Source organism: Arthrobacter sp. Y3224055 (assembly GCF_059090825.1).
This window is the reverse complement of the sequence record NZ_JBNHGB010000001.1, coordinates 1,021,859-1,116,968: the sequence shown is the minus strand read 5'-3', so window position 1 is coordinate 1,116,968 and position 95,110 is coordinate 1,021,859. Positions and strand designations below refer to the sequence as shown.

80 protein-coding genes, 3 tRNA genes and 1 pseudogene (1 of these 84 only partly in view) are annotated in these 95,110 nt (G+C 66.7%); 44 read left to right on the top strand and 40 right to left on the bottom strand.

Annotated features, from left to right (window positions below; genetic code table 11):
* Positions 1-119: 119 nt before the first annotated feature.
* Entirely contained in the window at positions 120-1,061 is a 942-nt protein-coding gene (locus AC5RTY_RS05320; protein WP_494049173.1) for an MBL fold metallo-hydrolase, read from the bottom strand.
* 217 nt (positions 1,062-1,278) lie between these two features.
* On the opposite strand from AC5RTY_RS05320, the gene AC5RTY_RS05315 reads away from it, so the two are divergent.
* From AC5RTY_RS05315 to AC5RTY_RS05305, 3 genes are all read left to right on the top strand, one after another.
* Positions 1,279-3,018, top strand: coding sequence for a CocE/NonD family hydrolase (locus tag AC5RTY_RS05315; protein ID WP_494001234.1), 1,740 nt, complete (start codon positions 1,279-1,281; stop codon positions 3,016-3,018).
* Positions 3,019-3,144: 126 nt separating this feature from the next.
* Positions 3,145-3,624 (top strand): MarR family winged helix-turn-helix transcriptional regulator, encoded by a 480-nt coding sequence (locus AC5RTY_RS05310; protein WP_494001233.1) that lies wholly within the window; start codon positions 3,145-3,147, stop codon positions 3,622-3,624.
* Between the two features lie 100 nt (positions 3,625-3,724).
* Positions 3,725-5,200, top strand: coding sequence for an MDR family MFS transporter (locus AC5RTY_RS05305; protein WP_494049174.1), 1,476 nt, complete (start codon positions 3,725-3,727; stop codon positions 5,198-5,200).
* Between the two features lie 94 nt (positions 5,201-5,294).
* Here AC5RTY_RS05305 and AC5RTY_RS05300 read toward each other — a convergent pair whose 3' ends face one another.
* A complete protein-coding gene (locus AC5RTY_RS05300; RefSeq protein WP_494049175.1) occupies positions 5,295-6,911 on the bottom strand; it encodes an MFS transporter in 1,617 nt (538 codons plus the stop codon).
* Between the two features lie 355 nt (positions 6,912-7,266).
* Between AC5RTY_RS05300 and AC5RTY_RS05295 the strand changes: the two genes are divergently transcribed.
* Positions 7,267-7,857: a TetR/AcrR family transcriptional regulator gene (locus AC5RTY_RS05295; RefSeq protein ID WP_494001230.1), complete on the top strand. Its 591-nt coding sequence runs from the start codon at positions 7,267-7,269 to the stop codon at positions 7,855-7,857.
* A 13-nt stretch (positions 7,858-7,870) separates the two neighbouring features.
* Here the strand turns inward: AC5RTY_RS05295 and AC5RTY_RS05290 are convergent, their stop codons facing one another.
* The gene (locus AC5RTY_RS05290) at positions 7,871-8,437 is read right to left on the bottom strand and encodes a cysteine hydrolase family protein (RefSeq protein WP_494001229.1); all 567 of its coding nucleotides are present in this window, start codon (positions 8,435-8,437) and stop codon (positions 7,871-7,873) included.
* Positions 8,438-8,561: 124 nt separating this feature from the next.
* Between AC5RTY_RS05290 and AC5RTY_RS05285 the strand changes: the two genes are divergently transcribed.
* Positions 8,562-10,067, top strand: a complete 1,506-nt coding sequence (locus AC5RTY_RS05285) for an FAD-dependent oxidoreductase (RefSeq protein WP_494049176.1) — start codon at positions 8,562-8,564, stop codon at positions 10,065-10,067.
* Positions 10,068-10,109: 42 nt separating this feature from the next.
* Positions 10,110-11,225, top strand: coding sequence for a phosphate ABC transporter substrate-binding protein PstS (gene pstS / locus AC5RTY_RS05280; protein ID WP_494139158.1), 1,116 nt, complete (start codon positions 10,110-10,112; stop codon positions 11,223-11,225).
* A gap of 27 nt (positions 11,226-11,252) precedes the next feature.
* On the opposite strand, the gene AC5RTY_RS05275 is transcribed toward pstS, so the two are convergent.
* Positions 11,253-11,849, bottom strand: a complete 597-nt coding sequence (locus AC5RTY_RS05275; protein ID WP_494001226.1) for an SRPBCC family protein — start codon at positions 11,847-11,849, stop codon at positions 11,253-11,255.
* A gap of 224 nt (positions 11,850-12,073) precedes the next feature.
* Here AC5RTY_RS05275 and AC5RTY_RS05270 point away from each other — a divergent pair, with 224 nt between their 5' ends.
* Complete coding sequence (locus tag AC5RTY_RS05270) at positions 12,074-13,762, top strand: nuclease-related domain-containing DEAD/DEAH box helicase (protein WP_494139157.1); 1,689 nt, start codon at positions 12,074-12,076, stop codon at positions 13,760-13,762.
* Positions 13,763-13,828: 66 nt separating this feature from the next.
* Positions 13,829-14,251, top strand: a complete 423-nt coding sequence (locus AC5RTY_RS05265) for a hypothetical protein (protein WP_494024913.1) — start codon at positions 13,829-13,831, stop codon at positions 14,249-14,251.
* Positions 14,252-14,275: 24 nt separating this feature from the next.
* Here the strand turns inward: AC5RTY_RS05265 and AC5RTY_RS05260 are convergent, their stop codons facing one another.
* The 3 genes from AC5RTY_RS05260 to AC5RTY_RS05250 are packed head-to-tail and all read right to left on the bottom strand — an operon-like array spanning position 14,276 to position 16,752.
* Positions 14,276-15,073: an enoyl-CoA hydratase/isomerase family protein gene (locus AC5RTY_RS05260; RefSeq protein ID WP_494049178.1), complete on the bottom strand. Its 798-nt coding sequence runs from the start codon at positions 15,071-15,073 to the stop codon at positions 14,276-14,278.
* Positions 15,074-15,112: 39 nt separating this feature from the next.
* Positions 15,113-15,892 (bottom strand): inositol monophosphatase family protein, encoded by a 780-nt coding sequence (locus AC5RTY_RS05255; protein ID WP_494049179.1) that lies wholly within the window; start codon positions 15,890-15,892, stop codon positions 15,113-15,115.
* 50 nt (positions 15,893-15,942) lie between these two features.
* Positions 15,943-16,752 (bottom strand): LysR family substrate-binding domain-containing protein, encoded by an 810-nt coding sequence (locus tag AC5RTY_RS05250; RefSeq protein ID WP_494001221.1) that lies wholly within the window; start codon positions 16,750-16,752, stop codon positions 15,943-15,945.
* Positions 16,753-16,812: 60 nt separating this feature from the next.
* On the opposite strand from AC5RTY_RS05250, the gene AC5RTY_RS05245 reads away from it, so the two are divergent.
* A complete protein-coding gene (locus AC5RTY_RS05245; protein WP_494001331.1) occupies positions 16,813-17,163 on the top strand; it encodes a DUF5997 family protein in 351 nt (116 codons plus the stop codon).
* 153 nt (positions 17,164-17,316) lie between these two features.
* On the opposite strand, the gene AC5RTY_RS05240 is transcribed toward AC5RTY_RS05245, so the two are convergent.
* Positions 17,317-17,399: transfer RNA gene (locus AC5RTY_RS05240), tRNA-Leu, on the bottom strand.
* Positions 17,400-17,762: 363 nt separating this feature from the next.
* On the opposite strand from AC5RTY_RS05240, the gene AC5RTY_RS05235 reads away from it, so the two are divergent.
* The 7 genes from AC5RTY_RS05235 to pknB are packed head-to-tail and all read left to right on the top strand — an operon-like array spanning position 17,763 to position 27,107.
* Positions 17,763-18,500 carry an FHA domain-containing protein gene (locus AC5RTY_RS05235; RefSeq protein WP_494001220.1) on the top strand — a complete coding sequence of 246 codons (738 nt, stop codon included), beginning with the start codon at positions 17,763-17,765 and terminating at the stop codon, positions 18,498-18,500.
* Positions 18,500-18,976: an FHA domain-containing protein FhaB/FipA gene (locus AC5RTY_RS05230; protein ID WP_493978260.1), complete on the top strand. Its 477-nt coding sequence runs from the start codon at positions 18,500-18,502 to the stop codon at positions 18,974-18,976. The genes AC5RTY_RS05235 and AC5RTY_RS05230 overlap by 1 nt, the downstream gene beginning before the upstream one ends.
* Positions 18,977-18,978: 2 nt before the next feature.
* The gene (locus AC5RTY_RS05225; RefSeq protein ID WP_494024916.1) at positions 18,979-20,508 is read left to right on the top strand and encodes a PP2C family protein-serine/threonine phosphatase; all 1,530 of its coding nucleotides are present in this window, start codon (positions 18,979-18,981) and stop codon (positions 20,506-20,508) included.
* 3 nt (positions 20,509-20,511) lie between these two features.
* Entirely contained in the window at positions 20,512-21,930 is a 1,419-nt protein-coding gene (locus tag AC5RTY_RS05220; protein ID WP_494001218.1) for an FtsW/RodA/SpoVE family cell cycle protein, read from the top strand.
* The gene (locus AC5RTY_RS05215) at positions 21,927-23,375 is read left to right on the top strand and encodes a peptidoglycan D,D-transpeptidase FtsI family protein (RefSeq protein WP_494001217.1); all 1,449 of its coding nucleotides are present in this window, start codon (positions 21,927-21,929) and stop codon (positions 23,373-23,375) included. The genes AC5RTY_RS05220 and AC5RTY_RS05215 overlap by 4 nt, the downstream gene beginning before the upstream one ends.
* Positions 23,372-25,147 (top strand): protein kinase domain-containing protein, encoded by a 1,776-nt coding sequence (locus tag AC5RTY_RS05210; RefSeq protein ID WP_494001216.1) that lies wholly within the window; start codon positions 23,372-23,374, stop codon positions 25,145-25,147. Before AC5RTY_RS05215 ends, AC5RTY_RS05210 begins: the two co-directional genes overlap by 4 nt.
* Before the next feature lie 37 nt (positions 25,148-25,184).
* Positions 25,185-27,107 carry a Stk1 family PASTA domain-containing Ser/Thr kinase gene (pknB, locus tag AC5RTY_RS05205; protein ID WP_494024917.1) on the top strand — a complete coding sequence of 641 codons (1,923 nt, stop codon included), beginning with the start codon at positions 25,185-25,187 and terminating at the stop codon, positions 27,105-27,107.
* A 58-nt stretch (positions 27,108-27,165) separates the two neighbouring features.
* Here pknB and AC5RTY_RS05200 read toward each other — a convergent pair whose 3' ends face one another.
* Complete coding sequence (locus AC5RTY_RS05200) at positions 27,166-27,810, bottom strand: anthranilate synthase component II (protein ID WP_494109609.1); 645 nt, start codon at positions 27,808-27,810, stop codon at positions 27,166-27,168.
* A gap of 267 nt (positions 27,811-28,077) precedes the next feature.
* On the opposite strand from AC5RTY_RS05200, the gene AC5RTY_RS05195 reads away from it, so the two are divergent.
* A complete protein-coding gene (locus AC5RTY_RS05195) occupies positions 28,078-28,329 on the top strand; it encodes a cell division protein CrgA (protein ID WP_494001213.1) in 252 nt (83 codons plus the stop codon).
* A 6-nt stretch (positions 28,330-28,335) separates the two neighbouring features.
* Entirely contained in the window at positions 28,336-29,328 is a 993-nt protein-coding gene (locus AC5RTY_RS05190; RefSeq protein WP_494001212.1) for a magnesium and cobalt transport protein CorA, read from the top strand.
* A gap of 84 nt (positions 29,329-29,412) precedes the next feature.
* Here the strand turns inward: AC5RTY_RS05190 and AC5RTY_RS05185 are convergent, their stop codons facing one another.
* The 3 genes from AC5RTY_RS05185 to AC5RTY_RS05175 all read right to left on the bottom strand — a co-directional run bounded on the left by AC5RTY_RS05185 (position 29,413) and on the right by AC5RTY_RS05175 (position 32,791).
* Positions 29,413-30,588, bottom strand: a complete 1,176-nt coding sequence (locus AC5RTY_RS05185) for an NAD(P)-dependent malic enzyme (protein WP_494013426.1) — start codon at positions 30,586-30,588, stop codon at positions 29,413-29,415.
* A gap of 742 nt (positions 30,589-31,330) precedes the next feature.
* Positions 31,331-32,188, bottom strand: a complete 858-nt coding sequence (locus tag AC5RTY_RS05180) for a rhomboid family intramembrane serine protease (protein ID WP_494013427.1) — start codon at positions 32,186-32,188, stop codon at positions 31,331-31,333.
* A 60-nt stretch (positions 32,189-32,248) separates the two neighbouring features.
* The gene (locus AC5RTY_RS05175) at positions 32,249-32,791 is read right to left on the bottom strand and encodes a peptidylprolyl isomerase (RefSeq protein ID WP_494001209.1); all 543 of its coding nucleotides are present in this window, start codon (positions 32,789-32,791) and stop codon (positions 32,249-32,251) included.
* Between the two features lie 119 nt (positions 32,792-32,910).
* On the opposite strand from AC5RTY_RS05175, the gene AC5RTY_RS05170 reads away from it, so the two are divergent.
* Positions 32,911-33,924 (top strand): hypothetical protein, encoded by a 1,014-nt coding sequence (locus AC5RTY_RS05170; protein ID WP_494013429.1) that lies wholly within the window; start codon positions 32,911-32,913, stop codon positions 33,922-33,924.
* Between the two features lie 125 nt (positions 33,925-34,049).
* Positions 34,050-34,889 carry a glycosyltransferase family 2 protein gene (locus tag AC5RTY_RS05165; RefSeq protein ID WP_494001207.1) on the top strand — a complete coding sequence of 280 codons (840 nt, stop codon included), beginning with the start codon at positions 34,050-34,052 and terminating at the stop codon, positions 34,887-34,889.
* A gap of 3 nt (positions 34,890-34,892) precedes the next feature.
* On the opposite strand, the gene AC5RTY_RS05160 is transcribed toward AC5RTY_RS05165, so the two are convergent.
* The 12 genes from AC5RTY_RS05160 to dnaA all read right to left on the bottom strand — a co-directional run bounded on the left by AC5RTY_RS05160 (position 34,893) and on the right by dnaA (position 47,847).
* Positions 34,893-35,798, bottom strand: a complete 906-nt coding sequence (locus AC5RTY_RS05160) for a DMT family transporter (RefSeq protein WP_494001206.1) — start codon at positions 35,796-35,798, stop codon at positions 34,893-34,895.
* 137 nt (positions 35,799-35,935) lie between these two features.
* Positions 35,936-36,008: transfer RNA gene (locus tag AC5RTY_RS05155), tRNA-Ala, on the bottom strand.
* Positions 36,009-36,044: 36 nt separating this feature from the next.
* On the bottom strand, positions 36,045-36,161 hold the full coding sequence (locus tag AC5RTY_RS05150) for a DLW-39 family protein (RefSeq protein ID WP_493978246.1): 117 nt from the start codon (positions 36,159-36,161) through the stop codon (positions 36,045-36,047).
* Between the two features lie 35 nt (positions 36,162-36,196).
* Positions 36,197-36,270, bottom strand: a tRNA-Ile gene (locus AC5RTY_RS05145).
* A gap of 60 nt (positions 36,271-36,330) precedes the next feature.
* Positions 36,331-36,894, bottom strand: coding sequence for a DUF3566 domain-containing protein (locus AC5RTY_RS05140; RefSeq protein WP_493978245.1), 564 nt, complete (start codon positions 36,892-36,894; stop codon positions 36,331-36,333).
* On the bottom strand, positions 36,891-39,566 hold the full coding sequence (gyrA, locus tag AC5RTY_RS05135) for a DNA gyrase subunit A (RefSeq protein ID WP_494139156.1): 2,676 nt from the start codon (positions 39,564-39,566) through the stop codon (positions 36,891-36,893). Before gyrA ends, AC5RTY_RS05140 begins: the two co-directional genes overlap by 4 nt.
* 71 nt (positions 39,567-39,637) lie before the next feature.
* A complete protein-coding gene (gene gyrB, locus AC5RTY_RS05130) occupies positions 39,638-41,662 on the bottom strand; it encodes a DNA topoisomerase (ATP-hydrolyzing) subunit B (protein ID WP_494139173.1) in 2,025 nt (674 codons plus the stop codon).
* A 315-nt stretch (positions 41,663-41,977) separates the two neighbouring features.
* Complete coding sequence (locus AC5RTY_RS05125; RefSeq protein WP_494139155.1) at positions 41,978-42,616, bottom strand: DciA family protein; 639 nt, start codon at positions 42,614-42,616, stop codon at positions 41,978-41,980.
* Positions 42,597-43,793 (bottom strand): DNA replication/repair protein RecF, encoded by a 1,197-nt coding sequence (gene recF / locus AC5RTY_RS05120; RefSeq protein WP_494139154.1) that lies wholly within the window; start codon positions 43,791-43,793, stop codon positions 42,597-42,599. Before recF ends, AC5RTY_RS05125 begins: the two co-directional genes overlap by 20 nt.
* 10 nt (positions 43,794-43,803) lie before the next feature.
* On the bottom strand, positions 43,804-44,730 hold the full coding sequence (gene gnd, locus AC5RTY_RS05115; RefSeq protein WP_494133121.1) for a phosphogluconate dehydrogenase (NAD(+)-dependent, decarboxylating): 927 nt from the start codon (positions 44,728-44,730) through the stop codon (positions 43,804-43,806).
* Between the two features lie 31 nt (positions 44,731-44,761).
* Positions 44,762-45,886, bottom strand: coding sequence for a DNA polymerase III subunit beta (gene dnaN / locus AC5RTY_RS05110; RefSeq protein WP_494001329.1), 1,125 nt, complete (start codon positions 45,884-45,886; stop codon positions 44,762-44,764).
* 518 nt (positions 45,887-46,404) lie between these two features.
* The gene (dnaA, locus tag AC5RTY_RS05105) at positions 46,405-47,847 is read right to left on the bottom strand and encodes a chromosomal replication initiator protein DnaA (protein ID WP_494065519.1); all 1,443 of its coding nucleotides are present in this window, start codon (positions 47,845-47,847) and stop codon (positions 46,405-46,407) included.
* Between the two features lie 402 nt (positions 47,848-48,249).
* Between dnaA and rpmH the strand changes: the two genes are divergently transcribed.
* From rpmH to AC5RTY_RS05065, 8 genes are all read left to right on the top strand, one after another.
* A complete protein-coding gene (rpmH, locus tag AC5RTY_RS05100; protein ID WP_127513203.1) occupies positions 48,250-48,387 on the top strand; it encodes a 50S ribosomal protein L34 in 138 nt (45 codons plus the stop codon).
* Positions 48,388-48,458: 71 nt separating this feature from the next.
* The gene (gene rnpA / locus AC5RTY_RS05095; RefSeq protein ID WP_494139153.1) at positions 48,459-48,863 is read left to right on the top strand and encodes a ribonuclease P protein component; all 405 of its coding nucleotides are present in this window, start codon (positions 48,459-48,461) and stop codon (positions 48,861-48,863) included.
* Between the two features lie 50 nt (positions 48,864-48,913).
* The gene (gene yidD, locus AC5RTY_RS05090; RefSeq protein ID WP_494065369.1) at positions 48,914-49,258 is read left to right on the top strand and encodes a membrane protein insertion efficiency factor YidD; all 345 of its coding nucleotides are present in this window, start codon (positions 48,914-48,916) and stop codon (positions 49,256-49,258) included.
* Positions 49,258-50,223 carry a membrane protein insertase YidC gene (gene yidC / locus AC5RTY_RS05085; RefSeq protein WP_494001197.1) on the top strand — a complete coding sequence of 322 codons (966 nt, stop codon included), beginning with the start codon at positions 49,258-49,260 and terminating at the stop codon, positions 50,221-50,223. The genes yidD and yidC overlap by 1 nt, the downstream gene beginning before the upstream one ends.
* Positions 50,220-50,786 carry a Jag family protein gene (locus tag AC5RTY_RS05080; RefSeq protein WP_494139152.1) on the top strand — a complete coding sequence of 189 codons (567 nt, stop codon included), beginning with the start codon at positions 50,220-50,222 and terminating at the stop codon, positions 50,784-50,786. Before yidC ends, AC5RTY_RS05080 begins: the two co-directional genes overlap by 4 nt.
* A 34-nt stretch (positions 50,787-50,820) precedes the next feature.
* Positions 50,821-51,462 carry a 16S rRNA (guanine(527)-N(7))-methyltransferase RsmG gene (gene rsmG / locus AC5RTY_RS05075; RefSeq protein WP_494065367.1) on the top strand — a complete coding sequence of 214 codons (642 nt, stop codon included), beginning with the start codon at positions 50,821-50,823 and terminating at the stop codon, positions 51,460-51,462.
* Between the two features lie 250 nt (positions 51,463-51,712).
* The gene (locus tag AC5RTY_RS05070; RefSeq protein WP_494065518.1) at positions 51,713-52,648 is read left to right on the top strand and encodes a ParA family protein; all 936 of its coding nucleotides are present in this window, start codon (positions 51,713-51,715) and stop codon (positions 52,646-52,648) included.
* Between the two features lie 84 nt (positions 52,649-52,732).
* Positions 52,733-54,010 carry a ParB/RepB/Spo0J family partition protein gene (locus AC5RTY_RS05065; RefSeq protein ID WP_494139151.1) on the top strand — a complete coding sequence of 426 codons (1,278 nt, stop codon included), beginning with the start codon at positions 52,733-52,735 and terminating at the stop codon, positions 54,008-54,010.
* 3,218 nt (positions 54,011-57,228) lie between these two features.
* Here AC5RTY_RS05065 and AC5RTY_RS05060 read toward each other — a convergent pair.
* The 6 genes from AC5RTY_RS05060 to AC5RTY_RS05035 all read right to left on the bottom strand — a co-directional run bounded on the left by AC5RTY_RS05060 (position 57,229) and on the right by AC5RTY_RS05035 (position 63,801).
* A complete protein-coding gene (locus tag AC5RTY_RS05060) occupies positions 57,229-58,416 on the bottom strand; it encodes an N-acetylmuramoyl-L-alanine amidase (protein WP_494139150.1) in 1,188 nt (395 codons plus the stop codon).
* A gap of 4 nt (positions 58,417-58,420) precedes the next feature.
* Positions 58,421-58,747 (bottom strand): thioredoxin, encoded by a 327-nt coding sequence (gene trxA, locus AC5RTY_RS05055; RefSeq protein ID WP_493978232.1) that lies wholly within the window; start codon positions 58,745-58,747, stop codon positions 58,421-58,423.
* 23 nt (positions 58,748-58,770) lie between these two features.
* A complete protein-coding gene (gene trxB, locus AC5RTY_RS05050; RefSeq protein ID WP_494139149.1) occupies positions 58,771-59,754 on the bottom strand; it encodes a thioredoxin-disulfide reductase in 984 nt (327 codons plus the stop codon).
* A 142-nt stretch (positions 59,755-59,896) separates the two neighbouring features.
* Positions 59,897-61,429, bottom strand: a complete 1,533-nt coding sequence (locus tag AC5RTY_RS05045) for an ABC transporter substrate-binding protein (protein WP_494139148.1) — start codon at positions 61,427-61,429, stop codon at positions 59,897-59,899.
* 93 nt (positions 61,430-61,522) lie between these two features.
* Positions 61,523-63,223: a murein biosynthesis integral membrane protein MurJ gene (gene murJ / locus AC5RTY_RS05040; protein ID WP_494139147.1), complete on the bottom strand. Its 1,701-nt coding sequence runs from the start codon at positions 63,221-63,223 to the stop codon at positions 61,523-61,525.
* Between the two features lie 53 nt (positions 63,224-63,276).
* Positions 63,277-63,801: an NUDIX hydrolase gene (locus tag AC5RTY_RS05035; RefSeq protein ID WP_493978228.1), complete on the bottom strand. Its 525-nt coding sequence runs from the start codon at positions 63,799-63,801 to the stop codon at positions 63,277-63,279.
* A 102-nt stretch (positions 63,802-63,903) separates the two neighbouring features.
* Between AC5RTY_RS05035 and AC5RTY_RS05030 the strand changes: the two genes are divergently transcribed.
* Both AC5RTY_RS05030 and AC5RTY_RS05025 read left to right on the top strand, forming a co-directional pair.
* A complete protein-coding gene (locus tag AC5RTY_RS05030; protein ID WP_494139146.1) occupies positions 63,904-65,370 on the top strand; it encodes a CCA tRNA nucleotidyltransferase in 1,467 nt (488 codons plus the stop codon).
* Between the two features lie 2 nt (positions 65,371-65,372).
* Positions 65,373-65,975 carry a histidine phosphatase family protein gene (locus tag AC5RTY_RS05025; RefSeq protein WP_494139145.1) on the top strand — a complete coding sequence of 201 codons (603 nt, stop codon included), beginning with the start codon at positions 65,373-65,375 and terminating at the stop codon, positions 65,973-65,975.
* 3 nt (positions 65,976-65,978) lie between these two features.
* Here the strand turns inward: AC5RTY_RS05025 and AC5RTY_RS05020 are convergent, their stop codons facing one another.
* The gene (locus AC5RTY_RS05020) at positions 65,979-67,217 is read right to left on the bottom strand and encodes a DUF418 domain-containing protein (RefSeq protein WP_494139144.1); all 1,239 of its coding nucleotides are present in this window, start codon (positions 67,215-67,217) and stop codon (positions 65,979-65,981) included.
* 678 nt (positions 67,218-67,895) lie between these two features.
* Here AC5RTY_RS05020 and AC5RTY_RS05015 point away from each other — a divergent pair.
* The 3 genes from AC5RTY_RS05015 to AC5RTY_RS05005 all read left to right on the top strand — a co-directional run bounded on the left by AC5RTY_RS05015 (position 67,896) and on the right by AC5RTY_RS05005 (position 70,807).
* The gene (locus tag AC5RTY_RS05015; protein WP_494139143.1) at positions 67,896-68,288 is read left to right on the top strand and encodes a hypothetical protein; all 393 of its coding nucleotides are present in this window, start codon (positions 67,896-67,898) and stop codon (positions 68,286-68,288) included.
* 322 nt (positions 68,289-68,610) lie between these two features.
* Entirely contained in the window at positions 68,611-68,871 is a 261-nt protein-coding gene (locus tag AC5RTY_RS05010) for a GlsB/YeaQ/YmgE family stress response membrane protein (RefSeq protein ID WP_493978224.1), read from the top strand.
* 247 nt (positions 68,872-69,118) lie between these two features.
* Positions 69,119-70,807, top strand: a complete 1,689-nt coding sequence (locus tag AC5RTY_RS05005) for a formate--tetrahydrofolate ligase (RefSeq protein ID WP_494139142.1) — start codon at positions 69,119-69,121, stop codon at positions 70,805-70,807.
* A 36-nt stretch (positions 70,808-70,843) separates the two neighbouring features.
* Here the strand turns inward: AC5RTY_RS05005 and AC5RTY_RS05000 are convergent, their stop codons facing one another.
* From AC5RTY_RS05000 to AC5RTY_RS04965, 8 genes and pseudogenes are all read right to left on the bottom strand, one after another.
* The gene (locus AC5RTY_RS05000; RefSeq protein WP_494139141.1) at positions 70,844-71,944 is read right to left on the bottom strand and encodes an acyltransferase; all 1,101 of its coding nucleotides are present in this window, start codon (positions 71,942-71,944) and stop codon (positions 70,844-70,846) included.
* 91 nt (positions 71,945-72,035) lie between these two features.
* Positions 72,036-73,121, bottom strand: a complete 1,086-nt coding sequence (locus AC5RTY_RS04995; protein ID WP_494065354.1) for an inositol-3-phosphate synthase — start codon at positions 73,119-73,121, stop codon at positions 72,036-72,038.
* A 129-nt stretch (positions 73,122-73,250) separates the two neighbouring features.
* A complete protein-coding gene (locus AC5RTY_RS04990; protein WP_494139140.1) occupies positions 73,251-74,498 on the bottom strand; it encodes a DUF6716 putative glycosyltransferase in 1,248 nt (415 codons plus the stop codon).
* Complete coding sequence (locus AC5RTY_RS04985; RefSeq protein WP_494139139.1) at positions 74,498-75,607, bottom strand: hypothetical protein; 1,110 nt, start codon at positions 75,605-75,607, stop codon at positions 74,498-74,500. The genes AC5RTY_RS04990 and AC5RTY_RS04985 overlap by 1 nt, the downstream gene beginning before the upstream one ends.
* 10 nt (positions 75,608-75,617) lie before the next feature.
* Positions 75,618-76,967, bottom strand: a complete 1,350-nt coding sequence (locus AC5RTY_RS04980; RefSeq protein WP_494139138.1) for a polysialyltransferase family glycosyltransferase — start codon at positions 76,965-76,967, stop codon at positions 75,618-75,620.
* Entirely contained in the window at positions 76,964-77,935 is a 972-nt protein-coding gene (locus AC5RTY_RS04975; RefSeq protein ID WP_494139137.1) for a glycosyltransferase, read from the bottom strand. The genes AC5RTY_RS04980 and AC5RTY_RS04975 overlap by 4 nt, the downstream gene beginning before the upstream one ends.
* Before the next feature lie 9 nt (positions 77,936-77,944).
* Positions 77,945-78,862 carry an N-acetylneuraminate synthase family protein gene (locus tag AC5RTY_RS04970; protein WP_494092119.1) on the bottom strand — a complete coding sequence of 306 codons (918 nt, stop codon included), beginning with the start codon at positions 78,860-78,862 and terminating at the stop codon, positions 77,945-77,947.
* Positions 78,863-78,976: 114 nt separating this feature from the next.
* A pseudogene (locus tag AC5RTY_RS04965) lies at positions 78,977-80,104 on the bottom strand (cytidylyltransferase domain-containing protein); the annotation flags it as partial.
* A gap of 138 nt (positions 80,105-80,242) precedes the next feature.
* Here AC5RTY_RS04965 and AC5RTY_RS04960 point away from each other — a divergent pair.
* The 11 genes from AC5RTY_RS04960 (at position 80,243) to AC5RTY_RS04910 (ending at position 94,237) form a co-directional block, all read left to right on the top strand.
* Entirely contained in the window at positions 80,243-81,832 is a 1,590-nt protein-coding gene (locus AC5RTY_RS04960; protein ID WP_494139136.1) for a glycosyltransferase family 87 protein, read from the top strand.
* The gene (locus AC5RTY_RS04955; RefSeq protein WP_494139135.1) at positions 81,829-83,268 is read left to right on the top strand and encodes a phytoene desaturase family protein; all 1,440 of its coding nucleotides are present in this window, start codon (positions 81,829-81,831) and stop codon (positions 83,266-83,268) included. The genes AC5RTY_RS04960 and AC5RTY_RS04955 overlap by 4 nt, the downstream gene beginning before the upstream one ends.
* 39 nt (positions 83,269-83,307) lie before the next feature.
* A complete protein-coding gene (locus AC5RTY_RS04950) occupies positions 83,308-84,327 on the top strand; it encodes a PHP domain-containing protein (protein ID WP_494065347.1) in 1,020 nt (339 codons plus the stop codon).
* A gap of 107 nt (positions 84,328-84,434) precedes the next feature.
* The gene (locus tag AC5RTY_RS04945) at positions 84,435-84,917 is read left to right on the top strand and encodes a transporter substrate-binding domain-containing protein (RefSeq protein ID WP_494065346.1); all 483 of its coding nucleotides are present in this window, start codon (positions 84,435-84,437) and stop codon (positions 84,915-84,917) included.
* A complete protein-coding gene (locus tag AC5RTY_RS04940) occupies positions 84,914-85,909 on the top strand; it encodes a cation diffusion facilitator family transporter (protein ID WP_494065345.1) in 996 nt (331 codons plus the stop codon). The genes AC5RTY_RS04945 and AC5RTY_RS04940 overlap by 4 nt, the downstream gene beginning before the upstream one ends.
* Before the next feature lie 106 nt (positions 85,910-86,015).
* Entirely contained in the window at positions 86,016-86,840 is an 825-nt protein-coding gene (locus AC5RTY_RS04935) for a fumarylacetoacetate hydrolase family protein (RefSeq protein ID WP_494065344.1), read from the top strand.
* 39 nt (positions 86,841-86,879) lie between these two features.
* Complete coding sequence (locus AC5RTY_RS04930) at positions 86,880-89,735, top strand: helix-turn-helix transcriptional regulator (protein WP_494139134.1); 2,856 nt, start codon at positions 86,880-86,882, stop codon at positions 89,733-89,735.
* Positions 89,736-90,012: 277 nt separating this feature from the next.
* Positions 90,013-91,695: an ABC-F family ATP-binding cassette domain-containing protein gene (locus tag AC5RTY_RS04925; RefSeq protein WP_494139133.1), complete on the top strand. Its 1,683-nt coding sequence runs from the start codon at positions 90,013-90,015 to the stop codon at positions 91,693-91,695.
* A gap of 40 nt (positions 91,696-91,735) precedes the next feature.
* Positions 91,736-92,929, top strand: coding sequence for an MFS transporter (locus AC5RTY_RS04920; protein ID WP_494139172.1), 1,194 nt, complete (start codon positions 91,736-91,738; stop codon positions 92,927-92,929).
* Positions 92,930-93,134: 205 nt separating this feature from the next.
* A complete protein-coding gene (locus AC5RTY_RS04915; RefSeq protein ID WP_494139132.1) occupies positions 93,135-93,953 on the top strand; it encodes a class I SAM-dependent methyltransferase in 819 nt (272 codons plus the stop codon).
* A gap of 98 nt (positions 93,954-94,051) precedes the next feature.
* Positions 94,052-94,237 carry a PspC domain-containing protein gene (locus tag AC5RTY_RS04910; protein ID WP_494065340.1) on the top strand — a complete coding sequence of 62 codons (186 nt, stop codon included), beginning with the start codon at positions 94,052-94,054 and terminating at the stop codon, positions 94,235-94,237.
* A 12-nt stretch (positions 94,238-94,249) separates the two neighbouring features.
* Here AC5RTY_RS04910 and AC5RTY_RS04905 read toward each other — a convergent pair whose 3' ends face one another.
* Positions 94,250-95,110: the final stretch of an L-aspartate oxidase gene (locus tag AC5RTY_RS04905; RefSeq protein WP_494139131.1), read on the bottom strand. Its footprint extends 897 nt past the window's final position; the window shows 861 of its 1,758 coding nt (coding positions 898-1,758); the start codon falls outside the window, past its right edge; it ends in the stop codon at positions 94,250-94,252.

Genomic DNA, 95,110 nt, shown 5'->3' with positions numbered 1-95,110 from the left:
GGACCGGGCCCTCCCTCTACCGGGGGGCGGCCCTCCCCGGGGGCTCCCACCCCCGGCCCGCGGCGGGGGCGCCCACCCCCGGGGGCGCGCCGCCGTCGTCGTTTGGGGCGTGGGGCCGGTCAGTCGCTCTTGCCGTACAGCTTGCGGTAGCCGTGCAGGGTCGTGAAGAACGGGGAAGGCTCCAGCGTCGGATCCCCGGTATAGCCGAGTTCCTCGGCCACCGAGGCGAACGGCGAATAGGGCGAGCCGGTCTCCTGCAGGCCGCCCTCCACGGAGCGGCGCGCGGCGGCGCGGACCCGGGCCTCGATGTCCAGGCTCTCCTGCAGGGCCTGCCGGGCCGTGCCGGCGTCCATCCCGATGTCGAAGGGCACGCCCTCGGTGTTGCGGTAGGGGTGGCCAAGGTACAGGCGCTTGGGACGGACCTCGTCGCGCAGGTAGCGGAGGCTGGCACGGTAGGCGTCCGGATCCTCATACCCCGGGAAGTGGTTGGCGGCGCCGTGGACCTGGACGGAGTCGCCGACAAACACCGCGTCCTGCCCGTCCACCACGTAGGCCACGGAGCCCGCGGTGTGGCCGGGGATGTGATGCACGGAGACCGTGACATCCCCGCCAAGGCTGAGGGTTTCGCCGCCCTCCAAAAGCATGTCCGGTTCCATCTCGCCCGAGATGGCATGCCCGGCCGCCTTCACCTGCTCCTCGACGGCGTTCGGGCTGTCGAGGTACTGCCGGCGGACGTCGAGGTAGTTCTGCACGTGCGCCTGCCGGGAGCGAAGCAACGGGGCGTCCGCCCGGTGGATGACGACCCTCGCCTTCCGGCCGGTGAGCTCCCAGAGGGCGTGGGCACCGCCGAGGTGGTCGATGTGGCCGTGCGTCAGCAGGATCCACTTGACGTCCTCGATGCGCCGGCCCAGCTTCTCCAGCTCCGGCACCATGCCCTCGACCGGTGACGTGGTGATGCCCGTGTCGACGATGGCCGGCTCGGGCGCGTCGATGAAGAAGCTGTAGAGACCGAAGCGGCCCCAGGGCGAGACCAGCGGATGAATGGTCACTTCTTGCGTCATTGTTCTCTCCTCAGCTCCGGGACCCGTTCACCGTCCTGATGGTATGGCTCGACAGCGCGGACCAATGCCCTCGCGCGGCCTTTCCGCGCCGCGGCCTGGGCCTGGTCACCATCGTTTGCACGGCACTTTATTATAATAATATAATAGAGCGTGGCTCCGGAGAGCGCGCCTGCCAGCGGGACACCTGGCACTCGAACGTCAACAAGGAAGTGCACACATGACTGATTTCACGACGTGGAATGCCGGTGGGGAGACGATCAAGATCCGCAAGGACCTGCGGATCCCAATGCGCGACGGCGTTGAGCTCGCCGCGGACACCTACCAGGGCCTGGAGGACAAGCCCCGGCCGGCCCTGGTGGCCCTGAGCCCGTACGGCAAGGAGCTGCAGGCGCTGGCGCTGACCACTCCCCCGCAGCGGCGTCCGAGCCCGATGTGGGACGGCTGCATCGAGGCCGGCGACATCGCCCGCATCGTCAAGGAGGACTACGTCCACGTCATCGGCGACCTGCGGGGGTCCGGCGACTCCGGCGGCGAACACATCGGCAACTACAACGCCGGCGGCGTATCGCTGGGCCAGGATGCGTACGACTTCATCGAATGGGTTGCCGAACAGCCGTGGTGCGACGGCAACGTCGGCATGGTCGGCATCTCCTACTTCGGCTCCATGCAGGTACTGGCCGCGGCCGAACGCCCGCCCCACCTGAAGGCGATTTTCGTCAGCGGCGGCCACTACGACTTTTACGAAACCACCTACCACGGCGGCATCATGTGGTTCATGCCCCGCGCCGCCCGCGAAGGCCGCGGCGGAGACTCCGGTTGGGCCTTCACCGACGGCGTCAAGTCCCGCATGATCGAAAAGTACTCGCCCGAGGAGCTCAAGAAGCTGGTCGCCAAGCGCCTCGAGGACCCGGACGTTGCCGCCTGGCCGAACCTGGTCCACGTGCTGCATTACCCCAAGAACCACGAAGCCTGGTTCGACATCGTTATGAACGAGCTGGACGGCGAGTGGTACGAGGAGCGCAACCCCATCACGCTCGCTCCGAACATCGACATCCCGGTCTGGCTCCAAATCGACCAGGGCCGCGGCTGGACCATGGACGGCACCATCGAGCTGTACAACTCGCTCAAGGGACCCAAGAAGCTGACCATCGGCCCCTACCCGCCCATGCAGTCGCGCCCGTTCATCGAGGAGCACGACAAGATGTTCCGCTGGTACGACTACTGGATCAAGGGCATCGACAACGGCGTGATGGACGAGCCGGCCGTGAGCGTTTTCGTCGAAGGTTCCCGCGAGACCGTCGAGGCGGACCAGTGGCCGCCGAAGGAGATCGAGTACACCTCCCTCTACCTTCGTCCGCGCCACAAGCTGTCCGCCGAGCCGGAGTTGATGGGCGTGGAGTATGCGGCCCCGGACGGCTTCTACCAGGCGCCCCTGACGGTGACCGACAAGGTGGAGATCCTCAGCTGGAGCACCGGGCCGTTCGAAGAGGACACGGAGATGATCGGCACCGGCGCCGCGCACATCTTCGCCGAGATCGACCAGCCGGACTCGAACTTCATCCTGCGCCTGTGGGACTACGCCCCGAACGGCAAGCGCCAACTGATCACCACCGGCTACCTCAAGGCCTCGCACCGCGAGCTGGACGAGGAGCGCACCAGCGAGGGCAGCCCGATCCACCCGCACACCCGTGCCGTGCCGGTGGAGCCGGGGAAGATCGAGGAGTATGTCCTGCGCCTCTACCCGTTCGCCAACACCTTCAGGCCGGGACACCGGCTGGTGGCCGAGCTTTCCAACGGCGAGCCGCTGGCCGACGAGCACAACGCACTGCTGCCTCCGGACGCCTTCCACCTCCCGGTGGGACGCCCGGTGACGCACAAGATTTACCGCGACGCCGCACACCGGTCCCGGCTGGTCCTGCCCTTCACCGCCCGCAAGGCCGAGGATGGGGCGAACTAACGCGACGGCAGCCCCGACCGCCGGCCGGGCGCCCTCGAGGTGCCCCCGAGGCTTTCCCGGCCGTGGTGATCAGCGATCCTGAACGTCACGGCCGGAGGTGCCCGGCGCACCTCTTATCCTTGGGTAATGGAAACAACCGAGGGCGGCACGGCCCGCAAAGCCGTCGAGGACAACCGCGATCTGGCGGTGGCCTTGATCGACATCTCCTCCGATGTCCGCCGAAAATCCCACGAGAATTCCGGCGTCCCGTTGCTGCCCAACGGCATGGTGGACATCATGCGGGTCATCGAAGCGCACCCGGGCATAACCGTGGCCGAGGTCGCTTCCAGGCTTGACCGCCAGTTCAGCAACGTGAGCACCCAACTGCGTGAACTGGTGGCCCGCGGGCTCGTGACGCGCAGGCGCGACGAGGCGGACAAGCGCTACGTGACGCTGCACCCCACCGACGAGTCCCAGCGGATCAGGATCATGCTGGAAACCGCGTGGGCGGAAACCCTGGGGACGGCGGCCGCCAGGCTACACCCCGGGGAACAGGAACAGATCGCGGCGAGCCTGCCCGCCCTCCAGCGCTTGGCGGCGCTGATCAACGAGCCGGACCAGCGCTGAACCATCGGCCAGTCGGGCTTTTCTTTTTAGATATACTTATAATTTTGTAAGTATTAGCGGCGCCCCTGTCTGCCGCACCCCACAAACAGAAAAGGTGGCCATGAAAGACGTCCTAGAGGAGAAAATTCCGCCCGGAGAGGTGGAGGCGGCAGAGGCCGTGGAGCCCGAGAGGATCTCCCCCAAGCGCATCGCCGCCGTGATCACCGCCTTGGTGCTGTCAGCGCTGATCATGATCCTCAATGAGACCGTGCTGACGGTCGCCCTGCCCGACCTGATGGCGGACCTGGGCGTCCAGGCCACAACGGCGCAGTGGTTGACCACGGGCTTCATGCTCACGATGGCCGTCGTCATTCCGACCACCGGCTTCATGCTTCAGCGGTTCACCACGAAGAGCCTCTTCGTCAGTGCGATGCTGCTCTTCATCCTCGGCACGGCGCTGGCGACCATCGCCCCGACGTTCGCGGTGCTGCTCATCGCGCGCATCGTCCAAGCGGCCGGCACGGCCATCATTCTGCCGCTGCTGATGACCACCACGCTCACCTCCGTGCCGGTCCGGCACCGCGGCACTGTCATGGGCCTCAACTCCGTGGTCATCTCCGTGGCGCCGGCCATCGGCCCCACCCTCTCCGGCGCCGTCATCAACTCCTTGACGTGGCGCTGGGTCTTCGGCCTGATGGTGCCGGTGGCCATCATCGTCTTCCTCTTCGGCGTCATTGCCATCAAGACCGGCAAGGAGACGCGCAAGGCTCCGCTGGATGTCCTCTCGGTCATCCTCTCCGCCTTCGCCTTCGGCGGCATCGTCTATGCGCTGTCCTCGATCGCCGACCTGATGGCAGGTTCCTGGGCCCCGGTCGTGGCACTGGTCGTCGGCGCCGTCGCGCTGGTCCTTTTCATTCAGCGCCAGCGTGCCCTGCGCAAGACGGAGTCGGACCTGCTGGACCTTCGTCCGTTCAAGGTGCACAACTTCCGCATCTCGGTCATCATCGTGATGATCGCCATGGCCACCATGCTGGGCACGGTCATGGTGATGCCGATCTTCATGCAGAACGGCATGGGCCTGAGCACGTTGACCATCGGCCTGGCCCTCCTGCCCGGCGGCCTGATCCAAGGGATCGTGTCCCCGCTCGTCGGCCGCCTTTATGACAAGGTGGGCCCCCGGCCCATCGTCATTCCCGGCGCCTTCCTGCTGGCCGGCGGACAGTGGCTGCTGGGCAGCGTCCATATTGATACCCCGGTGACGACGATCGTCGTCTTCCATACGGTGTTCTGCGTCGGCATGGCCATGCTGATGACCCCGCTGATGACCGTGGCCCTGGGCGCCCTGCCGCGTGAGCAGTACGGCCATGGCAGCGCGATCATGAATACCCTGCAGCAGTTGGCCGGCGCCGCGGGTACCGCGGTTCTCGTTGCCGCCATGACCATCGGCACGGCGGCGGCAGCCGCCAACGGCATCGCGGCGAACGTCGCCCTGGTCGACGGCGTCCGGGTCGCCTTCACGGTCGGCGGCATCCTCGGCCTCGTGGCCGTCGTGTGCGCACCGTTCGTTCGGCGCCTGCAGGAGAACACCGGCCGCTAAGGCCCGGCTGCCCCGCCCGCATGCTTGAAGGAAGCCGGCCGCCCCCAAGGGATGGCCGGCTTCCTCTGTCTCGGTCGTGCGGCGCTGCGGGATGCTACGCGACTGTGCGCGGTGCCGCTGCTTCCGGTTCGGTTTCCTTGACGCCGTGCAACCCAAAGAAGCTGAGCAACGCCGCGGCCAGGGCCGCGATGGCAACCACCAGGAAGGCCTGCGTGAATCCACTGCCCAGGGCCTCGAGGGCGAACTGGCTGCCGCCCGATCCGGGAACGCCCTCGGGGATGCTGTTGAGCGCGATCGGACCGCCCGCTTCCGCAATGCCCATCGCCGGACCCAACTGGTCCGGAGCCAAACCGGAGGTCTGCAGGGAGGTCATGAGTTTTCCGCCGGCGGTGGAGAGGGCAATGGCGCCCACCAGCACCGGCCCGAGCGCAAACCCGAGGTCGCGCAGGAGGTTGGTGGTGGCGCTGGCCATGCCCGTCATCTCCCGCGGCACCGAGTTCACGGCAATAGCGGTCATCGGGCTCAGCGTGAAGGCGAAACCAAGTCCGACCAGCAGGGACGGCAGGATGAAAGCGGTCACGTCGCGGCTGGTGACGTCGGCAGTGGAGTTGATCAATGCGCCTGCGGCCATGGCCAGGAATCCGAAAGTCATCAGCCAGCGGGATGAGACGCGGGCCTGCAGCCGGGACAGCACGGGGATCAACACGAATGCGGGCCCCTGCAGCAGCAGGAACAGCAGGCCGAGGTACAGCGGGTTTTGGTGCTGGACCGGCCCCAGCCACATGCTGGTGGAGAAGCAGGCACCCAGAAAAGCGAACATGCCGACCACGGCCACGATCGACGCGATGGCGAACTGGCGGTTCAAAAACAGCCTCAGCTCCAGCAGCGGGGACTCAACGCGTAGTTCGATGGCCACAAAGATCGCCAACAGCACCACACCGGAGGCGAGGGCGGCTACCACGTGGGCGCTGGTCCAGCCGTCTTCGGGACCCTGTACCAGCCCGAAGAGAACCAGGATCAGGCCCAGTGCAAAGGTGATTTGGCCCCAGATGTCCATCCGGCGCTCCCGGGCCACCTTGGCCTCGGCGGAGCGCAGGGCGGTCAGCAGCAGTGCGGCGAGGGCCGTCAATACCACCACCGCATAGGCCCCGCGCCACCAGCCGAAGCCGGCAAACACGCCGCCGAGCAAGGGCGACAGGGCCGAGCCCGCCGAAAGGAAGCCCGCCCAGATGGCGATGCCGCGCACGCGCTCCTGTATGGAGCGCGCCACCGAAGCAACCAGGGCCAACGATGCGGGGAAAATTGCACCCGCACCCAGGCCGTTGATGGCGGAGCCGATCCACATGGCCTGGACCGTCGGGGATATGGCGCAGACCAGCGAGCCGATCATGACCAGCACGGCGCCGCCCACGACGAGCTTGCGGTGGCCGTACTTGTCACCGAGCACACCGAAGGTCAGCTCGAAAACCACCACGGGAATCATGAACGCCGCGGTGATCCAGGTCAGCTGGGAACCGAACGTGTTAAAGGTGATCTGGAATTCGCCATTGAGCGCGCCTGGCAGAGCGTTGGCGATCTGCGCCACCATGACCGCCAATGATGCAGCGACCAATGTGCCCCTGGTGCGCGCGGGTGTGACCTGCACGGGCGGCGCCTGGGGCGGCGGATCGGACTGCGGCGATGACGTGTGGGTCCCCTGATCCTGGCTCATATGAACTTCCTTGTCATGGTGTGAGCGGTGTGGTGAACGGGTGGTGCTCGGCGGAACCGGTCCGGGCATGGCGGCCGCATTCGTCCGCACTCGCTGGAACCGGTGGTAGACGAGACCCTGCCGCAATGCTCTGTGCTGTCTGCGGCACCCTGTGACGCAGGCGACAGGCCCATCGTGATGGGGCTAACAGTAGTGATTCACAATACATGGTGTCAAGTGAGCATTCGACGTGTCATTTGAGAGGGTTTCCGCTCCAAGAGCCGCCGGGCTGAAGTGTTACAGCCGGTGCGGGGAAATCCGGAGGGCAGCCTCGGCTGGTCCGGGGGAGCCGCGGACACCGGCTATCCTGTGTGGCATGGCAACACTCCGCGAGGCTCAGAAACAGCAGACCAGGCAACTTCTCTTGGACACCGGCCTGGACCTCTTTGAGTCCAAGGGCTACGCGGCCACCACGATCGACGACATTGCCGCCCGTGCCGGCACCACGAGAACGACCTTCTACCTGCACTTCGCGTCGAAGGCGCAGCTGATGGGCGACGTGGTGAAGACGGTGGACTCCATTCTCACCAGCGTGGACGACCCGGCCCTATCCACCGTGGTGGAACTGGGTACCCGCGACTTGATCCGCGCCTGGATCAGCCGGAAATTCGACCAATGGGAAGCAACCCGCCCCTATCTGCATGCCGTCTATCAGGCGGCCCCGGTCGAGCCTGAGGTTGCAAAGGTCATGGAGGACTGGTTCCGCGATGTTGCGGCGGACATGACATCCGGGCTGGATCGGTCGGGGCGGTTCGACCCGGCCAGCCGCCAGGTCCGCTGCGTCCTCGCCTTTGGCCAGCTGGAATACCTCTCGCAGCGGTGGATCCGCACGGGCTGGATTATGGATCGGGAGATGTGCCTGGAAACCCTGACGGATTCCTGGTGCCATCTGCTCTCGGAGGGGTAAGCCTCCAGCTGGATCACCCTTGGCGCGCGCCCGCCAGCAATTCGGCCAGCGCCCCGCGGCCCAGCACGGGCTGGCGGTACTCATCGCTGAGGATCTGCAGCATGGAACCGGCATAGTCCTCATTGGTCGAGGCAATCATGTCCTTGGCGAAGACCACGCGGAAGTTGTGGGCGAACGCATCGGCCGCCGTCTGCGCCACGCAGTTGTGGGTCGCCACGCCTGCCAGGACCAGCCGTTCCACCCCGGCGTCCCGCAGCCGCTCGGCCAGGCCCGTACCAAAAAACGCGCTGTCGCGTGTCTTGACGACGCGCTCGAGGCCCTCTGTTTGCAGCCCGGGCAGGAATTCGGCCTGCTCGGTCCCCTCGAACAGGAATCCCTGGTCATCGTCGAGCATGCTGAGGGTCCAGGTTGAACGGTCCCTGAGGTGCTGCGTGTAAACAAGCAGCACCGGCACCTGCGCCGCCGTCGCGGTCCTGATCAACAGATTGGCTGACTCCACCACGGCTTCCTGCCGCTTGGCCAAGGCAGGGTCCTCGAAGTACGCGTTCTGCAAGTCGATCATCAGCACCGCAGTTTTCATGCCCTCCGCCTTCCGCCGGTCGTCCTCGCTTCCATCCTGTCAGGTGCACCCGCAGTTTGGGTCTTGACGCGCCAGCAGCGACAGGGTGTGGTGTGTACTACCATCCGGCCGAAAGGACAGCGTCATGCATTCACTCTGGCTCGATACCGCCCAACAGATTCCGGTTGACACGTACTCCGGCCAAACCGGGTTCGACTCGGTCGTCGCCGGAGCCGGGCTGACCGGCCTCACCACTGCTGTCCTGCTGGCGCGGGCCGGGCACCGGGTTGCCGTGGCGGAGGCGCGGTCGGTCGGGGCCGCCACCACCGGCAACACGACCGCCAAGATATCCCTGCTGCAGGGCAGCCAGCTTTCGCGCATCGCGAACCATCACGACTCCGGCACCGCCGCGGCCTATGTGGCCGCCCAGCGGGAAGCCCAGGCGTGGATCCTGCGGTACTGCGACGAACACCGGGTGGGATACGACCGGCGGGACGCCTTCACCTACGCCACCACCCCCGAGGGCGCCGAGGACCTGGCGGCGGAGCAGCGCGCCAGCGAATCCGCCGGCCTGCCGGTCGAAAAAGTCTCCGGTGCCGGCGAGCTGCCGTTCGAGGTCGCCGGGATGCTGCGGTTGGCCGACCAGGCCCAGATCCATCCGATGCACCTCCTGGCGGCGCTCGTTGCAGAACTGCGCAGCCGCGGAGGCCTGGTCTTCGAGGGCATGCGGGTCACGGGCATCGGCCGCGCGGACGACGGCGGTGACGGGGCGGGTCCGCGAAACCTTACCGTGCGCACGGGGCTGGGCGACATTAAGACCGGCATCCTGGTGCTGGCGACCGGCACGCCCATGCTCAACCGCGGCGGACATTTCAGCGTGCTCAAGCCCATGCGTTCCTACGCCGCCGCCTTGACGGTGCCCGGGCGCATCCCGTCGGGGATGTATTTGTCCATCGACGGGCCGACCCGCTCGCTGCGGACCGCGCGCCACGGCGACCGGGAGGTCTTGCTGGTCGGCGGCAACGGCCACGTTGTCGGCCGCCACGGCCATACCCGGGGTCTGGTCGATGACCTGCTCCGTTGGACCCAACAGCACTTTCCGGGTGCCGAGCCCACGCATGCCTGGTCTGCGCAGGACTATGAACCCGCTGGTGCGGTGCCGTACGTGGGTCCGATCCTGCCCGGGGAGAAGCGCATCATGGTGGCCACCGGATTCAACAAGTGGGGCATGACCAACGGGGTGGCGGCGGCACTGGCGCTGTCGGCCTCCATCCTGGGCGGCGACAATCATTGGGCCAAGGACCTCTATAAGTCACGCATCTCCGGACGGGACGCCGCCAGCACCGCCGGCACCAATTTGTCCGTCGGGTTGGAATTGCTGTCCGGCTGGCTGGGCGGATTGACCCGGACCACGCATGCGGCACCGCCGGAGGGTCAGGGCACTGTGGTGCGGGAAAATTCGCGGCCGGTGGGCATTTGTACCGTGGACTCCGCCACATACCGGGTCAGCGCGGTCTGCACGCATCTGGGCGGCGTGCTGTCCTGGAACGACGCGGAGGGCAGCTGGGACTGCCCCCTGCACGGGTCCCGCTTCAGCGCCGACGGCAAGGTGCTGGAAGGCCCCGCCGTCAAGGACCTCGAGGCACGGTAGCCCCCTTGGGACTGACGCCGCCGCACCGGTAGTCTAGTGCGGATGCCTCAGTTGAAACGCCGCGCGGCCGCCCTTGGTACCGCCGCCTTAATGTCCTTGTCCCTGGCCGCCTGCGGCTCCGACTACCCGCTGGGTCCGGCCCAGGAAGCCGCCGCCCGGCAGGGCTCCTCCCTGTCGGGCACGCTGACAGGGGCCGGAGCATCATCCCAGAACGCGGCGATGGACGCGTGGGTGGCCGGCTTCGGCCTGCTCCATTCCGACGCGCAGGTCCAGTATTCGCCGGACGGCTCCGGCGCAGGACGCACCGCCTTCCTGGCCGGCGCCGTCGAGTTCGCCGGCTCGGATGCCTACCTGGACGACGAGGAAGTTGACCAGTCGCGCAAGGTGTGCGGCCCCGAGGGCGCCTTCAACGTCCCGTCCTACATCTCCCCCATCACCGTGGCGTTCAACCTTCCGGGCATCACCGAACTGAACCTGGACGCCGAAACCATTGCCAGGATCTTCCAGGGCGAAATCCGGTCTTGGGACGACCCCGCCATCGCGGAGCACAACCCGGGCGTGGAGTTGCCCGATCTTGCGGTCACTCCCGTCAACCGTTCCGAGGACTCCGGCACCACCGAGACCTTCACCGAGTACCTGCACGCCGTGGTCCCAGAGGTCTGGACGCCGGAGCCCAGCGACACCTGGCCCGGAGAATTCGCCGGGGAAAACGCACAGGGTACAACGGGCGTTGTGAGCATGGTCGCCGGCACGGCGGGCGCCGTTACCTATGCGGACGATTCCGCCGTCGGGGATCCCCTGGGCAAGGTTAACCTCAAGGTTGGCCAGGACTATGTCCCGGTGAGCGCAGAAGCGGCAGCGAAGGGGTTGGACGAAGCCACACCCGTCGAGGGGCGGCCGGAATACGACCTGGCCCTGGAAGTGGACCGGACGACTACCGCCGCCGGCGCCTATCCGCTGATGCTGGTCTCCTACCACATCTACTGCACCACGTACGAGGACCAGGAGAAGGTGGACCTGGTCAAGGCGTTCGCTCAGTATGTCCTGAGCCCCGAGGGCCAGAACGACGCGGCGGACTCGGCCAAGAGCGCGCCGCTGTCCGAGGAGCTGTCGAAGCGTGCCGTGGCTTCCGTGGAGCGGATCAGCGCCCGTTCCTGACAGCGGCCGCAGGCCCCGAGTAGCAGATTAGCTGCCGGGACCCCGCCTCCGGTTCTCCCGGTCCTCGGGCTCCCGGACGTCCGGCTCCCGGTTGTAGGCGTTGTCATCCTCGTTCTGGGGGATGTCCGGCTGGGCCGAGGCTGCCGGAGGAAATCCGCCGGCGAAGGTTCCGCCGTAGAACTGCTGGTTGCCCGGCTCGTGCGTTTCCGATCCTCCGGACTCGACGAAGGTCTTGAAGCGCCACAACTCGTTGCGCACCTCCCGGTGGTCCGATCCCAGTCCCGAACCGGCCTTTTCCAGCAGGGAATGCGGCTCCCAATCGAGGTGCACGTGCATCGACGTGGTGTCGGCATCGATGCTCCCGAACGTCACGGTGCCGCTGTGCCTGATTCCGCCTTCGCTCCTCCACACGATCCGCTCTCCGGGCTCGTCCTCGGTCACGGCCGTATCGAATTCGCGCTGCACGCCGCCGACTTTCGTGACCCAATGGTGCGTGGTGTCGGACGTCCGGATCACCGATTTCACGCCGTGCATGAAGGAGGGAAAGTACTCGAAGCGCAGCCACTCGTCATAAACCTTTGCGGCGGGCAGCGAGATCTCGACTGTTTCTTCGATGGTTGCCATGATCATCCTCATTCCGCCGCGGAACGGCGCCGCAGGCACCGCCTTCATGAGTTGCCACCTGCAGTTAACGCTACAGAACGGCCCGGGGCGCGGCAATGAACGGCCACGCCCGCGCGCGCGGGAGGGTTGGCTGCAACCGGGCCCGCGTTCCGGGACGAGAAGGGACGATGTCCTGCATTGGTAGTCTGTGTGGTAAACCACTGCGTTGAAGTTGAGGGGGCGGTATGCCGCGCTGTTTTCCGGAACAGCCTGAGTTCGGCCGGGACCAGCCTGCCGAACGGCAGGTCTGGGAGGCGCTGAAGGGTACCCTGCCGCCGTCCGCCGCCCTGCTGCATTCGGTCGACATCGTCGAAAACGGTGCCGCCCGTCGGATCGATCTGCTCGTTGTCTGGCCCGGCGTCGGCATCGCCACCATCGAGGTTAGAGGCGGGCAGATCAGCTACGACGCGGGCCAGTGGTACCAGTCCGCCAACGGCCGGCAGCACCGCATCAAGGATCCATTGGTCCACGCTCAGGACGCCCGGCACATGCTCCAGCGCTACCTCGGCTCCCAGTTGGGGCTCAGCCGCAGGGTCCGCTTCGCCCACCTGCTGGCCTTTCCGGACACGCGGCTTCCGCGGCATTGGGACATCCCCGGCCTCAGGCGTTCCATGGTGATCGGCAGCGAGGACCTCAAGTACCCGGACGACACGGTCAGGGAAGCCATCAACTTCTGCGGCGACGGGGACGGCGAAACCGCGCCGGATATCGCCGACCGCATCGTGGCATGGTTGACGCGCCCCCGGCCGGGCGACGGGGCGCTCTCCGCAGCGGCCGAGCACGAAGGCCGCGCCGAGCAGATGACGCGGGACCAATCGGCGATCCTTGATGTCCTGAAGGACCAGCCGCGGGCACGCGTCATCGGCGGCGCGGGCACGGGCAAGACCTGGCTCGCATTGGAACAGGCCCGGCGGTTGGCGCGCGACGGAAAGCGGGTGGCGCTGCTGTGCTCCAGCCGCGGCCTGGCCCGGTACTTCGAGACCGAGACGGCCGGGTGGAAGCCGGCCGAACGCCCGGCACACGTGGGCATGTTCTATGACCTGCCGGTCCGCTGGGCCGCGCACCATCCGCTGGACCCCCGGTTGCTCACCAACCAGTACTACGAGCACTACCTCCCCCGGACACTCAAACGGCTGGCCAAGAACCAGCCGGTCCGCGAACTCTTCGACGCGATCGTCGTGGACGAGGGCCAGGACTTTGGCACGCTGTGGTGGGAGGCCGTCTTGGAGTGCCTGAAGGAACCTGCTGTCGGCGGCCTGTATGTGTTTATGGACGAAGACCAGCGCCTTTTCGGCCGCGACGGCTGGCCGCCGATTGAAGTGCCCCCCTTGGTGCTGAATGAAAACCTGCGGAATACGAAGCAGATCGCGGCGCTCTGCGGCGCGCTGTCCACCGAGCTGGCGATTCCGCGGGGCCTCTCCGGCCCGCGCATCCGGCTGGTGGAGGCGACGGCCGGGAACGTCATCCAGCGGGCCGGCGATGCGGTGGCGCAGCTGGTCGAGCGTGAAGGCTGGGCCCCGCAGCAAGTGGCGCTGCTGACCACAAAGCGCAAGCATCCGGCGCATCAGCAAGCGGTGGACGCACTGGGCTGGCGCGGATACTGGGACGCCTTTTTTGACGACGACGACGTGTTCTACGGCGACGTGCTCGGCTTCAAGGGACTCGAACGCTCGGTGGTGGTCCTGGCGGTCAACGGCTTCGGCGATCCCGAGCGGGCGCGCGAGATGCTCTATTCAGGCTTCTCCCGCGCGCGCAGCCTGCTGGTCATCGTGGGCGAAAGATCGGCCATCACAAGGGTGGGCGGCCCTGCCCTGGTCAAGAGGCTGACCCAGACCGAATCCTGGGATCCTGACCAGCAGCAGCAAGACCATTGACTTTCCCGCCGCAGCGGAGCATTCTAAAACTACTTATTCGGTTTTTAGAATTTACCGGAGGTTCCCATGGCAACCACCACTCCTGCGCTGCAACGGGTCCGGACCGAGCCCGCCTACGGTGCTTTTTGGATGCTCAGGCTGGGCTTTTCCGTCCTGCCGATTTTGATGGGGCTGGACAAGTTCTTCAATCTGCTCACTGACTGGGAACAGTATCTGGCCCCTTGGGTCGTTAACCTGCTGCCCTTCAGCGCGCACACCGCCATGCTGATCGTCGGCGTGGTGGAAATAGCCGCCGGCATCGTGGTCTGGTTCAAGCCGCGGTACGGCGCCTACATCGTTTCCCTCTGGCTGGCGGGCATCATCGTCAACCTGCTGACGCTGTCGGGGTTCTACGACGTGGCGCTGCGTGACGTCGGCTTGCTGCTGGCGGGACTGACACTGGCTCGGCTGGCCACCCAGTACGATCCGGCGTGGCACCGCCGTCGCTGATCAATACCCTGCCCGCGCCCGCCTTCAGTGCCCGGTGAAGGCGGGCGCCTCCTTGGTTAGGAAGGCATCCCGGCCGATGCGCGAGTCTTCAGTGGTGAAGGCCTGCCCGAAGGCCCGGCGCTCCACCTGCAGCCCGTCGGCGGTGGGACGGCCCAGCGCCGCATCGAGCGTTCGTTTCGCGTTTGCGACGGCGGCGGGGGACTTTGCGGAGATCTCCCGGCAGGTGGCGGCGGCGGCGTCGAGCATGTCGTCCTTGCTGGCGAAGACGGCGTTGGCCAGCCCGATCCGCAGGGCTTCCTCGGCGCCGATGCTGCGGCCCGTGAAAATCAGTTCCCTGGCCATTCCGGGGCCGACCCGCTGCGGCAGCCGGACCGTCCCACCGAAGCCCGGAATGAGGCCCAGTCCGACTTCCGGCAGGCCGAACTTCGCGTTGGCCGTCGCGTAGATGAAGTCGCAGGCCAACGCCAATTCCAAGCCTCCGCCCAGGGCAAACCCGTTGACGCAGGCGATCACCGGAAGGTCCAGGGTCTCCAGCAATCGGGTCAGGTCCTGCATGGCGGCACTGTGTGCTTCCGCTTCGGCCGGTCCCATGGAGGCCAGTTCCCGGATGTCGGCGCCGGCCGCGAAGGCCTTCCCGCCGGCACCCGTGATCAGGATGCTCCGAACTTCCCGGCCTTCCGGCGAACGGATGTCCGTGACGAACTGTGCCAGGTCTGCCACGACCTGGGTGTTCAGGGAGTTGAGCGACTCGGGACGGTTGATGACGACGGTGGCCAATTCGCCGAGGCATTCAAGCTGAATCGTTTCGTAAGTCTTTTCCACAGCCCCACTATGCCACGCCGGGCCCCAGATCGGACGTGGTCATCCCCCCAGCAGGGCGACCACGTCGGCCACCTGACGGTGTCCCCCGGCTACCGACCAGCGGTAGCCGTCGACCTCCACGACGGCGGTGGAACCTCCGGCCGCTTCGACCAGGGTCTTGCCCGGAAGCCAGTCCCAGTCCGGCAGCCCCTGTTGGTACCAGACGCCGAAGATCCCGGCGGAGGTTGCCGCCAGCTCACACGACGCCGACCCCCAGCTACGGTAGGTGGCCGAACCGAGCAGGGTGCGCAGGTACGGCTCGCCCGCTGCGTTGTCGCGCAAATACGTGTGGTGCAGGTACGCCGCCGCGCAACTGGCCGCCAAGGGAGCGCTGGCGATTTCGCCCACGCGCAAGCCGTTCCGGGTGGTGGGCAGGTCGCGTCCGCCGACCCACAGGACGTCCTCGGCGGGGTGGTAAACCGCCCCCAGCCGGCTTCCCGCTCCATCCGTCAGCGCCAGCGCGGAGCACCAGTAGTGCCCGCCGGTGAAGAAGTTGTAGGTGCCGTCCACCGGGTCGATGACCCAGGTACGGCCCGAGGTTCCCTCGTGGCTGGAGCCTTCCTCGCCCAGGATCGCGTCCTCCGGCCGCAGTTCGCGCAGCGTATCCACTACCAGTTTCTCCGCGGCGTGGTCGGCGGCGGTGACGACGTCGGAGATGCTGGTCTTCTCCTCGAACGTGGTCACCCCCGACCGCATGCCGTTGGCCAGCGTTCCGGCGGCGCGCACCAGCCAGGCCGCGAGTTCGGTGTCGTCCAGATGGTCAGGGCTGCTCACGGTCATATCTGAAGCCTAGCCAACGGCGGGGCGAACGCGGCATGCAGGGGCAGTTGCTACCGGCGGCCCCGCCGCGGCCCGCGGCCCTTCGGGGTGCGGCCGCCACCCGGCCTGCCCTTGCCCTGGCCGGACGGCTTGTTCGCGCCCTTGCCCGATGCCGGCGTCCGGCCCGGTGCGGAGCCCTTTCCCGCAGCGGTGCCCTTCCCCGCGCCGGAGCCTCCGCCGTCGTTCTTCCCCGTGTTCTTGCGGGTCTTGCCCTTGCCCTGTTGTTCCTGCACCGAGGGCTGGCGCGAACTGCGCGCCGTGCGGCCGCGGACAATTCCGATGAACTCCTCGATTGCGGCCTCGGTCCGGTCGGTGAGCCACGCGAGGCCGATCTGCGTCTCGGGGTGATCGGTGACCGTGCGGTACACCACGTCCTTGCGGTTGTAGAGCCGGGCCACGGACATCGGCAGGATCATCAGTCCCGCCCCGGACGCCACTACCTCGATGCCTGTCTTGGCGCCGCCCATTTCCCCGGGGTCCAGGAAGTTCTCGTGCGCGATCTCCCGATACGGGACTTCCTCGTCGTAGAGGGCAACATCGTGTTCCTTCGGCGCGACCACCACGGGCAGTTCCGCATACAGCGGGATCACGCTCAGCCCCTCGCGGTCCACGGGCAGCCGGACGAAGCTCAGGTCGGCACGGCCGTCGCGCAGGATGGCCGTCTGCTCCTCCTCGCCGCACTGGAAAGCGGTCAGCGGGACGTCGGGCAGCCGCTCCGCCCACCGGCGGGTCCACTTCCCCGGTGTCACGCCCGGGACATAGCCGACCTTCAGTCCGGCCAATTGGGCCGTGGTCGTCGGCTCCTGGTCTGCATCCTGCACTTCATCACCGTAGCGCAGGGCGGCTAGGCTGGGCTTATGAGCGCGAAATCGGCACAATCCATGAAACCGGCCACGGCCGCCAAGAAACTGGGCATCTACTTGCCCGCGGCCCCGCAGGAGTTCCAGGACAGCCTGATCTCGCGGGAGGAATTCAACCAGCTGCAATCCGATCCGCCGGAATGGCTGGCGGAGCTGCGCCGCAACGGTCCGCATCCGCGGCCGGAGGTGGCCCGTAAACTCAACGTCTCCATCTCCGGTCTGGCACGCGGCGGCATCACGGAGCCGCTGACGACGGCCGAAATCACCGCTTTGCTGCAGGATCCGCCGGAATGGCTGGTGGCGGAACGTGCCTCGTTCGCCGCCGTGCGTGCCGAGGAGCAGCGCGTGAAGGCCGCCGGCAAGCAGGGCTGATCAGCAGCCGCCGAGCGCGCCGCGGGCCCCCCTCCTCGCTGATCAAGCGGTGAGCGAGGCGGGCCCCTCCCCCGCTGACCAAGCGGTCAGCGGGGGCCGGGTGCCCGTTAACGCCAAGAGCCCCGGTCCGAAGACCGGGGCTCTTGCTCTGCGTGCGCGAGGGGGGATTTGAACCCCCACGCCCTTTCGGACACTGGCACCTGAAGCCAGCGCGTCTGCCGTTCCGCCACTCGCGCGCATTGTTCCTGCCCTCTCGGCGTGCCAACCGGTTTCCCGGTTCGCTTTCCTCAAGAACAGCGAGATCAATAGTAGCGTGAAACAGTCCAAAATTCCCAATCGGGGCGCCGGCCCCCTTGGATACCGCGCAACGACGGGGATCGGAGGGCCTGCGCCGCGGGCCGCCCGCCCCGCCGTCGTGATTCCGCGATGGTGAGCTTCACCACGCCCCGGCGCCGCCGCGCCCGCGGCGATCGTTGCCGAATGGGGCCTTTTGGGACACGCCCAAGTAGTATCGAAGGGAAGAATCGCCAGACAGGTGTGCCCTGTCCGCTGTCGCAGCGGGGGCAGACCTGACCACAACTCTGGGAGGAGGCGGCCCGATGGGCATTCTGGACAGTATGGAGCGCGGCATCGAGAAGATGGTCCGCGGCGCCTTCTCTGTCGGCGGCAAGGGCCAGGTGCAGCCGGTGGAGATCGCAAGCCGCCTGCGCCGCGAACTGGACAACGGTTCCATCACCTTGGCCCAGGGCCGCACGTTGGCTCCCAACGTCTTCGACGTCAGGCTGGGCGATTCCGACTACGCGATGGCTGAACAATGGGGCGCCACCCTGGCCGAAGAACTGTGCGACGTGGTCATCCGCCACGTCAACAGCCAGAAGTACACCCTGCAGGGCCCGGTGCGCGTTTCCTTCACCAAGGACGACGCACTCAAGGGCGGCGACTTCGAAGTCGAGGCCACCGTCGTGAAGTCCGACGGCCACCAGCCGCAGCCCCTGCAGCGCAGTGCCCCCGCGGCGCCGTCGCGCCAGCCCACCCTGCTGACGCCCGTGCTGGAAATCAACGGGCAGCGCTACTCGCTCAACGCGCCGTCCATCGTGCTCGGACGCTCCTCCGAGGCCGACATCATGGTGGACGACACCGGGGTCTCGCGGCGCCATCTGGAGATCCGCACCGACGGCGGGTCGGCCGTGGCCGTGGATCTCGGTTCCACCAACGGCAGCTATGTCAATGGCCAGAAGATCGACGGCCGGATTGACCTCACCGACGGCTCCGTCATCACGATGGGCCGCACCCGCATTACCTTCCGCTTGCTGCCGACACGGGGCGGCGGGGCCTAATGGGCGAGCTTGTCGTCACCGCGCTGCGGTTCGGTTTCCTGATCCTGCTCTGGATCATGATCATCAGCATCGTCTCCGCACTGCGGCGGGACCTGCAGATCGGCAAGCGCAGCCGCACCGGATCCCCCACTGCGCGCGAAGTCCGGAAGAATCCCGACCTGGCGGACGCTCCGGCACCCCGGGTGGCTCCGCGCCGCCTGGTGGTCACGGAAGGGCCGCTGGCCGGCCACTCGCTGGAACTGGCCGCGAGCCCCATCCTGTTGGGCCGGGCCCAGGAAGCAACGCTGGTGCTGGAGGACGATTACGCCTCCGGCCGGCACGCCCGCCTCTTTCCGCAGGGCAGCCGCTGGTTCATCGAGGACCTCGGCTCCACCAACGGCACCTACCTGGCCGAGAACCAGCTGACGCGGGCGCTGCCCGTTGATCCCGGCGTTCCCATCCGGATCGGCAAGACGGTCATTGAGTTGAGGCCCTGACGGTGGCTCTGGTTCTGCGCTATGCGGCGCGGTCTGACGTGGGTAAGGCACGGTCTAAAAACGACGATTCCGCCTACGCCGGGCGTTATCTTGCCGTGGTGGCCGACGGCATGGGCGGCCATGCCGGCGGTGACGTGGCCTCGGCGTCCACGGTGCTGGACCTGGTCCATCTGGACCGCTCGGGCCATCAGGACCCGGCCAACGTGCTGGCCGACGAGATCCAGACCGCCAATTCCATCCTTTCGGAGCTGGTGCAGACCAGTCCCAAGCTGGCGGGCATGGGCACCACCGTCACCGCCTTGCTGCTGCATGACGACAAGCTCGAATTCGCCCACATCGGCGATTCCCGTGCCTATCGGCTGAAAAACGGCATCTTCGAGCAGATCAGCGTGGACCACACTTTCGTCCAGCGGCTCATCGACGAAGGCCGGCTCCTTCCGGCGGAAGCCGAAATCCACCCGCACCGCAACGTGCTGATGCGCGTCTTGGGCGACGTCGATGCCAGTCCCGAACTCGACCTGGCCAGCCATCAGGCCGAGCCGGGGGAGAAATGGCTGCTCTGCTCCGATGGACTCAACGCCGTCGTGCCGGACAGTGTGGTGGAATCCGTGGTGCGCAACGCGCCCACCCTGCAGGACGCCGTCGATCAGCTGGTGGAGCTGACGCTTGACGGCGGTTCCCCGGACAACGTGACCATCGTGATGATCGAAGTCGCCGAAGCGGCGCCGGAGGCGGCTGACACCGCCTCCCTCGGCCTCGCCCCGGAACGACCGAAGGCATCGGCCTTGAAGCACGACGGCGCCGCCTCCCCTGTCGCGGCGATGCCCGCCGACGGAGCCTCCCTCGGGGCACAGGTGGCCGCGGGCGCCGACGACGAACAGCTTCAGCCGCACGAGGCGATCCGCGCCGATGCCATCCGCCGCGAGCTGGAGACCCGCCCGCATGTGCTGGTGGGCGCCGCGGCATTGGCCACCGAGACCGGACAGATTCCCATCGTCACGGCCCACTCCAACAAGCGCCGGGCGGCGGCATTGCTGACCCACAAGGCCCCGGACGAACCGGAAACACCCGAGAACGAGACCTCGGCCCCGGCCCGCAAGCCCTGGCTGATCCCGGCGTTCCTGACCGTCATGTCGTTGCTGCTGGTGGCGGTCATGTGGTTCGGCTACCTGTGGACGCAGACCCAGTATTTCGTGGGTTCGGCGGACGGACGGGTGGCCATCTTCAACGGCGTCTCCCAGAACTTCGGGCCGATCGCGCTTTCCCACGTGGACACGGTCTACAACATCCCGCTGGAAAGCCTGCCCGCGTACCAACAGCAGCGGCTGGATTCCAGCATTTCCGCCCGCGATCTCGGGCATGCCGAGGAGATCGTGGAACAGTTGCGGATCAGCAGCCAGCTGAACTGTCCGGAACCCGAACCCAGCCCCAGTACCGTTCCGACGGACCGGCCCAGCGCCTCGCCGGGGGCGACGCCGGGGCCTGCTGCCAGCCCCCAGCCCACCGTGCCGCCGGAATGTGTAGGTGGATAAGCCATGAGTAACATCCAGACAGTGCCGCGTTCCCGGCGCAACACCGAACTGCTTTTGCTCCTGCTGGCCTTGATCGTCGGCATCGGAGCCAACATGCTGGTCGGGCTCGACCAGGACCGGGCCTTCGACAGCGACTTCTTCACCCAGGGCGGCACCTTGGTGGTGCTGGTCCTCGTCGTACACGTGGTCCTGCGCCTTCGCGCCAAATATGCCGACCCGGTAATACTTCCGATCGTCACCGCCCTTAACGGGGTGGGGCTGGCGATGATCCACCGGCTGGACATCGCCAACAACGACTCCGCCGCGGGGCGCCAGCTCCTGTGGACCGGCGTGGCCATCGCCGCCGTGGTCGCCGTCATCTGGCTGCTGCCCGACCACCGCGTCCTGCGCCGCTTTACCTACATATCGTTGATCACCAGCGCCATCCTGCTCATCCTTCCGCTGCTGCCGTTCATCGGGATGGAAATCAACGGCGCCCGGATTTGGGTGAGCTTGGGGTTCGCCACCTTCCAGCCGGGCGAAATCGCGAAGATCACCCTGGCTATATTCTTCGCCGGGTATTTATCGACGAACCGCGACCTCATCCTGCTCGCGGGCAAGAAGATCGGCCCGCTGCAGCTGCCCCGCTGGCAGGACATGGGCCCCATGGTGGTGGCCTGGCTGGTCAGCATCGGGGTCCTGGTCTTCCAGCGCGATTTGGGTTCCTCGATCCTGTTCTTTGGCCTGTTCATGGCCATGATCTATGTGGCCACCAGCCGCGTCAGCTGGGTCCTGATCGGCCTGCTCATGATCGCCGTGGGCGGCGTCGTGGCTTTCCAGCTGTTCCCGCACGTCACCGCACGTATCGACGGCTGGATCAACGCGTTCGACCCCGAGGTTTACAACCGGATCGGCGGCAGCCACCAGATCGTCCAAGGGCTGTTCGGCCTGGCCAGCGGCGCGCTGACCGGCACCGGACTCGGGCAGGGCCGGCCGGACCTGGTGACCTACGCGAACAGCGACATGATCATCGCCGCACTCGGCGAGGAGCTGGGGCTCATCGGACTCAGCGCCATCGTGATGCTCTACATCCTCTTGGTCAGCCGCGGCATCCGGGCGGCGCTGGGCAGCCGGGACGCCTTCGGCAAGCTCCTGGCCACGGGACTCTCCTTCACCCTGGCGCTGCAGTGCTTCGTGGTGATCGGGGGCGTCACCCGCCTGATTCCGCTGACCGGCCTGACCACACCCTTCCTGGCCGCCGGAGGGTCTTCCCTCCTGGCCAACTGGCTGATCGTCGCCCTGCTGCTGCTGATTTCCGACGCCGCGCGCCGTCCGGCCCTGACTGGCCCGGCCGCCGGCCGGCGGCCGCCGGGTGACCGGCCGGCGCGACGCAACCAGACCCAAGCACGGAACACCGGATCCACGGAGGTGATCCAACCATGAACCAGGCCATCCGCAATACCTGGATCGTCGCCATCGCGATGTTCGCGCTGCTGTTTGGATCGCTCACGGTCGTGCAATTCTTCGAGGCCGAAAACCTCAACGCCAACCCGTGGAACAGCCGGACCATCTACAAAGACTTCGACAAGAACCGGGGCGCCATCCTGGTGGGCGGCGAGCCGATCGCCGAGTCGGTTCCCTCGGACGACGAGTTCGCCTACCAGCGCGTCTACAACGAGCCCGCGCTCTACGCGCCGATCACCGGTTTCTACTCGTTGGTATACGGCTCCACCCAGATGGAGTCTGCGATGAACGATCAGCTCTCCGGTTCCGGCGACGAGTTCTTCTACGAACAGATCGTGCAGATGTTCTCCGGCGGCCAGGTCGAGGGCGCCTCGGTGGAGCTGACCCTGGACGCCGAGCTGCAGCAGTTGGCCTGGGACCTGATTCCCGACGGCGTGAAGGGCTCGATCGTGGTGATGGAACCGGACACCGGCAACATCCTCGCGATGGTCTCCAAGCCCAGCTTCGATCCGAATGACCTGGCGGGGCACAACACCGAAGAGGTCACGCAGAACATGGCCGAATTGGAGAAGGTGCCGGGCCTGTCTCCGTTCACCAACCCCGCCACCGAGAGCCTGTTGGCTCCGGGCTCCGTGTTCAAGCTCGCGGTGACGGCTGCCGCCCTGGAATCCGGCCAGTACGACGCCGACAGCAAGCTCGACAATCCCCCGACGCTGCCGCTTCCCGGCACCAACGTCGAGTTGCCGAACTACGTTAACGGCGGCTGTGCGGCGCGGACCACCGTCGGCTTCTCCTTTGCCCTGGAGCAATCCTGCAACACGCCCTTCGCGCAGATCGCCATGGACCTGGGGGAAGACGCCATTGCGGAACAGGCCGCCAAGTTCGGATTCGGCGAGTCCTACCAGATCCCCACCCACGTCACCGCGAGCCAGTTCCCGACCGGCATGAGCGATGACCTGCTCGCCCAGTCGGCCATCGGCCAGTACGACGTCCGCGTGACCCCCCTGCAGGTGGCCATGATGACCGGTGCGATCGCCAACGACGGCGTCTTGATGAAGCCGAACCTCGTGCGCACCGTGCGCGCGCCCGACCTGCGCGTCATGGACAGCCCCAAACCCCAGGAACTGCAACGTTCCCTTTCCGCAGACAACGCCCGGCTGATTCAGGACTGGATGGTCAATGTGGTCAGCAGGGGCATCGGCGGCGGAGCCGCCATTCCGGGCGTCGAGGTGGCCGGCAAGACCGGTACGGCAGAACTGCTGGCCGGCGAAGCAGGAAACAACTCGTGGTTCACCGGATTCGCACCGGCGGATGACCCCCAGGCCGTCGTATCCGTCGTCTTCGAGGACGTCGATGTAACGACCGGTTCTTCACTCTCAAGTCCAAGTGCTCGGCAACTCCTAGAGGCGGTGTTAAATAAGTGAGACCTACCTCGGGTATCACCTTAGGCGGCAGGTACCAGCTCACTGAACGTATCGCCATCGGCGGCATGGGTGAGGTCTGGAAGGCGCAGGACCAGGTCCTGGGCCGCATCGTCGCCATCAAGGTCCTCAAAGAGGAGTACACGGGCGACCCGGGCTTCCTCAACCGCTTCCGCGCAGAGGCCCGGCACACCGCACTGCTGAACCACACCGGTATTGCCAATGTCTTTGATTACGGCGAAGAGGCCGGATCCGCCTACCTCGTGATGGAACTCGTGCCCGGGCATCCGCTCTCGGCGATCATCGAGCGCGAGCGCGTGCTCTCGCCCGACCGGACGCTGTCGATCATCACCCAGACGGCCAAGGCGCTGGCCGTCGCCCATGCCCAGGGCCTGGTGCATCGCGACGTCAAGCCCGGAAACCTGCTGATCACGCCGGAGGGCCGGGTCAAGATCACCGACTTCGGCATTGCGCGGCTGGCCGATCAGGTTCCGCTGACCGCGACCGGGCAGGTCATGGGCACCGCCCAGTATCTGGCGCCCGAGCAGGCGACGGGACAGACTGCTACCGGACAAAGCGACATCTATTCGCTCGGCGTCATCGGCTACGAGTGCCTCTCCGGTTCCCGGCCCTTCTCCGGTGAATCGCAGATAGCCATTGCCCTGGCCCAGGTCAACGACACTCCCCCGCCACTGCCCGAATCCCTGCCCCGGCCGGTCCGCGCTCTGCTGATGTCCATGCTGGCCAAGGACCCGGCCGACCGGCCGGCCAACGCGGAAAAGCTCGCCGAGGCGGCCGACGCCATCCGTGCCGGCAATATCCGTGCCGCCGAGGCAGCTGTCCCGGGAATGTTGCTGTTCGGTGGGGACGACAGCACCGGTTTGATGACTGCTCCGGTGCCCGCCCCCGGAACCGCTCCGACGCGCGCCGTCAGCGCCGGGACCTCCCAGCTGCCCGCCGTCGGCGGTGCAGCAGCAGCAGCGGGCCTCGGCGCCGAACGGGACTGGACCGATCAGGATCTGGACAGCGATGAGCCTGAAGAAACACCGCGCCGCCAGCAGAAGAAACGCAGTCCCTGGACCTGGCCGCTGGTCGGTTTGATCCTGTTGATTCTGTTCGCCGTGGCCGGCGCGATCCTGCTGCCCATGCTGACCCCCACCGGCGTTGCGGAGTCGTCGTCGTCGGCATCGAGCTCGACGACACGGGCGGCGCCGAAGACCACCTCCGCAACGCCAACGGAAGAAGAGACCGAGGAACCGCGCGAAACGGCAACGCCGGAGACGAACCAGCTGGCAGCGAATGCGTTCCTGGGCCGACCCTTCAGCGAGGTCCGGGCCGAGCTCGAAAACATGGGCTACCAGGTGGTTCCCAACCCGGTGGAGAGCGGCGAAGCCGAGAATACCGTCATCGACATCGCGCCGACCGGCGCCGTCGTCGTTGGCGAAGCAATCACCGTCACCTACTCCACCGGCCCCGGAACCGTCACCATTCCCAACGGTCTGGCCGGGCAGTCCGAGCAGCGGGTTCGCGAGGCCCTGATCGGACTGAACCTGGTACCGCAGAAGTCGGGCGAGCAGCCGAGCGATGAAGAGCCTGGCACCGTGCTCAGCCTGTCTCCCGACGGCGGTGACGTTCCGGTCGGGTCGACCGTCAGCTACGTTGTCTCCAGTGGGCCGGAAGAAGAAGAAGAAACTCCGGCCCCGACAGAGACGGGCTCGCCGGATGCCAAGGGCCTGCCGACCTCCGCTCCCGACACGCGCGGCGGTAAGCCGTGACCGAATCCTGGTCGGCCTGATGGAAGGACGACAACCAGTGGACTCGCCGCACATCCTGGCTGGCCGCTACGAGGTGGGGGAACTCATCGGACGCGGCGGGATGGCCGATGTGCTGCTGGGCCGTGACATCCGCCTGGGCCGCTCGGTGGCGGTCAAGCAGCTGCGGACCGACCTGGCCCGCGACCCGATGCTCCAGTCCCGGTTTCGGCGCGAAGCCCAGGCGGTGGCCGGGCTGAACCACCCGGCAATCGTTGCCGTGTACGACACGGGGGACATGGATCTTCCCGGCGCGGCGGAGCACGACGTCAAGGTCCCGTTCATCGTGATGGAGTACGTCCGGGGCCGGACGCTGCGTGAATTCATCAAGGGCCGCGAGCTGGGCATCGAGGACTCGGTCCGCTATGCCCTCGGCGTCCTGGCCGCGCTCGAATACAGCCACCGCTCGGGCATTGTGCACCGCGACATCAAGCCGGCCAACGTCATGGTCACGCCCGAGGGCAACGTGAAGGTGATGGACTTCGGCATCGCGCGTGCGCTGGCCGATTCGGCCGCGACGATGACGCAGACCCAGGCGGTTCTGGGGACCGCACAGTACCTTTCCCCGGAGCAGGCCCGGGGTGAAGCCGTGGACGCGCGCAGCGACTTGTACTCGGCCGCCTGCCTGCTCTACGAAATGCTTGCCGGTCGTCCGCCCTTCATCGGTGACAGCCCGGTGTCCGTGGCCTACCAGCACGTCCGCGAACTCCCCGAACCGGCGAGCCGCTTCAATCCTGACGTTACGCCTGCCTTGGATTCCGTACTGGAACATGCGCTGCAAAAAGACAAGGCGGACCGGTTCCAGACGGCCGCTGCCTTCGCGGACGCGCTGCGTGCGGCGCTGGGCGGGACGCCGCACCAGGCGGCCGGGCCGGCGACGGAAGCGTTTCCCGCACTGGCTCCCGCCACCGAACTAATCACCCAGCCGGCCCACGCCGTGGCCGGGGAAACTCCTGACCTGTCCCACACCGCCTACTCGCCTGATGACGACGCCGGGCCGGAAACGGCCTCCTACGACCGCGGGCAGCTTCCCACCGCCTTGGCCGTGGGCAGTGAAGACGACATCGAACCCGAGCGCCGGGCCAAGCGCCGGGCATGGATCGTCACGCTGATCATTGCCTTGCTGCTGGTCCTGGTGGGCGGAGGCTACTACGTCTACAACATGCTGGTGCAGAACGCCGTCCCGGATACGGTTGCCGTTCCGGCTGTGGCGGGGATGGACCAGAACGCCGCCACCAACGCCATCTGGGCAGCGGATCTCAAGCCACGGGTTGAACAGGAGTTCAGCGACGACGTCGAGGCGGGCATGGCAACCCGAACCGATCCGGACGTCGGAGAACAGCTGGAACCGGGCAGCCAGGTCGTGGTCTACATCTCCGAGGGTAGCGAATTTGCTACCATTCCCAAGGACCTGGCCGGCCGCACCGAGGCGGAGGTCCGGGACAAGCTCCGGAATCTGGGCCTGGAACCGGGGGAAAACGTCCCGGCGAACAGTGCCTCCATGCCGCGCGGGAATGTGGTGACCACCAAGCCCGCCCCCGGCGAGAAGGTCAAGACCGGTTCCACGGTGGACCTGGTCATCTCGAACGGCATGGTGCGCGTTCCGGCCCTGATGAACAAAACTGTTGAAGAAGCCGGCACGATGCTGGAAGACGCGGCCGTTGCCCTGCCCTACCGGGTACAAGAGGTCGACAACGAGGTGGTCGCACCCGGCACCGTCGTCGGCCAGAGCGTTAAAGCGGGAACGGACGTCGAACAGGGGACTGAGATAGTCCTGACCGTTGCGGTTGCACCGCCGCCCCCCGAGCCCTCCGAAACGCCTGCGCCCGACCCGGATGAGGGCTCCGACAGAGGCAACAACTCCGGCAACGGGAACGGCCGCGGCAACGGGAACGGCCGGGGCAACGGGAACAGCGACGACTGACAGCATCCGTGGCAGCCTGGTCCCCGCGACCGGTCGCGCGGTCCCGCCCCGGAGCGGTTCAGTGGGTAATGAGCGGGCTGAGCGCGGCGGCGCGTTCGGCCGTTCCCTCCGCGCCGAGCGACTCCAGCCAGTTACCGAGCATCAGGTAGCCGCCTTCGGTCAGCACCGATTCGGGATGGAACTGCACGCCCCACAGCGGCGCGCTCCGATGGGCCAGCCCCATCACGACTCCGCTGTCGGTCTCCGCGGTGATTTCGAGTTCGGCAGGGATGGTGCTGCGCACGGCCGCCAGCGAGTGGTAGCGGGTGGCCGTGAACGGGTTCGGAACGCCCAGGAAGGCGTTCTGGTCGCCGTGGGTCACGTGCGAGGTCTTCCCGTGCATCAATTCGGGGGCATGGGTGACGGTGGCGCCATAGGCCTCGGCCAACGCCTGGTGGCCCAGGCACACGCCGAACATCGGCTTTGCTTCCCGGCCGCACCAACGGATCAGCTCGACGCAGATGCCCGCCTCGGCAGGCGTTCCCGGGCCGGGGGAGACCAAGACCCCGTCGCGGACTCCGGCCAGTTCAACCGCTTCCTCGAGGGTGACGTCATCGTTGCGCACCACAGTCGTTTCCGCGCCGAGTTCCTGAAGGTAGCCGACCAGGGTGTAGACGAAGCTGTCATAGTTGTCGATGACGAGGATGCGCGGAGTCTTGCTCATGTGACGGTCGTGCCAATCGTGGAGTTGTTCCGGGACGGGGACTGCGGGAGCCGGTCGGCACTCCGTCGGGGGAACGGGAGCCAAGGCGGCAACAGCAGCACTCACACTATGATCGGTCCCCCGCGGTGATCCCGGCAAATGCGCGGCGGCGAACGTCACATACATTGGCTAGACTAAACAGCTAGACGGTCGGCGGCGGCGGACTCGCGTGAAGATCGCGGCCCCGGCCTGCCAGTGCCAACCACCCCTTGATGCCCCGGAGGATCTGTGCCCGAGTCGAAGCGCCGCAAGAGGACCGAACGGCGTCCCGAGGAATTGACCGCCAAAGGCAATAAGCCCAACCCCGTGTGGTTCAAACCGGTCATGTTCGGCCTCATGATCATCGGCCTGCTGTGGATCATCGTTTTCTACATCACGCAGGGAGCGTGGCCGCTGCCGGCAGCAGGGTCCTGGAACATCATGATCGGGTTCGGCATCGCCATCGCGGGCTTCCTGATGACGACCAGGTGGCGCTCGTAGGCAGTCATGCTGGTTGATAACGGCATCTACGTCGACGGCGTCCGTGCCGCAACGCCCGAAACCCTGGAGCAGACGTTCAGCGAGCTGCACCGGTACTCGGGCATGGCGTGGATAGGGCTCTACCGGCCGAGCGAGCCGGAGCTGGCCGCCGTGGCAGCGGAGTTCGATCTTCACCACCTGGCCGTGGAGGACGCCTTGCGCGGCCATCAGCGGGCCAAGCTGGAACAGTACGGCCGCACGCTGTTCACCGTCCTCCGGCCCGCGCGCTACATCGACGAAACGGAGAAGGTGGAGTTCGGCGAACTGCATGTCTTCATGGGGCGGGACTTCCTGATCACCGTCAGGCACGCGGAGTCGCCGGATCTGGCCCACGTGCGGCAGCGTATGGAGTCCGTGCCCGACCTGCTGGCGACGGGACCGCAGGCGGCGCTCTACGCGGTCCTGGACCAGGTCGTCGACGAGTACGAACCCGTGGTGCTCGGCCTGGAGAACGACATCGACGAGATCGAAGACCAGCTCTTCGGCGGCGATCCCGACGTTTCCCGACGGATCTACGAGCTGCTGCGCGAAGTCATCGAGTTCCAGCGTGCCCTGCACCCGCTGGAGGGGATGATCGCCGTCCTCGAACGAGGCACCAAAAACCCTGACCTGGACCTTGAGGTGGCCCGCGGGTTGCGCGACGTCGAGGACCATGTCATCCGGCTGAACGAGCGCGTCGACGCCTTCCGTGCCGTCCTGCAGAACGCCCTGAGCCTCAGCTCCACCCTGCAGGCCCAGAAACTCACCGAAACCAGTGTTGCCCAGAACGAACAGGTCAAGCGCATCTCGTCCTGGGCGGCCATACTCTTCGCCCCGACTTTGGTGGCCGCCGTCTACGGGATGAACTTCACGGTGATGCCGGAACTGGACTGGGCGTTCGGCTACCCGATGTCGCTGGTTCTGATGTTCCTGACGGCCCTCGGGCTTTACTGGTTCTTCAGGCGCAACCGATGGCTCTAAAGCCCGCCTGACCGGGCAGGTGCGCCGGAAGCCCGCTCCCGGGATACGGGGACGGGCCCCGGCAGGGCGGCTGCCAGGGTAGGCTCAGCCGGCGTCTGCGGCGGCCATCACGGCAGCGGTAACGGCCGGGGCCACCCGGGGGTCCAGCGGGCTGGGGATGATGTAATCGGCCGCGAGGTCTTCCCCAACGATTCCCGCGATTGCCTCGGCCGCGGCAACCTTCATGGCCGGGGTGATGCGGCGGGCACCCGCGTCCAGTGCGCCGCGGAAGATGCCCGGGAAAGCCAGGACGTTGTTGATCTGGTTGGGGAAATCGCTGCGGCCGGTGGCCACAACCTTCGCGAACTTCGCGGCGGTCTCCGGGTGTACTTCCGGATCCGGGTTGGACAGCGCGAAGATGATGGCGTCGTCGGACATCTTCTCCAGGGTCTCTTCCGGGATCGTGCCGGAGGAGACCCCGATCAGCACGTCTGCCCCGTCGAGCGCCTGCGCGCTGCCGCCGGTGACTCCGCGCGGGTTTGTGCGGGCAGCATAGGAGGCCTTGACCTCGGTCAAATCGCCGCGGTCGCCGTGGATGATGCCGCGCGAATCCAGCAGGATCACGTCGGCAACGCCGGCGGCCAGGAGGATTTCGGCGACGGCGATGCCCGCCGCGCCCGCGCCCGAAATAACCACCTTGAGCGACGCCAGCTCGCGGTTGACCACCTGGGCGGCATTGGTCAGCGCCGCAAGGGCTACCACGGCGGTGCCGTGCTGGTCGTCGTGCATGACCGGCATGTCCAGGGCCTCGATGAGGCGGGCTTCGAGCTCGAAGCAGCGTGGCGCCGAAATGTCTTCAAGGTTGACGGCGCCGAAGCTCGACCGCAGCCGCACCAGGGTCTCAATGATCTCGTCAACGTCGGTGGTCTCGAGTACCAGCGGGATGGAGTCCAGTCCGGCAAACTGCTTGAAGAGGGCAGCCTTCCCCTCCATCACCGGCAGTGACGCAGCCGCCCCGATGTTGCCCAACCCCAGCACCGCGGTGCCGTCGGAGACCACTGCCACCAGCCGGGAGGCCCACGTGTACTTCCCGGCCATTTCCGGGTCGGCGTTGATGGCGCGGCTGACTTGGGCCACACCCGGCGTGTAGGCGATGGAGAGATCGCGCTTGGTGTCCAACGGTGCGGTGAGGCCAATCTGCAGCTTGCCGCCCTCATGGGCGCTGAAGATCTCCTCGCGGGTGAGGTCGATTCGTGTGGAGTTGCCGGTTTCGGTAGTCACGTAGATTCCTTCTGTTGTTCCTTCCCTTCACGGGAGGGAGCTTGGATGGCCCGGCCTGCGACAGGCCGGTAGGAAGCAGATCCTCCGAGAGGCCGCAGCCGGCCGTTCACAAGGCATGGGGCGCGGCGCATTCGATCCGACTATCGCCTGGGTCCGGGACGGCCGCGTGGGCCCCGTGGCTGGTCGAGCGAGGGGACCGGATTTCAAGGCTACCTGAAGGCCGGTTTGCAGGGTCTGCATATGTCTTCGGCCGGACGAATGTTTCGCCTTTTCCACTGTAGTGCCCGGCTAATTGCAGGGGCTGCAGGCTTAGTTGTCCACGTTTTCACAGTTGTAGACCGAACTTATCCACAGACGTGCATAACTTTGGGGATTACTTCCGTCCACCCCTTCTGTCACCTGCCATCACGTTATCCACAGCTGTGGAATTACATGTGTGTAACTTATCCTCACTGTGCATAACTCCTGTGCATAACATCCTTTCACCTCAGCGAGGGCCGCGGAGCTTTCCACAGCCAGCCCACAGGATGGGGAAAGCAGGTTGGGGAAAACGCGCAGTTGCACGGCAGGCGCGCCGGAGGGAGTGAGAGGGGCTCGGGCACAGCGTGCGCCTGCAGCCAGCCCCCGGGCGGGACTGCCCGGAGATTGCCGGTCCGGCAAACGGGACCACACAGGAAAGGCGGGCAGGAACCGCGTCCTCCAGGACACTTTTCCTGCCCGCCTTGGCGGAAGCCGGCCGGGGTTACGTCATCGCCTTCAGGGCAGTGACCGCCACCAGCACAAGGAGTATGGCAGCCAGCCCGGTGAACTGGACAACGCTTCGATTCTTTCCCTTCGGCGCGTAGGCCAGCACCACAGCGGACAAGGCACCAACCAGCAGTCCGCCCAAGTGCGCCTGCCAGGCAATGCCGGAGACCACGAATCCGAGCACCGCGTTGATGCCAATCAGCACCAACAGCGATCTGACCTCGCCGCCGCGTTGCCGCTGCACGATGAACAGTGCGCCGAAGAGGCCGAAAATGGCCCCTGAGGCGCCGACCACGGGAATGTTGGGAGCGGAGAGCAGGAGTACGCCGACCGAGCCGCCGAAGCCGGAAAGCAGGTACAGCCCAAGGAACCTCAGCCGCCCCAACAGGGGCTCCAGGTGCCGGCCCAGGATCCACAAGGCGTAGAGGTTGAAGGCAATGTGCAGGAGGAAATTCGGCGAATGCAGAAAAGCCGAGGTGATCATCCGCCACGGTTCCGGCGCGTAGAACGGATTTGGAAGGGTGTAGACCGGCGCGTACAGGAACCTTTCGGTGAAGCCGGGAACGACCCACTGCAGCAGATAGGCAACGGCGCAGATGCCGATCAGTGTCAGCGTGACCACGGGACGGCCGACCGCGGCCACCCCGCCATAGACGGTACGGACAGTCGGCATGCTGCGCGCCGCTTCGTTGACGCAGTCGACGCACTGGACGCCAACCGACGCCGTGCGCTGGCATTCCGGACAGGCCGGGCGTCCGCAACGCTGGCAGCGCACGTAGGAGACGCGGTCCGGATGCCGCGGGCAGACGGGGACATCGGTCTGCGGCGGTTCGGCCGGCATTCCGTAGGACATGGAGGCGCTCCTGCTGGGAAAAGGTCCCCGCCCGGGTTCCGGGCGGGGACATTAGGCAACTTAGAGCTGCTCGACCGTGATGTTCTTGATGACCACGTCTTCCAGCGGCTTGTCCCGCTGGTCGGTAGCCACCGCGTTGAGGGAATCGACGACGGCGCGGGAAGCTTCGTCCGTGACGTCGCCGAAGATCGTGTGCTTGCCCTGCAGCCAGGTGGTGGGAACGGTAGTGATGAAGAACTGCGAGCCGTTGGTGCCGCGGCCCCCCTGGATGCCGGCGTTGGCCATGGCCAGCTTGTAGGGCTCGTTAAAGTTCAGGTCGGGGTTGATTTCGTCGTCGAACTGGTAGCCCGGGCCGCCGATGCCCTGGCCCAGCGGATCGCCGCCCTGGAGCATGAAGTCCTTAATGATGCGGTGGAAGATGACGCCGTCGTAGAGCGGAGCGTTCGTCTCTTCGCCGGTCTGCGGGTGCTTCCAGGTGATCTCGCCGGTGGCCAGCCCGATGAAATTCTTCACGGTTTTCGGGGCGTGGTTGCCGAACAGGTTCACCACGATGTCGCCGTGGTTGGTGTGGATAGTGGCCTTAGCTGTAGCAATAGCAGTCATGGCACCATTCTTCCACGGCGATTCCCCTGGGTTCCCGCCGTCGGCCGGTTCCGCGATGAGTGAAAATCCCGCGCGTTTCATCGCCGGCATAGCCGTCTGCAAGTGCAGGAAGTAGGCTGATGAACGACCGTCACCATTTCCGGGAGGTAGTAGTGAAGAAGACCAAACGAATAGCTCACGACGCAGAAGGCAATGTTTTTGTCCTCGTGGGAACAGCCAAGGACTGGGCCTCTCCCAAGATGGCAGCCGCGCGGAACTGGGCCGTCCCGCGGATCGAAAAGAGCATTGAGACCGCTTCACCGCGCATCCAGGGGGGGCTGCAGAAGGCCGCCAAGGATCTTTCCCACTCCGTAGTAACTGTGACGCCGAGGATCCAGGAGGGATTGGACAGCCTGGCCCCGAAGATTTCCCACGTTGTGGATGAGGCTGCTCCGCGCATCCAGGAGACCCTGGACCGGGCGGCCCCCGCCATCACACATGCCCGGGACAAAGTAGTCGACGAGTACATCCCGACCGTCTCAGCACGGCTCGCCGCTACCGCAGACCAGGTCGCGAAGACGCTGGACAAGACCGCGCTGCCCGTTTCGGTGCAGGCCGCCGTCGTCAAGGCGGGCGGATCCAAGCGCGCCCTCAAGAAAGCCCAAAAGGCAGCCGCCGGGCATGCCAGGAAGGCTGCCAAGGAGCTGAAAAACCAGCAGAAGTCCGGGGGCGGCAAGGGTTGGCTGATCGTGGGCATCCTCGCGGCCGCGGCAACGGCGGGAGTGGCCGCATGGCGGGCTGCCCGGCCGGTCGAAGATCCGTGGAAGACGCCGGTCCAGCCGACGAGTGCGACTCCGGCACCGGGTCAGGTTTCCACCACCACCAGTCCGTCGAGCTCGAGCTCCGCCTCGACTTCCACAACTTCCACCTCGACAGGTACCGCCGGGGCTGCCGAAACCGCAACAGCCAAACACGCTGCAGCCCCGGCCACCTCGGATGCCGCAGCGGGTACCTCTGTCTCCGATAAGGGTTCCGAGGCCGCGGCAGCCACGGCCAAGACGACCGGCAACGGCCCCACCCGCTCCGCGCGGGCGGCCGGCCAGAAGGCTGCGGAAGCTGCCGACGCTGCCGCCGAGAAGGACACCAAGAAGTAGTTTTCCTTCAGCACACGCCGTAATGGGAGCTCCCCGAAGGGGAGCTCCCATTGTTCTCTCCCGTCCCATCCCCTTCACGACCCGCTTCCCGGACTCCCGGCAAGCCTGCTGGTAGATTTCATGCCGTGAGAAGTGCTGCGCCCAGCGTGTCGATCGTCATCCCGGCCTTCAATGAAGAGTCGGTTATCCGCCAATGCGTCTACGCCGCGGTATGCCAGTCCGTGGCACCCTGGGAAATCATCGTCGTGGACAACAAATCGACCGACGGGACAGCCGACCTGGTCCGGGCCATGCAGGCCGAATACCCCGATGTTCCCCTGATCCTGCTCGAGCAGGATGCGGAGCAAGGCCTGATCCCCACGCGCAACTTCGGCCTGGACCATGCCACCGGAGAAGTCCTGGGCAGGATCGACGCTGATTCCGTCCTGGAGCCCGACTGGGTTGAGCGCGTGCAAGCGGCTTTCGCCGACCCGGAAGTGATGGCGTGCACCGGTCCGGTGCTGTACTACGACATGCCGCTGCGGCGCTTCGGCCTCCAGGCCGACGACCGCCTGCGCCGCTTCGTTCTGAAACTGGCCAAGAAGCAGTACCACTTCCTCTTCGGATCCAACATGGCCATCCGCCGCGGAGCCTGGGACATTATCCGCAACGAGGTTTGCCGTGATGAGGCGGACGAGATGCACGAGGACATCGATATCTCCGTTCATCTGGCCGACCACGCGCTCAGGATCCAATACGTGCCGGAAATGATCAGCGGCATGTCGGCCCGGAGGCTGGAAGATTCGCCCAAGGACTACCGGTACTACGTCACGCGCTTCGAGCGCACCTACAACGTCCACAAGATCGACCGCCGCATGGCGCGGGTGCCGATGCTGATCTTCATGAGCGTCTACTACCCCGCAAAGCTGCTGCGCCGGGTCCACCAGGCCCGCACGCAGGTCCGCGTGACGCGCGGCGGGCTGTAGCCGTTAGTCCCTCCCGGGTCCGCTGGCTTCCGGCACCGGGTTGCGTCCCTGCACCTTCGACCTGTTCTGGGAAAGCACGACGGCGGCCAGGCCCGCCAGGATCAGTGCCAGGCCCGCGTAGGTGCCCCACGGAAGGGTCTCGCCGAGGAACAGGGCCGCCAGGGCGGCGGCTCCGGGGATTTCCAGCAGGATGATCATTGAAACCACCAGCGGACTCAGGACAGCCAGCAGGTGGTTCAGCACCGAGTGGCCCAGCAACTGGGCCACCACGGTCACGGCCAGGATCCCGGCCCAGGCTTGGGGCGGGAACCCGGCGAGCGGCTGTCCGAAAGCCAACGCCATAGCCAGCAGGATGAGTGCGCACAATCCGTAACAGATGGTGGTGTACGGTCCCGTGGACAGCCGGCGCCGTACCCGGCCGCCGGCCATCGTATACACCCCGGCCATGGCCCCGCCGACCAGGCCGAGCAGGTCGCCCAGCAGTGCCTCTCTGGAGAGCCGCAGGTCGAACCCGGAGATCACCAGTACGCCGGCGAACGCGAGCCCGACACCGCACAAGATCAGCCGGGACGCCTTGATGCCGCGCAGCCGGTTGAACAGGACGATCCAGGCCGACTGCAGGCAGACCAAAGCAGTCGCCGCCGCCACCGAGGTCAGCTGCAACGCGGTGATGAAACAGGCGAAGTGGAGCGCCAACGCGACGGCCGCCACCGCGCTGAAGCCGATGTCCGACGTCGTCAGCTTCCGGAACTCCTGGCGCCGGCCGATCGCCGAGGGTACTCCCATCACGACGGCGCCGATGATGTTCCGCCAGAATGCGATGGCCAGGGCGGGGGCGGCAGTGGCAGCCATGATGGGACCGGACGCGGAGATGCCGAGCACAGCCAGTGTGGCCAGGAAAATGATCACACCTTCAGCCTAGGGGTGAACCCTGCCAAACCCATCCCGCCGCGGCCGCGGGGGGCGAACGCAGCGGGGGAGCGAACGCAGCGAGGGAGCGAACGCAGCGAGGCCCCGATCCGTAGATCGGGGCCTCGCATTTCCGGTGGAGGCAAGGGGACTCGAACCCCTAACCCCCTGCTTGCAAAGCAGGTGCGCTACCAATTGCGCCATGCCCCCGGAGGGTCCGGTCGGCGGGACCGGATGATGCCAGAGTCACTCAACCTTGTCGGTCGCGCGGCTCCAAGCGGATTTCTCCGCTTCGGATTCCTGCCACTTCTTGTACACGAAGACACCCGCGGCCGCGGCTGCCATCAGCAGCAACTTCTTCACGGTGTCCTCCCGACATCGGTGGGATCAGTCATCCGTGGGCGTACCAGGACTTGAACCTGGGACCTCTTCGTTATCAGCGAAGCGCTCTAACCGCCTGAGCTATACGCCCCCTGCCCTTGCGGGCCGAGATACGACTTTACAGTACGCCGGGCCGGAACTTCAAATCCGCTCAGTCGTCCGTCAGCGTGACCCCGATGCCGCCGACCAGCGTCGCCGAGATGTTGTAAAGCACCGCGGACAGCATGGCCAGCGCGGTCAGCAAGACCACGTTCACGACGGCAATGATGGTGGCGAAGGACGCGACCTGTCCCAGGGAGGCGTAGGACCGCAGGTCGAATCCGCCGCCCTCGGTGCCCGCGACTTCCGTCAGCAGCCCGTTGACCCGGTCAAAGATGCCGGTGATGTCCAGCGTCGTCCAGAGGACGATGGAGGCCACCACGGTGACAATGCCGAGGGCAACGGAGAGCAGGAAGGCCATCTTCAGCACCGACCACGGGTCGACCTTGCTGACCAGCAGGCGGGCACGGCGGACCTTGGCCTTCGGAGCCGGACGCACGAGTCCCGGACGGGCGGGCTGGCCGGCCGGGCGCTGTGCGCCGTTGGCCGGACGCTGCCCGCTGTTCGCCGGGCGCTGGGCCGGGCGTGCCGGCGTGCCGCCGCTGCGAGTGGTAGCCCGGGGCGCGTTGGCCGGCTGCGGGCGCGTGCCCGGCCGTGGCGTTTTAGGTGTACTCACTCGTTACCTCCGTTTTCCGGCGCCGGCGTTTCGGCTGCGGACTGCGTCATGTCTGCGTTCAACGGTACTTCATCGGTTGCCTGCTGCGCAGATTCGGCGTCGGTTGTGCCGCCGGTTTCGGGACCTTGGGGCACCTCCGGCGTGTCGGTGTCTTCCTCGTCGGCGGCCAGGCCTCGTTCGGAGTTCCTGGCGACGGCGATGATGCGGTCCTTCTTATCCGGCTTGGCGAAGATGACGCCCATGGTGTCGCGGCCCCTGACGGGGACACCGGCGACGGAGGAGCGGACCACCTTGCCGCTTTCCATCACCACCAGCACCTCGTCTTCCTCCTGCACGATGAGTGCGCCGACCAGATGCCCGCGTTCTTCCTGGTACTTGCCCACCTTGATGCCCAGGCCGCCGCGGCCCTGGACCCGGTATTCGTCGGCCTTGGTCCGCTTGGCGTAGCCGCCCGCGGTCACGATGAAGACGTAGGAGTCCTCGCGCAGCACGCCGGCCACCAGCAGTTCGTCGTCTTCGCGGAACTTCATGCCGGTCACACCGGAGGTGGCCCGTCCCATCGGCCGCAGTGCCTCGTCCGTCGCGGTGAACCGCAGGGACTGGCCGCGCCGGGACACCAGCATCATGTCGTCGGTCTCGGCGACCAGCCGCGCCGAAACGAGCTCGTCGCCGTCGCGCAGGTTGATCGCGATGACGCCGGCGGAACGGTTCGTGTCGTAGTCCTCCAGCCGGGTCTTCTTGATCAGGCCGCGTTTGGTGGCCAGCACCAGGTAGGGGGCCTGCTGGTAGTCCTTCAGGTCCATGACCTGGGCAATGTGCTCGTCCGGCTGGAAGGCCAGCAGGTTCGCCACGTGCTGGCCCTTGGCGTCGCGGCCGCCTTCGGCCAGTTCGTACGTCTTGGCCCGGTACACCCGGCCCAGGTTGGTGAAGAACAGCAGCCAGTGGTGCGTCGTGGTGACGAAGAAGTGCTCGACCACGTCGTCGCCGCGGAGCTGGGCGCCGCGTACTCCCTTGCCGCCTCGCTGCTGCGACCGGTAGTTGTCGCTGCGGGTGCGCTTGACGTACCCGCCGCGGGTAATGGTGACCACCATCTCCTCTTCGGGGATGAGGTCTTCCATGCTCATGTCCCCGCCGTAGCCCATCATGATCTGGGTCCGGCGGTCGTCACCGTACTTGCCGGTGATCTCGGCGAGCTCCTCGCTGACGATGCTGCGCTGTGCTTCTTCGGACGCGAGGATGCGGTTGAACTCCTGGATCATCCGCTCGAGTTCGGCGTGGCGATCCTGGATCTTCTGCCGTTCCAGCGCGGCCAGCCGGCGCAACTGCATATTCAGGATGGCCGAGGCCTGGTCCGTATCGATGTCCAGCAACTGCATCAGGCCGTCGCGGGCTTCTTCCGTGGTGGACGAGGCGCGGATCAAGGCGATGACTTCATCGAGCGCGTCCAGGGCCTTGAGCAGGCCGCGCAGGATATGCGCTTCTTCCTCGGCCTTGCGCAGCCTGAAGCGGGTGCGCCGGACGATGACTTCCAGCTGGTGGGTAACCCAGTGGCGGATAAAGGCGTCGAGGGTCAGGGTGCGGGGCACCCCGTCGACAATCGCGAGCATATTCGCCGCGAAGTTCTCCTGCAGCGAGGTGTGCTTGTAGAGGTTGTTCAGCACCACCTTGGCCACGGCGTCGCGCTTGAGCACGATCACCAGGCGCTGGCCCGTGCGGCCGGAGGTCTCGTCGCGCAGGTCGGCGATGCCGGCGACCCTGCCTTCCTTGGCCAGCTCGGCGATCTTCATGGCCAGGTTGTCCGGGTTCGCCTGGTACGGAAGTTCCGTGACCACCAGGCACGTCCGGCCCTGGATTTCCTCGACGTTGACCACGGCGCGCATGGTGATGGAGCCGCGGCCGGTGCGGTAGGCGTCCTCGATGCCCTTATGGCCCAGGATCTGCGCGCCGGTGGGGAAGTCGGGCCCCTTGATCCGCTGGATCAGCGCTTCGAGGAGCTCTTCACGGCTGGCAGTGGGATTCTCCAGGTACCACTGGACGCCGTCGGCCACTTCACGCAGGTTATGCGGCGGGATGTTGGTGGCCATACCGACGGCGATGCCCGAGGAGCCGTTGACCAGCAGGTTCGGGAACCGGGCGGGCAGGACGGTCGGTTCCTGGTTCTTGCCGTCGTAGTTGTCCTGGAAATCGACGGTGTCCTCGTCGATGTCGCGGACCATTTCCAGCGCCAGCGGCGCCATCTTGGTTTCCGTGTACCGGGGGGCGGCCGCGCCGTCGTTGCCGGGCGAGCCGAAGTTGCCCTGCCCCAGCGCCAGCGGGTAGCGCATGGTCCAGTCCTGGATCAGGCGGACCAGGGCATCGTAGATGGCCATGTCGCCGTGCGGGTGGTACTGGCCCATGACCTCGCCCACCACGCGGGCGCACTTGTTGAAGGAACGCTCGGGGCGGTAGCCGCCGTCGAACATCGCGTACAGCACCCGCCGGTGCACCGGCTTGAGGCCGTCGCGGACGTCCGGCAGGGCGCGCCCGACGATGACCGCCATGGCATAGTCCAGGTAGGACCGCTGCATCTCGGTCTGGAGGTCGACCTGCTCCACCCGGTCGGTCAGGATTTCGCCCTCGATCGGCTCATCGCCGGTGCCTGCGGGCAGGTCGGGCGTCTCTTCGTCGCTCATCGTTTAAGTTTCCTTTGCGTCAAAACCTTGGTGCGGCCCGGTCAGCGGCCGGTGGCCGGCTGCGGCGGGGGCTAAATGTCGAGGAAGCGGACATCCTTGGCGTTCTGCTGGATGAAGGTGCGCCGGGATTCGACGTCTTCGCCCATCAGGATCGAGAAGGTCTGGTCCGCGGCGGCGGCATCCTCCATCGTCACCTGCAGCAGTGTCCGGTGGCCGGGGTCCATGGTGGTGTCCCACAGCTCCGTGTAGTCCATTTCACCGAGGCCCTTGTACCGCTGGATGCCGTTTTCCTTGGGCAACCGCTGGTTGTTCGCCAGGCCGCGGCGGACGGTCTCGTCCCGCTCACGGTCGCTGAAGACATAGTCGTGGGGGTGGTTGGACCATTTGATCCGGTAGAGCGGCGGCTGCGCCAGGTAGACGTAACCGTTCTCGATCAGCGGTCGCATGTAGCGGAACAGCAGGGTCAGGAGCAGCGTGGTGATGTGCTGGCCGTCCACATCGGCGTCGGCCATCAGCACGATCTTGTGGTACCGGGCCTTCTCCACGTCGAAGTCCTCGCCGATGCCGGCGCCGAACGCGGTGATCATGGCCTGGACCTCGGCGTTGCCCAGCGCGCGGTCCAGCCGGGCCCGCTCCACGTTCAGGATCTTGCCCCGCAGCGGCAGGATGGCCTGGGTCTCCGGGTTCCGGCCGCGGACGGCCGAACCGCCTGCGGAGTCGCCCTCCACGATGTAGATTTCCGACTTGGATGGATCGCGGGACGAGCAGTCCTTGAGCTTGCCCGGCATGCCGCCGGATTCGAGCAGCCCCTTGCGCCGGGTGGATTCGCGCGCTTTCCGGGCGGCCAGCCGGGCCTGCGAGGCCTGGATCGACTTGCGGATCACGTCGCGGGCCGGCCCGGGATTGCGCTCCAGCCAGTCGCCGAGTTCGTCCGTGACCACACGCTGCACAAAGCCCTTGGCCTCGGAGTTGCCCAGCTTGGTCTTGGTCTGGCCCTCGAACTGGGGCTCGCCCAGCTTCATGGAGATGACGGCGGTGAGGCCCTCGCGGATGTCGTCGCCGGTGAGGTTTTCTTCCTTCTCCTTGATCAGGTTCTTCTCGCGCGCGTAGCGGTTGATCAACGAGGTCATCGCGGCGCGGAAGCCTTCTTCGTGCGTGCCGCCTTCGTGCGTGTTGATGGTGTTCGCGTAGGTGTGGACGCTCTCCGAGTAGGAGGTGGTCCACTGCATCGCGACTTCCACCGAGAGCTTGCGCTCCGTGTCCTCGGTCTCGAACGCGATGACCTCGGGGTGGATGACCTCCACCTTCTTGGAGGAGTTCAAGTGCGTGACGTAGTCCAGCAGGCCGTTGTCGTACTTGTAGACCACCTGGCGGTGTTCGGCCGTGGTCTCGACCTCGGTGCCGGGCGTCGTGTCCAGGTCCACGTCCTCGGCGTCCGGTGCGTGGACTTCCGGACGGCGCTCATCGGTCAAAACGATTTTGAGGCCCTTGTTCAAAAAGGCCATCTGCTGGAAGCGGGCGCGCAGCGTTTCGAAGTCGAACTCGGTTGATTCGAAAATCTCCGGGTCCGCCCAGAAGGTCTGCGAGGTCCCGGTCTCGGTGGTCTCCTCGCCGCGGCGCAGGTCGCCCACCGGGAGGCCGCCGTTGGCGAAGGACTGGTGCCACACGTAGCCCTGCCGGCGGATCTCGGTCTCCACCCGCGCGGACAGCGCGTTGACCACCGAGATGCCGACGCCGTGCAGGCCGCCGGAGACCGCGTAACCGCCGCCGCCGAACTTGCCGCCCGCGTGCAGGATGGTCATCACGACCTGGACGGTCGGTTTGCCCTCGGTCGGGTGCATGTCCACGGGAATGCCGCGGCCGTTGTCCACCACCCGGACGCCGCCATCGGCCAGCAGCGTGACGTTGATGGTGTCGCAGTAACCGGCCAGCGCTTCGTCGACGGAGTTGTCCACAACCTCGTACACGAGGTGGTGCAGCCCGCGCGGACCGGTGGAACCGATGTACATGCCCGGGCGCTTGCGGACGGCTTCCAGGCCTTCAAGGACGGTGATGTCGCTGGCGTCGTAGTGCTTGCCGTCGTTGCCCTCTGTCATTTGGGGTTCTGCGCCGGTGTTTTCCAGCTCATTGTCCTCTGCCACAGTTGCCGTTGACTCCTTGTGTTCCGTCCGGGGGACTCGTGTGTCGGCGCCGTTCCGGATAGAGGACGGGCGCCGCCTAGTCAATTCTACCGTGTCAGGGCGGTGAATCCTGCACGAACATGGCTCTATGCGGCACGGAAACCGGGTTTTGACGCCGCCGCCGGGTGCCCGATGGGACCGTGTATGTCCGCGGACGTCTCCAGCGTCCTACACGCCGTCTAAGCGAGCCGGTGCCGGCTGCTTCCGGCCGGCCTCCCGCGAGGGGCGAAATCAGCCGTAAGTGTCCCGCGGTCCGCGGCCGCTAACGGACCTCTTGCCCTTGCGCCAATTGGGCGCTGCCGGCGCCAGCACCTGGATTTTAGTGACGACGCCGGGGCCCAGCTTTTCGTCGAACCGCTTCAGCAGGGCACTGCTGAGCAATCGCAGCTGCGTGGCCCAAGCCGTTGAGTCGCAGCGGACCTGCACCGTGGTTTCCTCGAAGCTCTCCGGCCGGCAGTGGGCGGCGATGTCCGCGCCGACCAATTCATCCCACCGCGAAATGACCGATCCGACGGCCACCGGGGAGTTCCAGCCGCGTTCCGCGACAAACCGGTCGAACACGCGCCCCAAGCCCTGGGGGTCGCGGCCGAAGTCCTGCGGGCCGGCGGACGGCCGCGCCCCCCGGGATGCGCGGCGGCGGCTGTTGGCCCTCGTGCGCACGTCGCCGCGGGCCGCCGCTGCAAGGCGCACCCGGTTCAGGACGGCTTTCGCGGCGTCCAGGTCTTCGACAGCTCCTTCGTCACGGGACGGCTTCGCTCCCGCCGGTCCCGCGGGCGGGGGAGGCACCGCCGGATCGGGCAGGCCCGGCCGCCGTCCCGCCGGCTCTGCCGGCTCCTGCGGCCGGTCCCGGTCAGGCGGTTTCCTGGCCATTGGCCACGCCTCCCGGCACCACCATGAACTGTTCCCCCGCCAACGCGTCGGGGATGTCTTCGGCCACCGCGGCAGTGACGATCACCTGCTCCGCCCCGGCCACGATGCCCGCGAGCCTTGACCGACGCTGGTTGTCCAGTTCGGCGAAGACATCGTCCAGGATCAGGACGGGAGTCGCGCCGGGCGTAGCGTCGTCGTCGCAGAAGACGTAGTACGAGGCCAGCCGGAGGGCCAACGCCAGGGACCAGGTTTCGCCGTGCGAGGCGTAGCCCTTGGCCGGTGCCTGTCCCAGCAGCAGCTCCACCTCATCGCGGTGCGGCCCCACCAGCGAGATGCCCCGCTCCGTTTCCCGCTTGCGCTGCTGTTTGAAGGCGGCAAGGTAGAGTTCCGCCAGTTCGGCCGTTCCCAGGCTTGCCAGCGGCGGAAGGCCCGCCCCGCCGTCGTTCTCCACCTCGCCGTCATCCGACAGCTGGCTGTGGATGGTGGAGCGGTAGACGGCGGCCGCATGTTTGGAGCCATCGGTGAGGGCGGCGTACGCCGCGTCCAGGTGCGGCTGCAGCAGGTCCACCAGTTCCAGCCGTGCCTTCAGCAGGGCGGCCCCGGCCTGTGCCATGTGCTGGTCCCACACCTCCAAGGTCGCTTCGTGGGCGGCGGTGAACCGTCCGCTGGCGCGCGCCGATTTGAGCAGGGCATTGCGCTGTTTGAGGACGCGTTCAAAATCGCTGCGGGTGGCCGCATGGTGCGGAACCAGGCTGGCCAGCAGCTCATCGAGGAAGCGGCGCCGGTTGGACGGGTCGCCTTTGACCAGCGCGAGGTCTTCGGGGGCGAAGAGCACCGTGCGCAGGTGCCCGAGAATTTCCCGCGCACGCACGGGGTTGGCTCGGTTGATCCGGGCCCTGTTGGCCCTGCCCGGAGTGATTTCCAGTTCCAGCGAGGTGCTGCGCCCGCCGCGGTCCACCCGTGCCCGCACCAGCGAACGCGGTTGGTCGAACCGGATGAGGGGTGCGTCATTGCTGACCCGGTGTGACGAGAGCGACGCGAGATAGCCGATGGCCTCGACAATGTTGGTCTTGCCGACCCCGTTGGCTCCGACAAACACCGTAATGCCGGGCTTCAGGGCGATGTCGAGCTGCGGGTAGGTGCGGAAATCGGTCAGGGACAGGTATTCAACAAACAATGCGTTACAGCTACTTCGACTCGTTGCGGGGGCCGGCCTGGTCTTGTGCGGGCTTTCTGACAGCGTGTCCGCCAAACTGGTTACGGAGGGCAGCCACCATTTTCATGGCGGGCGCGTCGTCTTGGCGCGACGCGAACCGTGCGAACAGGGCGGCGGTGATGGCCGGGGCCGGGACACCGTGTTCGATGGCCTCCTCGACAGTCCACCGGCCTTCACCGGAATCCTCGACGTAACCGCTGACCTGGCTCAACCCCGGATCCTCGTCGAGGGCCTTCACCATCAGGTCCAGCAGCCAGGACCGGACCACCGTCCCCTTTTGCCAGGCCCGGAAGGTGCCCGGAACATCCTTGATGATGTCCTTGGCTTCCAGCAGTTCGTACCCTTCGGCGTACGCCTGCATCAGCCCGTATTCGATCCCGTTGTGCACCATCTTGGCGTAGTGGCCGGCGCCGACGTCGCCCACGTGGGCGAAGCTTTCCTCCCGGGGGCCCTCCGGCCGCAACGCGTCGAAGACCGGCATCGCTGCCTGGACAAGGTCGGCGCTTCCGCCGGCCATCAGGCCATAACCGTTCGCCAGGCCCCAGACGCCGCCGGATACGCCGACATCAATGAAACCTATCCCGCCTTCGGCCAGGAGGGCTTCGTGCTTTTGGTCTTCGGTGAACTTCGAGTTGCCGCCGTCGATCACCAGGTCTCCGGCGGAGAGCTTGCCGGCCAGCTCTGTGATGACCGTGTCGGTGACCTCACCGGCGGGCACCATGACCCACACGGTGCGTGGAACCGGCAGGGCCCGGATCATTTCGTCAACGGTCGCGGTGTCACTGACCTCCGGGTTCCGGTCATAGCCGGTTACCTCGATGCCGCCGTCCCGGAGCCGCTGCCGCATGTTGAAACCCATCCGGCCCAAGCCGATCAGTCCGATGTGCATCCGAGTCACTCTTTCCTCTCGTCCATGGGTCGGCGGGGTATTACTGGTTGGGCAACCTCACCGGCATGAGCAGGTACCGGTAGTCTTCCTTGTCGTCGCCCTCGAGGTCGTCCTGGGCGGATATGACCGCAGGCTTCGGCGGCGTGGTGAAGGAAAACCGGACGTACTTGCTGTCAAAGGCGCTCAAGCCTTCGGACAGGTAGTGCGGGTTGAAGGCGACGGTGATTTCGTCGCCGGAGAGCGACGCTTCGATCGCCTCGGACGCCTGGGCGTCTTCGCCGGTTCCCGCGTCCAAGGTCAGGAGACCGTCGGTGAAGGCCAGCCGGACCGGGGTGTTGCGCTCGGCCACGAGCGACACGCGGCGGACGGCTTCGATCAGTGTGGTCGTTTCGACTGTCGCATGGATCGGGGTGTTGTCCGGGAACAGTGAGCGGATCTTGGGGTAGTCGCCGTCCACCAGCAGCGAGGTGGTGCGGCGTCCGCCGCTTTCGAAACCGATCAGTTCGCTGTTGTCCGAAAGCGCGATGTTCAGGTCGCCGGAGCCGCCCAACGTTTTGGCTACTTCGCTCAGAGTCTTGGCTTTGACCAGCGCGCTCGTGGAAATGCCCGGTGTGGCCGGACGCCAGGACAGCTCCCGGAGGGCCAGGCGGTAGCGGTCGGTGGAGAGCAGAGTGATCAGGTCGTCTTCGATTTCCATCCGGACGCCGGTCAGGATGGGCAGGGTGTCATCGCGGCTGGCCGCGATGATTACCTGGCTCACGGCCTGGGCGAACGCCTCTCCATCGACGACCCCGCTGACTTCCGGCAGCGCAGGGAGTTCCGGATAATCGCCTTCGGGCATGGTGGCGAGGTTGAACCGGCTGTTGCGGCAGGTGAGGGCAACCTTCGAACCGTCGGTTTCGATATCGACAGGTGCCGACGGCAAGCTTCGGCAGATGTCCGCCAAGAGGCGTCCGGAGACCAGGATGGTGCCTTCTTCAGTGACGTCTGCCGGGATCTGGAGACGGGCTGAAATCTCGTAGTCGAAGCTGGCAAGGCTCACCATGCCGCCTTCGGCCCGGATGAGCAGGCCCGACAGAACGGGGACAGGCGGACGTGGTGACAGGGAACGGGCTGTCCATGTCACGGCTTCCGCCAGAACATCCCGATCAACTCTGAACTTCACTGAAGTAAGCCACCTTTCACAACGAACATGCCGGGGAAGACCGCCTGCGTCTGGCCGGGGTGCAGCGAGTGGGACTGCGAACACCAGGTTGAAGCAGATGGCAACGATTCTCTGTGCAAGCTTAGCCGCAGCAACCGTCATTGCGCACCGAGAGTGCGCAGAGGTCCTGATCGGCCGATTCGGCACGATGCGTGGGAACCGGAACAGGGTCAAATGTTATTTGGAAGAACATCAATAAATGGGATTCGTAGTGTTAATAACTGCTGTGGATACTGTGGAAAACCCCGGTACAGCCTGTGCCTGAGCCGAAGTTGGGTGTTCACAAGATGTGCAGGGCGGTCGTGGCAAGCACTGACAGCCTGTGGACGCAGATCCTTGTAATTTCGGGCGTCCACAGGGGGCAGGGTACTTTTCCTCTTAAGGACTCGGGTTGTCCACTTAAGAATCCACAACCTTATCCACACCTGTTAATTTCACCGGTGTAGTACCCGGCAGGGCCGCCGCAGCCGCCGGGGAAGCTAGCTTTCGCGCTGTTGCTGCTTGATGCGGTTGGTCAGCTCCGTGACCTGGTTGTAGATGGCTCGACGCTCGGCCATCAACTCACGGATCTTCCGGTCGGCGTGGATGACGGTCGTGTGGTCGCGGCCGCCGAGTTCCTGGCCGATTTTCGGCAGGGACATGTCGGTCAGTTCGCGGCACAAGTACATGGCAATCTGGCGGGCAGTTACCAGCGTCCTGGTCCGGGACTTGCTGGTCAGCTCCTCCATGCTGAGCTTGAAGTACGCGGCGGTCTGGCCAAGGATCGTGGCCGACGTGATCTCCTGTGCCCCTTCGTCGGTGATCAGGTCTTTCAGGACTATCTCGGCGAGACCCATGTCCACTGCCTGCTGGTTCAGGCTGGCGAACGCAGTGACGCGGATGAGCGCACCCTCGAGCTCGCGGATGTTGGTGGAGATCTTCGAGGCGATGTACTCGAGGACCTCATCGGGGACGGACAGCCCCTCGCTGATGGCCTTCTTGCGCAGAATCGCAATACGGGTCTCCAGCTCCGGCGGCTGGATATCGGTCAGCAGTCCCCACTCGAACCGGGACCGCATGCGTTCCTCGAAGCCGGAGAGCTGTTTCGGCGGCAGGTCGGAAGTGATGACCACTTGCTTGCTGTGGTTGTGGAGGGCGTTGAAGGTATGGAAGAACTCCTCCTGCGTCGCATCCTTGTTGGCCAGGAACTGGATGTCGTCGATCAGCAGGATGTCGACGTTGCGGTACAGCTGCTTGAAGCTGGCGCCCTCATCGTCGCGGATGGAGTTAATGAAGTCATTCGTGAACTCTTCCGAATTCACGTACCGGACGCGGATGCTGTTGTAGAGATGGCGCGCATAGTGCCCGATGGCGTGCAGCAAGTGGGTTTTTCCCAGACCCGAGTCGCCATAGATGAAAAGCGGGTTGTAGGCCTTGGCCGGCGCTTCGGCCACCGCGACGGCCGCCGCGTGGGCAAAGCGGTTGGAGGAACCGATGACGAAGGTGTCAAAAATGTATTTCGGGTTGAGCCTGCCCAGTTCCGGGGAAGCGGCCTGCGCCGCCGGCTGGGGCAGTGCTTCGCTGCGCACGACGGCCGGGGCCGGGCGGGGCTCCTGTTCAGGTTCCGGTTCCGCCTGCGGAGCCATATCCGTGTCGACGCTGAAAGCGCAGAGAATGTCGTCCTTGAAGACTTCGAACAGGGCGTCGTGCAGAGGGTCTTTGAGCTGTTGCGACTGGAAGACTTCGCGTGTCAGTTCGTTGGGCACGGCCACCAGCAGGGTTGTACCGATCAGGCCTTTGGCCTGCGCCAACACGATGAAGCCACGCTGCCGGGGGGAGACACGGTCGTCCTGTTCCAGCGTCCGGACCACTTTGCGCCAGGAACTTCCGACGTCATTTATCTGGTCCGTGTCCACGTAGTACCCCTCAGAAATGCTCAGCATGCTTCGGCATTTGCCGACAGCCCGCCCGAAATCCACAGACTTATTCACAGACGGTGGATAAGGGGCTCCTGCCAAGAGTAGAGCATGAATCTGCTGGACGACAGTTGGGATCCAGGCCCCTGTGGACGTCGCTTTAGGGAGGAGCTCCGGCCGCCCAAAGCGGCTTTGGCGTGGAGTTGTCCACAGGGGTTATCCACGGAAACGCCCGGGTGCGGAGAGGGCCGGTTTGACGGTACTCGCCGCCATCGCCTAACGTTGACTAGTCCTTCATGTCTACTTTGTTGTCCTTGTGCGTCCAACGCCCCTGGCAATGGAATAGACCCCATATAGAGCGCCGACCTGTTCTTCCCCCTTGTTGCAATGGGTCCAACCGCATCTGTCGATCGTCTTGGAGTAACCACCGTGAGCAAGCGGACTTTTCAGCCGAATAACCGCCGTCGTGCCAAGAAGCACGGCTTCCGCCTTCGCATGCGCACTCGCGCCGGCCGCGCCATTCTGGCCGCACGCCGCAGCAAGGGCCGCACCGAACTGTCGGCCTAAATAGCCAGTTTGTCGACCCGGCTGTGAGGTTCAGTTCCCGCAGCGGCGTGTTTCGGCGGGCTGGGTAGCACATGCTTCCCAGCCAGCACCGGATGCGCACATCGGCGGACTTCTCAACAACTGTACGTTCCGGCGCCCGCTCAGGGCGCCGGAACTTAGTGTTATATGCGGCGGCAGCAGACCCGGCCCGACCGGCATCTTTTGGCTTTATTGTCTCGAAGGCCGTCGGGAACGCCGTCATGCGCAACCGCGTTAAAAGGAGACTGCGGGAACTGGCAGCAGCCGGCTTAAGGGAGAATGGGTATTCCCGAGGGATCACCGTGGTTGTGCGGGCCCTTCCGGCAGCTGCCGACGCAGACTTCAACGCTTTGGAACTGGATTACCGGAAGGCTCTCAAGGCCGCCCTCGGCAAATTGACCTTAACGCGCACCGCCATGACGGAAGCTGCGCACGGAGAGAAGGGGAGAGCCGAATGAGTGCCCGTGCCGTACCGGTTCCCGCCCATGCCGCCGTGCCCAGGAGGACCATGAGTCCCCTGCAGTATGCGCTGATCGGCGTGCTGCGGGTGTACCGCAAACTCGTTTCGCCCCTGTACGGCCAGGTCTGCCGTTTCTTCCCGTCCTGTTCCGCGTACGCATTGGAAGCAGTGACGGTCCACGGCGCCGCCAAGGGCAGTTGGCTGGCCGCCCGCCGCCTGCTCCGTTGCCACCCATGGAACCCCGGCGGCGTGGATCATGTTCCGGCGTCTGTATCCTTCAACCTGTGGCTGCAGGAGAACCCTTCCAGAATCCCCCGGATCGTGGAGCTTAACCACCCACTTATTCCGGCCGACGATGAAGGCCGCGGCGCGGCCCGAGGAGCAAATCAGTAATGGACTTCTTAAACACCATCCTGACCCCGTTCACGTGGGTCGTCTCCGGGATCCTGTGGGCCTTCCACGCCGGCTTCTCCTGGCTTGGGATGGACCCGGCCAACGGCTGGACGTGGACGTTCTCAATCATCGGGCTGGTGCTGGTGATCCGCGCAGCCCTCATTCCGGTCTTCGTCAAGCAGATCAAGGCCCAGCGGGGGATGCAGGCACTGCAGCCCGACCTCCGGAAGCTGCAGCAGAAGTACAAGGGAAAGACCGACCAGCTGTCGCGTCAGGCCATGACGCAGGAGCAGATGGCGCTGTACAAGAAGCACGGCACCAACCCGTTCTCGGCCTGCCTGCCGATGCTGGTGCAGATGCCGTTCTTCTTCGCGTTGTTCAGCGTGCTGAACAACGCATCGCGCGCCAGCGAGAACGGCGAGGGCATTGGCGCCCTGTCGCCCGAACTCATCCGTCAGTTCGACGACTCGTCCATTTTCGGTGCGCCGCTTTCCGCATCCCTCCTGCACGGCGGCGGGGGCGAGCAGCAGGTCGCCGTGGTCATCCTGTCGATCATCATGATCTTGGCGATGACTGCCTCGCAGTTCATCACGCAGAAGCAGATCATGGCGAAGAACATGTCCGCCGAAGCAATGCAATCCCCGTTCATGAAGCAGCAGCAGATGATGCTCTACATCCTGCCTCTCGTGTTCGGCATCGGCGGCATCAACTTCCCCATAGGTGTGCTGATCTACTGGACAACCACCAACGTGTGGACCATGGCACAGCAGTTCTTCGTGATCCGGCGCATGCCCACTCCGGGTTCGCAGGCTGCCCGCGAACTGGCAGAACGCCGTGCCAAGAAGGGCCTGCCGATGGTACCGCTGCTGGGCGAGCGGAAGACCGAGGCGCCGGCGGCCGATTCCCCGGCAGAGGTGAAAGGCCAGCGCCAGCAGCCACAGCGGAAGAACAGGAAGAAAAAATGAGCAGCGAAAGCGTATCCGAAGTGACTGAAGAACTTCCCGACGAAGCGGCCGCAGCGGACGAACAGCAGGAGGAAGCTGTTTCGAATTCTGCCAAGCGTCTGGAAGAAGAAGGAGACGTAGCTGCGGACTACCTTGAGGAGCTTCTCGACATCGCCGATATCGATGGGGACATCGACATCGAGGTCCGCAACGGCCGCACCTACATCTCGATCGTCTCCGAAGAGGAAGACAACGACGCGCTCAGGGCGCTCGTGGGACCGGATGGCGAAGTCCTCGAAGCCTTGCAGGAGCTGGCCCGGTTGTCGGTTCTCACGACGACCGGCAACCGTTCCCGCCTGGTCTTGGACATCACTGGCTACCGCGAAGGCCGCAGCGAAGAACTGCAGAAGATCGCTGAAGACGCCGTCGCCGAAGCCAAGGAGACGGGCCGCGATGTAGCGCTCGAGCCGATGAGCGCGTACGAGCGCAAGATCGTCCATGACGCGGTTGCCGAGCTAGGCCTGATCAGTGAATCCGAGGGCGAAGGATCCAACCGCCACATCGTGGTGTCGGTAGAGTCCTGATCATGTCCGGCGGATTGGTCTGATAGGCAGAGGTATGTCGGTAGTTGAAATGACTGTGGCGGAGTCCAAAGCTGCCCACATGGTTTTCGGTGAACGTCTGGGCCTGGCGGAGCGCTACGTTGCGCATCTGGCCACTTCAGGGATCGAACGGGGTTTGCTGGGCCCCCGGGAAGTCCCGAGATTGTGGAACCGGCACGTCCTCAACTGCGCCGTCGTCGCCAACCTGATAGGGCGCGACGCCGCGGTCGCGGATGTCGGAAGCGGGGCCGGCCTGCCTGGACTGACGTTCGCGTTGGCGCGACCGGACTTGCGTTTGACCCTGATCGAGCCGTTGGAACGAAGGGTTGTCTGGCTCAACGAGGTCATTGAGGATCTCGCGCTCGACAACGTCACGGTGCTGCGGACGCGGGCAGAGCTGGCGGGGGACGACGTCACAGCTGACGTCGTGACGTCTCGAGCGGTGTCGGCACTCGACAAGCTCGCCCGCCTCTCAATTCCACTGTTGCATGGCACGGGCGAAATGCTGGCAATCAAGGGCCGCAGCGCAGCTGACGAGGTCCAGAAGGCCGAAAAGGTCATTAGGAAGCTCGGCGGCCGAGAAACAGAGGTCTTGACCGTCGGGGATGATCTCTTGGAAGAGCCGACGACGGTAGTCCGCATCCGTGTTGATGCGTGACCTATTCCCCCACACACCCATGCAACGCCCCGGGAATCCGGCCGCGCAACGATAGGCTAGGAGAGGCCGGTGGCGGACAGTGAAAGCGGGCGGAATCCAAGTGGCGATCAACAACACGGTGTCGGGTTTCACCGGGACCGAAGCCGAAGGCTCGTCGCGACACGGAGTGGCTGAACAACCGAATACGGTTGCGCTTATCCCCCATAGCGGTCCTGTTTCACGTGAAACTTCCCCTGGGAACGAGGCTGAGATAGCCAACTCCGACATGAAGATAGAGGCTACGGTTTCAAACGTTATGGATTCGATTGACGAAAGCACACCGCTCGCCCAGGAATTGGCGAGCGAAAACCGCAGGCGTGAGAGGCTGAAGGCCAAAGAGCTTCCCAGGCCCGCCCACACCAGGGTGTTGACAGTCAGCAACCAAAAGGGCGGGGTCGGCAAAACCACGACAACGGTCAATATCGCTGCTGCCCTTGCTACGGCCGGCCTGAACGTCCTGGTCATCGATATCGACCCGCAGGGCAATGCGTCAACGGCGCTCGGGGTCGAGCACCACGCTGACGTTGACAGCATCTACGACGTGCTGATCAACGATATGCCGCTCGGGGACGTGATTGCTCAATGCCCCGATATAGCCCATCTCATCGTCGCACCCGCCACGATTCACCTGGCCGGAGCCGAGATTGAATTGGTCTCGTTGGTGGCCCGTGAACAGCGCCTGCGCCGGGCCATCGAGGTTTACGCGCAGGAACGTGAGACGGCAGGGCTGCCCCGGCTGGATTATGTCTTTATCGACTGCCCGCCCAGCCTGGGACTGCTGACAGTTAACGCTTTCGTCGCCGCCCAAGAGGTACTGATTCCCATCCAGTGCGAGTACTACGCTTTGGAGGGGCTGAGCCAGCTCCTGAAGAACATCGAGATGATCCAGAAGCACCTCAACGCTGGATTGGTTGTTTCTACGATCTTGCTGACCATGTACGACGGACGAACAAACCTCGCAGCTCAGGTGGCAGCCGAAGTGCGGGAGCATTTCCCGAACGAAGTCTTGAGTGCGGTCGTACCGCGCTCAGTTCGCATCTCGGAGGCTCCGAGTTACCAGCAGACGGTGATCACCTATGATCCGTCGTCCAGCGGGGCCCTTTCTTATCAGGAGGCCGCAGCCGAAATCGCCGAGCGCGGCAAGTAGCTGTGAAGCCGTACTGCAACGGTAGAATTACGCCTTAAGCGAGCATTTGCATGCTAGCTCGGCGCATGACGGAAGAGGGTCCAGATGAGTGAGAAACGTCGCGGCTTGGGAAGAGGCTTGGGCGCATTGATACCCAGTGCTCCGGCCCCAGAGGAGACCGAGTCAACCGAGGGGCAGGAAGCCTCCGTCAAACGTCGGACTCAGCGACCCGTAGACGTTTTCTTTCCCGCTTCCAGTCGGAGGGAAGAAGGGGACACCGCCGTCCTCACGACGACTGACTCCGAGACCGTAACCGGATCGAGTGCCGCGCAGGTAGCCGAAGTGTTGCGGGCCCCGCGCAAGCTTGCGACCACTGGCAGCAAGAAACCGGCGGCTAAGAAATCTGTGAAGGACGATTCTTCCCGGGCCGATGGCAATGGTGCTGCCGGCGAAACGCACCCTTCCGCTAAGGTGGCGGCAGATCCCGTCGGCAGGGACGGCGCCGGAGCTCCCTCGGCTCCTACAGAAGTATCTGTTCCACGTGAAACGACGGGCGCCGACCTGGTCGAGGTCCCCGGGGCCACCTTTGCCGAAGTCCTCGTTACCGCGATCCAGCCGAACCGCAAACAGCCTCGCACGGTCTTCGACGAGGAAGACATGGCGGAGCTGGTGCATTCGATCCGTGAGATCGGCGTCCTCCAGCCGATCGTTGTGCGTCCTTCCGATGACGGTGGCGCACAGTACGAGTTGGTGATGGGCGAACGCCGCTGGCGGGCCACCAAGGCTGCTGGCCTGGAAACGATTCCGGCGATCATCAGGTCCACCTCCGACGATGACCTGTTACGGGACGCCCTGCTTGAGAACCTGCACCGCAGCCAGCTGAATCCGCTGGAAGAGGCTGCGGCCTATCAGCAGTTGCTTGATGATTTCGGTTGCACGCATGATGAGCTTGCGGATCGGATCGGTCGGTCAAGGCCACAGGTGTCCAACACTTTGCGGTTGATGAAGCTCCCTCCGCTGGTGCAGCGGCGGGTTGCTGCCGGCGTGTTGAGCGCTGGTCATGCGCGCGCCCTCCTGGGACTCACTGATCCTGGAGAAATGGAGAAGCTGGCGCAAAAGATTGTCGCCGAGGGCCTTTCCGTTCGGGCGACCGAGGAGATCGTTTCCCTGAGCGACGGCGTGCGACGGCCCAAACGGGAAAGCAAGCCCCGTGAGGGAGCTCGGCACGAACGGCTAGATTATCTGGCTAGTTCCCTGTCGGACCGCCTGGACACCAGCGTTAAGATCACCCTGGGGGCCAAGAAGGGCCGCGTCAGCATCGAGTTTGCCAGCGTCGATGACCTGAACCGCATCATGGACGTGCTGAACCCGGCGACGCCCTAGCCTTCGTTCCACGTGAAACATGGGCTCCGTTCCGCAAGGACGGAGCCCATTGCTTTGGTGAGATCCAAGGGCATCTGGAAACCGACCGCCAGGCGTCCAGCTAAGGCAAGCACGAGGGAATGGCCGCGCTTAGCCGTGGCGGACCAATCCTGCCAGGAGGCTTGCACTAGCTGGGCCGGACCGGCGACTTGCAGCGGCGCTAGTGACGCGGGATGTGGGAAGGGCAGGGGCGCCCGGTCCGCTTTCCCACCTAGGGGTAGGGATCGTCGCTTAAATGTAATTATTCCCGGAGGCGACGCCGGTCGTGGCACTGTGCCCGGGGCCGGTGCCGTCTCCGGTGCTCCCCGGGGAAGGCTTTCTCGGTGGTTTCCATGACCGGTGCCCCCCTCAGTGGCTGATCTGAAGCAAGGTGTTTCACGTGAAACTGAGGCGCGACGTGGGGCAACGATACCTCGGTCCTCCGGGCTTCGAGGGGTGAAGACTCACCGGGACGCAGAATTTACTGCTCATTTTCATGTGCATCTGTCTCCGAGGATGTCGCGGATGGCTGGCTGGAGCCTTCATCTCTCAACCCGTAAGGGCGCTAAATATCTGCACGCACAACTTCTTTGCGGGTGCAAGTAAGACAGGGACCTCGCAGAGTCTCTAGGCACCTGCTGTCCGACGATGGGAAATGTACGTTCAGTACCCGCGGCTGTTAGTTCTGGTGTGGCGCGGCAAGGTCGGTGCGGCGGTGGCTAACCGTCACTGTGTGGCGTCTATCTCTGGCCTCGAAGGACGACTTTCGCCCGTGACTCACCAAGGCAGCAGAGAAACGTGCTGGCTCAGCCTAACGGCGGACCGATGTGTTTCACGTGAAACTTTGGCTCCGGGCGCAGGTGGACGATCTGAGTGCCCCAGCTCCGGCCCCGCATGCACATGGCGGGTGCCTCCTCTGGCCGCTACTACTGCCAAATAGTGCGCGCCGCTTGAGGCCTAGGGCTCCTTGTTTCGCTGGCCAATCCTGGGAGGAAACGCGTGCAGGGTTGGCGGTGCTCCTAGTGCAAAGACGATAGCTCCAAGACGCGCATGTATGAAATGCAGGCAGTGGGCAGCGGTATGCACTTCATGGGCCTAACCTCTCGGGCCGGACTTTGCGGGGGACCATCGCGCAGTGGGGGGACAGGGAGCCGCTACTCCTGAACGTGCTGCGGTAGGCGAGGCCCACCGGTTCTCTCAAGCGCCGGAGCGACGGAGCGAAGTGTTTCACGTGAAACTTGCACAGTAGTTCTACTCTTCTGGACGATGCGTAGCTGCCTACACCGGCCACGCCCGTCACTGCGGACCGCCTTCGTGGCGGTAGCGCATCGCTGCAAGCCGAGGAGCGCCGTCCCACAAGTAGGGGAGGGTCGGCACGCCATCTCCATCGCTGACCGGACGGGACCCAGGCGCTGCGTTAATCCGACAACAGGAGCGGTTTTGGGATCCATCTTTGCTCGCTCTCAGAGCTGGCTTGCGTGTTTTACGTGAATCTGGGGGCTCGTAGAGCAAGAGCGCCAAGTGGAGCATCAAGGGCACGTAGTCCTCGTCTGCGCTTAGGAGACCGGTCGAGTGCCTGCTCCTGCTGGGGAGGCCGATTCGTGCGCACGGCGACAGGATCCACATGTTTGGCGGGCCTTGGGTTTTTGCGGGCTATGTGTTGGGCGAGGCAAGGATCCACAGCTAGCTTCGACTCATACCCCGGACGTTAGCCGCAGGCAACACCAGTGGACAGGCGCAACGCCCACCGACTGATCCTGCCGGAAGCCTCCGCATGGAGCTCCCCCTTTCTTGTTGGGGAGAGCTCTGTGTTTGCGACGCATAAACAGTGGCCAACTGCCGCGGCAGCATTCGTCCGAGTTGCGGCTGGCACGTGGCATTGCATGCTGTGGGGCTTCTGGTCCAAGGAGTGAGCCCGTATGTTTCACGTGGAACGACCCAAACTGGCTTTAGACGTCCAAACCCGACTCCCGAGGCCACAACATGCCGGTGCCGATCGGATGAGACGTGGGGTTCCACGTGAAACACTCAGGACTCCCGGCGCCTCAACAGCCGCCGGACCCGATCGGGCTCAGGATGGGGCCGGCCCACCAGGCGCTGATATGGAGGACAGTCGTGTCGCGACGAAAGCTCCGTTGACCGACGGTGCTGAACAGCAGGTTGGCAGAGGCGGACCGGCAGAAACCGAGAGATCGAGCGAGCACCCCCCTTGGGGATGAAGGGATCGATCTCTACGTGTGCTGCCAAAAGCGTTGGCGTCGCGTTAGACCGGAGTGGCGATCCCGCTGCTCAAATACGCGTGCGGAGGCCCGCAGCTAGGAATCCTCGCAGCGGCACCGCTTGGCTGGCCGACGCACTCTCTTACAGCGCGGCTTTCGTGCTGACGCCAACGATATGGTTTGCGCGGATTCTTTCCCAGATTCGTTCTCGGGTGCCTTAGTCCCTCTCCATGTCACAAGAGATGATCCGCCGGTCCACTGAAAGTGGGGCCGCGGTGCCGCTTCTTGACGCACTTAGATATAAACAACAGCCCAGGCCGTTGACCAGGCACGTAGCCGCGACCCCGGCATCCACCGAGACCCGGACCGTGAAAGCGGGCGTGCTATTCAGTGCAAGTGCGACAGTGATCTAGACACGAAATCGGCCCTTGGATGCCGAGGTTTCACGTGGAACCATGCGGGTCCCGAGCCCCCGCTTGGTTTCGTCGTTGTCTCTTGACCTGAAGGACAGGCCGGACAAGAGGCGGTCGGCTTGGACCTGGGGAAATGTCCGACGGTTGTTGTTACTCGCAAAGCTGTGGCCGGGAGGGGTCGACCCCGGTCACAGGGTTTTCCACCTGCCCGGCTATCAGGAGCGACGCGCCAAGAAAAGACGGAGGAGCAACGACGACTCTGACGCGCTCACGCGGACCGTCCATTTCTAGCTACACCGAAACCAACAGCGTCAGGCGCGGGTCGGGCAGTTGATGAGCAGGTTACGCTCGTTGGTTCGTTGCTGGGCCGGCTACGGTCATGCCTTTGGATCGTCCCAGACCGCGCGAAATGCGGGTGCTGATTCGGCGGCATGGCTCGCGGGGGAGGGGGTTTCACGTGAAACGACCGACAAGGAAAAAGATGCCCAGCCGGTTCCACGTAAAACGCAGGTGTTCAATGTAGACCGCCGGCGCTCCACGTGAAACAGGGGAGCGACGCTATCGGGCGTCAGGTTCCTGGGTTGAAGCGGAGGACGTCGTCGAGCGCCAACGTGCCTGTCGGCTCGTCGTCCTCTTCCAGCAGATACAGCCTCTGAATGGCGATGACAATGGAATCGGCCAAGACCTGCCGGTAAATAGGATCAGCGAGGCGACGGGAGTCGAAAGGGCTGCTCAAATAACCGAGATCCAGTTGCACCGAGGGGGTGCTGGGCAGCCGCAGGATATCCCAGCTTCGACCGTGGATACCCAGGTTGGTAGACCCGGTGCGGGCCACGATCTCCTTCAGGATAAGTTCGCCGGCGCGGTGCCCTATGGGAGAACGGACTTCACCTGATTCAGGGCGGCCCCAAAAGAACGCGCTGACGCCGTTGGCTGCCTCTTGCGGCAACCAGTCACAGTGGAGGGCAACGCTCAAGCTCGGAGAGGACCTCTTGATAAGCGAAGTGCGGTCCAAACCACCGGCTTCGGTTTCCTTGTCAACGATTTCCACGCTGGCACCGAGTTCGGTCAGGATCTTCTTCACTCGGCTGGCGACGTCCCCGGCGACGAGCTTCTCGGTCAGGCGACTGCCGGAGGCAACGTCGGGGCTGTCTGCCCAGTGCGCTGCGCCGGCGCCGGGGGCGAGGGCGATAGTCCGGCCGCGCAGTGCCGCAGAGGCTTGGTTGAGCCGTTCGTAATCCCGGAGCGAGAACGCCTGGCTAGGACTGATCGTCCTATTAATGCGTTCCATCGAGGCAGTCAGTTGTTGATCCGCGACGCCGGAAGGTTCGAGCCCCAGATTTAACTGCAGCTCGCGGACCGCGTGGTAGGTCCGTTCGCCATACTCGCCATCGATGTGACCGTAGTAGAAGCCGAGGAACGACAACTGGCGCTGCAGCTCGGTGACATCATCGCCACGAAGAGGCGACGCTTCCAGCGTGAATATCAGCGGACGATCCCCGAGCTTGAACTGCGCCTCCGCCAGGGCTCGCTCGGTTTCCTGACCAACCACGCCGTCGACCATCAGTCCCCGGTGCTGCTGGAAGGTGCGTACGGCCGCATCTACATGGTCGTCAAAGACCGTGGGGTTGTTTACTTGATCGGGCGCCAAATAGGCCATGGAAACGCCAGCGCGTAGTAGCCCTTCACGAAGGGCTACTACGCGTCGACTAATGTCTGAACGGCGCAGGCTCTGGCCTGCAGCGTCGTTTTCCATCGGACTAGTTAAGGAATTCTGCGAATTCCTGCTCGATGACCTGCTTCGGCTTGGCGCCGATGGATGTCGCGGCCACCGCGCCGTCCTTGAACACATAGACGGCTGGAATGGAAGTGATACCGTACTGGGCTGCGGTGGCGGGATTGTCGTCCACGTTGAGCTTGACGACCTCTACCTTGTCGGAATGCTCGGCAGCGATGTCATCGAGAATCGGCGAGAGCATGCGGCAAGGACCGCACCACTCCGCCCAGAAATCGACGATTACGGGTTTGGCGGACTGCAGGACATCCGCGTCGAAAGTAGCGTCAGTGACATCTTTTGCGTTGCTCATGCTTTTCTCCTTTTACAACCGATTCAGACTGTTGCGGGTCCGGCGACGTCGGCCAGGGTGTCTGCGCGCTCAGCGAGATAGTGTTCCACATCGATGGCAGCCGCACAGCCGCTGCCCGAGGCGGTGATGGCCTGGCGGTAGGTGGGGTCAATAACGTCGCCGGCAGCGAAGACTCCCGGCAGGGAGGTGCGCGACGACCGGCCCTCGACTGCGATCGTGCCCTCGGGCGTCAGTTCCAGCTGGTCCTTGACCAGGGAGACCCGGGGATCGTTGCCGATGGCGACGAACACGCCCGTTACCGGCAGCACCGACTCGGAACCGTCGACCGTGTTCTTGAGCTTCAGCGCGGTGACCTTCGTGTCGCCTTCAAGCCCGACGACTTCCGAGTTCCACACGAACTTGATCTTCTCGTGGGCCAGGGCGCGGTCCTGCATGATCTTCGAGGCACGCAGGGTATCCCGCCGGTGGACCACCGTGACAGACTCCGCGAACTTGGTCAGGAAGAGGGCTTCTTCCATTGCCGAGTCGCCGCCGCCGATGACGGCGATGTTCTGGCCCTTGAAGAAGAAACCGTCACAGGTTGCGCACCAGCTGACGCCGTGGCCGGCCAGGCGCTTTTCGTCCGGCAGTCCGAGCTCCCGGTAGGCGGAACCGGTGGAGATGATCACGGACCGGGCCAGGAAGGTTTCGCCCGAGCCGATGGTGACCTTCTTGACCGGACCTTCCAGTTCAAGGCTTGTGACGTCTTCAAACAGGATCTCGGTGCCGAAGCGTTCGGCCTGCTTCTGGAAGTTCTCCATCAGCTCGGGACCCAGGATGCCGTCAGGGAACCCGGGGTAGTTTTCCACGTCGGTGGTGTTCATCAGCTCGCCGCCTGCCTCTACGGAGCTGGCGATGAGCAGTGGGTTGAGATTGGCGCGCGCGGTGTAAACAGCTGCCGTGTAGCCGGCCGGACCGGACCCAACGATGATGACGTCGCGGACGGACGGTGTGGTATCTGTGCTCACTGCCTGCGAACCTCTTCCTCTGATGTTGACGTAACCCTAAGGCCGGCCACCCCGAAGGGGCGGTTAGCCCGGCACTTGTCTCAACGGCGGGTGCCCCCGGCTTATTCCGGCGAGCTTATTGCGCAGCCGCTCCCTGAACGGGCTAAGAGACTTCGATCTCGGCCATGCGGATGCCGAACGGCATGCCGCCCATGGGGTTGGACAGCCTCGGCAACTGCGTGAAGTTGATCAGGACGTACTGTGCTTTGGGCGCGGCGCCATCCTGTTCAGGGACCGGAATAGTGGTCTTTTGTGCCGTGAAGCTTCCCTGCGCGACCTGGTCGGCACCGTCCAACGTGGGTTCATCGTTCAGGAGCACGGAGAAGTTTCCTCCGGTACCGCTCAGTTGGGTCAATACCACCGAGCTGATGCTTGAGGACTCTTCCAGCTCGACAACCAGCGCCATGTTTCCGGCGTAGCCGCCGAACTGGTCCGACGCGTACTGGTAACTTGCCCAGTAAGTGGCGGGGTTGCCGTCGATGGCTTCGGGCAGTTTGCCGTCGTTCTCCACGTCGAGTTCCGGCAAGTCCGGAACCTGGCGGGTGAGGCCGGCGATGACCGGCTCGACGACTTCGTCGGCCGGAGCCGACGTTTCTTCTGCCGCGCCCGTCTCTGCCGGTTCGGCGGCCGCGGTTTCGTTTCCGCCCTGCGAGCCGTCGGCGACCGGGCCGCCGCGGAACAGATTCAGCTGGCTCACGGCCACCACGATCGCGATCACCAGCAAGACGGCGAGCAACCCGCCCACCAGCAACCTGGAAGACCTCGGGCTGTTGCGCTCTTCGTCGTCGTATTCGTCGTACTCGTAGTCATCGACCGCGGGTTCGCTGCTGGTGCGGGCGGCGGACGGGAACATGCCGGCCGACCGCACACCCGGCTTGTCGTCGTCGCCGGGCCACAAGCTGACTTTGGGCTTGTCTGCCGGAGCCGGAGCCGGAGCGGCAGCCGGCCGGCCGGCCGCCGGAGCCTGCCGCGACACCGGCGCCGTGGCCGGGCTCGCGACCTGTGGGGCCGGGGGAGCGGAGGGCGGCGGCGGCACGACCGCCCCGGCAGATGCTGCGGCGGCCGCAGCTCCCGCAGCGGACCCGGCGCCTCGGGCCGGGGCCTCAGGACGGGCGCCGAACCGGGGCTTGGACGTCCCGTCGCCGCCGTTCCGGCCCAATTTGGGCAGGTCGAGCTTGTTCAGCCTCTCGCGCAGGCTCTGGCGAGGCTCCTCGTCGTAGTCCTCATACTCGTATTCGTCCTCATACGGCTCCGGCTCCGTGGAACGGGCCTGGCCGAAGATCTCCGAACCGAGTGTGTCGGTGAAGAAGGGCTCTACATACGGCCCGTCCTGCTGAATGACCAGGTCCAGGAGGTCGGCCGCCTGGGCCTCGTTGGTCACCAGGTAGGTGAATCCGTCGGCATTGCCGAGGTCCAGCACCTGGACGTTGCCCGCCCGCTCGCCGGTGGCTATCTCACGGGCGCTCATGGCGACCTGGCTGGCATTCTCCGGCGCTGCCACCAGGATGCTGACCGGCCGGTTGAGCACCTGGTCAATGCCGTCCAGGACCAGATCGTTCTCGGCGGACGCAAGCACTTGGGCAGTGACCTTGTAACGGCCACCAAGCAGCATGCCCACATCAACTGGCTGCGGCACTAGTTCCTCCCGGCGAAATGTCCTGGGCAGGTGCCCGTGACTGGATAATTTGGTTTCCATGCTATCCGCTGCCGGACCCGATACCCGCTTCTGTCAGGCGCGTCCGGGCAACCGTTTAAGCATCGGCCGCAGGAAGTCCTGCAGCTCCTCGACCCGAAGCGCGCGCAGGAGCAGCAGGTATACAGCGGCCATGACCAGTCCGACGACGGCGATGGTCACCATGGCGGTGGCGATGGACTGCCAGGCGAATCCGCCGTTGGCGTAACCGCCGAACAGCCACAGGACCGCTGCGCCCACCAACCCGGAGCCCAGTCCGGCATAACCGAGCCGGATGTAGGTATCCACGACGCGGCCCGCGCCGTAGTCGCCCAGCCGGCGGCGGGCAAAGTAGTGGGCAAGGACCGCCGAGACCACGTGGAACACCGTGAACAGCAGCGCCAGCGCGTAGACCACCAGGGTGGGATCGATCAACCAGGCGATCAGCACGGCCAGGACCACCGACGCGCCGGAGCAGATCGCCTGCATGATCAACGGCGTTTTGGCGTCTTCCTCCGCATAGAACACCCGGCCCAGGAAGAAGTAGATGCTCATGAAGGGCATGCCGGCCGCGAGGATGGTCAGCACCTGGCCCATCGACGCAGCGGAGGCCGCCGCGGTGGGGCCCGACCCGGCAAACAAGCGTGCCAGCGGGCCGGCCAGCACCACCACGGAGGCGGCCCCGAAGACGGTGGCGACGCCGATGGTGCGCAGCCCCGAGTTCACGGTATGCCGCACGTCGTCCACCGCCCCGCTCGATTGCTGGCGGGACAACTGGTTGAACAGCACCGTGGCCACCGAGAGGACGAAGACCGAATGCGGCAGCATGGCGATCAGTTGGGCGGTATTCAGAGCGTACTCGCCGGGGACCGAGGCGCCGGGCCCTGCCAGCTCGGCGCGCGCGGCCGTGGCGCCGGAGGCGATCGACCCGTAGAAGAGGTACGCGGTGTTGGCGATGACCATGGTGGCCAGGCTCCACATGGCCACCTTTCCGGTGGCGGCGAAGCCCATGCCGCGCCAGCCGAGCTTGAGCTTGAGGCCCATCCCCAGCCGTCCCAGCGGCCACAACAGGATCAGCGCCTGCAGCACGATGCCCAGCGTGGTGCCGCCGGCCAGCACCATTGTCTGGGCGCTGGTCCAAAGCTCCGGGTCGTCCTTGCCGGGCAGATACCGGCCGTACAGTGCGATGTACAGCACCAGCGTGCCGATGGCGACGACGTTGTTCAGGGCGGGAGCCCACATGTACCAGCCGAACCGGCCGTGGGCGTTGAGCACCTGGCCCACCACGGCGTACAGCCCGTAGAAAAAGATCTGCGGCAGGCACCACACGGCGAAGACGGTGCCGAGTTCCAGCATGACCGGCGTCCAGCCGCGGGTCAGGGCGGAGATGATCGGCGCGGCCAGCAGTGTTGCCAGCAGCGCGATCCCGGCCAGCACCAGCAGCGTCAGGCTCAGCAGCCGGCTGACGAAGTCCGCCCCGCCGTCGCTCTTCTGGCTGGCCTTGATGATCTGCGGCACCAGCACCACGTTGAACACCCCGCCCGCCAGCAGCAGGTAGATGATGTTCGGGATGGTGTTGGCCTTCTCGAAGATGTCGCCCATCGTCGTGTTGGCGCCGATCGCGACCGCCAGCAAAGCGGTGCGGACAAACCCCAGAACGCGGGACACCATGGTCCCGGCCGCCATGATGGCACTGGACTTGGCTGTGCTGTGCTGCTGCACGGACGGGCTGGGGGAGGGGGTCTGGGTCTCGGACATCGTCCTCTATGTTCTCACCTGAAAACGGCCGGACCGCCGGATCCGGCCGGGGCTCAAAGGTGCCCGGGCAGGACTTCCCGGGCCAGGTCCACGATCCGCCGTTCGTTGGGGAAGGACAGCTTCCGGCCCAGCTCCGCCAGCGGAACCCAGGCCACGTCTACTGCCTCATGGTCCGGATCATTCTCGATGGTCAACAGGCCGCCGGTGGCCTCGAGCAGGAAGTGGTGCACGGTCTTGTGGACGCGGTGGCCGCTGACGGTGAACCAATAGTCGATGCTGCCCAGCGTGGCCAGCACGCGGCCCTTGATCCCTGTTTCTTCTTCGACTTCCCGGACGGCGGCCTCTTCGTTGGTCTCCCGGCCCTCGGGGTGGCCCTTGGGCAGGCACCACTCGAGCCGGCCGCCGCGGTTAAAGCGCGCGATGATGGCCACGTTCAGGTCCGGGGTCGACGTATCGACCACCACGCCGCCGGCCGAGATCTCCTCCACGGTGGGCAGGGAATGGTGTCCGGGCGCGGCGCTGCCCACTGACGCTGTCAGCGGGGTGCGCTTCGGGGCGCTCGGAACCGGGTGTGCCATGCAGTCCACTCTAACGATTTTTGTTACGGGCCGATGATGCCGGGGCCGAGCCGCGGGACTTTGTTAAACATCGCGCCCGGCATCTGGCACGCTTAAGTCACTATGGTTCACCTTTTTGGTTCGCAGTTCGCATCAGCACCCGGTTCCAACGTCCCGTCCCTGCCGTTGCCGGACGTCGTGATCGAACTGGGAGAACTGTTTGCGGCAGCGGGCCACGAACTCTCGCTGGTCGGCGGACCGGTGCGCGACCTGTTCCTGGGCCGGGTCTCCCCGGACCTCGATTTCACGACCGACGCCGATCCGGATGCCACCATCGCCGTCGTCGGGAAGTGGGCGGACAAGTTCTGGGAGATCGGCCGCGATTTCGGGACCATCGGCCTGCGCAAGGGCCAGCACATGATCGAGGTAACCACCTACCGGGCCGAGGCCTACGACCCGGATTCCCGCAAGCCCGTGGTGGCTTTCGGGACGTCCCTGGAGGACGACCTGTTCCGCCGCGACTTCACCATGAATGCGATGGCGCTGCGGCTGCCGTCGCTGGAACTGGTGGATCCGCATGGCGGCGTCAAGGACCTCCACGCGGGGGTGCTGCGCACCCCGGGCGCGCCGTCGGCGTCGTTCTCCGATGACCCCCTCCGGATGATGCGTGCCGCGCGGTTCGCCTCCCAGCTCAACGTGGACGTGGCACCCGAGGTGGAGGAGGCGATGACGGACATGGCCGGGCGGATCGAGATCATCTCCGCCGAACGCGTCCGCGACGAACTGACCAAGCTGATCAACGGCAAGGACCCGCGCGCCGGCGTGGACCTGCTGGTGGACACCGGCCTGGCGGATTACGTGCTGCCGGAGGTCGCGGCGCTGCGGCTGGAGATCGATGAGCACCACCGGCACAAGGACGTCTACCAGCACTCGCTCACCGTGTTGGAGCAGGCCTGCGCCTTGGAGACTGACGACGACGGCGCGGTGCCGGGTCCGGACTTCGTCCTGCGGTTCGCTGCCCTGATGCACGACGTCGGCAAGCCGGCTACCCGCCGATTCGAACCCTCCGGCGCGGTCAGCTTCCGCCACCACGACGTGGTGGGCTCCAAGCTCACCGCCAAGCGGATGAAGAAGCTGCGCTTCGACAACGAGACCATCAAGGCCGTCTCCCGGCTGGTGGAACTGCACATGCGCTTCTACGGCTACGGGGAGGCGGGCTGGACGGATTCGGCCGTGCGCCGCTACGTCAACGACGCCGGACCGCTGCTGGAGCGGCTGCACCGGCTGACCCGCTCCGACGTGACCACGCGGAACAAGCGCAAGGCGGAGCGGCTCGCCTTCGCCTACGACGACCTGGAGCAGCGGATCGCCACGCTGAAGGAGCAGGAGCAAATGGACGCCGTCCGGCCGGACCTGGACGGCGCCCAGATCATGGCGCTGCTCGGGATCCGGCCCGGCCCGCTGGTCGGCCGCGCCTACAAATTCCTGCTGGAAGAGCGGCTGGAGAACGGCCCGGCGGCGCAGGAAGAGGCAGAAGCGAAACTGCTGGCCTGGTGGCGGACGCAGCCGGAATACGCGGAGCAGGCATAGCCATGGTCGCGGCCGAACCGCATGATTTTCCGGTGTTGTGGCTGATGCGCCACGGCGAAACCGAGTGGTCGCGCGACCACCGGTACACCGGGTTGGCCGACCTTGAGCTGACTCCGGCCGGGGTCCAGCAGGCCCGCGACGCCGCGGCGAAGCTGGCGGGAGTCCGTTTCCACACCGTCTTGACCTCCCCCTTGGCGCGTGCCCGCCGGACGGCCGAACTGGCCGGCTACCCCGAAGCGGAGGTGGTGGCCGAAGCGCATGAATGGGACTACGGAGACTATGAAGGCCTCCAGAGCGCGGCCATCCGGGCCAAGGATCCCTCCTACCTGATCTGGACCCACGGCGTCCGCGGCGGCGAGTCCCTGCAAGAGGTGGCCGACCGGGCCGACCATGTGATCGCCGAGGTGCTCGACGGCCCTTCGTCCGAACCGCCAGGGTCACGCCAGGTCTTGCTGGTGGCACACGGGCACTTCCTCCGGGTGCTTGCGGCCCGCTGGCTTGGCCTGGAACCCATCGAGGGCCGGCACTTCGTGCTGGATACCGCTGCCGTCTGCCGGCTGGGGTGGGACAAGAAGACGCCCGCGATTGCGGGCTGGAACCTCTAGCCGCTAACGGAGCATGGCCGGACGCCGCCAGTAGGTGAGGCTGCGCAGCAGCCACTCCAGCGGCCCGTACCGGAACCACCTCACCCACCAGGCGCTGGCCAGCAGTTGCGCCACAAAGAGGAGCCCCGCCACCCCGAGCACCGCGGGCGGGGCCAACCGGCCGGTCAACGCCAGACCGAAACCCGTGAAGACCAGGGCCATCAGCACGGACTGTCCCAGATAGTTGGTCAGCGCGAGGCGGCCTGCGGGAGCCAGCACGGCGCACAGGGCGCGTCCGGCCGCGGTGCGGAAGGACAGCAGCAGCACTCCGACGTAACCGGCCGTCAGCAGCGGCCCGGTCAACGTGGAAATGCCAAAGGCCACCACGGTCATCGCGGGACCGCCGACGCCGTGCTGCAACCACGCCTGCAGCGCAGAAGCGGCCAGCCCGGCCGGCAGCGCCGTGACAGCCAGGCGGCGGAGCGTGCGTGGTGCGATGCCCCGCTCGAGCAGCCGTCCCTTGGCACACGCCAGGCCGAGGTAGAACGCGCCGAGGGCAATCGGGCCTTGGAGGAGCACGGCATTAGGCTGCGTCAGCGGATACAGCGACGCGTTCTGGGCCAGAACGTCGGCGGGAGAGCCGGCCAGCCCGAACGCCGGCGCGGCGCCCGCGGCGGCACTGCCGTCGAATGGCCCCGCGGCCGCCGCGATGAGTCCCAGCATCAGGACGAACACGCCCATGCAGCCGATGACCGCCACTCCGGCCGCGGCAGCGGCCCGCGGGGAGAGCGCGCGGGTGCGGAGCAACACCAGGCTCAGCAGGCCGTAGGCCAGCAGGATGTCCCCGTGAAACAGGAGCAGGCCGTGGAGCAGCCCGAGGACCACGAGGCCGGCCGCCCGGCGCACGGTCCTGACGACGACCGGCTGGCCGTCCGCCACGGCCGAAGCCCACTGCAGAACGAAGCTGTAGCCGAACAGGAACGAGAACAGGATGTAGAACTTGGCCTCGAACAGGAGGCTGACCGCGAAGCGGAGCGCGGTGTCCGCGCCGGATTGGAACTTTGGGTTCGAGCCGCCGGTGACGGCATACGGGTCGGCGAAGTACCAGATGTTCACGCACAGGATGCCCAGCAGCGCGAAGGCCCGCAGGGCGTCAAGCTCGTCAATGCGGGCCGGGGACTTCGGGGCCGCAGGTCCGGTCGCGGGTCCCGGCGGAGCTCCAGTTTCCATGTCGTCGTCCCGTCCGGGGGTGGGTGCTCGCATCCGGGTCCAGTTTAGGGAGCCTGCCTGGCCGCCGGAACGGGCGGCAAACCGGGCCAAGGCGGACGGAACGCGAACGAGGGGGTCGCCGAAGGGGGAAGCACCTCGTTGAGGGGAGGCACCGCCGTCGTTATGCGGCGTGTTGCGGGCGACACGCCGGTTCAGCGAGAAAAAAATGAATAAGTTCCCGGGCGTGGCTAGGCAGAAGCGGGAGCAATCGGGTACGTTGGACGAGTCCGATTGAACTTTCTCAATCAGGAGCTTCAACTCGGACGTATCTATTGGCGCTATCAGGAACGGGAGGTGGGAATCGTGAATATGACCAAGACGCCGGGCGGAGTGTTTAACTCCTTCGCCGCGCTCCGACGACCCGCCTCCGCCATTTCTGCGCAGTAGAACTTCGCTGATTGGGCCGGTTCAAGTCTTGAACCGCTGCCGTATGTCAATCGCCGCACTTCTCTAGCTCCCCCGCGCGGAGGCCTCACCTTCCGCCTTGAGGACTTCGCTATGAGCACCCTTACCGCATTACCCGCTGCCGACGCGGCGACCCCTGCTGCTGCTTCGAGCACGGCCACCGGCCCCGCCCCGACAACGGCAACCCGCCTGGATACCGCCATGCGTCCTGCCCGAAATCCAACCCATTCCGGAGAAAACTCCGCCCATTCCAGAGAGGAACCCCTCATGAAACCGCTGGATGCAGCCGTGCTGCCTGCACCGGAACGATCCGTCCGTCCACCCGAGCCGGCGCAGGCCCGGGAAACGGAGCGGCGCGGCCACGGCGAGGTGATCACCGCCGGAAGCCTGGGCGGCCTTGACACCCGCGGCGACGGTCCCGGCGACGCCGGTGCCGTGAGCGGGGGTGCGGGCTTCGCCGTGCCGACGCCGGACAGCCCGAAACGCTCCGCGGCAGCGGGCATGCCGAATTTCTTGGCCAGGCAGGAGGTGAATGCCATGATCCGCAAGCTCCGCCAGAGCGTCTCGCTGTGGGAACGAATACAGAACGTGGGTGTTGATGAACAGCGCTTGGAACACGTGCGCGACGAATTGCTGTCGCACCGCCAGCTCATCCGCTGAGTTCCAGCCGGCAGGTGCAAATAAATACGCCGTTCCGTAGGGGACACATCCGCGAGGAGGATCCGATGAGTCGCATTGGACCCGATGTAGCTTCAGGCCCGCGCCCGGGTTGCTCCAGGCGCGGGCCTCGGCCTTTAAACACCTCCGCCTTCAAGCATTTGTCGAGGCTCAAGTGCCGTGGTGTTTCATTGAAACCGGCATCCCGGAGGCCGCGCGGCAGCGTCGTCTCAGTGGCGCCTTACCGTCGCCGGCTAGATGAAACGTTTTGCGTACGATCACTAAGTATGCTTATGGTGGGTCCATCGCAACCTGAGGAGGCAACATGATCGGTTTCATCATTGCAGGGCTGGTTATCGGAGCACTCGCCCGCCTTATCAAGCCCGGAAAGCAGAACCTGGGGCTCGTGGCCACGCTGCTGCTCGGCATAGTCGGAGCAATCATCGGTGGTGTCATCGCAAACCTGCTGGGCACAGGCGACATCTTTGAACTGAACGTCCTTGGATTCATCGTCGCCGTCATTGCCGCGGTACTTCTGATCGGTGTGGCAGAAAGCCTGTCCGGTCGTCGGGCGGTCCGCCGCTAACGGCTGCAAATAAACACGAAGATGGCCTGCCGCGTGCTTATCGCGCGGCAGGCCATTTTTGTTCCTCGGACGAAGAGCCGGACGCTCCGAGGCGGCCATTCGCAAAGTGCTTCCAGCCAGTCCACCAGGCCCCGTTCTCCGGTTCCCCTTCTCCCCTCAGGGACCGGTGACGGCGGCCTTGATGGCTGATACGTTGGCTGTGGCGGTACTGCCGCCTGTATGGCCCATGCGAGGAAGAAGGACGACGATGTCTGAACCGGCTCCGCTGACCGACCTGGAGATTGCCCGCCGCGCCACTCTGCGGCCCATTACCGCCATAGCCGACGCCGCCGGCATCCCGGCGGAGGCTCTCGAGTTTTACGGCAGCTACAAGGCGAAGGTTGATCCCGCCAAGTTGGGAAAGGGCCACGAGGAACCGCGCGGCCAGGTGGTCCTGGTGACCGCGATGTCGCCCACCCCGGCCGGTGAAGGCAAATCCACCCTCACGGTGGGCCTGGCGGACGCCCTGGCCAGGGCCGGGCACAAGACCATGGTCGCCATCCGTGAACCTTCCCTCGGACCGATCCTGGGCATGAAGGGCGGGGCAACCGGCGGCGGCTATTCGCAGGTGCTCCCGATGGACGACATCAACCTGCATTTCACCGGGGACTTCCACGCCATCACCTCGGCGAACAACGCGTTGATGGCGCTGGTGGACAACCATATCTATCAGGGCAACGAGCTGGGCATCGACCCGCGCCGGCTGACGTTCCGGCGGGTGCTGGACATGAACGACCGGGCGCTTCGCCAGGTGGTGATCGGTCTGGGCGGGCCGACGCAGGGAGTGCCGCGGGAGGCGGGCTTCGATATCACCGTCGCCTCCGAGGTCATGGCGGTCTTCTGCCTCTCGTCCGACCTCGCCGACCTGAAAGCCCGGCTGTCCCGGATCACCGTCGGCTACACCTACGACCGCAAGCCGGTCACCGTGGCGGACCTGGGTGTGCAGGGCGCGCTAGCCATGCTGCTGAAAGACGCCATCAAGCCGAACCTGGTCCAGACCATCGCCGGCACGCCCGCCTTCGTGCACGGCGGCCCCTTCGCCAATATCGCCCACGGCTGCAACTCGCTGCTGGCCACGCAGACCGCCCGCCGGCTCGCCGACGTCGTCGTCACCGAAGCCGGGTTCGGGTCCGATCTGGGCGCCGAGAAGTTCATGGACATCAAGGCGCGCGCCGGCGGGTTCGCCCCGTCCGCCATCGTGGTGCTGGCCACCATCCGGGCGCTGAAAATGCACGGCGGCATCCCGAAGGAGCAGTTGAAGGAACCGAACCTGGAAGCGGTGCAGGCCGGCATCGCCAACCTGGAGCGCCACGTGGACAACGCACTCAAATTCGGTGTCACGCCCGTGGTGGGCATCAACAAATTCACCACCGACAGCTCCGGAGAACTCGACTGGGTGCTGGACTGGTGCCGGCAGAAGGGTGTCGAGGCGGCTATTGCCGATGTCTGGGGCCAGGGCGGCGGCGGCCCCGGCGGCGATGAGCTGGCGGCGAAGGTGGCGGACGTCCTGCAGCAGCCGCAGTCGTTCTCCCCGTTGTACGACCTTGACCTGACCGTGGAGAAGAAGATCGAGACCATCGCCCAGCAAATCTACGGGGCGGACCACGTGGAGTTCACCAGCCCGGCGCGCAGGCGGTTGGCCGAGATCGAGGCGAACGGGTGGGGCAAACTTCCGGTGTGCATGGCCAAGACGCAGTATTCCTTCACCGACAACCCCGCGGTCCTCGGCGCCCCGAGCGGATTCAGCATCACGGTGCGCGACCTGATCCCGAAGACCGGGGCGGGTTTCATCGTGGCGCTGACCGGCGACGTCATGACCATGCCGGGCCTGCCGAAGGAACCGGCGGCCGGCCGGATGGACGTGGACGACGACGGCGTCATTACCGGACTCTTCTAGCCTGCGCCGCTGCGGCCTGGCTGCGGTGGCTGCGGTCTAGAACAGCCGCCGCAGCACGGGAATCCGCAACGCAACCAGGGTCACGGCGAAGGAGCAGGCCGTGGCCACCGAGAACTTCAGGAACAGGAGCGGCAGCGTCGGCTCGCGGTCCGGGAAGACGTGGAAGGTGAGCCACGTCAGGAACAGGTAGTGGCACAGGAACACGCCAAACGAGGCATTGGACAGCTGGACGAGCAACCGGCCCAGCCAGCCCGGCGGCTGCCATCCGGCCAGCAGGTGGTACACGGCGGCAAAGATGCACAGCGCCGCCGCGGTGACACCGAGCCCCACGTAGCTGGACGGCGTGATGACGTTGAGCAGCGGCGTGGAATCCTGGTTGATCCAGTGCCAGATGTTGAAAACGGAGAGCACGACGGCGGCGCCTCCCGCCGCCGCGGCGGCACCGCGCGGGAGGCGCACCTGGGTGAGCACCCAGCCGGCCATGAAGTACCCCAGGTAGGGAAACCACTGGGTCAGGATGTTCCAGGGGTACTGCCAGCCCCACTCGTACTGGATGCTGGCGGCTTGGAGGCTGAACAGCGCGAGGGTCAGGACCAGCACGCCGCCGGTTGCGGCGGCGGCCCGCCGTAGCCTCACCCGCTGCAGGTAGCGGGCAAGCGGCGGTGCCACCAGGTACAGGCCCAGGATCAGCCACAGGAAGTACAGGTGCGGGTACACGTGGGTGTCGAAGACGGACACCAGCACGGCGACCGGTTCGAGTTCGCGCCCGAGCATCACGTGGCTGCCCAGGAAGATGTAGGCCAGGTGCCAGGCCACGAGGGCGGGCAGCAGCCGCAGGGCGCGTTTGCGGTAGAACGCCAGCGCGCCTTCCTTGTGCGTCCGCGGCGCCAGCACCAGGGCGCCGGAGATGATGACGAAGACCGGCACCACCCAGATGAAGGCTATGTCGATGATCGCCGCCCAGATCCAGTCCGGCTGGTGGCGGCGGTCGTCGTCGCCGGCCAGCTCGCCGAAGGAGTGGATGACAACCACGCCGACGATGCTGACGATGCGCAGGATGTCCAGCGCGTAGTTGCGGCGGCGGAGGGGGGTCGGTCCTCGGAGCTCCCCGGCGGGGGACAGGGAGGGGACGGCCATGAGCCCAATCTACCCGGAAGCCGCCGCCGGCTGGCAAAAGAAGAACCGGGGCCGGGCCCCATTGGGCCGGCCCCGGTTCTTGCGGTGCGTCTTAGCGGTCGGAGTCGCCGCGGATGAAGGCTTCGACCTTCGCGCGGGCGGTGTCGTCGTCGTACTGCTCCGGCGGGGACTTCATGAAGTAGCTGGACGCCGAGAGGATCGGTCCGCCGACTCCGCGGTCCAGGGCGATCTTGGCGGCACGGATGGCGTCGATGATCACGCCGGCCGAGTTGGGGGAGTCCCAGACCTCGAGCTTGTATTCAAGCGAGACGGGGGCGTCACCGAAGTTGCGGCCCTCCAGTCGGACGAACGCCCACTTGCGGTCATCCAGCCAGGACACGTAGTCCGAGGGGCCGATGTGCACGTCGTCGTCGCCGAGCACGGCCGACGTGTTGGAGGTCACGGCCTGGGTCTTGGAGATCTTCTTGGATTCCAGGCGCTCGCGCTCGAGCATGTTCTTGAAGTCCATGTTTCCGCCGACGTTCAACTGGTAGGTGCGGTCCAGCACCACGCCGCGGTCTTCGAACAGCTTGGCCATCACGCGGTGGGTGATGGTGGCACCGATCTGGCTCTTGATGTCGTCGCCGACGATCGGAACCCCGGCCGCGGTGAACTTGTCGGCCCATTCCTGGGTGCCGGCGATGAAGACCGGCAGGGCGTTAACGAAGGCGACGCCGGCGTCGATGGCGCACTGCGCGTAGAACTTGGCGGCCTTCTCGGAGCCGACCGGCAGGTAGCAGACCATGACGTCAACCTCGGCCTTGCGCAAGGCAGCGACCACGTCCACGGGCTCGTAGTCGGACTCCACGATGGTCTCGCGGTAGTACTTGCCCAGGCCGTCCAGGGTGTGGCCGCGCTGGACCTTGACGCCGGTGGCCGGAACATCGGCGATCTTGATGGTGTTGTTCTCGCTGGCGCCGATAGCGTCGGCGAGATCCAGCCCCACCTTCTTGCCGTCAACGTCGAACGCGGCGACGAACTGCACGTCGTCGACGTGGTAGGCGCCGAACTCAACGTGCATCAGTCCGGGGATCGTTGCGCTCGGGTCGGCGCCACGATAGTAGTGGACGCCCTGGACCAGCGAGGCCGCACAGTTTCCAACACCGACGATCGCTACCCGGATGGGGTTCTCTGCCACGGTTCTCCTTCGAAACACTTCTGTAGGGCCGCCGCGCCGATGGCGGGCAGCCTATCCAGTCTACGCCGTGTTTCAACACATTGCCGGGCGCGTCCATTCCCGGGACGGTACGGAGCGCGGGTTAATCGCTCAGGCGGGCAGCCTCCCGGCGTTGCGCAGCCGCCGCACCAGCCTCAAGGCCGGCGCGGGCAGGACGGTGCGCAGCCTGGAGCGCAGCTTGCGCCGCTGCACCGCGGCCAGGCGATCCGGATCGGTCGAGAGCTTTCCGGCCCGGGCGCGTGCCGCGAAGTTGGCCAGCACCTCGTCCAGCCGCACCGACTGGGCGTGGAAGTAGTTGTCCCGCAACCAGCGCGGGTCGGGATGCCCGAACCGGCCGGCCACCAGGTCCTTCAGGTTGCCGACCAGCCCGGAACCGTCGAACACCTTGTTCAACATCTGCTCGGAGAGTCCGAAGTCGTCCAGGATGAGCACCGGCAGGCCGGCGTCGAGCGCTTCCAGGGCCGCGGTGGAGCTGACGGTCACCATGGCGGCTCCCGGGGTCAGCTGGTCCGACATGGGGCCGGTGCAGAACTGCAGTTCGTGGCCGCCCACCGCCCGAGCCGCCACCAATTCAGACCACAACTGATCGAACGGGTACTGCTCGGTGTGCGTCTGCGGCTCGCCCGCCCAGGCCCGCAGCTTCACCCGCACCGACAACTCCGGCCGGCGCCTGGCCAACGCCGCGAGGGCCTGCAGGATGGCCACGCGCTGCTCCCGCTCCACCGGAACTTTGGCCTGCGGCGCGAACACCACCGAATCCAGCGGCGTCTGCTGTGGCTCCGGACGCCCGGCCGAGGCCAGGAACGGCAGCCGCGACACCAGGATCCGCTGCGGCAGCCCCATGGCGTCGGCCAAGTCGCTGAACGCCCGGCATTCGGCGTGGCTGTGGGTGATGAACGCGTCCCCGAGCGCCCGGTAGTTCAGCGCCTTGCGGGTGGCCGGGAAGGCCACTCCCGGCAGCGCGGACACCAGGGCCGGCCGCCGCGGCATCCGGGCCGCCTGGGCGAAGATCTCTTCCACGATGGGTCCGGTGGCTGCCGCCAGCACGACGTCGGCACCCGCCAGCGCGGCCCGCAGGCCCGAGGCGGGAATCACGCGCGGCGCCTTGCCGGCCAGGAACGTCCCGGCGGTGGCCGCCTGGGTCTGCTCCAGGGTCGGAAGGATGGGGGAGCGCACCAGCAGCACCTCACGCTCCCACCCGGCGCCGACGGACTCCAGCGTGGCGCAGGCGAACTTCAGGTAGGAGTCGCTGTCGGCGACTGCCAGCAGACGGAACGGCTGGGCCGGGTGCTGCCCGCCGGCGACGGGCGCGGCGGAATGCCGCGACTCGGGGGCCATCACTTGCCTCCGTCCCGCAGGGAGCTGCTCAGGTGCCGGCGCAGTTCTTCCGTTGTCCCGGGCAGCCACCAGTCGTCCGGTACCGGCTGCCCTTTCAGCGGCACGCCGGACGGGGCCAGGATCAGGCGCAGCGAGGCCAGTACCGTGGAGGGCAGGGCGCGGACTGCCTGCCCGGGCCGGAGGCCGCGCAGGCGCATTTCCACCGGAATGGTGTGTTGCTTGACGTGGATCAGCGGATGCTCCGCCAAGGCGCCGAGCAGTTCCGGCTGTTCCCGGCGGTGTGGGAAATACGCTATCGGGCCGTCCTCGGTCAGCGACCGCACCCACTCCAGGTAGGGCTCCGCCCTGATCAGCCCGTCGGCGGGCATCGCCGAACCCACCACGATGGTCGGCTCACTGATGTTTTCGGTGACTGGCTGGGTGCCCAGCCACTCGAAGCGGTGCCGTTCCAAATGCCCGCCGAGGGCCCGGAACTTTCTCTCCACCGACGGCTGCACGGTCAAGGCCGTGAACACCAGCAGCCGGCCCTGGCCGGCCATTCTCCGCAGGGTCCACCAGGTGGCCAGGCCCAGCGCCTTGCGGCGGGTGGTCGGCACAGCCCGCGGCCGGATCAGCGGGACGGGCCGCACGCTGACCAGCATCTGCAGCAGGCTCAGCGTCGCCAGGCCGTCGTCCACGATGACCAGTTCGTCCGCGCCCACGCCGCGCAACAGTTCCGCCTGGACCTTGCCGGAGTAGGCGTCGCCGGTGACCCAGCGGTCGAGCTTTTTGTTGCGCACCGCCGGGAGGGCGGCCGCCGGCGGCGCGAACCGAACGCCGCTTGGCACCTGTTCCATCAGCGACTGCAGGGTGCTGTCCATGCCGACGGCATCGCTGCGCGGGTAGATGAGCGTGTCCCGGCCGAGCAGGCCGGCACCGTGCGCCTCCACGGCGCTGAGCAACTGCAACGGCGACTCGGCCCAGACGGCGGCCCGGCCAAAGCGCGGGCGCACCAGTTCGCTCCGGCGCCCGCGCTGCGTCTTGGACCCGACGGGTGGGCGGGTCGGATAACCCTCCGCCGCCGGTCCCAGCTGGGGAAGGAAGGCCGCGGTGATCGCTGTTTCCGTCATCGCGCCCGCCTCACGAGGCGGCCCGGGACCGCAGCTTGCGGACCGCACGCCGGCCCAGCCGTCCGACGTTGGCCAGCGGGCGGGCGGCCACGGCAGGCGGCAATCCGCCCGGCAGTTGAAGCTTGGTCAGCCGTCGCCGCTTGAAATAGCGCATGTTGGGTCCGTCCTGGATGTGCTGCAGATACGTTTCCGCACTCGGGCGGCCTGCTGCCAGCGTATCGGCCTGCATGCAGTAGGAGACGGCTTCGACCAGGTGCTGCAGGCGGCCGGCAGGGGGAGTGTCTGCCGCCTCCTGGGCCGGGGCGTGGAAGTTCCGCTCCAGGATCGCGTCGATGATGGTGACCGGCACGCGGTTGCTGTTTTCGTACGGGGTCAGCCGCTCCAGCAGCAGTTCGGTTCCTACGGCCGCCGCCTCGATGCCGAACAGGTACCTGGCGGTCATGAGGGCGGTGGAGAAACAGCTGACCACCAACCGGGGCTGCAGGCGCTGCATCACCACTTCCGCGGGTACCGGGGACTCCAGGATCTCCAGCCGTACTCCGAGGTCCTCGGCCGCCGACTGGACGGAGCGCAGGGCTGCCGGTCCGGCGTTGGGATGGGGCTTGAAGATGCAGTGCCGGATCCCCCGCTCCAGGGCCTTTTCGATCATCCCGCGGTGCAGCGCCACTTCTTCCTCGGCCGACAGGATCCCGAGCTCGGCCAGGTATTGGCCCAGCAGCAGCGCGCTGCCGGCGGCACCCGGTTGGGACCCCGGAAGCACCAGGGGCGGCACCGACCGGTCCAGCTCCTCCATCGCGCGGCGCAGGGAGGCCGGATCCACCGGCAGCAGCTTGGGATCATGCTCGCGCAACAACTGCGGGCGCAGCCCGGGGACGAGGTCCACGTACAGCAGGGAATCGAGCCGCTGGGCCACGGCCAGCGGGACGGGGTTGCGGGTGGGCCCGTAGCTCATCAGGCCGTCCGAGTGTACCGAGACGGTTGCCTGGGCGAAGGTTCGGGCCAGGGCGACCGCAGGGTTGACCTGGATGGACTCGACGTAGAGACGGACCGGGTCGTCGCCCAGGTCCCATTCCGAGCGCAGCAGCCTTTGCCACAGATCCAGGTCCTGCTCGCGGGGATTGAACTGCCCCGGCCGCCGCGGCCAGAGCAGCTTGCCGAGGTCCACCACGCGGTCGAACCTGCGGGCGGCGTTGGCGAAGCCCGGCGACTCGTGGAACGGGACGGTGATCTCCGGAATCAGTGCGTTGTTGGTCAGCACCAGGATGCGTTCCGCACCAGTGGCCGGCACGGTCCCGTCGTCGACGGCCGCGGCCAGTGAGACGACCTGATAGAGCGTTGATACGACGAAAAGTTCTTTCACTTCACTGGTCCGATCGCTGTTTCCAGCTTCTGGCGCCGGTTTTTGTCCATGCCCGACAGACAGCTGCCGACGGCGGGGGCCGGGAGGCCGGCCACAACAGCCCGGATACCGGACGTCAGTTCGCGGCGGACGGCCCTGGTCATCTTCTCCGACCGATCGAGGTGATGGCAGGCGATGGCCAGGAATTGCCGGATCGCCTTGGGCCGGAAGCGGTCTGCCTCGCGGTCTGCGGCCACCAGCCGGAAGACCTCGGCGTAGCTGCGCAGGAAATCCAACTGCCGGCGGTCGAAGATCTGGCTCAAGGAGGTCGCGACGCCGCGGCGATAGAAGGCACCCAACTGGTCCGAAACCGCGTAGGAGGTTGCCTCCAGGTGCAGCCGCCAGATCCAGGGACGGTCCTCGGCGGTATGCAGGCCGTCCACAAAGTGCAGCAGCCCGGCCTCGCGCAGCGCGCCGTCGAAGATGCCGAAGGGCGCGAACGGGTAGTCCACCATGGATGAGGCGTCCATGGGTCCGATGTCCCGGCGGGGATCGAGGGCGACGCCGCGCACGGCCTGAGGTGCCCGATGAATGGTCCGGATTCCCCCGGCGTGCCGCACGTGGTCCACCCGCAGGAAGTCCACCCCCAGCTCCCTGATCTCCGCCGTGATGCGTGACAGGTGGCCGGGCGCGTACCAGTCGTCCGGGTCAAGGAAGGCGATGTAGCGTCCCGTGGCGGCGTCCAGCCCCTTGTTGCGGGCCGCCGCCAGCCCGGTCGCGGCGTCGTTTCGAAGGATGTGCAGGCCGGGGAGCCGGCCGGTGAAGGCGGCGGCCAGCTCCCCGGTCCCGTCGGTGGAACCGTCATCGATGACGATGATTTCCATGACCGAGGGATCATCGAACTGGCGGGTCAGGCTGGTCATCGCGTCACGGATGAAAGGGGCCTGGTCTTTCGCCGGGATGATGACGCTCAGTAATGGCTGGTTCATGGCGTGTGCTTAGCCGTCCACCCGGCGCAGGCGGGACAGCGGCGCCAGCTCGCCCGGGAAGACGCGCTTGACGCCGTCGCCCATGGCTTCTTCCAGGATCCGGATGTCGCGGATCAGCGCCTCGAAGCCCTTGGGCTCCAGCGAAGAGGCCTGGTCCGAGCCCCACATGGTCCGGTCCAGGGTGATGTGCCGTTCCACCGTCACCGCGCCCAGGGCCACGGCGGCCAGCGAGATCTGCAGGCCGCGTTCGTGCCCGGAGTAGCCCACCGGCACCTGGTAGCGCTCCTGCAGTGTGGTGATCATGCGCAGGTTCGCCTCTTCCGGCGGCAGCGGGTAGGTGGAGGTGGCGTGCATCAGGATCAGCTTGTCCGTGCCCAGAATTTCCACGGCCTTGTCGATCTGTTCGATCGTGGACATGCCGGTGGACAGGATCACCGGCTTGCCGGTCTCGCGCAGCGCGGTGAGCAGTTCGGTGTCGGTCACGGAGGCGGAGGCGACCTTGTGGGTCAGGGCTCCGGCTTCCTCCATGAACGCGACCGAGGGCACGTCCCACGGCGAGGCGAAGCAGTGCAGGCCCCGGTCGGCGGCGTGGGAGATGAGCTTCTGATAGATCGGCATGTCGAACTCGACCCGGTACCGGTAGTCCAGGTAGGTCATCTCGCCCCACGGGGTGGAGCGCATCTTGTCCCGCATGTCAGCGGGGGTGGAGATCTCCGGGGTGCGCTTCTGGAACTTGACCGCGTTCGCGCCGGCCTCGGCGGCGACATCGATCAACTGCTTGGCGATCTCGATGTCGCCGTTGTGGTTGATGCCGATCTCGCCGATCACGTAAACCGGCTGCCCGGCACCGACCTGCACGTCGCCAATCGCGACGGGCGCCGGGGAACCGGCGGGAACATTGACGGAAACGGTAGCTTCGGTAGTCATCTGTGCACTCTCTCTGGTTGTTGCTGTGGTGGCTTGTTGAAGGCGGCGCGGGCCGCCGGCACCGCTGTGGGCGGCGAGGATGAGTTCGCAGATCTCGCGGACCGCGCCCTCGCCGCCGTGATGCTGCAGCACGGTCCGTGCCGCGGCTTTGACCTCGGCGCGGGCGTCGCCCACAGCCACCGGCCAACCAACGACGCCCATGGCGGGCAGGTCGTTGACGTCGTTGCCCACGTAGGCAACCCGGTCCGGGTCCAACCGGTTCACGGCCATCCATTGGCGGACCGCTCCGGCCTTGTCCGAGACGTCCTGGAGGACGTCGATGCCGAGCTTCCCGGCCCGGGCGCTGACCACCTTGTTGCGTTCGGTGGACAAAATCAGTTGCGGAATTCCGGTGCTGCGCAGCCGGGAGATTCCCATGCCGTCCTCGCGGCTGACGCGGACGAACTCTTCGCCCTCGGCGTTCACGAAGGCGTGGTCGTCGGTGTGGACGCCGTCGAAGTCCATGACCAGGGCGTCAACGTCGACGGCGCCGGCCGCCGCGGCGCCCGCCGCCTCGGCGCATGCCGGGCCGGCCAGTGCCCGGACCACGGCCAGGTCTTCGGGCGAGTCGATTTCGATCGCCTGCCCGGCCGGCACTTCCTGCAGCTTCAGCCGGCCGAAGAAGCGGTGCCCGCGGTCGAGGAAGCCCGCGGTGCGCATGGCGTAGAACGCCCCTGTTTCGCGGTACTGCGGCCGGCGGTCCTGGCGGCGGGGCCGCACGTCGGCGCGGTGCCCGACGGCGGTGACGGCACCGTCGTCGTCAAGCGACCAATGGAACGCGTGGCTCTCGGTGACGGAGAAGGCGACGTCGGCGCGGTCTTCCAGCACGTCCAGGACTGCCCGGTCCAGGTGCTCCGGCTCGATGAACGGCGAGGTGCACTGCAGCAGGACGGTGACCGCCGGCTGCCGGGGCAGCGAGGCGAGCACGTGGAGCACGGCGGATTCGCTGCTGGCGGTGTCTCCGGAGAGCTCCGCGGGGCGGACGACGACGCGGGCGCCGCAACGTTCGGCTTCGGCCGCGATGTCCGGATGGTCGGTGCTGACCACCACGTCGGTCACCGACGGGGCCGCCAACGCGCTGTCGATGGCGCGGGCCACTAGGCTCCGGCCGGCCACGGGCATCAAATTCTTGAACGGGATTCCCTTGGAACCGCCGCGGGCCGGGATGACGACCAGGACTTCCCGGGGATCGTTGTAACTCATTGGAGTCACGGTAGGAAGCACCGGTAACGGCCCGGGGTGGACCAGGTTACGGGAAGGCGTGCAGCAGCGGACGAAACGGGTAACCTGCCGCCGGGCCCGGATCAGCGGCCGCCGGGCCCCCGACAGTAGTCTTGGACCATGCCCGGGTCCCGCTCTTCGCGCCGCACGCCGCTGCGCATCGTGGTGCCCAGCCGGAACGACCCGTTCCTGAAGCAGTTCACAGAACTGGTGGGCGGACCGCTGGGCCGGCACAGCGCCCCGGGCCTGGTAGCGCCCGGATTTTTCACCGTGGAGCGGGTGCTGATCATCTTGACCACGGTCGCGGCGCTGCTTTCCGTCCTGGTCAAGACGCCGTGCCGGCTGGCCGGGTGGGAGCTGCCGGATTATTTCTACATGGGCTGCTACTCGGACTGGCCGGTGCTCTTCGAGTCCCGCGGGCTGGCCGGCGGAGTGATGCCGTTCGTCACCGCGGGAAGTTCCTTCGAGTACCCCGTGCTGCTGGGCCTGGTGGCCGGGGTCACGGCGTGGCTGGTTCCCGGCGAGGGCGCGTCCCCCGAACGGGCCTTGGCCTATTTCGATATCAACGCCACCCTGGTGGCCGTGGTTTGGCTGGTCACCGTCATCGCGACGGCGCGGATGAGCCACCGGCGGCCCTGGGACGCGGCGATGGTGGCGCTGGCACCGGGCATTGTGCTCGCCGGGACGATCAACTGGGACCTCTGGGCGGCAATGCTGGCGGCGCTGGCGATGCTCGCCTTCGCCCGGCGCCGCCCGGTCCTGGCCGGAGTGCTCATCGGCCTCGGCGCCGCGCTCAAGGTGTATCCGGTGCTGATCCTCGGTCCCATCCTGCTGCTGGCGGTGCGCACCGGCAGGTACCGCCCCCTGGCCCGGGCCGCGCTGGCGGCCGCCGCGGTATGGGTGGCGGTCAATCTGCCGTTCATGCTGCGCGACTTCGGCGGCTGGTTCCACTTTTTGGACTACAGCCGGCAGCGCGAAGCCGGTCACTCGTCCCTCTGGTACGCCTACAACCTGATGGCGCAGCGGCAGCAACTGCCCGTCCTCAGCCCCGAATTCATCAACGCCGCCTCCCTCCTGCTGTTCGCGGCCGCCTGCGCGGGCATCGCGCTCCTGGCCTGGGCGGCGCCGCGGCGCCCGCGGATGGCGTCGCTGGTGTTCCTCGTGGTGGCGGCCTTCGTGCTCACCAACAAGGTCTATTCGCCGCAGTTCGTGGTGTGGCTGGTCCCGCTGGCCGTGCTCGCCCATCCCCGCTGGCGCGACTTCCTGATCTGGCAGTTTTTCGAGGCGCTGCACTGGTGGGCCACCTGGATGCATCTGGGCCAGGTGACGAGCGGCGGCGAAGCGGCACGCAACCTGGACACGCCGTACTACGTGCTGGCGGTCGTCGCCCATATAGCAGCAACGGCATACATAGCAGGGAAGGTGGTGCGTGCCATCTGGCTGCCGGAGCATGACCCGGTCCGCCGGGTGGACACCGACGACCCGCAGGGCGGCGACTACGACGAGGCGCCGGACAGGTTCACGCTGCCGTTGCCGGGTGCCGTCAGGGGGAGGGGCGCGGGCCCGGCAACCGCTGGCGGGAACGGGCAGGCCGAACATTCTTCGCCAGGCATAGATGCCGTGCGGCGGCCCTCGACCTGGCCCGGCCTTGCCGGTGAGGCCGCGCAGGCCACAAGGTTGAAGCCCCAGCGGGAAGGAGATCCAACGTGACGGACGTAGCGGTAGTCGGCGCCGGGCCGAACGGGTTGGCGGCGGCCGTGATCATGGCGCGTGCTGGCCTCGGGGTCACGGTCTTCGAGGCCGCAGCCACGCCCGGCGGGGGCTCCCGCACGGTGGAATTGATGGAACCGGGCCACTGGCACGACGTCTGTTCCGCGGTACACCCGATGGCGGCGGCCTCGCCGTTTTTCCGGGACTTCGGGCTGGACCAGCGGATCGAACTGCTGGTGCCGGAGGTCTCCTACGGACAGGTGATCGACGGGGCCGCCGCGGCGGTGGCCCACCGCGACCTCGACCGGACCGTGGCCGGACTGGGGGCCGACGGCGGCGCGTACCGGCAGCTGATGGAACCGCTCGTCGCGCGGACCGGCGCGCTGCTGGAGTTCACCATGGACCAGCTGCTCCAGGTGCCCGCGAGCCCGGTCACGGCCTTCCGGTACGGGCTCCGCACGCTGGAGCAGGGCTCTCCCGCCTGGAACCTGCGCTTCAAGGAACAGTTCGCACCGGCGCTGCTGACCGGCGTCGCCGCGCACACCCCCGGCGGGGTGCGCCGCCTCTCGTCCGCGGGCGCGGGGTTGATGCTCGGCGCGCTCGCCCATGCCGTGGGCTTCCCTCTGCCCGCCCGGGGGTCGCAGGCCATCATCGACGCCATGGTCGAGGACCTGAAGGCCCACGGCGGCCGGCTCGAGACCGGGCACCGGGTCGCGTCGCTCGCCGAGCTGACCGACGCCGAGGCGGTGATGCTGGATACCTCGCCCACCGAACTGCTGCGGCTGGCCGGCGGCCGGCTCCCGTCCCGCTATGCGCGCGCCCTGCAGCGCTTCCGCTACGGACCCGGGGCGGCCAAGGTGGACTACATCCTGTCCGGGCCGGTTCCGTGGGCCCATCCGGACCTGCGCCTGGCAGGCACCGTTCATCTGGGCGGGACACGGGAACAGATGGCAGCCTCCGAGCGGGACATTGCCCGCGGCCGGCACTCGGAAGACCCGGTGATCCTGACCGCGCAGCCCGCCGTGGTCGATCCGTCCCGGGCGCCGGCCGGGCGCCACGTGCTCTGGACCTATTGCCACGTTCCGGGCGGTTCCACCCGGGACATGGAGCCGGTCATCACCGCTGCGCTGGAGCGCGCCGCCCCCGGCTTCACCGACTTGGTGGTGGATTCGGCCAGCATGTCCGCGGCGGACTACGAGGCCTACAATCCCAACTACGTCGGCGGCGACTTCGGAACCGGGGCCGTCAGCCTGCTGCAGCTCGCGGCGCGCCCGGTGCTGAGCCGGAAGCCCTGGCAGACCCCGCTGCACGGTGTCTACTTATGCTCGGCCGGGACACCGCCCGGCCCCGGCGTGCACGGCATGGCCGGCTACCGCGCCGCCGAGCTGGCCCTGCGGGAGCAATTCGGACTGGCTGTGCCGTCCCTGAGGCCGTAAGCCATGGAACAGCGGGCGGTGCCGGTGGAAGATGGTCCCATGGATCCTGTCGCCGCCCTGAACGAAATCGCCTTCTGGCTGGAGCGCGAACTCGCGCCCACGTACAAAGTGCAGGCGTTCCGGAAGGCGGCCGCCGTCGCCGGCGGGCTGGAGCCCGCCGAGCTGGCCGAGCGGGCGCGCACCGGCCGGCTGAAGAACATGAAAGGGATCGGCGCCAGCACCTTCGTGGTGATCCAGCAGGCGGTCGACGGCGAGGTCCCCGACTATCTGGCGAAGGTGCGGGAGCGCGCCGCGACACCCCTGGCCGAGGGCGGGCGCGAGCTGCACCAGGCCCTGCGCGGCGACCTCCACAGCCACAGCGACTGGTCCGACGGCGGCTCGCCGCCGGAAGCCATGGCCGATGCCGCCCGCTGGCTCGGCCGCGACTACCTTGCCCTGACCGACCACTCGCCGAACCTCACGGTCGCCAACGGCCTGAGCGCGGAGCGGCTGGCCCGGCAGCTTGAGCTGGTCGCGGAGCTCAACGATTCAGCCGACGCCTTCCGGGTGCTGACCGGGATCGAAGCCGACATTCTGGAGAACGGCCAACTGGACCAGTCACCGGAGATGCTCGACCGGCTGGACGTGGTGGTCGCCAGCGTGCATTCCAAGCTGAGGTCGGACCGGGGCACCATGACCCGCAGGATGCTCGGCGCCATCGAGAACCCGCGCACGAACGTGCTGGGCCACTGCACCGGGCGGCTGGTGAAGGGATCACGGGGAACCCGCCCGCAGTCGGAGTTCGACGCCGAACGGGTGTTCGCCGCCTGCGCCGAAAACAACGTTGCGGTCGAAATCAACTCCCGGCCCGAGCGGCAGGACCCTCCGGACGAGCTCATCCAGCTGGCCCTCGACGCCGGCTGCCTGTTCAGCATCGACAGCGACGCCCACGCGCCCGGGCAGCTGGACTTCCTCCACTACGGCGCCGAACGGGCCGCGGCAAACGGCGTCCCGGCCGAACGGATCATCACCACCTGGCCCGTGGAGCGCCTGCTCGAGTGGTGCCGCCAGGGCCGGTAGCCCGCCTGTAACTGCCTCCGACCCCGCCGGAAACGCCGACCGGGCCCGACGTCGGCAAGCCGCCCGGGCGTCCCCAAAACGGCGCCGCTTTAGCTATGGTCCTCAGTATGCTGAACAATTTTTCGAAGGCGCTCTTGGCGGTGCTGGCCATGCTGCTGATGACCTCCTGCGGGCTGCAGGTGCCGGCGGACCCGGAGGGGACGTTGGAGCGCATCAGCGGCGGTACCCTCCGGGTGGGCGTCTCGCACAACCCGCCCTGGACGGCAGTCCGGGACGGCGCGGAGCCCGCGGGTTCGGAGGCGGACCTGGTAAGGCAATTCGCCGCCGCCCGCGAAGCGACCGTCGCCTGGACAGCGGCCGGCGAGGAATCCCTGATGGGACAGCTCGAAGGCGGAGACCTGGACCTCGTCATCGGAGGCCTGACGAAAAAATCGCCGTGGTCGGACAAGGCCGCCCTGACCCAGCCCTACGCCGAGGGCCGCGCCCCCGACGGAGGCAAAGTGGAATACGTCATGGCCACCAGGATGGGCGAAAACGCCTTCCTGCGGGAACTGGAAACGTTTCTTCTCGACCGGAAGGGACGGGGATGAATACCAAATTCGGCCGGACCGAGCTGCCCGACGAGCAGGAAAAGGCCCTCCGGCGCGCTATCAGGCTCCAGTGGACCACCATCGCCGTGCTGGCGGTCTCCGTCACCCTGGTCGCCTTGGTCATGGGCAATTCGCAGGCGATGAAGGCGGCCTGGATCGAAGACATGCTCTCCCTCGCCCCGCCCATCGCGTTCCTGCTGGCGATGAAGATCATCAACCGGCCGCCCACCCGGAAGTACCCCTACGGGTACCACCGGTCGACCGGGATTGCGCATCTCGTGGCCGCGGTGGCCCTTTGCACCATGGGCGCATTCCTGGTGGTCGACTCCGGCATGGGCCTGCTGAAAGGGGAGCACCCGCCCATCGGATCGGTCCAGCTGCTGGGCCATACCGTCTGGCTCGGCTGGCTGATGATGGCCGTCATGGCAGTGACCGCCGTCCCTCCGGTCCTGCTCGGCCGGGCCAAGGAAAAACTCGCCGAGCAACTGCATGACAAGGTCCTCTATGCCGATGCGGACATGAACAAGGCGGACTGGAAGACGGCCGTCGGCTCCATCGTCGGGGTCGCCGGCATCGGGATCGGTCTGTGGTGGGCCGACGCCGCCGCGGCGCTGTTCATCGCCGGGGGAATTTTGCGCGACGGCTACAAAAACATGCGGGGCTCCGTCACCGACCTGATGGACAGCCGGGCCACCACCTTTGACGACTCGGAGCCCCACCCGCTGATCGAACGCATCGATGATTATCTGCGCCAACTGGAATGGGTGGAAGAAGCGGGCTCGCGTGTCCGCGACCAGGGCCATGTGCTGCACGTTGAGGCCTTCGTCGTCCCCCGCGACGGACGCGTCCCCTCGGTCGATGTCCTCGAAGAGGCGCGGGACGGCTGCATCGATCTGCATTGGATGATCCACGACACGGTCCTGGTGCCGGTCTCCGAACTGCCCGAGGAAGCAGGCGGAGCATCGGAGCGCCAGTCCGAAAGGAACCTCTGAACGCTCCCCGTGCGGCGCGCCCCACCGTATATCGTGCAAGGAGACCCTGCTGCCAGGGCCCAACAACATCACGACGGCGGCGCACGGCTGCCGCAAGGAGGTACAGATGCGTCTGGGGACAGTACGGCGGAACGGGACCACGCAGGCGTTCCGGCAGGACGGCGGCGTCACCGACTACCTGCCCGCCAGGGACGTCGGCGAACTGCTGAGGGGCGGGGACTGGCGGACCCTGCCCGGCGAGCGGGGCCCTGCGCCGGCGGCGTCGGAGCTGGACATGCCGATCCTGCATCCGGGCAAGATCCTCTGCGCCGGCCTGAACTATTACGCGCACGCCGAGGAAGTGGGCCAGGAGGTCCCCAAATACCCCACGATCTTCACCAAGTACCCGAACGCGCTGGTCGGCCCGGTGGACGACGTGGTGCTGCCCGCGGCCAGCACGAAGATCGACTGGGAGGCCGAGCTGACCGTGGTGATCGGTTCCCGGATCCGGTACGCCGATGCCGCCGCCGCCCGGGACGCGATCGCCGGTTACACGGTGATGAACGACGTCTCCGTCCGCGACTGGCAGGGCCGCACCTCGGAATGGTTCCAAGGCAAGAATTGGGACCGGATGACTCCGGTGGGCCCCGTCGTCGTCACGGCAGACGAGCTGGATCCGGAGGCAGGGCTGGCGGTGGAATGCGAGCTGGACGGCGTGTCCAAGCAGTCGGGCAACACGTCGGACCTGATCTTCTCCTGCGCGCAGCTGGTCTCCTACGTCAGCCAGTTCATGACCCTGGAACCCGGTGACCTGCTGGCCACCGGCACCCCGGCCGGCGTGGGACTGGCCCGGAAACCGCGTGAATGGATTCCCGCCGGAGCGCAGCTGGTGACGAGGATCGAGGGAATCGGCGAATTGCATAACCGCTGCGTGGCCGAAGAGCCGCGCTGAAACGTCGAATTTCTCCCTCCGGCGTCCTAGGATCAAGGAGTGGCACAAACACGGCTGTTTGGGCGTGACCGGGAGGTGGCGCAGTGGCGCGACCTCGCCACTGCTGTGGAATCCGGCCGCAGCATCGAACTGACCGTCAGCGGCCCGTCCGGAATCGGCAAGACATCCCTGCTGGAGACGGTGTGCGCCGAGGCCTCCGCGCGCGGCTGGAAACTGCTGCGGGCGGCCGGCGCCGCCCGCCGTTCGCTGCCCGGATCCATGTTCTGGCAGTGGTTCGCGCCGCTGGCCCAGCAGGTGCCGGACCACGGCCCGCCGTTCGACGGGCAGGGCCGGGTGCTGCATTCCTTCCTGACCTACGCGGGCGGTCCGCTGCACAAGGACGCCCTGACCTATTCGGCCTCCTGGGTCCTGCGTTCGCTGGCCCAGGAGGGACCGGTGGCCGCCGTGGTGGACGACGCCCAGTGGCTGGACGAACTTTCGCTCCAGTCGCTGTCCGACATGGCGGGCCTGCTGATCGACGTCCCGCTGCTGCTGCTGCGCGGGGTGCGTACCGGCCAGGGTGCGGAGCGCGGCGACGGCATCCTGGCGGACTCTTTGCTGCTGGATGCCGACGACGGCGGTGCCCGGGGCAGCGCCGCCCGTGCCGACGGCCGCGTGCACTGGCCGCTGCAACCGCTGGACCGCCAGGCCGTGGCCGAGTGGACGGCCAACCGCCGGCCCGCCGCGGACCACGACGTGGCGGCGCGCATCCACGCGGCGGCGGGGGGAACGCCGTTCTATGTCCACGAGCTCCTGGAGGGCGGCGCCGGCCCAACTCTCGATACCGCCGCAATCGGCAAGGCCCAGGCGGAAGCCGCCGTCCTTCAAGACCGCCTCGACCGGCTCTCGGCGACCGAGCGCGCCGTGCTGGACGCCGTCGTCGTCCTGGGGGAGGACGCGAGCCACCAACTCTTGGCGCGCATGACGGGGCTGTCGGCGGCGGACCTGACCCCGGTGCTGAAACGCCTCGCCGCCGCGCGGTTCCTGAGCGCCCTGCGTCCCCGCCCGCGGATCCAGCACGCCCTGGTGGCCGAAGCGGTGCTCGCCTCGCTGGAGCCCAAACGGCAGGCCGAACTGCATGGCCGGGCGGCGGCCGCCCTGATCGCACAGGGCAGCGAGAGCGCCGTGGTGGCGGGCCACCTCCTGGCGACCGAACCGGGCGCCGACCCTGCCTCGGCCGAGATCCTGCTCGATGCCGCCGGGGGAGCCCGCCGGATCGGCGCGGCGGAGTTCGCCGTCCGGCTCATCGAACGGGCCATGGCGGAGAACGGGCTGGCACCGGAGCTGCAGCGCCGGATCGTGATTGAAGCGTCGCTGGCCCATCAGGCCGCCGGCCGCCTCCCGCAGGCGGAGGTCCTGGGACGACGGGCGCTGGCCATGACCCGAGGCACCCGGGCGCGCGTAGAGCTGCTGCTGGAGTTCGCCGAGGCCCGGTATTCGATCAACCGGATAGAGGAAAGTGCGCGTTACTACAGCCAGGCCCTGAGCGAATTGGACAACGACGGCGACCCGCACACCGAGCTCAGGCGGCGGGTGGTTGCGCTGGCGACAGGGGCGGGGTTCCAGCAGCTGCAGTTCTCGGCGGAGTACCGCCAGGAGCTGGCGAGCATCCTGGCGCAGGACCCGGCGCACGACGGCCCGAGCGACCGGCTTTTGCTGGTGCAGGAGGCGCTGCGGCTGACCGTGACCGGAATCGATGCCAAACGCAGCGGGGAACTGGCCCTGCGGGCGTGCGCCGGCGGAAAGCTGCTGGCGGAGGTCGGCGCGGAGTCCAACATCATCAATTACGCGACCGGTGCGCTCAACGGCTCGGAACAGGACGCCGCGGCCTTGGAGCTGCTGGACGCAGCCATCGCGGAGGCGCGGGCCAACTCCTCGCCGATGGCGAACGCCACCCTGACCTACTGCCGCGGCGCCATCCACTTGAACCGGGGGCGGCTGCGGCTGGCCCAGATGGACCTGGAAACGAGCATGCAGGCGGCAGACACCGGCTGGCGGACGTACCTGGAGGTAGCCTGCGTGACGCTGGCCGAGGTCTACCTTGCCCGGGACGACCTGGCGGCCGCGGACGCCCTGCTCAAACGGGTCCCGCTGGCGGAAGAACGCGTGCCGCTGGTCCAGGCGATGGCGCTCCAGCTGCACGGAGTGGTGGCCGCCGGACACGGCGACCACCAGCTGGCGCTCGAGTACTTCGCCACCGCCATGGACCTCGGCGCCGGCCTGGGCCCGACACTGAACCTGTGGACGCGCAGCGCCATCGAATCCGCCGCCCGTGCCGGGCAGGCCGAATACGCCGCCGCGGTTGCCGCCGAACTGCTCCAGGAGGTCCGCTCCTTCGGCGCCCCGCGCCTGACCGGCACGGTGCTGCGGGCCGCCGCGCTGGCCGAGCCCGGGCCGGGCGCCGTCGTCATGCTGCGCGAAGCCATCTCGCTGCTCGAAGCCCACGAGGGCCGCTACCAGCTGGCGCTGGCCCTGGCCGACCTGGCCGAGATCTGCCTGGAGCCGGCGCAGGGCGACGCGCTGGCGGTGTTCAGGACGGAAGCGCTGGCGACGGCGCGCAAGGCGCTGGTCCTGGGAAACCGGATCGGGGCCGCCGCGGTGGCCCGGCGCATGACCCGCCTGCTCGCGCAGCAGGATCACCACCTGCCGCTGATCGCGGAGAACAAGGCCGACCGGCTGACGCCGGCCGAGTACCGGGTCTGCTCCCTGGCGGCCAAGGGGCTCACGAACCGCAAGATCGCGGCCGAACTGTTCATCACCATCAAGGCGGTGGAGTGGCACCTGTCCCGGTCGTTCGCCAAGCTCGGGATTGCGTCCCGCAAGGAACTGGCGGCCGTGCTGGACCGGCAGGACTGAACCCCGCCAGGGGGTTGGCGCAGCGGCACACCCTAGGTTTTCCTAACTAGGGTGGATTGATCTTTCAAACCGACGCCGCCGGGACCATGATTGAAGGTGTCAGCAACCGGAACGGGAGACCACACCGGAGGCGGCGGCACCAGGATCCGTGTTGGGGGGACCTGCCTTCGGGCGGTGGATCCGATGCCGCACACGAAATGGCTCGAAGTGAGTTGGCTAATGGGGAGGCCTGACTTTGAGCCATTTCGTATGCCCGCGGCCATGACAGACTGGATCCGTGGCCCATCTCGACGTCTCCAACATCGCCTATTTCCTCTCCGACGGCCGCCAGCTGCTCAACGGCGTCGGTTTCAAGGTCGGCGACGGCGCCAAAACCGCGCTGATCGGACCCAACGGCACCGGCAAGACCACCCTGCTGCGGATCATCGCCGGCGACATCGCCCCGGACGAGGGCGGGGTGGCACGCTCCGGCACCATGGGCATCATGCGGCAGTTCGTCGGCCAGGTCCGGGACGGAACCACGGTTCGCGACCTTCTGGTCGGCGCCGCCCCGCCGGCCCTCGCCGCGGCGGCACGGGCAGTGGATGAAGCCGAGCTCGCCATGATGGAGCACGACGACGAGCCCACCCAGATGCGGTACGCGCAGGCGCTCGCGGACTGGGGCGACGCCGGCGGCTACGAGCAGGAGACCGTCTGGGACGAGGTCACCACGGCCGCCCTGGGCGTGCCCTTCGACCGGGCGCAGCACCGCACGGCATCGACCCTGTCCGGCGGCGAACAAAAGCGCCTGGTGCTGGAAGCGCTCTTCGCCGGCCCGGACGAGTTGCTGCTGCTGGACGAACCGGACAACTATCTGGACGTGCCCGGCAAGCGCTGGCTGGAAGAGAAGCTGCGGGAATCCCGGAAGTCGGTGCTGTTCGTCAGCCACGACCGTGAACTGCTGGCCAATGCCGCCACCCGGATCGTCACGCTCGAACCCGGCGCGCTCGGGGCCACCGCCTGGGTCCACGGCGGCGGCTTCGAGAGCTACCTGCAGGCCCGGGACGACCGCAACGCCCGCTTCGAAGAACTGCGCAAGCGGTGGGACGAGGAGCACGCCAAGCTCAAGGAGCTGGTGAACATGTACAAGAACAAGGCCGCGTTCCGCTCCGACATGGCCAACCGGTACCACGCCGCCCAGACCAGGCTGGAGAAGTTCCTGGAGGCCGGGCCGCCGGAGGCGGTGCCGATCGAACAGAACGTGCAGATGCGGCTCAAGGGCGGGCGGACGGCCAAGCGGGCAGTGGTGGCCACCAAGCTGGAGCTGACCGGCCTGATGAAGCCGTTCAGCACCGAGATCTGGTTCGGCGACCGGGTGGGGGTGCTGGGGTCCAACGGCTCGGGCAAGTCCCACTTCCTGCGCCTGCTGGCCGGCGGCGGCACCGACCCGGAGAAGGAGCACCTGCCGGTCTCCGAGGTGCAGATCGCCGACGTGCCGCACGCCGGCACGGTCAAGCTCGGGGCCAGGATCCGTCCCGGCTTCTTTGCCCAGACCCACATCCGCCCCGACCTGCTGGGCCGTTCCCTGGTGGACATCCTGCACCGCGGCGACGACCACCGCTCCGGACTGGGCCGCGAGGCCGCGGCCGCCGTCCTGGACCGCTACGGCCTGGCCCGGCAGGCGGAACAGCTGTACGACTCGCTCTCCGGCGGCCAGCAGGCCCGGCTGCAGATCCTGTTGCTGGAACTCTCCGGCGCCACCCTGCTGCTGCTCGACGAGCCGACCGACAACCTGGACCTGCATTCCGCGGAGGCGTTGGAGCGGGCCATCGACGCCTTCGAAGGCACGGTGCTGGCCGTCACCCACGACCGCTGGTTCGCGCGCAGCTTCGACCGGTTCCTGGTCTTCGGCACCGACGGCAGGGTCTACGAGAGCGAAACCCCGGTCTGGGACGAGGAACGCGTTGTCCGGGAGCGCTGAGCCGCCGGGTGTCGGGGAGAACGTCGAGCGGAGCAAGGCCCTGAAGCGCGGGCCCGGCACACCGCCCGGCCCGGTCCGCGCCGCCACCTACGCGACCTTCGCCATCTTCGGGCTCAACGGGCTGGTCTTCGCCAGCTGGGCGGCCCGTATCCCGGCCGCCGCGGCGACGCTGGACATCAGCGCCGGCAGCATCGGCGCGCTGCTGCTGGCCCTCGGCCTCGGCTCGGTCATCTCGCTGCCCCTGGCCGGCCCGCTCGCCGCCAGGATCGGCACGGCCAACAGCGTCCGGGCCGGCGGGCTGATCGCGGCCGCCAGCGCGGCCGGACTCGCCGCCGCACTGGCGGCCGGCTCCTTTCCCGCCGCCGCAGTGGCGCTGTTCTGCTACGGCGTGGGCGTGGCCTGGTGGGATGTGGCGCAGAACATCGAGGGTGCCGACGTGGAGCGGAAGCTGCTGCGCACGATCATGCCGAAGTTCCACGCCGCCTTCAGCCTGGGCGCGTTCGCCGGAGCCATGATCGGCGCCTGGCTCTCCGTGCTCGGGGTATCGCTGGCCGCCCATCTGGCGGTTCTGGCGGTGGTGGTCGCGGCCGCCACGTGGGTGGTTCCGCGGGCCTTCCTGCCCCACCGGCCCCAGCATGACGACGACGGCGGGGCCCGCCCCGGCCGCTTCGCCGCCTGGCGGGAACGGCGCACGGTGCTGATCGGCGTCGTCGTCCTCGGGGCCGCCCTGACCGAGGGCGCCGCCAACGACTGGATCGCCCAGGCCACCGTCGTCGGGCTCGGCGCCACCGAGGCGACGGGCGCGGTCATGTTCGGGGTGTTCGTGGCCGCCATGACGCTGCTGCGCTTGGCCGGCGGGCGGTACATCGACCGCTGGGGACGCGTGGCCGTGCTGCGGGTCAGCCTCGGCACGGCCCTGGCCGGCCTGCTGCTCTTCGTACTGGCGCCGAACCTGCCGCTGGCCTTCGCCGGGGCCGTGCTCTGGGGTGCCGGCGCGGCCTTGGGCTTCCCGATGGGCATGTCGGCGGCCGCAGACGATCCCGCCCAGGCCGCGGGCCGGGTGTCGGTGGTCTCGACCCTGGGCTATGTCGCGTTCCTGGCCGGCCCGCCTCTCCTCGGGTTCCTGGGCGAACAGGTGGGCCTCCGCAACGCCCTGCTGGCCGTCGCCGCGGTGATGGTCGCCTCGCTGCTGACCGCCCCGGCCGCCCGCGAGCAGCGCCGGCCCCGGAGCTAGGCGCGCGCAGACGCCACCCGCGAACAGCGTGGGCCCCGGACCCAGGCGCGGCCACGAACAATCCGCGGCCCGCCTAAGGTGCGGCGCAGCGCAGGTTCGGCCCGCAGCCCCCGCATTCAAACTTTTTGCTGGAAATTATCCGGCCCCGGACCCATCCTTGAAGAACCCCAAAACGAGGGGCCTTCAATCGCAGGAGGCAAGGGCCATGAGCAATCAACCGGACGATTCGGGGATCAAGGCAAAGCACCGGGCCATGTGGGCCCTCGGCGACTATCCCGCCGTCGCCACCAAGGTGATCCCGGCGCTGGGCACCGCTCTCGTCGAGGCCAGCGGCATCCGGAAGGGTGACCGTGTTCTGGACATTGCCGCCGGTTCCGGCAACGCGGCCATCCCCGCGGCGCAGGCAGGGGCACAGGTCACCGCGGCCGACCTCACTCCCGAACTTTTTGAGCAAGGGCGCCGGCTGGCCGAAGAGGCAGGCGTCTCCGTGGACTGGCAGGAGGCCGACGCCGAGAACCTTCCGTTCGGCGACGGTGCTTTCGATGCCGCGATCTCCTGCGTGGGGATCATGTTCGCCCCCAACCACCAGGCCAGTGCCGACGAACTCGTCCGCGTGCTGCGGCCCGGCGGCACCATCGCCCTCGCCAACTGGACGCCGGAAGGCTTCATTGGCCAGATGTTTGCGACCATGAGGCCTTACGCACCCCCGCCTCCTCCGGGGGCGCAACCCCCGCCGCTGTGGGGCAACCAGCAGCACGTGCTGGACCTGCTCGGGGACCGGGCCACCGACGTCGTGGCCAGGCGCGAAAAGCTGCCGGTCGACAGGTTCGCCACCGCCGCGGAGTTCCGCGACTTCTTTAAGGCCACCTATGGCCCCACCATCAACACGTACCGCTACATTGCGGACCAACCCGACCGGGTCCAAACCCTCGACGAGGAACTCGAAGAACTGGCCCGCCGACACGATCTCGGCGACGGCCGGATGGAATGGGAGTATCTGTTGTTCACGGCCCGCAAGAAGTGATTGCGCTGGAGGCGGCCGGGAAGCGGGATCGGTGCCTCCGGGCCGTTTCCGTCGCGGGATGCTGTTCGGAAACCGGTTTCGGTTACTAGACTGTGGCCATGGCTGCTGCATTGGTTCGTCCCCGGAACGGCAAGCTGATCGCCGGTGTCTGCGCGGCCCTGGCCGCCCGCTTCGGCCTGCCGAAAGTGCTGGTGCGTCTCGGGTTCGTGATTTTCGGACTGGTCGGTGTCGGGGAACTGGTGTACATCGCGCTGTGGATCATGATCCCCAAGGCTCAGGTGTAGCTTCGCGCAGGGCTACTCGACGAGCTTGCCGGCCATCGAGTCGTCGGCGTCGGCTTCGGCTAGGGACCGGAAGGAGTCCGGGGCAGGGGGCAGGGCCTTGAAGCTGACTCCCTCGGTCGGGGACCACACGAAGTTGCCCTGCAATGACGGATCCATCTCGGGGAAGTCCGCACGGTTGTGGCAGCCCCGCGTCTCACGCCGCTCGAGGGCGCACTCGAGCGTGGCCCGGGCCGCGAGGAGCGAGCCCAGCAGGTCGTAGGCGTGCGCCAGGTCGTCGAACCCGGCGATGTCCGGGTGCGCGGTGACGTGCCGCGCCCGTTCTTCGAGGGCGGCAAGCCTGTTCAGGCCGTCCTGCAGCCCCTGCCCGGTGCGCACGACGCCGGCGTGCTCCGTCATCAGGTTGCGCACTTCGCGCTGCAGTCGCCGGGCCGACTCGGTCCCGCGCTCACTGAGCAGGGCCTGCATCTCGGCGCGGGCGGACTCGACGGCGGAGGGGTCCCGGCGGACGGTGGTGCGGGAGGCGGCGTACTCTGCGGCGTGCCCGCCGGTGATGCGTCCGTAGACGAGCAGTTCGATCAGCGAGTTCCCGCCCAGGCGGTTCGCCCCGTGCAGACCCGAGGACGCCTCGCCGATCGCGTACAGCCCGTCCACGCCGGTGCCGTGGTCCTCCGGGGCCACCCACACCCCGCCCATGGAGTAGTGCGCGGTCGGGGCGATCTCCATTTTCGTGGTCGTGATGTCCACCATCTGCAGGTCGATCAAGGTTCGGTAGACCCGCGGCAGCTTCTGCAGGATAACCTCCCGGGGCAGATGGGACACGTCCAGATAGACCCCGCCCTTCTCGGTTCCCCGGCCCGAGGCGATCTCGGTATA

Excerpts from the sequence above, each read along its gene's own strand:
- AC5RTY_RS05320 (WP_494049173.1), bottom strand. The coding sequence starts at position 1,061 with ATGACGCAAGAAGTGACCATTCATCCGCTGGTCTCGCCCTGGGGCCGC.
- AC5RTY_RS05315 (WP_494001234.1), top strand. The coding sequence starts at position 1,279 with ATGACTGATTTCACGACGTGGAATGCCGGTGGGGAGACGATCAAGATC.
- AC5RTY_RS05310 (WP_494001233.1), top strand. The coding sequence starts at position 3,145 with ATGGAAACAACCGAGGGCGGCACGGCCCGCAAAGCCGTCGAGGACAAC.
- AC5RTY_RS05305 (WP_494049174.1), top strand. The coding sequence starts at position 3,725 with ATGAAAGACGTCCTAGAGGAGAAAATTCCGCCCGGAGAGGTGGAGGCG.
- AC5RTY_RS05300 (WP_494049175.1), bottom strand. The coding sequence starts at position 6,911 with ATGAGCCAGGATCAGGGGACCCACACGTCATCGCCGCAGTCCGATCCG.
- AC5RTY_RS05295 (WP_494001230.1), top strand. The coding sequence starts at position 7,267 with ATGGCAACACTCCGCGAGGCTCAGAAACAGCAGACCAGGCAACTTCTC.
- AC5RTY_RS05290 (WP_494001229.1), bottom strand. The coding sequence starts at position 8,437 with ATGAAAACTGCGGTGCTGATGATCGACTTGCAGAACGCGTACTTCGAG.
- AC5RTY_RS05285 (WP_494049176.1), top strand. The coding sequence starts at position 8,562 with ATGCATTCACTCTGGCTCGATACCGCCCAACAGATTCCGGTTGACACG.
- pstS (WP_494139158.1), top strand. The coding sequence starts at position 10,110 with ATGCCTCAGTTGAAACGCCGCGCGGCCGCCCTTGGTACCGCCGCCTTA.
- AC5RTY_RS05275 (WP_494001226.1), bottom strand. The coding sequence starts at position 11,849 with ATGGCAACCATCGAAGAAACAGTCGAGATCTCGCTGCCCGCCGCAAAG.
- AC5RTY_RS05270 (WP_494139157.1), top strand. The coding sequence starts at position 12,074 with ATGCCGCGCTGTTTTCCGGAACAGCCTGAGTTCGGCCGGGACCAGCCT.
- AC5RTY_RS05265 (WP_494024913.1), top strand. The coding sequence starts at position 13,829 with ATGGCAACCACCACTCCTGCGCTGCAACGGGTCCGGACCGAGCCCGCC.
- AC5RTY_RS05255 (WP_494049179.1), bottom strand. The coding sequence starts at position 15,892 with ATGACCGTGAGCAGCCCTGACCATCTGGACGACACCGAACTCGCGGCC.
- AC5RTY_RS05245 (WP_494001331.1), top strand. The coding sequence starts at position 16,813 with ATGAAACCGGCCACGGCCGCCAAGAAACTGGGCATCTACTTGCCCGCG.
- AC5RTY_RS05235 (WP_494001220.1), top strand. The coding sequence starts at position 17,763 with ATGGGCATTCTGGACAGTATGGAGCGCGGCATCGAGAAGATGGTCCGC.
- AC5RTY_RS05230 (WP_493978260.1), top strand. The coding sequence starts at position 18,500 with ATGGGCGAGCTTGTCGTCACCGCGCTGCGGTTCGGTTTCCTGATCCTG.
- AC5RTY_RS05220 (WP_494001218.1), top strand. The coding sequence starts at position 20,512 with ATGAGTAACATCCAGACAGTGCCGCGTTCCCGGCGCAACACCGAACTG.
- AC5RTY_RS05215 (WP_494001217.1), top strand. The coding sequence starts at position 21,927 with ATGAACCAGGCCATCCGCAATACCTGGATCGTCGCCATCGCGATGTTC.
- AC5RTY_RS05200 (WP_494109609.1), bottom strand. The coding sequence starts at position 27,810 with ATGAGCAAGACTCCGCGCATCCTCGTCATCGACAACTATGACAGCTTC.
- AC5RTY_RS05190 (WP_494001212.1), top strand. The coding sequence starts at position 28,336 with ATGCTGGTTGATAACGGCATCTACGTCGACGGCGTCCGTGCCGCAACG.
- AC5RTY_RS05180 (WP_494013427.1), bottom strand. The coding sequence starts at position 32,188 with ATGTCCTACGGAATGCCGGCCGAACCGCCGCAGACCGATGTCCCCGTC.
- AC5RTY_RS05175 (WP_494001209.1), bottom strand. The coding sequence starts at position 32,791 with ATGACTGCTATTGCTACAGCTAAGGCCACTATCCACACCAACCACGGC.
- AC5RTY_RS05170 (WP_494013429.1), top strand. The coding sequence starts at position 32,911 with ATGAACGACCGTCACCATTTCCGGGAGGTAGTAGTGAAGAAGACCAAA.
- gyrA (WP_494139156.1), bottom strand. The coding sequence starts at position 39,566 with ATGAGCGACGAAGAGACGCCCGACCTGCCCGCAGGCACCGGCGATGAG.
- gyrB (WP_494139173.1), bottom strand. The coding sequence starts at position 41,662 with ATGACAGAGGGCAACGACGGCAAGCACTACGACGCCAGCGACATCACC.
- AC5RTY_RS05125 (WP_494139155.1), bottom strand. The coding sequence starts at position 42,616 with ATGGCCAGGAAACCGCCTGACCGGGACCGGCCGCAGGAGCCGGCAGAG.
- dnaA (WP_494065519.1), bottom strand. The coding sequence starts at position 47,847 with ATGCTGAGCATTTCTGAGGGGTACTACGTGGACACGGACCAGATAAAT.
- rnpA (WP_494139153.1), top strand. The coding sequence starts at position 48,459 with ATGCTTCCCAGCCAGCACCGGATGCGCACATCGGCGGACTTCTCAACA.
- yidD (WP_494065369.1), top strand. The coding sequence starts at position 48,914 with ATGAGTCCCCTGCAGTATGCGCTGATCGGCGTGCTGCGGGTGTACCGC.
- yidC (WP_494001197.1), top strand. The coding sequence starts at position 49,258 with ATGGACTTCTTAAACACCATCCTGACCCCGTTCACGTGGGTCGTCTCC.
- AC5RTY_RS05080 (WP_494139152.1), top strand. The coding sequence starts at position 50,220 with ATGAGCAGCGAAAGCGTATCCGAAGTGACTGAAGAACTTCCCGACGAA.
- rsmG (WP_494065367.1), top strand. The coding sequence starts at position 50,821 with ATGTCGGTAGTTGAAATGACTGTGGCGGAGTCCAAAGCTGCCCACATG.
- AC5RTY_RS05065 (WP_494139151.1), top strand. The coding sequence starts at position 52,733 with ATGAGTGAGAAACGTCGCGGCTTGGGAAGAGGCTTGGGCGCATTGATA.
- AC5RTY_RS05060 (WP_494139150.1), bottom strand. The coding sequence starts at position 58,416 with ATGGAAAACGACGCTGCAGGCCAGAGCCTGCGCCGTTCAGACATTAGT.
- trxA (WP_493978232.1), bottom strand. The coding sequence starts at position 58,747 with ATGAGCAACGCAAAAGATGTCACTGACGCTACTTTCGACGCGGATGTC.
- murJ (WP_494139147.1), bottom strand. The coding sequence starts at position 63,223 with ATGTCCGAGACCCAGACCCCCTCCCCCAGCCCGTCCGTGCAGCAGCAC.
- AC5RTY_RS05035 (WP_493978228.1), bottom strand. The coding sequence starts at position 63,801 with ATGGCACACCCGGTTCCGAGCGCCCCGAAGCGCACCCCGCTGACAGCG.
- AC5RTY_RS05030 (WP_494139146.1), top strand. The coding sequence starts at position 63,904 with ATGGTTCACCTTTTTGGTTCGCAGTTCGCATCAGCACCCGGTTCCAAC.
- AC5RTY_RS05025 (WP_494139145.1), top strand. The coding sequence starts at position 65,373 with ATGGTCGCGGCCGAACCGCATGATTTTCCGGTGTTGTGGCTGATGCGC.
- AC5RTY_RS05020 (WP_494139144.1), bottom strand. The coding sequence starts at position 67,217 with ATGCGAGCACCCACCCCCGGACGGGACGACGACATGGAAACTGGAGCT.
- AC5RTY_RS05015 (WP_494139143.1), top strand. The coding sequence starts at position 67,896 with ATGAAACCGCTGGATGCAGCCGTGCTGCCTGCACCGGAACGATCCGTC.
- AC5RTY_RS05010 (WP_493978224.1), top strand. The coding sequence starts at position 68,611 with ATGATCGGTTTCATCATTGCAGGGCTGGTTATCGGAGCACTCGCCCGC.
- AC5RTY_RS05005 (WP_494139142.1), top strand. The coding sequence starts at position 69,119 with ATGTCTGAACCGGCTCCGCTGACCGACCTGGAGATTGCCCGCCGCGCC.
- AC5RTY_RS05000 (WP_494139141.1), bottom strand. The coding sequence starts at position 71,944 with ATGGCCGTCCCCTCCCTGTCCCCCGCCGGGGAGCTCCGAGGACCGACC.
- AC5RTY_RS04990 (WP_494139140.1), bottom strand. The coding sequence starts at position 74,498 with ATGGCCCCCGAGTCGCGGCATTCCGCCGCGCCCGTCGCCGGCGGGCAG.
- AC5RTY_RS04985 (WP_494139139.1), bottom strand. The coding sequence starts at position 75,607 with ATGACGGAAACAGCGATCACCGCGGCCTTCCTTCCCCAGCTGGGACCG.
- AC5RTY_RS04975 (WP_494139137.1), bottom strand. The coding sequence starts at position 77,935 with ATGAACCAGCCATTACTGAGCGTCATCATCCCGGCGAAAGACCAGGCC.
- AC5RTY_RS04970 (WP_494092119.1), bottom strand. The coding sequence starts at position 78,862 with ATGACTACCGAAGCTACCGTTTCCGTCAATGTTCCCGCCGGTTCCCCG.
- AC5RTY_RS04960 (WP_494139136.1), top strand. The coding sequence starts at position 80,243 with ATGCCCGGGTCCCGCTCTTCGCGCCGCACGCCGCTGCGCATCGTGGTG.
- AC5RTY_RS04950 (WP_494065347.1), top strand. The coding sequence starts at position 83,308 with ATGGATCCTGTCGCCGCCCTGAACGAAATCGCCTTCTGGCTGGAGCGC.
- AC5RTY_RS04945 (WP_494065346.1), top strand. The coding sequence starts at position 84,435 with ATGCTGAACAATTTTTCGAAGGCGCTCTTGGCGGTGCTGGCCATGCTG.
- AC5RTY_RS04940 (WP_494065345.1), top strand. The coding sequence starts at position 84,914 with ATGAATACCAAATTCGGCCGGACCGAGCTGCCCGACGAGCAGGAAAAG.
- AC5RTY_RS04935 (WP_494065344.1), top strand. The coding sequence starts at position 86,016 with ATGCGTCTGGGGACAGTACGGCGGAACGGGACCACGCAGGCGTTCCGG.
- AC5RTY_RS04915 (WP_494139132.1), top strand. The coding sequence starts at position 93,135 with ATGAGCAATCAACCGGACGATTCGGGGATCAAGGCAAAGCACCGGGCC.
- AC5RTY_RS04910 (WP_494065340.1), top strand. The coding sequence starts at position 94,052 with ATGGCTGCTGCATTGGTTCGTCCCCGGAACGGCAAGCTGATCGCCGGT.